The organism is Lewinella cohaerens DSM 23179, from assembly GCF_000379805.1.
Classification (GTDB): Bacteria; Bacteroidota; Bacteroidia; order Chitinophagales; family Saprospiraceae; genus Lewinella; species Lewinella cohaerens.
The window spans coordinates 461,371-562,660 of the sequence record NZ_KB903531.1; the positions used below are offsets into that span (position 1 = coordinate 461,371).

Annotated in this window: 88 protein-coding genes (1 of these 88 cut by a window edge); 34 read left to right on the forward strand and 54 right to left on the reverse strand. The window is 44.0% G+C overall.

The features are described 5' to 3' along the window. Positions 1-774, reverse strand: partial view of an ABC transporter permease gene (locus A3EU_RS0101720; protein ID WP_026211173.1) — the 5' portion only. 525 nt of this gene lie to the left of the window's left edge; only the first 774 of its 1,299 coding nucleotides appear in the window; the start codon lies at positions 772-774; its stop codon lies off the left edge, out of view. Between the two features lie 128 nt (positions 775-902). Between A3EU_RS0101720 and tyrS the strand changes: the two genes are divergently transcribed. From tyrS to A3EU_RS35430, 4 genes are all read left to right on the forward strand, one after another. Next, the gene (gene tyrS / locus A3EU_RS0101725; RefSeq protein ID WP_020534392.1) at positions 903-2,177 is read left to right on the forward strand and encodes a tyrosine--tRNA ligase; all 1,275 of its coding nucleotides are present in this window, start codon (positions 903-905) and stop codon (positions 2,175-2,177) included. 163 nt (positions 2,178-2,340) lie between these two features. Then, positions 2,341-4,389 carry a hypothetical protein gene (locus tag A3EU_RS29035; protein ID WP_020534393.1) on the forward strand — a complete coding sequence of 683 codons (2,049 nt, stop codon included), beginning with the start codon at positions 2,341-2,343 and terminating at the stop codon, positions 4,387-4,389. A gap of 7 nt (positions 4,390-4,396) precedes the next feature. Beyond that, a complete protein-coding gene (locus A3EU_RS0101735) occupies positions 4,397-5,182 on the forward strand; it encodes a PhzF family phenazine biosynthesis protein (RefSeq protein ID WP_020534394.1) in 786 nt (261 codons plus the stop codon). Positions 5,183-6,693: 1,511 nt separating this feature from the next. Continuing rightward, entirely contained in the window at positions 6,694-7,977 is a 1,284-nt protein-coding gene (locus tag A3EU_RS35430) for a T9SS type B sorting domain-containing protein (RefSeq protein WP_425412635.1), read from the forward strand. Between the two features lie 53 nt (positions 7,978-8,030). On the opposite strand, the gene A3EU_RS0101745 is transcribed toward A3EU_RS35430, so the two are convergent. From A3EU_RS0101745 to A3EU_RS32350, 4 genes are all read right to left on the reverse strand, one after another. Further along, positions 8,031-8,885: a tetratricopeptide repeat protein gene (locus A3EU_RS0101745; RefSeq protein WP_020534396.1), complete on the reverse strand. Its 855-nt coding sequence runs from the start codon at positions 8,883-8,885 to the stop codon at positions 8,031-8,033. 14 nt (positions 8,886-8,899) lie between these two features. Continuing rightward, entirely contained in the window at positions 8,900-9,352 is a 453-nt protein-coding gene (locus A3EU_RS0101750; protein WP_020534397.1) for a hypothetical protein, read from the reverse strand. Between the two features lie 109 nt (positions 9,353-9,461). Further along, positions 9,462-10,055 carry a YdeI/OmpD-associated family protein gene (locus A3EU_RS0101755; protein WP_020534398.1) on the reverse strand — a complete coding sequence of 198 codons (594 nt, stop codon included), beginning with the start codon at positions 10,053-10,055 and terminating at the stop codon, positions 9,462-9,464. Between the two features lie 15 nt (positions 10,056-10,070). Continuing rightward, positions 10,071-12,179 carry a T9SS type A sorting domain-containing protein gene (locus A3EU_RS32350; RefSeq protein WP_020534399.1) on the reverse strand — a complete coding sequence of 703 codons (2,109 nt, stop codon included), beginning with the start codon at positions 12,177-12,179 and terminating at the stop codon, positions 10,071-10,073. 276 nt (positions 12,180-12,455) lie between these two features. Between A3EU_RS32350 and A3EU_RS0101765 the strand changes: the two genes are divergently transcribed. Beyond that, on the forward strand, positions 12,456-13,631 hold the full coding sequence (locus A3EU_RS0101765; RefSeq protein ID WP_020534400.1) for a trans-sulfuration enzyme family protein: 1,176 nt from the start codon (positions 12,456-12,458) through the stop codon (positions 13,629-13,631). Between the two features lie 114 nt (positions 13,632-13,745). Here A3EU_RS0101765 and A3EU_RS32355 read toward each other — a convergent pair whose 3' ends face one another. Genes A3EU_RS32355 through A3EU_RS32360 form a run of 3 tightly spaced genes read right to left on the reverse strand, consistent with a single transcriptional unit; the run spans position 13,746 to position 16,001 of the window. Beyond that, complete coding sequence (locus A3EU_RS32355; RefSeq protein ID WP_020534401.1) at positions 13,746-15,284, reverse strand: DUF6089 family protein; 1,539 nt, start codon at positions 15,282-15,284, stop codon at positions 13,746-13,748. 8 nt (positions 15,285-15,292) lie between these two features. Continuing rightward, positions 15,293-15,658: a phage holin family protein gene (locus tag A3EU_RS0101775; protein ID WP_020534402.1), complete on the reverse strand. Its 366-nt coding sequence runs from the start codon at positions 15,656-15,658 to the stop codon at positions 15,293-15,295. A gap of 37 nt (positions 15,659-15,695) precedes the next feature. Beyond that, entirely contained in the window at positions 15,696-16,001 is a 306-nt protein-coding gene (locus tag A3EU_RS32360) for a hypothetical protein (protein WP_020534403.1), read from the reverse strand. A 168-nt stretch (positions 16,002-16,169) separates the two neighbouring features. On the opposite strand from A3EU_RS32360, the gene A3EU_RS0101785 reads away from it, so the two are divergent. From A3EU_RS0101785 to meaB, 4 genes are all read left to right on the forward strand, one after another. Continuing rightward, positions 16,170-17,375, forward strand: coding sequence for an acetyl-CoA C-acetyltransferase (locus A3EU_RS0101785; protein ID WP_020534404.1), 1,206 nt, complete (start codon positions 16,170-16,172; stop codon positions 17,373-17,375). Further along, positions 17,372-19,519: a 3-hydroxyacyl-CoA dehydrogenase NAD-binding domain-containing protein gene (locus tag A3EU_RS29055; RefSeq protein WP_020534405.1), complete on the forward strand. Its 2,148-nt coding sequence runs from the start codon at positions 17,372-17,374 to the stop codon at positions 19,517-19,519. The genes A3EU_RS0101785 and A3EU_RS29055 overlap by 4 nt, the downstream gene beginning before the upstream one ends. A gap of 17 nt (positions 19,520-19,536) precedes the next feature. Beyond that, the gene (locus A3EU_RS0101795) at positions 19,537-20,313 is read left to right on the forward strand and encodes an enoyl-CoA hydratase-related protein (protein WP_020534406.1); all 777 of its coding nucleotides are present in this window, start codon (positions 19,537-19,539) and stop codon (positions 20,311-20,313) included. A 150-nt stretch (positions 20,314-20,463) separates the two neighbouring features. Further along, positions 20,464-21,516 carry a methylmalonyl Co-A mutase-associated GTPase MeaB gene (meaB, locus tag A3EU_RS0101800; RefSeq protein WP_020534407.1) on the forward strand — a complete coding sequence of 351 codons (1,053 nt, stop codon included), beginning with the start codon at positions 20,464-20,466 and terminating at the stop codon, positions 21,514-21,516. A gap of 131 nt (positions 21,517-21,647) precedes the next feature. Here the strand turns inward: meaB and A3EU_RS29060 are convergent, their stop codons facing one another. The 6 genes from A3EU_RS29060 to A3EU_RS0101830 form a co-directional block, all read right to left on the reverse strand. Next, positions 21,648-22,184, reverse strand: a complete 537-nt coding sequence (locus A3EU_RS29060) for a M23 family metallopeptidase (protein ID WP_020534408.1) — start codon at positions 22,182-22,184, stop codon at positions 21,648-21,650. Positions 22,185-22,376: 192 nt separating this feature from the next. Continuing rightward, entirely contained in the window at positions 22,377-23,879 is a 1,503-nt protein-coding gene (locus tag A3EU_RS0101810) for a class I adenylate-forming enzyme family protein (protein ID WP_020534409.1), read from the reverse strand. A gap of 248 nt (positions 23,880-24,127) precedes the next feature. After that, on the reverse strand, positions 24,128-25,117 hold the full coding sequence (locus tag A3EU_RS0101815) for a 3-oxoacyl-ACP synthase III family protein (RefSeq protein ID WP_020534410.1): 990 nt from the start codon (positions 25,115-25,117) through the stop codon (positions 24,128-24,130). 89 nt (positions 25,118-25,206) lie between these two features. Continuing rightward, positions 25,207-26,703: a sodium:solute symporter family transporter gene (locus A3EU_RS0101820; protein WP_020534411.1), complete on the reverse strand. Its 1,497-nt coding sequence runs from the start codon at positions 26,701-26,703 to the stop codon at positions 25,207-25,209. Between the two features lie 243 nt (positions 26,704-26,946). Continuing rightward, positions 26,947-29,487 carry a TonB-dependent receptor gene (locus tag A3EU_RS0101825; protein WP_020534412.1) on the reverse strand — a complete coding sequence of 847 codons (2,541 nt, stop codon included), beginning with the start codon at positions 29,485-29,487 and terminating at the stop codon, positions 26,947-26,949. 261 nt (positions 29,488-29,748) lie between these two features. Next, positions 29,749-30,609, reverse strand: coding sequence for an alpha/beta fold hydrolase (locus tag A3EU_RS0101830; RefSeq protein ID WP_211213886.1), 861 nt, complete (start codon positions 30,607-30,609; stop codon positions 29,749-29,751). A 371-nt stretch (positions 30,610-30,980) separates the two neighbouring features. Between A3EU_RS0101830 and A3EU_RS0101835 the strand changes: the two genes are divergently transcribed. Both A3EU_RS0101835 and A3EU_RS0101840 read left to right on the forward strand, forming a co-directional pair. Continuing rightward, positions 30,981-31,721 carry a beta-ketoacyl-ACP reductase gene (locus tag A3EU_RS0101835; RefSeq protein ID WP_020534414.1) on the forward strand — a complete coding sequence of 247 codons (741 nt, stop codon included), beginning with the start codon at positions 30,981-30,983 and terminating at the stop codon, positions 31,719-31,721. A gap of 9 nt (positions 31,722-31,730) precedes the next feature. Next, a complete protein-coding gene (locus tag A3EU_RS0101840; RefSeq protein WP_020534415.1) occupies positions 31,731-33,134 on the forward strand; it encodes a hypothetical protein in 1,404 nt (467 codons plus the stop codon). Positions 33,135-33,430: 296 nt separating this feature from the next. On the opposite strand, the gene cysM is transcribed toward A3EU_RS0101840, so the two are convergent. Beyond that, positions 33,431-34,312, reverse strand: a complete 882-nt coding sequence (cysM, locus tag A3EU_RS0101845; protein ID WP_020534416.1) for a cysteine synthase CysM — start codon at positions 34,310-34,312, stop codon at positions 33,431-33,433. 328 nt (positions 34,313-34,640) lie between these two features. On the opposite strand from cysM, the gene A3EU_RS0101850 reads away from it, so the two are divergent. Beyond that, positions 34,641-37,028, forward strand: a complete 2,388-nt coding sequence (locus A3EU_RS0101850; RefSeq protein ID WP_020534417.1) for an outer membrane beta-barrel protein — start codon at positions 34,641-34,643, stop codon at positions 37,026-37,028. 121 nt (positions 37,029-37,149) lie between these two features. After that, positions 37,150-38,490 (forward strand): transposase, encoded by a 1,341-nt coding sequence (locus tag A3EU_RS0101855; RefSeq protein ID WP_020534418.1) that lies wholly within the window; start codon positions 37,150-37,152, stop codon positions 38,488-38,490. A gap of 10 nt (positions 38,491-38,500) precedes the next feature. Here A3EU_RS0101855 and A3EU_RS0101860 read toward each other — a convergent pair whose 3' ends face one another. The 7 genes from A3EU_RS0101860 to A3EU_RS0101890 form a co-directional block, all read right to left on the reverse strand. Further along, positions 38,501-39,280, reverse strand: coding sequence for a serine O-acetyltransferase (locus A3EU_RS0101860; protein WP_020534419.1), 780 nt, complete (start codon positions 39,278-39,280; stop codon positions 38,501-38,503). A 59-nt stretch (positions 39,281-39,339) separates the two neighbouring features. Further along, on the reverse strand, positions 39,340-39,759 hold the full coding sequence (locus tag A3EU_RS0101865) for a DoxX family protein (protein ID WP_020534420.1): 420 nt from the start codon (positions 39,757-39,759) through the stop codon (positions 39,340-39,342). 179 nt (positions 39,760-39,938) lie between these two features. Beyond that, entirely contained in the window at positions 39,939-41,501 is a 1,563-nt protein-coding gene (locus A3EU_RS0101870) for an NAD(P)/FAD-dependent oxidoreductase (RefSeq protein WP_020534421.1), read from the reverse strand. A 50-nt stretch (positions 41,502-41,551) separates the two neighbouring features. After that, positions 41,552-42,001: a hypothetical protein gene (locus tag A3EU_RS0101875; RefSeq protein ID WP_020534422.1), complete on the reverse strand. Its 450-nt coding sequence runs from the start codon at positions 41,999-42,001 to the stop codon at positions 41,552-41,554. 90 nt (positions 42,002-42,091) lie between these two features. Next, positions 42,092-42,511 (reverse strand): hypothetical protein, encoded by a 420-nt coding sequence (locus tag A3EU_RS0101880; RefSeq protein WP_020534423.1) that lies wholly within the window; start codon positions 42,509-42,511, stop codon positions 42,092-42,094. A 134-nt stretch (positions 42,512-42,645) separates the two neighbouring features. Continuing rightward, positions 42,646-43,461 (reverse strand): 3-deoxy-8-phosphooctulonate synthase, encoded by an 816-nt coding sequence (gene kdsA, locus A3EU_RS0101885; RefSeq protein ID WP_020534424.1) that lies wholly within the window; start codon positions 43,459-43,461, stop codon positions 42,646-42,648. A gap of 54 nt (positions 43,462-43,515) precedes the next feature. Then, on the reverse strand, positions 43,516-44,100 hold the full coding sequence (locus A3EU_RS0101890; RefSeq protein WP_044085333.1) for a hypothetical protein: 585 nt from the start codon (positions 44,098-44,100) through the stop codon (positions 43,516-43,518). A 394-nt stretch (positions 44,101-44,494) separates the two neighbouring features. Between A3EU_RS0101890 and A3EU_RS34120 the strand changes: the two genes are divergently transcribed. Continuing rightward, the gene (locus A3EU_RS34120; RefSeq protein WP_020534426.1) at positions 44,495-44,650 is read left to right on the forward strand and encodes a hypothetical protein; all 156 of its coding nucleotides are present in this window, start codon (positions 44,495-44,497) and stop codon (positions 44,648-44,650) included. A gap of 156 nt (positions 44,651-44,806) precedes the next feature. Next, positions 44,807-45,556 carry an anti-sigma factor domain-containing protein gene (locus A3EU_RS0101900; protein WP_020534427.1) on the forward strand — a complete coding sequence of 250 codons (750 nt, stop codon included), beginning with the start codon at positions 44,807-44,809 and terminating at the stop codon, positions 45,554-45,556. A gap of 495 nt (positions 45,557-46,051) precedes the next feature. Here the strand turns inward: A3EU_RS0101900 and lepA are convergent, their stop codons facing one another. Continuing rightward, positions 46,052-47,845, reverse strand: coding sequence for a translation elongation factor 4 (lepA, locus tag A3EU_RS0101910; RefSeq protein WP_020534429.1), 1,794 nt, complete (start codon positions 47,843-47,845; stop codon positions 46,052-46,054). 167 nt (positions 47,846-48,012) lie between these two features. On the opposite strand from lepA, the gene A3EU_RS0101915 reads away from it, so the two are divergent. After that, entirely contained in the window at positions 48,013-49,065 is a 1,053-nt protein-coding gene (locus tag A3EU_RS0101915) for an OmpA family protein (RefSeq protein WP_020534430.1), read from the forward strand. Positions 49,066-49,090: 25 nt separating this feature from the next. On the opposite strand, the gene A3EU_RS0101920 is transcribed toward A3EU_RS0101915, so the two are convergent. From A3EU_RS0101920 to pyrE, 4 genes are all read right to left on the reverse strand, one after another. Continuing rightward, entirely contained in the window at positions 49,091-50,155 is a 1,065-nt protein-coding gene (locus A3EU_RS0101920; RefSeq protein ID WP_044085334.1) for a Fic family protein, read from the reverse strand. 126 nt (positions 50,156-50,281) lie between these two features. Next, positions 50,282-51,133 carry a UbiA prenyltransferase family protein gene (locus A3EU_RS32365; protein ID WP_020534432.1) on the reverse strand — a complete coding sequence of 284 codons (852 nt, stop codon included), beginning with the start codon at positions 51,131-51,133 and terminating at the stop codon, positions 50,282-50,284. Between the two features lie 145 nt (positions 51,134-51,278). After that, positions 51,279-52,358, reverse strand: coding sequence for a M42 family metallopeptidase (locus A3EU_RS0101930; protein ID WP_020534433.1), 1,080 nt, complete (start codon positions 52,356-52,358; stop codon positions 51,279-51,281). A 67-nt stretch (positions 52,359-52,425) separates the two neighbouring features. Continuing rightward, a complete protein-coding gene (gene pyrE, locus A3EU_RS0101935) occupies positions 52,426-53,067 on the reverse strand; it encodes an orotate phosphoribosyltransferase (RefSeq protein WP_020534434.1) in 642 nt (213 codons plus the stop codon). A gap of 20 nt (positions 53,068-53,087) precedes the next feature. Here pyrE and A3EU_RS0101940 point away from each other — a divergent pair, with 20 nt between their 5' ends. Beyond that, on the forward strand, positions 53,088-53,720 hold the full coding sequence (locus tag A3EU_RS0101940) for an NUDIX hydrolase (protein ID WP_020534435.1): 633 nt from the start codon (positions 53,088-53,090) through the stop codon (positions 53,718-53,720). Between the two features lie 156 nt (positions 53,721-53,876). Further along, on the forward strand, positions 53,877-54,251 hold the full coding sequence (locus tag A3EU_RS0101945; protein ID WP_156825611.1) for a hypothetical protein: 375 nt from the start codon (positions 53,877-53,879) through the stop codon (positions 54,249-54,251). Between the two features lie 142 nt (positions 54,252-54,393). Here A3EU_RS0101945 and A3EU_RS0101950 read toward each other — a convergent pair whose 3' ends face one another. Together A3EU_RS0101950 and mazG are read right to left on the reverse strand one after the other, a co-directional pair. After that, positions 54,394-54,993 carry a bifunctional nuclease family protein gene (locus tag A3EU_RS0101950; protein WP_026211176.1) on the reverse strand — a complete coding sequence of 200 codons (600 nt, stop codon included), beginning with the start codon at positions 54,991-54,993 and terminating at the stop codon, positions 54,394-54,396. Between the two features lie 132 nt (positions 54,994-55,125). Further along, on the reverse strand, positions 55,126-55,887 hold the full coding sequence (mazG, locus tag A3EU_RS0101955) for a nucleoside triphosphate pyrophosphohydrolase (RefSeq protein ID WP_020534438.1): 762 nt from the start codon (positions 55,885-55,887) through the stop codon (positions 55,126-55,128). 82 nt (positions 55,888-55,969) lie between these two features. Between mazG and A3EU_RS0101960 the strand changes: the two genes are divergently transcribed. Beyond that, positions 55,970-56,173 (forward strand): hypothetical protein, encoded by a 204-nt coding sequence (locus tag A3EU_RS0101960; protein WP_020534439.1) that lies wholly within the window; start codon positions 55,970-55,972, stop codon positions 56,171-56,173. Between the two features lie 98 nt (positions 56,174-56,271). Here the strand turns inward: A3EU_RS0101960 and A3EU_RS0101965 are convergent, their stop codons facing one another. Together A3EU_RS0101965 and A3EU_RS32370 are read right to left on the reverse strand one after the other, a co-directional pair. Then, entirely contained in the window at positions 56,272-56,970 is a 699-nt protein-coding gene (locus A3EU_RS0101965; protein WP_020534440.1) for a LytR/AlgR family response regulator transcription factor, read from the reverse strand. Continuing rightward, positions 56,967-58,010, reverse strand: coding sequence for a sensor histidine kinase (locus A3EU_RS32370; protein ID WP_020534441.1), 1,044 nt, complete (start codon positions 58,008-58,010; stop codon positions 56,967-56,969). The genes A3EU_RS0101965 and A3EU_RS32370 overlap by 4 nt, the downstream gene beginning before the upstream one ends. A 207-nt stretch (positions 58,011-58,217) precedes the next feature. Here A3EU_RS32370 and A3EU_RS0101975 point away from each other — a divergent pair, with 207 nt between their 5' ends. Together A3EU_RS0101975 and A3EU_RS0101980 are read left to right on the forward strand one after the other, a co-directional pair. Then, positions 58,218-58,958: a hypothetical protein gene (locus tag A3EU_RS0101975; protein ID WP_020534442.1), complete on the forward strand. Its 741-nt coding sequence runs from the start codon at positions 58,218-58,220 to the stop codon at positions 58,956-58,958. A 68-nt stretch (positions 58,959-59,026) separates the two neighbouring features. After that, positions 59,027-59,836 (forward strand): sterol desaturase family protein, encoded by an 810-nt coding sequence (locus A3EU_RS0101980; RefSeq protein ID WP_020534443.1) that lies wholly within the window; start codon positions 59,027-59,029, stop codon positions 59,834-59,836. A 148-nt stretch (positions 59,837-59,984) separates the two neighbouring features. Here A3EU_RS0101980 and A3EU_RS0101985 read toward each other — a convergent pair whose 3' ends face one another. Beyond that, positions 59,985-61,052 (reverse strand): Smr/MutS family protein, encoded by a 1,068-nt coding sequence (locus A3EU_RS0101985; protein WP_020534444.1) that lies wholly within the window; start codon positions 61,050-61,052, stop codon positions 59,985-59,987. A 126-nt stretch (positions 61,053-61,178) separates the two neighbouring features. Between A3EU_RS0101985 and A3EU_RS29075 the strand changes: the two genes are divergently transcribed. From A3EU_RS29075 to A3EU_RS0102005, 4 genes are all read left to right on the forward strand, one after another. Further along, complete coding sequence (locus A3EU_RS29075) at positions 61,179-61,856, forward strand: class I SAM-dependent methyltransferase (RefSeq protein ID WP_020534445.1); 678 nt, start codon at positions 61,179-61,181, stop codon at positions 61,854-61,856. Positions 61,857-61,915: 59 nt separating this feature from the next. Next, the gene (locus tag A3EU_RS0101995; RefSeq protein ID WP_020534446.1) at positions 61,916-64,198 is read left to right on the forward strand and encodes a glycoside hydrolase family 113; all 2,283 of its coding nucleotides are present in this window, start codon (positions 61,916-61,918) and stop codon (positions 64,196-64,198) included. Positions 64,199-64,336: 138 nt separating this feature from the next. Next, on the forward strand, positions 64,337-64,807 hold the full coding sequence (locus A3EU_RS0102000; protein WP_020534447.1) for a DUF4442 domain-containing protein: 471 nt from the start codon (positions 64,337-64,339) through the stop codon (positions 64,805-64,807). Between the two features lie 80 nt (positions 64,808-64,887). Beyond that, a complete protein-coding gene (locus tag A3EU_RS0102005; protein ID WP_020534448.1) occupies positions 64,888-65,550 on the forward strand; it encodes a haloacid dehalogenase type II in 663 nt (220 codons plus the stop codon). A gap of 104 nt (positions 65,551-65,654) precedes the next feature. Here the strand turns inward: A3EU_RS0102005 and A3EU_RS0102010 are convergent, their stop codons facing one another. Together A3EU_RS0102010 and cdaA are read right to left on the reverse strand one after the other, a co-directional pair. Next, entirely contained in the window at positions 65,655-67,043 is a 1,389-nt protein-coding gene (locus A3EU_RS0102010) for a dipeptidase (protein WP_026211177.1), read from the reverse strand. An 80-nt stretch (positions 67,044-67,123) separates the two neighbouring features. Then, positions 67,124-67,897 carry a diadenylate cyclase CdaA gene (gene cdaA, locus A3EU_RS0102015; RefSeq protein ID WP_245569324.1) on the reverse strand — a complete coding sequence of 258 codons (774 nt, stop codon included), beginning with the start codon at positions 67,895-67,897 and terminating at the stop codon, positions 67,124-67,126. A 198-nt stretch (positions 67,898-68,095) separates the two neighbouring features. Between cdaA and A3EU_RS0102020 the strand changes: the two genes are divergently transcribed. After that, complete coding sequence (locus tag A3EU_RS0102020) at positions 68,096-69,268, forward strand: HlyD family secretion protein (protein WP_156825612.1); 1,173 nt, start codon at positions 68,096-68,098, stop codon at positions 69,266-69,268. 227 nt (positions 69,269-69,495) lie between these two features. On the opposite strand, the gene A3EU_RS32375 is transcribed toward A3EU_RS0102020, so the two are convergent. The 7 genes from A3EU_RS32375 to A3EU_RS0102055 all read right to left on the reverse strand — a co-directional run bounded on the left by A3EU_RS32375 (position 69,496) and on the right by A3EU_RS0102055 (position 78,341). After that, entirely contained in the window at positions 69,496-70,599 is a 1,104-nt protein-coding gene (locus tag A3EU_RS32375; protein ID WP_020534452.1) for a T9SS type A sorting domain-containing protein, read from the reverse strand. Positions 70,600-70,695: 96 nt separating this feature from the next. Further along, positions 70,696-71,616: a BamJ family beta-barrel-assembly machinery protein gene (gene bamJ, locus A3EU_RS32380; RefSeq protein ID WP_020534453.1), complete on the reverse strand. Its 921-nt coding sequence runs from the start codon at positions 71,614-71,616 to the stop codon at positions 70,696-70,698. Between the two features lie 90 nt (positions 71,617-71,706). Then, positions 71,707-72,324 (reverse strand): MiaE family protein, encoded by a 618-nt coding sequence (locus A3EU_RS0102035; RefSeq protein WP_020534454.1) that lies wholly within the window; start codon positions 72,322-72,324, stop codon positions 71,707-71,709. A gap of 163 nt (positions 72,325-72,487) precedes the next feature. After that, complete coding sequence (locus tag A3EU_RS0102040; RefSeq protein ID WP_020534455.1) at positions 72,488-73,420, reverse strand: DUF4249 domain-containing protein; 933 nt, start codon at positions 73,418-73,420, stop codon at positions 72,488-72,490. A gap of 83 nt (positions 73,421-73,503) precedes the next feature. Further along, positions 73,504-76,167 carry a TonB-dependent receptor gene (locus tag A3EU_RS0102045; RefSeq protein WP_083937217.1) on the reverse strand — a complete coding sequence of 888 codons (2,664 nt, stop codon included), beginning with the start codon at positions 76,165-76,167 and terminating at the stop codon, positions 73,504-73,506. Between the two features lie 281 nt (positions 76,168-76,448). Beyond that, a complete protein-coding gene (locus tag A3EU_RS0102050) occupies positions 76,449-77,399 on the reverse strand; it encodes a FecR family protein (RefSeq protein WP_026211181.1) in 951 nt (316 codons plus the stop codon). 336 nt (positions 77,400-77,735) lie between these two features. Further along, on the reverse strand, positions 77,736-78,341 hold the full coding sequence (locus tag A3EU_RS0102055; protein ID WP_425412629.1) for an RNA polymerase sigma-70 factor: 606 nt from the start codon (positions 78,339-78,341) through the stop codon (positions 77,736-77,738). A 200-nt stretch (positions 78,342-78,541) separates the two neighbouring features. Here A3EU_RS0102055 and A3EU_RS34940 point away from each other — a divergent pair, with 200 nt between their 5' ends. Beyond that, a complete protein-coding gene (locus tag A3EU_RS34940; RefSeq protein WP_020534459.1) occupies positions 78,542-80,320 on the forward strand; it encodes an alanine/glycine:cation symporter family protein in 1,779 nt (592 codons plus the stop codon). Positions 80,321-80,580: 260 nt separating this feature from the next. Here the strand turns inward: A3EU_RS34940 and A3EU_RS32385 are convergent, their stop codons facing one another. The 3 genes from A3EU_RS32385 to A3EU_RS32395 form a co-directional block, all read right to left on the reverse strand. Next, on the reverse strand, positions 80,581-81,672 hold the full coding sequence (locus A3EU_RS32385) for a hypothetical protein (protein WP_245569326.1): 1,092 nt from the start codon (positions 81,670-81,672) through the stop codon (positions 80,581-80,583). A 71-nt stretch (positions 81,673-81,743) separates the two neighbouring features. Continuing rightward, complete coding sequence (locus A3EU_RS32390; RefSeq protein WP_020534461.1) at positions 81,744-82,865, reverse strand: hypothetical protein; 1,122 nt, start codon at positions 82,863-82,865, stop codon at positions 81,744-81,746. Positions 82,866-82,903: 38 nt separating this feature from the next. After that, entirely contained in the window at positions 82,904-84,028 is a 1,125-nt protein-coding gene (locus A3EU_RS32395) for a hypothetical protein (protein WP_020534462.1), read from the reverse strand. Between the two features lie 72 nt (positions 84,029-84,100). Between A3EU_RS32395 and A3EU_RS0102080 the strand changes: the two genes are divergently transcribed. Continuing rightward, the gene (locus tag A3EU_RS0102080) at positions 84,101-84,298 is read left to right on the forward strand and encodes a Uma2 family endonuclease (protein ID WP_020534463.1); all 198 of its coding nucleotides are present in this window, start codon (positions 84,101-84,103) and stop codon (positions 84,296-84,298) included. Here the strand turns inward: A3EU_RS0102080 and A3EU_RS32400 are convergent. Together A3EU_RS32400 and A3EU_RS0102090 are read right to left on the reverse strand one after the other, a co-directional pair. Further along, positions 84,295-85,917: a S8/S53 family peptidase gene (locus tag A3EU_RS32400; protein ID WP_052331273.1), complete on the reverse strand. Its 1,623-nt coding sequence runs from the start codon at positions 85,915-85,917 to the stop codon at positions 84,295-84,297. The genes A3EU_RS0102080 and A3EU_RS32400 overlap by 4 nt on opposite strands. A 102-nt stretch (positions 85,918-86,019) precedes the next feature. After that, a complete protein-coding gene (locus A3EU_RS0102090) occupies positions 86,020-86,808 on the reverse strand; it encodes a helical backbone metal receptor (RefSeq protein ID WP_020534465.1) in 789 nt (262 codons plus the stop codon). Between the two features lie 53 nt (positions 86,809-86,861). On the opposite strand from A3EU_RS0102090, the gene A3EU_RS0102095 reads away from it, so the two are divergent. Next, on the forward strand, positions 86,862-89,171 hold the full coding sequence (locus A3EU_RS0102095; protein WP_020534466.1) for an acyl-CoA dehydrogenase family protein: 2,310 nt from the start codon (positions 86,862-86,864) through the stop codon (positions 89,169-89,171). A gap of 252 nt (positions 89,172-89,423) precedes the next feature. Here the strand turns inward: A3EU_RS0102095 and A3EU_RS0102105 are convergent, their stop codons facing one another. Continuing rightward, positions 89,424-90,293 carry a DUF6252 domain-containing protein gene (locus A3EU_RS0102105; protein ID WP_020534467.1) on the reverse strand — a complete coding sequence of 290 codons (870 nt, stop codon included), beginning with the start codon at positions 90,291-90,293 and terminating at the stop codon, positions 89,424-89,426. Between the two features lie 239 nt (positions 90,294-90,532). After that, complete coding sequence (locus A3EU_RS29105) at positions 90,533-91,057, reverse strand: SixA phosphatase family protein (protein WP_020534468.1); 525 nt, start codon at positions 91,055-91,057, stop codon at positions 90,533-90,535. Between the two features lie 197 nt (positions 91,058-91,254). Between A3EU_RS29105 and A3EU_RS29110 the strand changes: the two genes are divergently transcribed. From A3EU_RS29110 to argE, 3 genes are all read left to right on the forward strand, one after another. Then, the gene (locus tag A3EU_RS29110) at positions 91,255-92,163 is read left to right on the forward strand and encodes a glutamate--tRNA ligase family protein (RefSeq protein ID WP_020534469.1); all 909 of its coding nucleotides are present in this window, start codon (positions 91,255-91,257) and stop codon (positions 92,161-92,163) included. Further along, the gene (locus A3EU_RS0102120; protein WP_020534470.1) at positions 92,160-93,560 is read left to right on the forward strand and encodes a YfcC family protein; all 1,401 of its coding nucleotides are present in this window, start codon (positions 92,160-92,162) and stop codon (positions 93,558-93,560) included. Before A3EU_RS29110 ends, A3EU_RS0102120 begins: the two co-directional genes overlap by 4 nt. Before the next feature lie 65 nt (positions 93,561-93,625). Beyond that, positions 93,626-94,777 carry an acetylornithine deacetylase gene (gene argE / locus A3EU_RS0102125; RefSeq protein WP_020534471.1) on the forward strand — a complete coding sequence of 384 codons (1,152 nt, stop codon included), beginning with the start codon at positions 93,626-93,628 and terminating at the stop codon, positions 94,775-94,777. 22 nt (positions 94,778-94,799) lie between these two features. Here the strand turns inward: argE and A3EU_RS34125 are convergent, their stop codons facing one another. From A3EU_RS34125 to A3EU_RS0102155, 6 genes are all read right to left on the reverse strand, one after another. Beyond that, positions 94,800-95,006 carry a hypothetical protein gene (locus tag A3EU_RS34125; protein ID WP_156825613.1) on the reverse strand — a complete coding sequence of 69 codons (207 nt, stop codon included), beginning with the start codon at positions 95,004-95,006 and terminating at the stop codon, positions 94,800-94,802. A gap of 292 nt (positions 95,007-95,298) precedes the next feature. Further along, positions 95,299-95,793 carry a VOC family protein gene (locus A3EU_RS0102130; RefSeq protein ID WP_026211182.1) on the reverse strand — a complete coding sequence of 165 codons (495 nt, stop codon included), beginning with the start codon at positions 95,791-95,793 and terminating at the stop codon, positions 95,299-95,301. Positions 95,794-96,033: 240 nt separating this feature from the next. Further along, positions 96,034-96,849 carry an AraC family transcriptional regulator gene (locus A3EU_RS0102135; protein WP_020534473.1) on the reverse strand — a complete coding sequence of 272 codons (816 nt, stop codon included), beginning with the start codon at positions 96,847-96,849 and terminating at the stop codon, positions 96,034-96,036. A gap of 69 nt (positions 96,850-96,918) precedes the next feature. Beyond that, a complete protein-coding gene (locus A3EU_RS0102140; protein ID WP_020534474.1) occupies positions 96,919-97,497 on the reverse strand; it encodes a hypothetical protein in 579 nt (192 codons plus the stop codon). 91 nt (positions 97,498-97,588) lie between these two features. Continuing rightward, positions 97,589-98,551 (reverse strand): Fic family protein, encoded by a 963-nt coding sequence (locus A3EU_RS0102145; RefSeq protein ID WP_020534475.1) that lies wholly within the window; start codon positions 98,549-98,551, stop codon positions 97,589-97,591. 465 nt (positions 98,552-99,016) lie between these two features. Then, positions 99,017-100,021, reverse strand: coding sequence for a hypothetical protein (locus tag A3EU_RS0102155; protein ID WP_020534476.1), 1,005 nt, complete (start codon positions 100,019-100,021; stop codon positions 99,017-99,019). A gap of 144 nt (positions 100,022-100,165) precedes the next feature. Here A3EU_RS0102155 and A3EU_RS0102160 point away from each other — a divergent pair, with 144 nt between their 5' ends. After that, the gene (locus tag A3EU_RS0102160; RefSeq protein ID WP_020534477.1) at positions 100,166-100,513 is read left to right on the forward strand and encodes a hypothetical protein; all 348 of its coding nucleotides are present in this window, start codon (positions 100,166-100,168) and stop codon (positions 100,511-100,513) included. Positions 100,514-100,537: 24 nt separating this feature from the next. Further along, positions 100,538-101,074, forward strand: coding sequence for a glycine-rich domain-containing protein (locus A3EU_RS0102165; protein ID WP_020534478.1), 537 nt, complete (start codon positions 100,538-100,540; stop codon positions 101,072-101,074). Positions 101,075-101,290: the final 216 nt, after the last annotated feature.

Consider the following 101,290-nt stretch of genomic DNA (forward strand, 5'->3'; position numbering starts at 1 on the left):
GTCATCAATATCGTCTACAAAGACTTCAAATCCAGTGACTTGCTCTTCCGTCCAACCTAAAATCTGTTGAATTTTGCGTATATCTACAAGCGCAAACTGTCGGTCATACTCTTCAAGGCCGGTACGGTAAATTCCCTCTACCGTAAATCGACGTTCCAGCTGTTCATACCTACTGGAAACGAAAAAGACCGAAAATTTATCTCCTATCTTAAGTTTCAGGCGGTCTGCGGTATACTGCGAGATCAAGATGCCATTACCCATTGTAGAATCGGGCATAGAGAGCGGCTGGCCTTCTTTCAAGTATTTATCCAGAAACTGCCAGTCAAAATCATGTCCAATTCCTTTTAAAATAATGCCTTCGAGCTCGTCATTAGCACGAATGATTCCCGAGTAAAGTGCATAAGACTGAATGTGGCGAATACCTCCATTGGTTTTCGTCTCCCGCTGTACCGTTTGGCCAAACCAACGCTCATGAGCAAGGTAATCGACCTGCCCTACCGAAGCAATATCCGGGTAAAAAGGCTGATTAAGGTCAACAGGATAAACTTCTGTTATGGATCGACTTTGATTAGGGTGCGTAATGTGGATATGCCCCCAAAAACCGAAAATCTTTTCTGCAATTTCTTCTTTAAACCCAGCGATCAGTGAAGATGCCAAAATCATTACCGTCATACTTACCGCCACAGCAATCACCGCGATCCGAATGATCATCCGAGAAAAAGATTGGCCACCACCTGTGGCTACTTTACGGGCTATGAAGTAGGAGAAATTCATATTAGCGCGAATATACAGGAAAGAAATGGAACTCTATCCAATAGGCAATTGTTAAGCATCCGTTGAGGGTTTTATCTCAGAACAAATACTATATTTGCGGCCTGAATATTGCGTAAAAAATTAGAATGATGGACTTTTTGAACGAATTGCAATGGCGGGGGATGCTTCACGATAGCACTCCTGGATTAAATGACTTTTTGACCTCCGCTCCTACGGCTGGTTATATTGGGTTTGATCCTACAGCTCCTTCTATGACCATTGGCAACTTTGTCCAGATCATGCTGCTTACTTTTTGGCAGAAGTCCGGCCACCGACCGATCGTACTTATGGGTGGTGCTACTGGCCGTATCGGTGACCCTTCTGGTAAAGATCAGGAAAGAACCCTGAAGTCTTACGACGAACTGGATAACAACCTGGCACACCAGACCAAACAGATGGAGAAACTCCTCGATTTTGATGGGCCTAACGCCGCTGTTTTGGTTAACAACCTGGATTTCTACCGGGACATGAACATTCTGCAGTTTCTCCGCGAGGTGGGTAAAACCTTGACCGTGAGCTACATGATGTCAAAAGAATCTGTAAAAAAGCGCTTAGAAACCGGGCTTTCGTTTACCGAATTTAGCTACCAGTTACTTCAGGCTTACGATTTCCAGCGGCTTTACGAAGATCACGGCTGTCGGGTGCAGATGGGGGGCTCTGACCAATGGGGAAATATCACCTCTGGTACAGAATTTATTCGTCGCAACCTTACCGACGCTAAAGCCTACGCTTGTACAACTCCATTACTTACCAAATCCGATGGCTCTAAATTTGGAAAAAGTGAAGCAGGTAACATTTGGCTTGATCCTGAATTGACTTCTCCTTACGAGTTCTACCAGTTTTGGCTCAATGCTGATGATCGTGATCTGCCGAAATTCATGCGCTACTTCACCCTCAAATCACAGGAAGAAGTGGAGGCACTGGAGCAAGAGCACGGTAGCAATCCGCGTCAGTTGAAAGCGCTTCTGGCGGAAGAGTTGACCGTAAGAGTTCACTCTGAAGACGATTTTACTGCTGTAAAAAAGGTATCCAATCTGCTGTTCAACAAAAAGGCTGGTGCAGATGATTTAAACAGCTTGGATGCAGCATCACTGAAAATGGTAGCCGGTGAAATACCTAGTTTCACCATCTCACGCGATTTGATCGCCAATGGTGTTTCTCTTATCGACTTGATGGCCGAACACACCACAATGGTAGCTTCAAAAAGTGAAGCACGCAGAGCCATTCAAAACAATGCCGTAAGCATTAACAAGGAGAAGGTGAGCAATGTAGATGCTACTGCTACCTCCGAGCACTTATTGCACGGGCGCTTCGTCATGGTAGAGAATGGCAAAAAGAATAAGTTTATTCTGATGGCAGAGTAAGAGCGTGTTTACCTTCGGTGATCGTCGCTCCTCCTCGGAGTTGGGACTTGTTTCCTACTGCGCGAAACCGTCCCAAAACACACTCTAGGCCTTAGAATATGTTTTTTATGCAAAAGGAGTTCGTACATTTACGGACTCCTTTTTTTGTTTAAAACAAATAAACATGCCCACTGATCAAACTTACAGCGATTTCCAATCCGCTTGGACAGCTAATAGCGCGACTCAGCTACGTGCCTACGCCCAACAACAAACAAGTTTTGTGCATGGCCTCCTTCCAGAACAAGCGGTGCAACTCAGTGGCCAGAAAATTTTGGAAACGCTGGCCCAACGATTAGGAGTAAACGCCTTGACAACTGCGCTAAATGTGGGTGCTACTTTTCCAAGCCCCATAGCTGATAAAACGGAGCCCGGCTGGATCAAAAGCGTCAATATGGTGGGCATCAATGTGCGTACGATTCAATCGTTTTGGAACGTCGTAAAGTATGCACTGACGCTCCCAGCCAGCCAATCCAGTATCCACCTGCTGCCCATGTGGGAGCCCGGTGTTGTTTCCAGCCTTTATGGCATGGCCTCCTGGAATATCAACCCCGAATTTTACAGCCAAGAGCTTTACCACCTCGTTCCTCAATTGAATACGGTAGAGAAACAGCTCAAAGTAGTAATCAACCTCCTCCACGCGATGGGTAAAACAGTGGGAATGGACGTCATCCCTCATGCCGACCGCTATGCGGAGATGGTACTCGCTCAACCCCACTACTTTGAATGGCTCCAACGCAAAGACGACAAAATACTGGATCATTCCGCCAATTTGCACGAAAAAGTCCAAGGCGCAATCATGTCGTGGTTGATCCGCAATGGCAGCGCTGATTTTGGCAAGCCTTACCCCCAGGAAATCGCTGAATTCTACGGAGAGGAATACGGAGAAGAAGCACGCCTGCGCACCCTTTTTGGCCAACCAGACCAGTACCAACAACGGCAAAACCGTCGGGCTGGCCTCGTGGATTGGCTTTATAGACTAGGCTACGAGCCTGTCCCCGCAACGATGGCGCCACCTTACCGTGGCCTTGAGGTAGACCCTGACCCTGCGGCCCGAGTAGTTGATCATGCTGGCCGCGAATGGCGAGATTATCGCATCACGCAACCCGAAAAAATGTCGCGGGTATTCGGCCCATTAAGTCGCTTTAAATTTTATGAACGATTGGACAACAACCGCGACTGGGGCATTGATTTCACACAACCGCGCAAGTCTGTTTGGGAATATTTTTGCCAGCAGTATGCCCGTATTCAAGCTGCTTACAACCTGGATTTCATGCGTGGGGACATGTCTCACGTACAGATGCGGCCCGAGGGTGTTCCCACCACACCTGATGCCTTCTATGATCCGCTTGGTGCGGTAAAAGAGTACATCCGCAAGCAAGTGCCTTATTTTGGTTACTTCGCCGAAAGCTTTCTCGCTCCGCCCAATGTAATGGCCTATGGTGATGAAATAGCTCATTTGGAGGCCAGTAAGGCGGATACTACCCTTGGAGACTTGCAAAGCATGGTCGTAGGCAGTCCGGAATTTATGGACAACTTCCATCGCTACCTCTCCATTGCGCAAGAACACGAAGTAGCCCCCAATTTCACGATCATGACGGGCGACAAGGATGATCCTCGCTTTGATCTTTTCTATCGGCATGGCAATGCCGCACGCCTGTTTATTGGGCTATTCTTACCAGTGCTTCCCTCCTACCAGGGCTTAGGTTTCGAGCAGCGGGATATCCATCATGAACCTGCGCCCAACGAGCACTACACCAAGCTGTACGTATTTCATCTCGACGAGGGCCCCAAAGCCACTAGCGGCCCCTATCAGTGGGGAAAAAACGGTGAGCTATTTGGCCAACTCTCCCGCATTCGCGAATTAAGCGAACAAATTTATACGACCATAGAAGGCACCAGCACCCAATGGCTCAATGCGCCTGATCCCAATGGCAATGATTTGCTCATCGCATGGACACAGCAAGATAACCCCACTTACCTTTTCGTTGTCAACCTTGCCGAGGAGCAAGTTATTAAACCACGCGCAGTGACTATACCTGAGGGAACCAAACAAGCACTAGGAATTTTCTCTAGTGAAACACTTAATTTCCACGAAAATGCGCTGACTAATACTGGTGAAATCATTCTCATGAATCTACAGGCAGGTGAATGTCGATGTTATGAATTAAAATAAAAAAACCATGGCTTTACGTATCTATCAAGTTGACGCTTTTCATCATGAATTACTCCGTGGTAACCCAGCAGCCGTTATCCCGCTTGACAAATGGTTACCTGATGAAAAACTACAGGCCATTGCTGGAGAAAATAACCTTTCAGAGACTGCTTTTTTCCTTCCGGAAGAAAATGGAGCTATCCCGCTACGATGGTTTACACCGAATAAAGAAGTGCGCTTGTGTGGCCACGCTACCTTGGCTGCATCCCATGTTTTATTCCAAGAAATTGGCCTGACGGCTAAAACCATCCGCTTCAGCAGCCTGAGTGGCATCCTCGAAGTAGAACGCCTTGAAAAAGGCTATCGCCTTAACTTTCCAGCGGATGCAGGAACTTCGATAAGTATTCCCCCGAACATAGAAAGTGCTTTAGGTATTTCCATTTCAGAAGCAATCATGGGTAATGACGACTTGCTTGTCATTGCCAGCAATCAGGCTCAGGTTGCTAAAATAACTCCAAATTTCAATGCCTTGATGGAATTTGATGTACGAGGAATTATCGTCTCCGCTCCCGGTGATGAGGTAGACTTTGTTTCCCGCTGCTTTTACCCCCGTTTTGGTATTAACGAAGACCCAGTGACGGGGTCAGCCCACACTTTGATGACGCCTTATTGGACTAAAAAACTAGGAAAGCAATCTTTGGAAGCTCGCCAAATCAGCCAACGAGGAGGTATCCTACATTGTACCCTCCATGATGACCGAGTACTGCTGAAAGGGCAAGCCATTACTTATTTACGAGGCCAGATCTTTTTGTAAAAACGGATTACCTAAACAGAAATTTGTAGCAACGTAGATAGGTTATTTTTAATGAACTCCCTAAATTCGTTGCTATGAAAAGATTTATCGCGCTTCCCCTCTTTTATCTGCTTAGCTTATCCGTGATTTTTGGCCAATACCAAGAACGCCACTGGGTGATGGGCCGAACTAATGCTCCGAGTAACACCACCAATGCCACCCTTGACTTTTTCCCTAATGGGCTCTCCCTTTACAATACAGCCCAAGCACCGCCCAGCATCACTCCACCACCCAACAACATAGATGGCAACAACGGCTTTGAGGGCTGGGGCGTTGTCTCCAATCCAGAAACTGGCGACCTCCTGTTCTACACCGACGGTGATGAAGTTTTTGACGCCAACCACCAAGATATTACGCCCGCAGGAGGACTAGGAGCTAATCCTTCTTCCTCGCAAGCAGTAGTGATTGCTGTTAATCCTGTGTGCCCCTTCAACCAATATTACATTTTCTCCAATCCAACGGGTGTCTACAATGGCAGCACCAGCGGCCCCGTAACCTATCGGCTTTACACGGTGGGCGGTGGTTTCTCTCCTCTCACTCCGCTGCCAGGCCCCAATGGTAACCTTAGTGTAGGAGAAGGGCTGCTCGTTATTCCGAGTAAAACAGATCCCTTTGTTTCCTGGTTGATCGTACGCTTACTCGCCCCTACCGCCAATGGATCTGATTACGTAGTATACCGCATTGATCCAAGTGGAATTTCATTTAATGCAACCTATAATTTTGCTCCAGCAGTAACCAACAACCCTTATTCTCCCATCATGAACATGACCTACGTTGATGATGAAAGTGCGGATAATGTCATCGTAGGATTTTCGGTTTCGGGCTCACCAAGCCGGGTATTTACCAATACTTTCAATACTACTACAGGCGCTTTTAATGGTCAAGGTAACATCGTTGCCTCGCTCTCGTTGGGCACCTTGTACGACTTGGAGTTTTCACCTGGCGGGAATTTCATTTATTATGCGTCCTATTCTCCCAGTGCACTGTACCAAGTACCCGTAAACGGTGGCAACGCACCCCAAATGCGAAACTTTGGTGGTAGTCTCAGGGGTGGTGGGCTAAAAAAAGCACCGGATGGTTATGTCTATCATATTTATGATGCAGGTAACATAAATAATACCAGCAGGGTAAAAATTGGCCGCCTTGTACAACCGGAAACAGCCTTCGATGGTTCCAATTTTAATGACCTGTACCAGGCTGATTTCAATAGTACGGTAAGCATGATCTACGAAGATGTTTTTGCTTACAATTTCCCTGAGTTCGCCAGTGTCCCCAACTGGTCGGTGGAGCTTACAGCCGAAGCAAACACGCCTATCTGCCCAGGCACATCGACCCTCATTACGGCCAGCATTAACACCCTTGGACAAAACATCCAGAGCTACTACTGGACCCTAGACGGGAATTTCCTAACGGCGCTTGAAACCCTGGAATTAGAAGTAGATCAGCCTGGTGATTACCAAGTCAACTTAAACATGGAAGGAGGCTGCATAATTGTTTCTAACCTAATTACCATTGAAGGCTCAGACGCACCGCAAATTGACAATATCGTTTCTACGGACACCCCGTGTGGGGGTGATACCGGCAGCATCACCATTACAGCCAGCGGCGGTAGCGGGCAGTTAAGCTATTCAATAGATGGCACGGATTTCTCTACCACAAACACCTTCTCCAATCTCCCAGCGGGTAGCTACTTGGTTACCGTTCAGGATGAGTTGGGCTGTAACGTAACTCAGAATACGGAGGTTATGCAAACACAGCCTGGCCCTAGTATTGATATGATTGACGTGCAGGAAGCCTCTTGCCTAGATGGAGACGGCAGCCTGACCATTGCCGCAAGTGGTGGCATGGGCCTCTTGCGATACTCCGTCGACGGCAATGCTTATCAGTCCAGTAATACTTTTACTGATTTGGTCGCAGGAGATTATACCGTTTCCGTCGTGGATGCCATCGGGTGCCTTACTACAGCATCAGTACAAGTATTACAAACAGATAATGGTCCACAAATTATGGCTGTCACCAGCGAACCCGCCAGCTGCCAAGGTAACGATGGTAGCATCAGTATTCAGGCTAACGGGGTAAACGGGGCCTTAATTTACTCCCTCGACGGCCTGACCTTTCAAGCAGATAATCAATTCATTGACTTGGCTGCTGGCAGCTACAATGTTGTCGTAGAAGATGAGATGGGCTGTACCGTCAGCCAAATGGTGGTAGTAGAAGCAGACGTTGATCTCCCCAACATTGTAGTCCTAAACATCACCCGCCCTGAGTGTAACCTGGATAATGGCGCGCTCGAGGTACAAGCCGATGGAGGCACGGGAGCTTTGAGCTACACAATTACCGGAGTCACTCCACAGGCGGATAACACCTTCTCCAATTTGGCCGCAGGAACGTATAGCATATCTGTTCATGATGAACTCGGCTGTGCCGTAGATTCGACCATTATTATATTGGAAGACAACTGCCCTATTTATGTCCCCAATGTCTTTTCGCCCAACAATGACGGTGTCAACGATCGTTTCCAAATCTTCACCGATGGCGACTCCGGCACGCTGATTCAACGCTTCCTCATCTTTGACCGTTGGGGCGAGTTGGTCTACGAAGTCAATGACCTTGCCCCTTCTGAACAGAATCGATTTTGGAACGGCACTTTTCGTGGTCAGATTATGGGAGCTGGTACTTACGTCTATTTCATTGAAGTGNGCTATGTGGATGGCTCGTCCGAGATTTTGGAGGGGGATGTGTTGCTGTTGAGGTAGAGAAAGAAAACAGAGAGCAGCGTTTGGTAATTTTTCATTTTTTTACTTCAAATCTACAGATTAAAGTCTTCTGCTAAGATATCATCCACCTCAGCATCATATGCTTCTGAATACCCCAGTTCTTTTGATTTTAAGAAATACTGCAAGGCTTCTTCTTTAAGACCTTGTAACAACTTCGCCTTTCCCATATTCTTATAGGCATAGGAGTTTTGGGGATCGTATCCTATTGATTTCAATATCATTTTTTTCCCCTCGCGAAGGCCTCCTCTACGACAGTAGATCAGCCCTAGATTATTTAGAGCATACTGGTGGTATGGATTTATTTCAAGCGCTTTATCATAATACAACTGGGCTTTATCATATTCTTGTTTTCGATCATAGCAATATCCAAGGTTATTGAATATATCTTCCTCATAATAATCTTGTTTGATTATCTCTTCATAGTCCTCAATTGCCAAATCAAATTCTTGCCTTTTTATAAATACATAGGCTCTTGCCATTAACGATCGGATATCTCCAGGTTCAATAGCTAAAACACGATCAATTATTCCCATTGATTTGTCAACAGGGCCTAGATTTTGATACAATGCAATAAGATGGTGCAAATACAGATAATTTTCACTTCCTAACTGTACCGCTTTTTCTGCATCTTCTATTGATTTATCAAATTCCTTTTCTTCAAACAAGGCTACCGACCTCCAATACCTGAATTCTGCCGCATCAGCTACTGCTATAGAGGTTCCTAAGTCTTCTATCCCCTCTAGGTTTAATTCTTGTGCTATCAAAACAACGCCTCTTAATCCTCTTAACTCAGCATTCTCTGGTTCTTTCCATAAAAGATCATCAATTCTATTTAATGCTCTACCGTAATTTCCAATCTCTATTTGTTCACGTATATCCTGTATCATTCTGATAATTGTTATTAATGAAACCACGTTTGAAAAAAAAGCACTTCTTTCATTTTCTCGTTTTCACAAACAAACTCAATGACTTGAAATTGATCTTTTATTATGTCATTACCAGTTTTTATTACTCTTTGGTTTCTCACTGCATACTCTATTATATTCTTTTTCGTTTCGGTAATTGACTTTAAAACGAATTCATTATTCCAACTCTGATTGAAGATTTCTGGCGCTAAAGCAAATTGTTTACTGTGCTTATATAATTCATCAAATAACAGGTCTAATAAAATTTCAAGTTCGACCTGTTGCAGGTTTCGTTTTTGCTTATCGTTAATTTGAGTAAAGGGAATATTAGGATCTCCCTGGCCTTCTGTTTTATGAAATGAAATCACTGAGAACATATACCCATTTGATAACAGCTCAAACATTCTATTTAAATAAAATATTTGAGTTTTTAATTCATAGTTAATCATTTGATATGATTTAATCAGTAGGTTATACGGTTTATTTATAACAACTCAGTAAAAAACACCCCAAGTTAAGTTGTAAAATTTAATTGTAAAGTGGAGTATCTTGAGCACCTCACTTATACCGATCATTCAACCCTTCCCCTGCCAAAATCATAGGGCGTATTTTCTCCAACCTTTGCACTTTGGTCGCAGCACGTTTGGCTTCACGGATATATTCAGAAAATTCTCTCCTTTTTCCAATTGTAAATTGCTCAAAAGCAGCACTTAATTGATTATTTTCTACTAAAAATTGTTTCAATTCTTCTGGCAAAACAAGCTCCTTTTTGGGCTTAGCCGGGCGGATCATCTTCCCATCTTTCTGATTTTGGATAGCCTCTTCTAAATAAGCCGTCACCAATGCCGGATCAATATCTTCCTCGCTGGAGAAACGCCATTGCCGCATACCTTTGGTTTTCCCCTCCTGGGCATTGATCAATACCTGCGCGGGGTCTTTGAGGAATGTCCCCTGATAGAACCAAAGACCGAAATAGTCTTTAAAAGCGCTCAGTCCAACCACATTTTTATTGTTGATAGTATACACCGGAATCCCCCACTTGATGGTCTCCTCCAATTCGGTAGCAACCAGTAAGGAACGTAATTGCTTTAGGCCATCCTGCCATTCGGTTTGAGCAGCCATGAATTCGTCGGTATTATTGATTTTTTTCATTATCAGTAGGGTGTTTTATTTGTTCAATGCTATGATCTGGTGAAAATTATGGCCATCGACCTTCACCATTAGAAGATATTGACCTGCTGGCAAGCTTGATGTATTTACCCGCAGGGTTCTTTGGTCTGAATAATTACCTTCAAACACCAGGTTCCCAAGTATATTATAAACATAAACCTGTGCGTGGGTGCCTGCCGAAGGAAGAATAATATTGACATCATCAGCTGCAGGATTAGGAAAAACTAACAACTCTCCTTCTGTTACCATTTCTACAACTTCAACCGTAGAATAGGTCATTTGATCATCAAAATCAACTTGTGCCAACCTGTAATAAGAAACTCCTTGAAAAGGGAAATCGTCGATAGTTTCGTACTGCTTGACAAGGGAAGAAAAATTGCTTCCTTGGACACGAGCGATCGTCTCCCATGTTACACCGTCTTTAGACCGTTCTATCAAAAAATGGCTGTTATTGCTTTCAGATGCCGTGGCCCAATGTAAGCGAACGGACTTGTCTGTTTTGAGTGCTGCCTCAAAGTAAAGCAAAGCTACAGGAAGAATACTTTGCCCTTCAATGGCTCCAATATCAGCAACACCTGTGCGCGTTGCCCCAGTATAATCCGTGGCAGCACTCATTGTCGGGTGCCCCGCATCGATCGCTGGAGACAAGCCCTGAGGAAGCAGGTTATAATCAGGAGACCCCGGAGCAGTAAATAATGGATCACCCGATATCGAATTAACATCAAATCCTCGTGAGGCAGACCAGGTATTCAGCGTTTGCCCAGCTCCCCAGCTGGCACTATTCAACAGCTCCATCATATTGTAATCCAAACCATCGTAGTCCCCATCCGCTAAATCCATATCAAAGCCATTTCCATTATCCATAGAAATCAGATTACTGACGACTACATGCCCCGTGCCTTCTCCTCCAACCTTTATGGCCACAGTAGAAGCATTAGCATTACGCAAGTATAGGGAGTTGTTCCGAACCGTCACATCCGTCATTGCCATATCATTGGCGTCCCTGGTACGATCAGGTGCAGCAATACCAACAAGATCTCCCGCGGCTTCATTTATGATAATGTTGTTCTCAACAATCGCCCCTGTACAAGCAGCTACCCCAATCCCAATGTTAAACATATTGACCAATAAATTACCTCTAATGACTGGTGCAACGAACCCTTCGGCAGAACCATACCCCGGATCTACTGCAATGCCCCAAGCATTCCCGGTGACCATTCCTAAATCTTCGTGGATGTAGTTCCCCTCTATTAAAAGGTTGTCATGAAGACCATGTACGACCAGCGAGACCCCATCGGCATTGCCATTCACGATGGCAGATCGATAGAGCTCATTATTCCTGATAATGATATTATCACCATTATCGCCACCGATATAAATGTTATGATTGAAAATCGCCCTGGCAAACCCATTGTTTTCAAAATGACAATCTTCTATTATCAAATCGTCACCACCTCCGAGAAACCCCTGCTCAGAACAATCGGTAATACTTGAATTCAAAAGCTGCATGTGTTGATTCTGATCGTCGGCACCACTATTAGGAGTATTAGCTCCGGCACTATGAACACCGATGCCAAAACCGGAGATATCCAGGTTGTCCATCGTGATATAATCCGCATCATTGTAAGCAAATACAGCCCACTGCCCCGTGCCGGCTCCTCTTAAATCAAGATTCCTGATAAGATAGCCTTCATCATGATCCGCATTTCCTCCATCAGCAAAATGAAACAAATTTGTACCAGCTCTTGCCTCTGTTAAAATAGGCTTAGCCGTTCCTCCCCAGGGAGCATCATAGCTATCAAAAACAATAGGATTAGCAGCGGTAGCATTAAAATTATAGACACTCCCAAAGCTGGCATTCGTCCATGCAGCTCCTTTGGCAAATCGTATCTCGTCACCTGCCTGCAAGGAATTGATCACCGATATTGCCTTGGCAATACTCTGCCAGGGGGCATTACTGCTTGTTCCGCTATTGGCATCATTTCCGGCAACACAATTCACATCAGCTCCCGTATCGCAATCGCAAACATAATAGGTCGTTGCCTTAAGTCCAGAGGTAAAAAGAAAAGTAAAGGCTACTACAAAAATAAGGTGGTGGGTTTTCATGGTGATATTTTAAAGTTTAGAACCATATTACTGGACATTCGGCAAAAGTCCGTAGAAAGACACAGGTCGCTTCGCGCCCTTTTTGGTAAAGGGTAGAGAGATAAGCTAGACTTTCAGCAACCTCAAAGAGATCATCATGTGGAATGCCAAAAGTCCAACTAAGTTTTCATTGCCCTAAAAATAGCAACTTTTCTAAAAAGTGATCCTTTGACCTTTTTTTGTGGTCAAAAACGGAGAAAAGCCTAATTTGTCCATTCTAAATCAGCAACCAACACCATGAAGCACCTTAGCTACATCCTCAATCACTTAGGAGAAAACAGGAAGGACTACTTTGGGGCCGTCTCTCCGCCGATTATCCAATCCAGCAACTTTGCCTATGATCGGTTAGAGGATTTTCGCAATGCTTTCGTAAGTGAATTCGATAGTCACCTTTATACCAGAGGCAACAATCCTACCGTAAAAATCTTGCGCGAAAAACTGGCTGCACTAGAGGGCACCGAAGAAGCGCTCGTTTGTAGTAGTGGCAGTGGTGCCATAGCAGCTGCGGTGCTGAGTCAAGTGCAACAAGGCGACCATGTGGTCTGTGTAAATGCCCCTTACTCCTGGACAAAAATTCTACTAACGGACTACCTCCCCCGCTTTGGCGTCACGACAACCTTTGTTGATGGGAAATCTATCGAGGCCATTGCCGCTGCAATCCAGCCCAATACCAAAGTACTATACCTGGAAAGCCCCAACTCCCTCACTTTTGAGTGTCAGGACTTGGCCGCTTGTGCTGCTCTGGCTCAGCAGCATGGGCTTACCTCCATGATTGACAACAGTTATGCCTCTCCTATTTTCCAACGCCCCCATGAACTGGGCATCGATATTGTGATTCATTCCGGCACCAAATACCTCAACGGGCACAGCGATGTAGTGGTAGGCGTCATTTGCGGAAGCAAAGAAAAAATTCAACACATCTTCTATCGCGAATACATGACACTGGGGCCAATCATTAGCCCCAATGATGCGTCTCTGGTTATCCGCGGCTTGCGCACGCTGGAACTACGCATGAAGCAAAGCGACCAAAGCGCACAGCTCATTGCCCAACGACTAACAGAACATCCCAAGGTAAAATCAGTCTTACATCCACTCCTGCCTGCCTTCCCACAATACGAACTCGCCAAAAAGCAAATGAGTGGCGCTGGCGGCTTGTTTTCAGCCCATTTTGCAGCTACCAGCCTAGAAAGTATGGAGCGGTTCACCCACGCCCTTTTGGACAGCAAGCGCTTCAGCATGGCCGTAAGCTGGGGAGGACATGAATCACTGGCCTTACCCACCGCCGCCTTTTATGGCATTCCTGGCCGCACAGATAGCCCGATACCTTGGACACTTGTTCGTTTTTATATCGGTCTAGAAGATCCCGAATGGTTATGGCAGGGACTGGAAGAAGCGATGGGGTATATTGAATGAGGGAGAGATTAAAAGATACTAAGTACTTTGTACAAGGTACTTGGATTTTGATTGCCTTTAGGCTAAAGCCTACCAAATACAAAGTACCCAATACCTCGTGCGGTGAGAATCACCCTAATACCCCTCCAACCTAAAGGCTACCCTTTGGTGTTCTGTAGCAAAATTGGCATTCATTAGGGGTTCGCGGTTGCTATGCCCACGCACAGTGAGTTGTGGCAAAGGCACACCACTATCGAGCAGGTAACGCTTGACCCTTTCGGCACGTAGCTGGCTCAGATAGCCGGGAGCATCCTCTCGGTCTTCGCTATCGGCATGGCCATTGATAAACAGGCGATAATTGGGGTGTTGTGTTAAAAAAGCAACCATTCGATCAAGAAGCATAAAGTTGGTAACATCAGCGCTATTGGTTCTGAAAAGCAGGGTTTGCTGTTCCAGTAACTGAGCTTCTTCAATGGTAGAAGCCGTCCGCGGGCAGCCGCCTTGATCAAAATAACCGAACGTATTAGGGCAAGCATCTTCATCATCCTCTATCCCATCGCCATCCGTATCTGGACAACCTTGAAACAAAGGGATACCGTACTTCTCAGGGCATCGATCATCCTCATCCAGTAAGCCATCAAGATCGGTATCTATCGCCGGACAGCCTCTCCGATCCTTGGTTCCGGCCAATAATGGGCAATCGTCGATATGATCTTGCACACCATCGTTATCAGTGTCTTTAGGAGGGCAGCCCAAAGCTTCGGGCGGCCCCGCAATGGCTGGACAGCGGTCGTAAGGATCAGCCGTACCATCACCATCCGTGTCCGGACAACCGCTGAAAAACGGGTCGCCTGCCGCTAGAGGGCAGCGGTCATCACTATCACGTATGCCATCGCCATCTGCATCAGGGCAGCCGCGCGTGTCAGCTGGGCCAGGTTTTAACGGGCACAAATCATCCACGTCGGCAATGCCGTCTTCATCAATATCAGAGAGGTAACCAAAATGCAACTTGGCCTCTAGGTAAAGCTGGCCATAACGATCCTTGTCATTTGGGTTCCCGGAAGCACTTACACCATCCAAATAATCGGTTTCTGTAAAGGTGTATAACATTCCCGTTCCTAGCCCCAATGTCTTTGTAATCTGATAGGACAGCCCAATACGGACCGGAATGATCAAGGCGGGCTCAAGGACCTCTATTTCCAGGTCATCTTTGATCAAATCGGCCAGCTCCAAGTGGGTGTTGTCCAGCAAATAAGCCTCCGGTGAATAAAAAACAAGCCCCGCACCAATCCCTACCTCCGGCTGTAGTCGGTGACGACCAAATAGAAAAAAGCGTGTCGTAAAAGCAATGTCTTTAAAGGAAGTTTTGAATTCATAATCCCTGGCCAACCGGTAGGCGTCTGCTGTATAGAAGCGATCAGCACCCGACAATTCACCGATATGCCCTTGCAAGCCAAAGGACCAAAGATCACTGGGGCGATAGTGTAAACTAGCGCCCCAGGTATTGGAATTTCCACGAAGAGACCCAAAGCCTTCTCGGCTAACATCTCCCTGGTATATTGTTTGACCACCACTTGCGCTAAACAACCATTTGGCTTGCTGCTGCCCAGCTACTGGGCTAATAAACAGCAGTAAAAGCAAAACCAAACCAAACAATCGCGACAAGTGATTCATACGTTTAACTAAGAAAAGTGTAAAAACACATTTGCTACTGCAACAAAAACAGCCATCAAAAGTGCCCAGCTAAAGCTTTTAATAGTAAAGCCTTTTAAAAAATGCGCAGCAATCATCAAAACGACGGCATCGACCACCAAGCTAAACAAGCCGAGCGTGATCCAACGGAGCGGTGTCGTAATAAAATCAAGAAACGCCCCAAGAGTCGCATTCAGTATAGCCAATACAAAAGCTACAATCACGGCACGAGTAAAATCCTCGATGTCTACACCATTTAGTAAATAGGCAGCTCCCATCAGAACCAATGCCATCAAAAGGACTTTGATTAAAAAAGAGCCCAGTCCGGCTTGTGCAGCAAGAAGTATAATCGTCATAGTCTTAAGGTTTTTAGTTATAGAATATAATATAAACTTAATTCCCCCATTTCTGGCGGGTAGAACTGCTGCTTTCTTGTTCTTTAAGTGATCCTTCCAGCTCTTTTATTTTCTGCTTCAACTCACGGTTCTCTTTTTTCAGCTTTTCTATTTCTTGCTGAGGATCATACGTAGAAGAAGATTTAGAAGACGAGCTGCTTGTCTTTCCATTCATCATTCCTTTTACCTCTGCAATAGGATCTTTACCTTGAATATAAAGCGCACCACCATAAGCTAGTGGAACCAGAAAAATAAGGAACAAGAGTAAGCGTGCAAAAGGAGTCAGTTTAGTACGTGTGGCCATAGATTGAATTATTTATGCCAAAAATAATAGAATTGTAACGCAAAGCACATAATTATCTACCAGCATTGATTTAAAAAGGATAGAAGGCTCCCTTCAAGCTTGGACGACACTGCTTCATTGGCTATCTTGCGGCAAAGAAAAAAGAGTAGCTGAAGCTCCCCCACCAATATGAAAGACGTCTTTATTTATGATGCCCTCCGCACGCCCCGCGCCCATGGCAAAGCACGCGGAGCGCTTTACGAAGTAAAACCGGTGCATCTACTGGAGGTAGCCCTGAGGGCTCTTCAGCACCGTCATCAATTCCAAGCTTCTGATATAGATGATTTAATCATTGGTTGTGTCACGCCCATCGGTGACCAAGGCTTTAATATTGCCAGAACAGCCTTGTTGGAAGCAGGCATGTCTGCCGCCAATGGCGGTATGCAGATTAACAGGTATTGTACCTCAGGCTTAGAAGCCGTCAACTTGGCCGCCGCCAAAATAGCTGCAGGCTGGGAAGAACTTTCCATCGCTGGAGGTACCGAAAGCATGAGCCGCGTCCCTATGGGCAGCGATGGTGGGCCTCTCCTCAATGATCCTGGTGTTTTTATGACGCAAAACTACCTGCCACAAGGGGTTGCTGCTGATCTGATTGCCACCATGGAGGGTTTTCAACGAGAGGAACTCGATGCTTACGCTGTACAATCACACCAACGAGCAGCTGCCGCCCAAACGGCTGGCCATTTCCAACCTAGCATTGTACCTATTTGTGATGCCAACGGCCTAGCTATTCTCAAACAGGACGAAACCATCCGGCCTGAGACAAGTCTCGAACAACTGTCCAGACTACGGCCTTCTTTTGCACGCCTTGGCGACCAAGGCTTTGCAGCAATGGCCCTACATCGTTATCCAGAAGTTGAAAAGGTTCATTACCTGCATACACCAGGCAACTCTTGTTCTCTTTCTGATGGTGCGGCACTCGTTTTACTGGGCAACGAAGCTAAAGGAAAAGCCCTCGGACTGAAGCCAAGAGCGCGAATTCTGAGTTGTGCAACCGTTGCTGTTGACCCAACGATCATGCTCACGGGGCCGGGGCTAGCTTCAGAAAAAGCATTAAAAATCAGCAAGCTAAAAGCTAAAGACATCGATTTGTGGGAATGCAACGAAGCCTTTGCAGCAGTAGTACTAAAATTTCAGCGCGATCTGAATTTGAACGATGATCAACTCAATGTAAATGGTGGAGCAATAGCCTTGGGACATCCCCTTGGAGCGACAGGCGCCATGCTCCTGGGAACAATGCTTGATGAGCTTGAAAGAAGAGATTTAAAAACCGGACTAGTCACCCTCTGCGCTGGTGCAGGCCTGGCAGTGGCTACCATAATCGAACGCGTATGATCCGGCTAAAAAAAGATACCGCTAACATTGTCACCATCATCTTCGATATGGAAGATCGGGAAGACAATGTTATCAACCATGAGATTACAGATGCTTTCCTGCCCGTTATCAAACGCCTACAGGAAGAAAAAGCCAAAGGGCAGCTCAAGGGCGTCATCCTTACTTCTAATAAAAAATCATTCCTCTCTGGCGGTGACTTGGGCTACCTTTATGGTGCCAACGATCCCGAAGAGCTTTTTCAAGAAGCCGAAAAGCTTAGTCGCTTTTTCCGAGATTTGGAACGCCCCGGTGTCCCCGTTGTTGCAGCCATTGCAGGCAATGCACTGGGTTCAGGTTTTGAAGTAGCCCTCGCTTGCCATCATCGCATTGTCCTCGATGATCCGCGAGTACGTGTGGGTATCCCCGAAGTCAATCTGGGGCTTATGCCTAGCGGAGGAAGTATCGTACGTATGATGTGGCTCCTCGGTATTGAGAAAGCCTACCCTGTTCTTACTTCTGGCCGGCACTACTCTCCTCAAGAAGCCCTGAAAGTGGGTATTATTGATGATTTGGCCAGCACCAAAAAAGAATTAATAGAAAAAGCAAGAGCCTGGCTCCTCTCCCACCCTTACTGGCACCGCCCTTGGGATCAGGAAGGTGAAACTATTCCCGGAGGCACCGCCCAAGATCCTGCTTTGATTGAACGCGTACGCGCTACGGCAGCTGAATTAGCGGCAGCAACCTACAACAACTCCCCTGCTAAGCGTACTATCCTCAATGTATTGGTCGAAGGCTCAAAGGTAGACTTCCCCACCGCTTGCCGCATTGAAAACCGCCGCTTCGCCCACTTGGTCTGCTCCAGTACGGCTAAGAATATGATCAGCACTTTCTGGATGGATTACCACTCCATCAAAAAAGGAATAAGCAGACCTAAAGGTTATGGCAAATTTCGGGTACGCAAGGTGGGTATCATTGGTTCCGGGCGTATGGGCTCAGGCATCACACTCTCCTGTATTCAAAACGGACTTTCTGTTGTCCTTAAGGACGTAAGCAAAGCCATTGCCGAGCGCGGGCGCGAGTACGTTAGCCAACGCATTGACGAACTCATTCGGGAAGGCACCTTTCATCCTACGGAGAAAAAGGAGATCATGGAGCGCTTGGTTACCACAGAAAAAGCAACGGATTTTGCAGACTGTGATATCGTCATCGAGGCGGTTTTCGAAAACCAACACCTCAAGCAAAAGGTCACCCGTGAAGCAGAAGAGCAACTGGATAACTATTCAATTATTGGTACCAATACCGTGTCTATTCCCATTGCTGAGCTGGGCAAAGCACTGCGCCGACCACAAAATTACGTAGGGCTTCACTTCTTTCCGCCAGCAGAACGCGTCCCCTTAGTTGAAATCGTCGCTGGAGCTGATACTTCCGATGAAACGGTTGCTCGTGCTATCGACTTTGTACAAAGAATTATTAAAATCCCCATTGTTGTAAAAGATGTCTGGGGCTTCTATGCCGCACGGGTTCAAAACACCTATATCCTTGAAGGCATCAGTATGCTCAAAGAGGGCTACGCTCCAGCTTTGATCGAAAATTCTGGTCGCCAACTGGGCTTACCTAATGGGCCACTAGAGTTAGCTGATGCAATGGGTTTACAACTCGTACTCAAGTACGAAGAGCAAGCGGCCATGCACTATGGTAGCAACTACGTACAGCACCCTTCCGTGAGTGTTCTTAAAACCATGATCGAAGACCTGGAACGTACTGGCCGTACCAAGAAGTCCGGCTTCTACGAATATGACGAGGAAGGCAATAAGGTTCTATGGAACGGGCTACATGAACACTGGGCACCAAGCAAGACCTCCTATGATCGTAAACGACTCAATGAACGATTACTCTTTGCCCAGGTGATCGAAGCTTTATGGTGTATGCACGAAGGTGTTATCACTTCCGCAGCGGCAGCTAACCTAGGTAGTGTTTACGGCTGGGGTTTCCCCAAAGAGACCGGCGGCGTTATTCGGTTTGTCCAAAACTATGGCGTAGATAATTTTATGGCGCAAGCCAAAGTATACCACAAGGATTATGGCCAGCGTTTCCGCCTACCCAAAGTATTAAAAAACATGATTACCGAACCTAACTTTCAACTAGCCAAAGCGGCAGTTGAGTAAAAATAAAACCACCCTTCATGGATCCCATTCTTTTTGAAATTAAAAACCAAGTTGGTTGTATTACCCTCAACCGACCTCAGAAGTACAACAGCTTTACCCGCGAATTGGCCCTCAGTATGCAAGCAGCGCTAAAGCAATGCGCTGACGACGAAAATATTCGGGCAATTCTAATTACTGGTGCAGGCAAAGCCTTCTGTGCTGGCCAAGACTTGGGGGAAGTCACCCAAGAGGAAGCCCCCGGCCTTAGTAAGATCATTTCTGAGCACCTGAACCCTATCATCCGCCTCATTCGAGAAACAGAGAAACCCTTCGTCGCGGCAGTCAATGGTGTTGCCGCCGGAGCAGGAGCGAATGTTGCATTGGCTTGCGACATTACCGTAGCGGCCGAATCAGCAAGCTTCATCCAGGCTTTTAGTAAAATTGGCTTGATCCCTGATAGCGGTGGCACTTTTTTCCTACCTCGCCTGATAGGCCTTCAACGCGCAACCGCCTACATGATGTTGGGCGATAAAATAAGTGCAACAGAAGCTGCTCAGGTAGGCATGATTTACAAAACATTACCCGATGAAGGCTTCGAAAAAGCAACCTTCGACCTCGCTCACAAATTGGCAGAAATGCCAACCACAGGCCTGGGACTCACCAAACGCGCACTAAATCAATCCTTGAGTAACGACCTAAACAGACAGCTGGAAATCGAAGATCAAATTCAATCTACAGCCGGGCAAACCGCAGACTATAAGGAAGGGGTACAAGCATTTATGGAAAAGAGAAAACCCGTTTTTACAGGTAAGTAACAAGCTTCTAGATAAGGCGCTCCGACGCGCAAGTGTAGCAGTAATTACAAAATAAGCGCGCCGGGCGCCTGTTATTTGTTAAACGCCTGGGAGCTATGATGGTCATCCTACAAAGTTTACTTTAATAGACATTTAACGTATTTTAGCAATATGGCTAAAAACACTTCCTCCAAACCAGAACCAGACCGGCTTCCTGCCAGCATCAACCCTCGGTTGCGGCAGCGGCAGCGGCGGGATTATCCGGCCAGTCACTACCTGGAAGGGATTCTGGCTGGAGATAGCGTTTTACTCAGCCAGGCCATCACGCTAGTAGAAAGTACCCGCTTGGCCGACCAGCGCAAAGCGCGTGAAATTGTAGAAGGGTGTTTGCCTCATAGCGGAGCTTCCTTTCGCCTTGGCATTACGGGGGTTCCCGGAGTAGGTAAGAGTACTTTTATTGAGACCTTTGGATTGGCGCTCGTCGAAGCAGGCAAAAAAGTGGCTGTACTCGCCGTTGATCCCAGTAGCCAGCTCACCCACGGCAGTATCCTTGGTGACAAAACTCGCATGGCGCAATTGTCATTACAAGTCGATGTTTTCATCCGCCCCTCCCCTGCTGGTGAATCACTAGGCGGTGTCGCCGCCAAAACCCGTGAACTTATTCTATTGTGTGAAGCTGCAGGCTATGATTTTATTATTGTAGAAACGGTAGGCGTCGGGCAGTCAGAAGNAGCGGTCTACAAACTCACCGATTTTTTCTTACTGCTCCTTCTTCCCGGTGCTGGCGACGAACTCCAAGGTATCAAACGTGGCGTCGTAGAAATGGCCGACCTCATCGCCGTCAACAAAGCCGACGATGATCGGCGTATTCCGGCACAACAAGCACGCGCAGCCTACCAACGAGCGCTCCACCTTTTTCCGCCAAAAAACAGCAACTGGATCGCCAAAGCACAAACTTGCTCGGCTATCACCGGCGCAGGCATCCCCGCCATTATCGAAGAACTAGAGGATTTTCAAACTCTCACGCATGATAACGGCTTCTTCCTACACAACCGCCAGGAACAAGCCATCCACTGGTTTCAGCAGCAGCTCCGCCAACGTATCCTCGACCAGTTTTTAAAACCTGCCGACCATCAAGAAAGGTTACGAAAATTAGAAGCCGCTATCCGTGCAGAAGAACTCTCCCCGCAGGCTGCGGTAGAGGCTTTTTTCAATAATTCTTGACCACCAAAGTTAAATTCGTGAATTTAACCTACCAGTAGGTGCCTTTGGTGGTTAAAAAAGAAAAACCTTATATGTCCTTATAATCCCTCATATGGTTCAAAAATCTCCGGTGCCTTTGGTGGTTAAAAAAATCACCGCGCATTTTCCAACAACGGCATTGGATCGACCGCCGTGCGGGCCTTACCCACGAGAATCTCGAAATGCAGATGAGGGATCGTTTTACTTGCATTACCGCTATTCCCTACCGTCGCTATCTCCTGTCCGACACTCACTTCGTCGCCGTCTTTCACCAACCAGTCTTCCAGGTGTGCATAAAAATACTGCACACCGTCCGAGCCGCGCAGATAAAGGGTTCTTCCCCCGTTACCGCCTTCTTTTATGGCTTCAATATGACCATCAATGACTGCCAAAACTGGCGTATGCCTGGGCGCTTTTATATCTACGCCCTGATGAGTACGACTCTTGCCGCGAGCGTCCCCAAAATGGCTGATGATATTCTCCAAGCTATGGCCCTGCACCGGAAACCTTAAACCTTCCGAAGAGGTGATCTGCTGTTCAGCGCCTTGCTCAAATTCTTGCTCTGCCACCGGGGTGTAAGGATCAAAAAACTGTGTCCCTACAATCCAGATAAAAACCACCGGTCCTACCCATCCGAATAACTTATTCATAAGCGATTATTTAAGAGCTTGTTGGGTACCATAACGGCAATTTGGCCACAATTATTTGCTTAATATGCCTCACCTCCTGTTAAAATGCACTGCCTTCCAGGGTGTTTTGGATGGTTCAAAATCTTAAGTGCCTTTGGTGGTAAAAAAAGAAAAACCTTATATGTCCTTATAATCCCTCATATGGTTCAAAAATCAAAGCCCCTTAAGCGTTTTCCGATCAATTTTCCCTGTATCATTCTTGGGCAGTTCCTTCAAAAACCGGAAAGACTTCGGCACCTTAAACTTTGCCAAGTGCCCTTTGCAATAGTCACTTAAAGCTGTTGCTGTCACCTCATCATCGGCATTTAATACCACAAATGCACACCCTACTTCGCCCCATTTCGCATCGGGCACTCCAATGACGACCGTCTCCGCAACTGCCGGATGATTCAACAGCACCCGCTCTACTTCAGCAGGATATACGTTCTCACCACCGGAAATAAACATATTCTTGATGCGGTCTTCCACATAAAAATAGCCCTCCTCATCCTCACGGACCCGGTCACCAGTACGGAACCAACCATCTACAATAGCTTTGCCCGTAGCTTCGGGCTGTTCCCAATAACCGGGAGTAACCATCGGGCCACGGAGAAGTAATTCACCTCCCGTATTAGGTGGTACTTCTTCTCCCTGCTCGTCCACGATTTTTGTTTCTACATAAAAATTAGACCTCCCTATCGATCCTTTTTTACGGATAGCATCATCTTGGTGCAGGCTAGTAAGGTTGGGGCCCACTTCCGTCATGCCATACCCTTGCCGGATAGGTACCCCCTGCGCTTGCCAGCGCTCAATCAGCGGAATGGGCATAGGTTCACCCCCAACAATAATATAGTGTAAATGACTAAAATCGGTCTTTTCAAAAGCCGGTTCATCAGCCATCATTTTCAGCATCGTGGGTACTCCCATAAAAACGGTAGCCCGCTCTTTTTCCAATAATTCTAGAACGGTTGCAGGCTCAAACTTCTTCAACAAACAGCTGTAACCGCCATGATGCAAGAAAGGGGTCGTGAGCACATTCCACCCACCAGTATGGAAGGGCGGCATGCAATTTACCGTGCGGCTTTCCGTGTTTACCAGCAATGACAACGACGTATTGATGCTGTTCCAAAACAACATTTTATGGGTATAAATAGCGCCTTTGGGGAAACCCGTAGTTCCGGAGGTATAAAGGATAAACACAGGGTCATCATCCGCTATCTCTGCTCCAGGATCACGTGCATCTTCCGGTTTGATCGTGGTTTTATCACAATAGTCGGCCAAAGTCTCCATCGACCACTGATGCGCGATTTTATTTATGCTGGCACATTGCCGCATATTTGTCCAAAAACGTTCCTCCGTAATGACCAAGGCCGGACGGGCATTCTCCAACAGGTAATCAATCTCCTGATTTGCCAACCGATAATTGAGCGGCACCAGAATGAGGCCCATCTTCTGGGCAGCGACAAACAAGAGGATGTACTCAAGGCTGGTTTCTGCCAGCACCGCAACCCTATCCCCTTTTTGTAAGCCCAGCGTATTTAGAAAATAATGAGCCAGCCGATTTCCCAGTCGGTTCAGTTCGTCATAAGTAAGCGTTTGTCCACTGGTATATGCTTTTACAGCTTCTTTTTGAGGTTGATACCTGGCCCATTTGGCGGCCCAATCATATTGGTGCATTCATCTATTATTTTCATTAACTCAACTTTCGGCGAATGCCGAAAGTCGTAGAGCCTGCCTGACTAGTCGGACAGGGAGTTTTTGGTAGAAGGTATAGGGATGTAAATACGCTAGTGGTCTTTAATTACCCAACATCACATTTTTTCCTTAAAATTGGAATTGCCTAACTTTTCGCGATCCCTATACCATCTACCCTAGGAACGCGAAGCGGACCGCATCCTTCTACAGACTTTCGCCGAAAGTCTAGATCAAAGCTGAAACGCCGCACTTGCAAAAGCGAGTCCGCCGCCCGAGCCGACAAAATACACCAGATCGCCAGATTTTACCAACTCTTTCTCCCAGGCATCATTGAAGGCCATCGGAATACAAGCTGATCCTGTATATCCATAATGATGCATGATAGTATGCGCCCGTTCCCTTGGCACTTCCAGAAGATCTAGCGTTTCCCAAATCGCATTGATGTTGATTTGAGTGATAAAAAACTGATCTACCTTTTCCACTGGAGTTGTCGTCCGTTCCCCGAGGGTACGGATCATTTGACTCCAAATTTTGGGATTTAATTCTTTAGGAAACTTACGGACGAACTGTAGTTGGTGCTCATGCCGACCTATCATCTCCGCATTAACCGGCTGGTGGGTGCCACCACCATAGATGCCCATCCACTCGTTATATTCACCTTTGGTAATAAGCTCACTAGAGAGAAAGCCCAAGCCTTCTTGTTCTGTTGCCTGAAGAAGGACGGCACCGGCACCATCAGCAAAGAGTGTAACGGTCTTTTTGTCCTCCATATTCAGGTACTTACTCATGGCGTAAGCCCCAATTATCAAGACGTTTTTGTAGTGCTCATCTGCCCGAATATACTTAGCACCAATGTCAAGCGCAGTGACAAATCCAGCACAGGCCGTATTGATATCAAAGGTACCCGCCCGATCAGCACCAATACGATGCTGTACGACCGAAGCCGTAGAGGGAGATACAAATTCTGGTGTATCTGTTGAGATAATAATCAAATCCAATTCGCTGGCGGCTACGCCTGCCCGCTCAAGGGTTTGCAAAGCTGCTTTCTCGGCAAGGTCAGCCGTACTTTCATCGGCAGCACACCAGCGTCGTTCGTAGATTTTTACATTTTCTTCCAACCAGGTACTGACGTCAACGCCCAGCAACTCATCGAAATATTTGTTAGGAACAACCCGTTCAGGAGCGTAAGCACCGCAGGCGGCAATGGTCGCGTTGCGCATGATATATATTTAGAGAAGTAAGGAATGGCTAAAGGCATTTTGGAGGGCAACAGGTAATCGCTTACCTGTTACTAATTCCAAGCACGTTATTAATTCTTCACCTCTGACTTTTTTAAAAATTGATGTCCAATTAGTGTCGGGAAGACACTGAAAATTATCGCGAAGGCAGCAGTCAAACCAGGGTTGGCAAAAGCCAGGGTACTCGTTGGAAACAACTGTTCTCCGAAAAAGAATAAACCAAAGTGAATAGTTAGCGCTAATACGGACATCGTCCATACCAGTCGCAAATTTGGGGTTTTATACAACACCCCTGCAAGTAATGGCGGCACGGCAGCCAGTACAAGCCCGTAGACCCCTACTTGGCCAAAAATCCCCAGCAACTTTGGGGGATAAAGCGCCACCAGGAATACCGCAACCGCCATTATTATTAGCACCAGATGGCCAGCACGCATAGCAAGTCGCATTTGTTCTTTGGGATTACGGGTGCTCTTACCTCTGGAAAAGATATTGAGCACCAAATCATTAGCGGTTATCGTTGAAATCCCTACCAGTAAGCCATCCAGCGTAGACATAGCTGCAGCCAATAAGACCACACTTACGATCGTAAATAGCCAGTCGGGAAAGACCTGTTGCAGGTAAACCGTCATCACTAAGTCTTGGCGAAAAGCTCCTGTCGTTGTATCCATAAGGGCTTCGGGAGGTACCGCTACATGCGCCCAAAAACCAGCTAATAACAAAAGTGAAAAGAGTAAAAACACGACGCTAAAAACCAGAATGTAACGCAGCACTGCCTTGTCTGATTTTACGTAAAGTGCTTTGGTAAGAATGTGCGGTTGACACACCAATGCTCCTCCGATTAGAAAACCAGCAACGTACGTAGAAAACCAATCGTTGAACAATTTACTTTCAGGGTTGACCCAAGCGAGTAAATTAGCGTCTTTGGCTTGTAACACAGCGGTTATATCGCCACCTTCCAGGTATAACTTCAGGCCACTCCACAATACCAATGCACTCACGATAATCATCAGAAAACCTTGAAACATATTGGTAAAAACGTGGGCATAGGTTCCTCCATAAAGCACGTAACCCGTTACAAAAACCAGCGTAATCACTAGTGCCACCACATTGGATACACCTAATAATTTTTGCATAACAATCGAAATTCCCCCTACCAGTAAAACCACAAAAGCTACTGCCAGAAGGTTGATTACCGCAAAATACAGCGAGAAGTCTCTGGAGCCATATCGTTTCCCTATCCAATCTGGAATCGTCAGTGCTCCGGCGGCTTCACCAATGCGGCGAAACTTAAAGGAAAGCACACACAACATGGTCACAAACCCCAGGTAAACACTGATTCCCAGGTGCATAAACCCAGCCAAGCCATCAACATAGACAAAGCCCGGGTTGATAATAAAAGTGGCTGCTGAAGCCGTCGCTGCCGCAAGGGTAACGCCCACCTGAACAGGAGACAAATCACCCTTTCCAATCGCAAAACTTCCGAAGTCATCGGTTTTGCGGTGCCCTAGCCAACCAAGGTAAGCGGTGCCAAGAAGGTAAATAGCGAAGAGTATCCAGGCCAGTGTCATGTCTTTTGTTTAGAGAGAAAGTGCATTGCGGAGAGCAGGTCTTTTTATGACTTCACTCCCCGCAAGCTATCTTTCCACATCAGTTTAGGGAGTTCGCAAAAAATAATCTACACATCTTCCTACAAATTTTGCTTTATCCATCATCAGATTTTACTTGCGTAGCCCGCTATGCTGCGAAAAATCTGATTTGTCTAAAGAATAATTTGCTACGTCCTTTGCGTAGATTATTTATTTCCTCATCCCTTATTTCTTCGCCGGAATATTGTATACCAATTCTAAGGTATAAATACCGCGAGTAGGCGCTGCTGCTGTAAATTCACGTAACTCCTGATTGAACAGGTTAACCGCAGACAAATTCACCCGGAAATTATCCGTAATATGATAACCTACGTTCAGGTCAACCGTAAAGAACCCACCAAGAGGGCCATAATTGTACGAATCTGAACCTCTGGCATCCTCTACAATAGGGCTTCCTCTCCAAGTCAATGGGTTTCCTTCGTCATCGGTCAGCGTTTCAGAAGCAATCTGGAAACTAGAGAAATAGTTGTATTTCTCTACGTAGCGACCGTAAGCACCACCATAGAACTTATCCCCGTTGTAGTTGAGGCCCAGCCCGAAGCGGTTGTTAGGAGCATTTACCAAGATATCCAGGAAGTTAACCGTACCGTTACGGTCAAAGTCATTAGCCAGGTCGTCTTCATCAAACGTGTAATCGAAGTACGAATAGTTGACGTAAGCATTCAATTCTGGCGTAATGTAGTAATTCAGGTTCAGGTCAAAACCGTAAGTATTCACCTGGCCAAAATTCACGTAAGTAGCAACAAGTCCTTCCAAGCCAATAGCCGCATACAGGTCATACAAAGCATCAGCCTGTACTTCCCGTAGTGGTGTTTTGCCACGGCTGGTAGCAAAGAAAGTGGTTACAGGGCTGAGGAAATCTTCACTGATATTGTAGTACGTATTAGCGTCGATAAAGAGCTTGTTCTTTTTCAATTGTCCACGGTAGCCTAGCTCAAAAGTTTGCAGTTTCTCAACACTTTGAGCCTCCAGACGGCCACCACCTACAAGGTCAAAACCTTCAGCGTTTCCGAGGATCAAGCCGTTGAACAGGTTGCCAAACATATTGAGGATTGTAGGGGAAGCGATACCCTGTCCGTAGGTCAGGCGCCAAGTTCCCATATCTCCAATTTTCAGTAGACCAAACTTAGGTACAAAGTTAAACTCGTACACATCATGGTAATCGGCACGCGCCGCAGCCAAAGCTTTCCAACCACGGTTGAAATCGTAAGTCAAGTGAGCATAAGCACCGTACTGATTTACTACAATATCTTCTCCGTTGTAATATTCATTGAGTTCATTTTCAATCAGGTAAGTCCCCAAACTATTGGCACGATCCTGCTGCCACTGAGCACCAGTGATTAACTCCAGACTACCAAAACGGTTATTGTATTGAATTTCTGAATTCCAACGATCAGAGGCATCTTTGAAAATAGCACCGGTAGAGTAAGACTGCGCACCACGTGCTTCAGCATCACTTAAGCCCAGTACATCGATACCAGTGTAGTAAGCTTTGGTACGATCATCAATCGAATAAGTATCATCGGTTTTACTTTGCGTATAAACAGACTGGATGAAGAAATTCTTGAAATTCAGTCGTAGCTGGGTGTAGAAAATCTGCCAGTCGATGATTTGGTTACGCCCTACGTTGGTAGGTGAAAGGTAGTTGCTGTTACTGTAACCCGTATTAAGAATGATATCAAAATCTTCTTTTGGGGTAAAGTAAAATGCACCTTCCAAGCGCGTTGCATTCACATCAGGATTAAGTTCAAGTTCTTCCCAACCTTCCTTAACTCCATCTGCACCAGCATAGTCAGGAGAACCAATCAAATTACCATTAGCATCCTGACGATCAATGTAAACAGAATCCGCAAAATCGAATTCTGTAGCAGCTGAGTATTCGCCCATCAATTTGAAGGCAAACTTGTCACTAACCACTTGTGCATGACGCATACGAGCCGAGTACAACGGATTACCGTCGCCATTTACCCCTGCATTGAGGGCGATCGTGGTTCCAGCTGAAGTACGAGGATCTTTGGTAATGATATTCAACAAGCCATTGTGCGCATTCGGCCCATAAAGCGTTGAGTTGGGACCAAGAATGATCTCTACCCGCTCAATATCCTCTTTGATGGTCGTATTCAATGGCCCCAAAGGCAGGCCGGTAGCCACTAAGCTAGAGAAGCGGCTATCGGTAACCTGCAGGTTTTTGGAGTTAAAGTTGGAATTGAATCCACGAATGTTAAAAGCTGGTGCAGCAATACCTGCACGGAAATATTCTACCCCTTTCTGACGGGCAACCAATTCAGCAGGGCTTCCTGCAAATTGTTCGATTTCGCGAGCAAAGATCGTCTCGATAGTTGCTGCACTTTCGGTTAATTTTTCGGGCCGCCGGCTACCGGAAACCACCACCATATCCAGATCAGTACCTACACCTAGCCGAAAATTAAGGGTAACCTTTTCATTGGCACTCACTGTAATTTCCTCCACTTCGTCTCGGAAGCCAATGTAACTGGCCATCACTTTGTAGGTTCCAGGATCAACCATCATTTCATAGTTGCCGTCAATGTCTGTCACAGCTCCCGCTGGATTCCCTTGTACAGTAAGGTTTGCACCAATAAGTGCTGTTCCCTCATCATCCGTCACTTGTCCGGATATCGTGGCTTTTTGCCCCATGGCATAGAGGGCAGCGCCACAAAAGATCAAAAGCGTAAATATTCTTTTCATGAAGCTCAAGTATTTAAAGACTTACGAAATTATTCCACTAAAAACCTCCTTATGATAAAACCCTGTTCTACAGGAATAGCAAAAGAAGAACTTTTATTCTGGTGGTGAATTTAGAGAAGCCTTGTTGCTTTTAAATCCTCTGTTCATTTTCAAAAACCATTGACTGAAACTAGTAAAACCCTACTACAATCCTTTCAACATACTTATTTTCAGTCATTTAATCACACTAAAAAAAGCATTGACTTTATTAACCAACTTTACTCATTTGACTGTAAAAGCAGAAATGAGATTATTCAATTCAGCAGCTTGCTCCCATTGAACGAAGTGCCCTGCCGAAGGTAAAATAGCAAGTTGACCTTGTGGAATTTCATCTACTCCAGCCTGAGCGACCTCTCTAACACTCAGTCCTGGATGTAAAAACTTATTGGGAATTAAGCCATCATTTTCACCAAAAACTACGAGCGTTGGCAACTGTATTTCTGATAACCGATCAAAAACAGGCTCCATCAGCATAGCATTCACACACTGTGGAATCATCTCACAGTAGGCTTCGTAAGCTGGTGATGCCTTCAGTTCCATGCGATTAGCTATCATAAAACGAGCATCCTCCGGCATGTCGAAAAAATTCATCTCAAAATTTCGAACAATCTGAGCATCAGGAGTCGCTTTGACCACTGCAGGAGTTACGAAAGTTGCGAACCACTGCTGCTGCTCGGGAGTAAAAGTTTCGAAGCCAGCAGGAGCCACCAGAACCAACCGAGTAATTTCTTCCGTATTTTTCAGCACCGTATGCATGGCTATTTGCCCTCCCATACTATGCCCCACCAAGGTCACCTCTTTTAATTCTAGTTGCGCAACAAAAGCCGCTATTGTTTCTGCAAAAAAATCCATACTATAAGGGTACTCTCCATCATCGGACTTGCCATAACCCGGAAGGTCTAAAGCAATACAACGGTGGGTGAGTTGCAAGCTATCAAGGTTTTTATACCAAGCTTGCAGGTTGCTGCCTAACCCATGTATAAATAGTAACACCGGCCCTTGGCCTTCATCTACATAAGCAATTTGAAGACTATCAAAAAGGGTAACTTCTTTTACGGGGTATACATATTTCCAACTTTCCATAGCGGAGTCTTTACTTGATAAGTCCTGCCCAAAAAGAAAAGAAGACAGGCTAATTAGAATAAAAAAAACAGTCCATCGAATGAGCATAAATGATTGTTTTATTAGGGGAAATAAATTTTCACCCATATAAAATTAGGCGAATAAGGCATATGCAAAATCAAAACCAAAAAGTCAACACCAGTTTAAAAGACATATAAATTCTTAATAAATAGACATTTATAAAATACTCTATCTCCAAAAACTATAAAAGTCAATGCAAAAAATTAATTTGCAGTATAGAAGGCCTTCCTTTTCAGCACCTAAATTTGAGAATTCTCTGACATTTTATGTTGTCAGAGAAAAAATTAGAGAAATAAAAAACAGAATAATTCATGCGACTAAAAGATAGAGTAGCCATTATTACTGGCGGTGCACAGGGGATTGGAAAAGCCACAACCCTCAAGTTTGTCCAAGAAGGTGCAAAAATAGCTATTTGGGATATCAACGCTGAGAAGGGAGAAGCATTCGCACAGGAACTACAAAACGAGGGACATACCGTGCATTTCTTTCAGGTAAACACGGTAGATGCCGCAGCAGTAAGTGCGACAGCTAAAGCCGTATATGAAGCTTTCGGCCAAATTGATATTCTGATCAACAATGCGGGAATCACCAGAGATGCTACCTTACAAAAAACGACCCCAGAACAATGGCAACAAGTACTGGATGTCAACCTCACTGGCGTTTTCAACTGTACACAAGCTATATATCCTTACATGAAAGAAGCAACTTACGGCCGCATTGTCAATGCCTCTTCTGTAGTAGGCATTCAAGGTAATTTTGGACAGAGTAACTACGTAGCCACCAAGGCAGCCGTCATTGGCCTAACCAAAGTCTGGGCGCGAGAGTTTGGCAGACGGGGCGTAACTGTTAATGCTGTAGCTCCTGGTTTTATCGCGACCGAAATGGTCAACACCATTCCAGAAAGCATTCTTGATGGCTTCCGAGCCAAAACGCCACTCAACCGCTTAGGCACCCCCGCTGAAGTTGCTAATCTTTATGCCTTTCTGGCCTCGGAGGAAGCATCTTTCATTACCGGAGCAACCTATAGCGTAGATGGTGGTGTAAGAATATAAATTTGTCCTATGCGTAGCAAACTCAGCAAATTCACGGCTTTCACCAATACTTTACTGCCCCATGAAACGCAGTACTTACTCTCCGTACAGCGCTTTGAGGACGAAGAACGCCTGCTGATTTTGCAACGCATTGACCACAATGCTCATCACATTGATCAATTTACAGAGTATGATCTCCGTATTGATAAAAGAAAATACAACCACTTACAGAATTGGATTGAAGATCGATTACGCAGTGCCGATGTTGATGAGCAGTTAAAGTGGATGCTGACAACTGAACAGCAGATCCTTACAGACAATATCCTTATCGAACAGGAGAAGCGCTTGCTCAAACTAATTCGTACAGACCAACAACCCGTCTATTTCAACACCTTTTACGAACTGGCCGAACACTATCGACATTTTTTACTCATAAGACTGCGCTACCACGACCATCAGCTTGTTGATGAATACCTAAAAAGGCATAAAGATGCCTATGCGCAATCGAAAGAAATTCACGAACAGCTCCACAAAGCAACACTAGACATTGTAGGCCAATACGATGGCCAACAAGCGGAATCCCGACAATGGGAACAATGGCTTGCTACTGTTTTCCACAATGAGCAACTTGACTGGCACTTGCGGTATCTTGCCTTACTACGCTTGACTTTTCTATGTTACAACTACCGTAAATATGACCTCCTCCGGGAAAAATTTTCCTACCTGGAAAAGCAATTCTTGGCAGGTACCTATTACTCCCGGCGCCTGCTGCTCAATTATTACAATACTCAACTCATGCTCCACTCCCACTATCGAGAGTATGATCAAGCGGTCTACTTTGGCTACCTGAGTATTCGCGCCCAAAATCACGACTACCCGCTGTATGTCAACAACCTATGCGCTGTATTGCTTCGATTAAAACGTAATGAAGAAGCATTAGAGCTCATGAAAAAAGCCGCACCTGCGGTTAAAAAAACTACCAATTTCCATAACCGTATTGGCTTTGTTGCTTTTTATATGGAAGCCCTCAACAAAAACGGTCTATTTCAAAATGCAGAAAGCTATGGCAATATTTTCCTTCGGGCTTACGCAAAAGAAGTCCTTCGCTATCGCTGGCATTTGTTTTTTTCCGTTTATCTGGAATCCTTGCTCCATCAGGAAAAGTATGATAAAGTATTGAAAACAGAGCACAAGTACCGGCTCCTACAAAGGGATAAAAAGTACGAGAACAACGCCAACTACCAAGCTACGATCCCTTTATTTATTGGCTTAGCTCAACTAAAAGAAGGCCATCTTAAGAAAGAGGAATTTGCAGATATCATTCAGCACCTAAACAACAAATACAGCAATGACGAGCAAAAGCTTTCTAATCTAAAGAAGCTGATTAAACAGATGATAGAAAGAGCACCAGCGCTGAAGTACCTAATCAAGTAAATGTTTTATTTGAAAATAAAACAAATTTTAAGTATTAAAATCCACAATTTTAGCTATCTTTACAGACAGTTACAGGTAAAATGACAACTATCTGTACAAATCAGAGGTCAACACCCCTGCGGTCAACAGGGATAATCGAAGTTTTTTTTGCGATTGCTGGCTGCTTCTTTAGAAGAAGCAGATGATAGCGCACGCCCTATATGGTCATTTGGCTCGAGGGCGGTTTGGCGGATCGGACAAATGGGTGGGACCCTCCCACTTGAGGGTGCTATACCAACTACTTCCCTAAATATCCTTTATGAGAAAACACCACTTGACAGATATCGATCTCCTCGATCACAAATAATACACACGATCAGGCCTTCTTCTAAAGTCTCAGCCAATTTCGCAGCCGCGGCTACTGCTCCTCCACTACTCATCCCGCTAAAGATGGCCTCTTCCTGAGCTAGGCGACGCATGGTTAATTGAGCTTCTTCTTGACTTACATCTATAATTTGATCAACACGTTCCGACTCATAAATTGCAGGTAAAAATTCCGGCGACCAGCGACGAATGCCTGGGATTCTCGAGCCATCGGTAGGTTGCACACCTACTATCTTAATGTTCTCATCTTGTTCTTTCAGATACCGAGAGGTCCCCATAATCGTGCCCGTCGTGCCCATACTACTAACAAAATGGGTAACCTGCCCTGCGGTATCGCGCCAAATTTCAGGGCCTGTAGAACGGTAATGCGCACCCCAATTATCATTATTGGCGAACTGATTGAGCATTAGGTATTCGCTTCCCTGAGCCAACTCTTCGGCATATTCACGACTGTATTCTATCGTCTTCTTCGCGGGAGTTAGAATTACTTCAGCACCATAAGCTTCCATGGTTTGTACCCGCTCGACCGTAGAGTTTTCGGGCATAACCAGGGTAATAGGAATACCGAATACTCGGGCAATCATGGCCAACGCAATACCCGTATTTCCGCTGGTCGCTTCTACCAACCTCATCCCCTCACGTAACTCCCCTCGGTCAAGTGCTCCTCTGATCATCCCGTAGGCTGCCCGGTCTTTCACACTCCCTCCAGGGTTTTGCCCCTCTAGTTTTCCAAATACACGCACACCCGGTTTCTGGATGATAGACGTAATTTCTACCAATGGTGTTTTCCCAATTAAATCAATTATACTTGCCATAAAAGAGCATCTTTTTTTGAACACCCAGCGTCTTCCGGGGTAATTAAAGCGACGTTGCAACCATCCTAATATACGTTTGTCTTTGCCTACGACCACCTACACATACGAGTAGGTAGACTAATCCAAAAGTTTACGTTTAAAACAAATATTAGCCATTTTATCCACTTTTTCTCCCCTTTCGGCGGAATTTATAGTGGTAGGCTCGCATCATTCGCATCTTTGTAATGTATTCCTTGACACCTAGACCCCTTAAATAGTTCACCTGACACATAAGATTCTTGCTCGACTCACTATTTGTCGCCTAAGAAAAAATTGAAAACCGACTGTTATGACTTATTACACCCGACTTTGCGGCCTATTGGTCGCTAGCATGTTTAGTTGTGCTCTTATGGCTCAATCCGGTAACATTACGGGCCAACTCCTAAACCAGGACGGAAAAGCTGCCGATTTCGCCAACGTCCTATTATTACAAGCCTCCGATTCTACCCTTGTCAAAATGGAACTCTCTGAGGAGGACGGCAGCTATGAATTTCGTTCTCTCGATCAAGGAGAATACCTAATCAAGGTTACCGGTATTGGTTATGACGATCATTTCACAGCTCCTTTTTCTTTAGCAAATAAAGAACGAAAGGTTGTCCCTGTCATTACTTTGGAAGTATTGGCAACTGTTCTTGATGCGGTAGAAGTTGTCGCTCGAAAGCCACTGTTAGAGCAACGAGCAGGTAAATTGGTCGTAAATGTCGACCAGAGTATTACCGGACAAGGCGGTAGCGTTACAGACTTACTAAAAAAGGTTCCTGGCTTAGTTGTTGTTAATGACCGCGTCTCTATGGCAGGGCGCAACGGCGTAACCATACTCATCGATGGTCGGCCAACTAAATACATGGATATCCAATCTGTCCTCAATGAAATGCCCGCTGATAATATCGCCAAGATTGAAGTCGTCACCCAGCCAGGTGCGGCCTATGATGCAGAAGGTACGGGGGGAATCATCAACATTATCCTAAAGAAAAATGCGCTGTACGGAACAAATGGAAGCGTAACAGCTGGCTTTGGTTATGGAGAACTCGCCAAATACCGCATTGGCACCAACCTTAACCATCGCACTGGCCCATGGAACCTCACTTTTGCTACAGGTTACAACAATCGTACCTGGATTGAACGACTAGATCTCACCCGTGTCCTGGAAGATCGCACCTATGTACAAAACAACTACGAACCAGGGAATCCGCACTCTCTTTATTTAAACATGGGGGCAGATTATGATATCAATGCAAATCATCGGGTAGGAATCTCCCTTAATTCCTATCGCAGTGACAATGATCGCACCAGTGAAAACACCACTACTATACTAAGCAACGAAGGGAACGAATTGGACAAATTTACCACTCGCAATATGCAGGATCGCTTTTGGCGCTCTTATACTACCGATGCTTTCTATCGTTGGCAGATTGACACAACCGGCCAGGAACTCAATTTTGACATCAACATGGCTGATTACCGCCGTGAGGTTACTGATATGCTGATGACAACTGGCGAAAATTTCGATGACCGTCAGAATCAGACGCCAGCCAACACCCGTATTTACGCTACTCAAGTTGACTACAAACTCCCCATCAACGATCAAATGCGTTTTGAGGCCGGCGCAAAATTGAGTGCAACACGTCTCGACAACGAATTACTGGCCACTGTAAGGCTGAATGACGAATGGGTAAATGATCCATTATTGTCAAACAAGTTTAATTACGAGGAAGATATCTACGCCGCCTACGTCAACCTTTCCTACACCAAAGGCGAATATGATGCCAACTTCGGACTCCGCTATGAAGATTCCCAAGCCTCCGGCTACAGTGCAACCTTGGACAGTACAATCAATCTTAATATTGCTAAGCTCTTCCCCAGTTTAAGCCTAACCACTCCTTTCATAGGGCCGTTAGGAACAAGCATTTCCTATAGCTACCGGATTGAACGACCAGGATATTTTGACCTCAATCCTTTTGTCAGCTACCTCGATCCGTTGACTTTTTCCAAGGGCAACCCCTTCCTGGTGCCTGAGCTCACTCACACCGGGCAGTTCTCCTTGACCTACGAAAAACAACCTTTCTTTAATCTGTCTTATGACTACACCAAAGATGTACTCACCGAAGTCATTGAACAAAATGATGAAACAGGAGAAGCCTTTCAAACAGATATCAACCTAGACAAATACATCCGCTACGGTGGTAGTCTGTTTTTCCCACTTGACTTTATTGCAAAACCTATTTCTGGTTATGGTGGAATAATGGTTTTCTACCATGATTATCAAGCAGAATATCTCAATGCAGATTACCTCCAAAATCAGTGGACAACAAATGCATTTTTGCAAGTAAATGTAAGCCTACCTCAGGATTGGAAATTGGAAGTAACTGGATGGATGCAGGGAGCAGGCTTGGATGGTATTATTAGACATGAAACCTTCTACGGTTTAGACGCTGGTATTCAGAAGAAATTCTTCGATAATAAATTACGTATCCAACTGAGTGTTGATGGTATTGTTCAGAAATTTTTCGAAGGACGAGTGGATTATGCCAATCTTGATTTCGATCTGACCAGCAGCTGGGAAGCCCCCGTCTTTAACGCCCGAGTAACGTACAACTTTGGTAACCAAAGCCTTAAAAGTCGCGAAAGACGCGAGTCTTCCTCCGACACGGAACGTAATCGTGTAAACGGAAACTAAAATTTAGATCGCTGTAATATAATTAACATGAGTCATCCCGAATTTTAGTCGGTTTTGACAAAAAAGGCCTTTTGAGTAAATTCGAGGAGTAACCACACTTCAAGAACAACTCAAAAGGCCTATGTTTTTAGAGATACTACAAAGTAAGTCAAAGTCTAGCAGTGTTCAAAATGCGAGTTCCTTTTTATTAAATCAAATAGATCGCTACACTTGTGATTTTCGTCATCAATTAGACGAACAGATTGATAAACGTTTAGTACGAACCTTTTTTGATTTATTTGTGACTATTCTCTTGTTTAGAGATCGTGCAATGGGGTTATTGCTCAGTGAGTTAGGTGGGTACATATGTGGAATGGATCATGCTCCCGCTGGTACTAAACGAATTAGCAATCTCCTTCGTAGTAAAAAGTGGTCATCAGATTTGATTGATGATTTTTTATTTAATCGTTGCGTCAGTCGGACTAAATCCTTGTGTCTGGAGGGTAAACGCCCACTGATGTTATGGGACGATAGCTGTATTGAAAAACACGAAAGTTGGTTTTCCGAAGGTCTTTGCAGTGTCTTTAGCAGTAAAGCAAAAAGGCTGACTAGAATAAGACCGGGCTATTATGACCCTCCTTCTAAACGTATTTGTGTTCCTGGGTTTAACTGGACAGGTGTTTTCCTTTCTCATCTAGGTGGAGTTCCTAGTGTATGTCAAATGACTTGGTGGACGACACGAGGTAAGTACAAAGAAGACCCTGACAATATTATTTTCGTTTTGCTACGAAAGATAAGTCAACAAGTAGGAAACGCCGTACTTCATGTCTTTGATCGGGGATATGCTAATGAGAAAATGCTTAGATACCTCTTCACATTTGAGCAACATTTTGTTATTCGATGGAAGAAGAATCACCTACTGAATCACGCTATAAAAGGGACTAAGAAAACACATTTATTATCACGGTCTTTCAAAGGAGTACGTACTAAAATAGTGCAGGACAAAAACCGAAAGAGACTCAAGAAAGTCTCTATCGCATGGGCTGCTGTAAACCACCTCGAATACCCTGATAATCAGCTGTATTTAATCATTGTAAGGGATAAGCACAATTATAATGGCCCTATGTATTTACTTACCTCCTTACCCATTGAAACAGCTGCTCAAGCGTGGGAAGTCATGTTTAGTTATATGCACCGATGGGAAGCAGAACAAGGCTTTCGATTCTGCAAATCAGAACTAGCTATGCAATCTCCTCGATTGTGGTTTTGGGATAATCGAATGAAGTTAATGGCTATTGTCATGTTAGTCTATGACTTTTTACTTAGCATTCTCACAAACTGGGGAAGTTGGATAAACCTATTCTTTCGACGGTGGTGCCATAGAACAGGAGAGCGGTATCGAAATGCTTCGATACCGCTCTACAGATTACGTCTTGCCATTCATCATTGTCTGGCTTCCCTATTTTATCAAAATTCGGGATGACTCATGTTAATTAACCACGATAATAGACTCTACTGCCTGGGTCCACACTTTTCACAATCCAGGTATTTCCGCCAATAACAGCACCTTCTCCGATCACCGTATCTCCTCCCAAAATGGTGGATCCAGCATAGATGACTACATTATCACCAATAGTGGGGTGGCGTTTGGTCATAGCAAGGTCCTTTTTTACACTTAATGCTCCCAGCGTTACCCCTTGATAGATTTTCACATCCCTTCCTATGTCTACCGTTTCACCGATGACAATGCCAGTACCGTGGTCAATACAAAAACGCTCACCAATTTTTGCTGACGGATGAATATCTACCCCCGTAAGTGTATGTGCATGCTCTGAAAGAATACGTGGAATAAGAGGAACACCCAGACGACAAAATTCATGGGCCAGTCGGTAAACAGCTATCGCGTAAAAACCTGGGTAAGTACGAATCACTTCCCGCAGGCTATTCGCAGCCGGATCTCCTGAAAAGATTGCTTGTGCATCAGCTTCCAGTAAGCGGTGTACATGTGGCAACGCCTCCATAAAAGACTCCTCGATCTCTGCCGGAGAAACAGTCATATCCTCCTCTAGTATCTCCAAAATCGTAAACAATCGGTGCCGAACAATAGAGAATTCATGCTCAAAAGTTCGCTGCGAAGGAAAACGTTGTTTAGCTAATTCTGGAAAAAGCAGGCCTAGTAGATTATCCAACCAAGTACAAACCGCTTCAGAGGAGGGTACGCGGGATGTTGAGGCATGCAGTTGAAAAAGTTGATGAAGAAATTGTTGATCCATAAAATGATAAATTGAAGCTTCAAGTCCACTAACTCAAAATGTCTTACTTATTTACTTATTTATACGTTTCTAACCCTAGAAGTCGCAAACAAACGCTTGATGCCATACTTCCCTACCCCATTAGCAAACACCATCAATAACCCCCCAATGATGGCCATATTTTTCATAAAATGAATACCTTCTATACGATGCTCTGGATCTGGCATATTCCAAAAATCATGAACAATAAAGGTTACTGGCACCCAGTATAATAACAGCAGGAAAGTCCCCAACTTTGCGCGGTAGCCTGTCAAAATAAGTGTTCCTCCTAAAATTAGACAAAAAATAGCTCCGTACAGTAACAAATCCTGACGCCACGTAAGCCCATAATCCGACATCAACACCTTGGTCTCTTTGAAAAACTTAATGGAATCATAAGCCTCATAAAAGAAAATAAAAGATAAAAACAGGCGGCCTAGTAAATCAAAAATGTGTTTCATATTTATAGTATAAGAAGTCTAAAATAAGAGAAATAAAATGAGAAAATAGCATTCTATTGACAAGCCCATACAGGACATACAACTAACGACATGCCTTTCATTAATTTTATTCTTCTTTATCTCAGTTTATAGTCCTCCAAGGCATCATATTCTCACAAATCCTGTCTTGGCAGACTATATTATTTTTGTTGATAGAATCGGGAAACCGCTTGTGCTACATTTTGACCATCCATAGCAGCAGAAATAATACCTCCTGCATAGCCAGCACCTTCTCCACAAGGAAAAAGCCCCGATGTTTGCTCGTGCATATAAGTTTCACGGGAGCGAGGAATCTTAATCGGTGAGCTTGTACGGCTTTCAGTCCCTATAACAGTAGCCTCTTCGGTATAGTAACCTTTCATCTTTCGGCCAAATATTTGTACTCCTTCTTGTAGTCTTCCGTAGATGCTTTTCGGCAACAAATCGTGTACTGGTGCAGCATAAAGGCCAGGAATGTACGAGCTACCAGGTAAATTAGCAGAAACCTTTCGATGTACAAAGTCTGGCAGACGAAGGGCCGGAGCTTGTTGTCCACCTGTTCCATATTGGAAAAACTTTTTCTCTACCGCTTCTTGAAAAGCCAAACCAGCAAATACTCCGTGCTTAGCAAATGGTACCAAATCCTCTACTTCTACCGACACAACAGTCCCTGAGTTGGCATAAGGAGAGTCACGCCGACTCATACTCATGCCATTAACGACCAACTCCCCCGGTGCAGTTGCTGCCGGAACAACTAAACCACCGGGACACATACAGAAACTAAATACGCCCCGGTTCTTCACTTGACAAGCCAAACGATAACTAGAGGCAGGTAGGTTTCTATCCCGCTCTGGTTTACCGTATTGAATTTTATCAATCAGAGGCTGTGGGTGCTCAATACGCACTCCCAACGCAAAAGGCTTAGCCTCTATACGAATACCACGCTGATCCAGTAAATAAAAAATATCCCTTGCAGAATGGCCTGTTGCAAGGATGACCGCTTCAGCACGTAGTTCTTCCTCTTCATTTACAACCACTCCTTTCATGGCACCATCTTCCATAATGAAGTCGGTTACGTGATTTTCAAAACGCACTTCACCACCGTATTGAAGAATAGTTTCTCGGATATTAGCCACAATATTTGGAAGCTTATTAGAACCAATATGGGGATGTGCATCAACGAGAATATCGCTGGTAGCCCCATGTTCCACAAAAAGGCGCAATGCCTTTTCTATATTTCCTCTCTTGTGGGAACGGGTATACAGCTTACCATCGGAGTAAGTACCTGCACCTCCTTCTCCAAAACAATAATTAGAATGCGGATTGACCTCGCCAAACTGCTGAATGGCACGCAAATCCCTACGACGGGCTCTTACATCTTTGCCTCGTTCTAAAATGATAGGCTTTAAGCCACATTCAATGAGCTCTAGTGCAGCAAACATTCCGGCAGGGCCAGCACCCACAATAATTACTTCTGGAGATTCTTCAACGACCTTAAGTTGATCAAGCAAAGCAGGCTCTGCTTGGTAGGTTTCGTTGATATAGGCTTCTATTCGCAGGAGAAACAATGGTTGGCGCCCACGGGCATCCACACTTCGGCGAATTACTCGAAAACTTTTCAAGTCTTTTTCCTCGCAACGCAACTGTTTGAGCAGACGCTTACGGAGTACCCCTTCTTGTTCTAGCTCAGAAGGTGGCAATTTTATTTCTACTATCTTAGGCATGTTCGGTATTTATCCGAAAAAAATAAATGCAAAAACAAATGCAAAAATAACTATTCTTGGCTTTCTTCTTCCTCTTTTTTACGTATCCAACTTTCACTATCTGCTTTTCGCATATAATCAGAAGGTAAGAATACTTTCACCTTTACAATCTCATAACACTCTTCCCCTCCAGATTGAATAGGGGCTCTTCTCGACTGATAAGAATCAATCGTAAGGATACCATTTTGCAATGTATCAATGATCTCCCAACGTTTATTTTCTTCGATGAAGAACTTCATGATCCCTTTGGTTGCATTATAGACCGTAATCTCTGAAGTAACCATGATCTGATTACCATCCCAATTATCTACGACAAAAGGGTCAACCAAATCAAAATCAACCTGATCTACAGAATCTACTGGAAAAACCCAGTGTAAACGATCATGGATTTGCGCTGTTACTACACTTTGCAACAAAAAAGATAATCCCAATAAAAGGAGTGTACCGCGAATATTTCTCATAAAGGTAACTTGACATAAAACACTGTGGGTTATCTTCCATCATTGAAAGATAACCCACAGCAAAGAACGTCTTATTAAGCTAAATTGTTATTAAAACCCTGCAGCAGACGTACTGTTTTCTATGTTTATACGTACATCTTCAGGTACAAAGATTACGTAGCTAATATTTTCGGCAAGCGCTTGACCATTTACGAGTACTTCTCTTTCAAGCCCAGGCACGGAAATCAAGTACTGATCATTATCTAACTGACCTTTTAAATTGTAGCGACCAGCTTGCGCCAATGAACGCAACATCGACTCTGAACCTCGTTCTATTCCAACCGTCATTTGGATTCTAGTAATTGACTGGCTCCAAGTTTGTACATCTACTGGTCCCTCAATCTGTAGTACAGCTTCCTGAGCTCCTTGAAGATTGAAAGAACGCACAAACGTTTTCTCTACGGTTTGGGCGAAAAGGCCCGCCGCAGTCACCAATAATAACGCAACAAGAGTGGTACGGGATCTTTTCATAATATTTAAGTGTAGTTTGATCAAAAAAACAACCAGGCATTCTTACCTGATCAACTGATGTATAATATAGCGGTTTTATACCACAAAAACAAGAAAAAACCAAACAAACAAGCTGCAAATCGAAAGAAATCAACTTATTTAACGGCAGATCGTATCATTACTAGTTTTTCTAGTAAGCCTTCAAGCTGCTCTAATGGCAACATATTAGCACCATCGCTCTTCGCTTTTGCAGGTTCTGGATGTGTTTCTATGAACAACCCGTCCACACCTACAGCAATCCCCGCGCGGGCTACTGCTCCAATCAAAGCAGGTTGCCCCCCCGTCACACCACTAGCCTGATTAGGTTGCTGCAAAGAATGAGTGCAATCTAAAACCACTTTAGCCCCAAACGACTGCATGGTTGGAATGCCCCTGAAGTCAATAACCAAATCCTGATAACCAAAAGTCGTACCTCTTTCCGTAAGGATAATTTTTTCGTTACCACTTTCAAGGACTTTCTCCTGTGCAAAGCGCATTGCGTCCGGGCTCAAAAACTGACCTTTCTTTACATTAACAACCTTGCCTGTTTCAGCAGCAGCAACTAATAAGCTCGTCTGCCGGCAAAGAAAGGCTGGTATTTGCAAAATATCTACGTATTCTGCGGCTAAAGCTGCTTCCGGCTCTGTATGGATATCGGTTGTAACAGGCACCCCAAACTCTTCGCGAACTTTGCGTAAAATCTTCAGCGCCTTTTCATCACCTATACCGGTAAAAGAATCTATCCTCGAACGGTTTGCTTTGCGATAAGACCCTTTAAATATGTAAGGAATCTCAAGGCGGTTGCATAAACCCGAAACTTTTTCAGCAATTGACATTGCCATTTTCTCGCCTTCGATAGCACAAGGTCCGGCAATCAGAAAAAAGTTCCCTGAAGAAAGGTGTTTCAAATGCGGTATAAGGGATAAATCCATGGTAACAGTATTTTTTATGCCCCAAATATAAGCGGAAAATTATCCTGCGCTCCTTTAGAATTTATAGGCCAGCCCAACATTTACAAGGGAGATACCAAATCCAACTTCTCCGTAAGCGCTCCAATTTTCAGTAATGTAGCGGCGAGTACCCACAAAACCACTAAAAAGGAAACCATTTTCACCTGGACGAGAGAAGGAAGGCAATTCATCATCGCGCTGAATTTCTCCAGGTAAGAATTGTACTGTTTTATCGATAGAAGGCAGACTAGCACCTATAGTGAAGCCCCCGTATACCCGCCAGTCATTAAGATCGTTGCTATGCATTGTTGTGCGGATACCAGCCATCCAGGTTTCGTTTACGAATATTTCAACCAGGCCAGCATTAGGATAAACACTTTCACCATTTACTTTAGAATAAGCAACGTATGCTCCCAAAGAGAAATTAGGGCTAAGAAAGACATCTACTTGTGTGCTAATAGGAGGCACAATAGTACTAGTTGCATCAGCAACATAAGTAGGCACTAAGCCAATACCAAAACCTGCTTGCACCTGCCCAGGCTTAATTTTCACTTGTTGAGCGCTAAGGTGAATTGTGGTTGCTGCCAGTAAGAATAAAATGATAGATACACGAACTTTCATGGGAATCCCTTTTATGGAATGTTTATAAGTTAAAAGACAAGGAAATTGATCCTCTTTATTTGCTGCGGCAAAGATATGGGAGAAATCATTAAAAATCAATGTTTTTAAAAATTTAATTCTGAATTAACAATTATTTTAATCATATTCAAAATATAATTTTCTAAAAAACACAAAATCGACATTTTGAACACCTTATTCTCTCACTGAGCAATTCTTTATTGGCAGAAATAAGCATCTACTTATTTATCTTTTTTGACCTTCATTTTTCGGTGCTAAATATCCTTGATTTTCCTTTTACCAATAAATCCCTTAACTTTGTAAAACATAAGCGAACCCCATGAAACAACACATTTAAGGCACCCTATTTTCGAATATCCCAAAGCCAACTATCGCTATGACTACCAACGAATTCCTCTTACTGGGCATCCTTGCTACAGGGGTAATCCTTATCAACTGGAATACCATAAAAAGAGACCTTTCTCCACCCAAGTCTACTGTCCCTAAAAAAGCTTCTCCTCCGAAAGCCTTATCCTCTGTAGAAAAGGAGTAGACTATCCAATTCTAACATTTCCTTGCAAAAGAAATCTATTGATTACTAGAACAATACCTTATCGACTCTGTTTCGCTTTAGGTAGTTGTTAGAAAAAACCTTTTGATTGGTTTTCTTCTCCTGCCTAGGATTTAGCTTATTGTGAATAAGTAACGTATGGATAAGGAACAGTTTTTGAACTCAGGGCTATTAGAACAATATGTACTTGGATTGACTTCTTCGGAAGAAGATCAGATTGTGCAACAATACCTAGAGGTATTTCCTGAGTTAAATTCAGAAGTCAACGTTCTACATCAAGCCATGCAGCAATATGCCATGCAGCAGTCTATTGCACCTCCAAAATCTCAGCCCCCCCCCTTTCTTAGTGATTCATCTAAGCCTGCAAGAGATATTATAGGTAACTTTAATTGGTCACGCTTGGTAATAGTGGGATTGTTAGGTCTTTCTTTTTTCTTTTTCCGCACAAATCAACAACAAGGAAAAGCGATTATGCAAGTAGAGGCTGAATATGCTGCTTTGAAAACCTATTGCCAAGCCTCACAAAGCAAAGTGCACGCCCAGCAATTAACCCTAGAGAAAGTTCACCATCCTCACACAACATCAATTCTTCTATCAGGAACAACTATAGCCCCTGGCTTTTTTGCATTAGCACATTGGAATCCGACCCTAAAAGAAGGTTGGATAGACCCCACAAAACTTCCTACGCTACCCAAGGGAAAACAGTATCAGGTATGGGCTGACGTAGACGGAGAGATGATCAGTGTTGGTCTAATTCCACCACAAAGTCAAGAACTCATTAGTATCACCTATATAGCCCATGCAGCAAGTATCAATATTACGGCAGAGGAACTTGGAGGGGCAGATCACCCAAACGTAAGCATGCTTACTGTTAATGGGTATTTGTAAAATTTTCGTGAAGGACATTTAAAATATTTATTTTTTTTGTCGGGCAGCTCTCTATTCTCCAATTTTTGATTAACTTAGCCCTTGTACTACTTACCCTATTACTTTAGTTAGCAACTAGTTAGATTTTTTTTGTTCCGCATTAATTATCTAACACTCATCCCTAGTTATTTAAGATTGTTTTTCTGAGCAGCTTTTTGCTGCTCCATGTATTTTTATGTCCCGTTTTGAACATGTGCGTTTTAATTATTTTTTTTACTTGAGAAAACGTACAATTATGATCGTTCTTTACATTATTTCTGCAGCCTTTTTTCTAGGCGGAGGGTTGGTGCTAGCTTCTTATGCCACGCAAACGCGTAGCCGAAGTATGTATTAACCAAAATTTGAGAGTGGCCGAAGTAGAAGAGCTTATACTTCAGCCTCACAACATACCAAAAATGGAAAAGGGGAAAATGCCTGTGCATTTTCCCCTTTCTGTTTTCTACAAAAGCCGCTTATCTAATCTAGCTTTAAGACATCAAGAAAAGCCCTTTGTGGAACTTCTATTTTCCCAAATTGACGCATCTTCTTCTTACCTTTTTTCTGCTTCTCTAATAGCTTACGTTTCCGAGAGATATCCCCACCGTAACATTTCGCGGTTACATCTTTACGTAGCGCCGATAAAGATTCCCTTGCTATAATTTTAGCACCAATAGCAGCCTGTACAGCAATCATAAACTGCTGTCGTGGAAGTAACTCTTTCAGCTTTTTACAAATCTTACGGCCAAAGGACTCTGCTTTGGAACGGTGAACTAATGCCGATAAAGCATCAACATTTTCTCCATTAAGCTTAATATCCATTTTCACCAAATCCGACTCTCGATAATCAAGTGGCTGGTAATCAAAAGAGGCATAGCCTCTGGAAATACTTTTCAAGCGATCATAAAAATCAAAGACTATTTCCGCCAACGGTAGCTCAAAATTCATCTCTACTCTCTCTGGAGAGAGGTAATGTTGTTTGGTGAGCATCCCCCGTTTTTCAATACAGAGATTCATAATACCACCAATGTATTCTACATCAGTAATGATCTGTGCTGAAATATAAGGTTCTTCTACACGATCTAACCTTGTAGGATCAGGTAATTCCGTAGGGTTGCGTACCATGACGAGCTCATCCGGATCTCGTTTAGTGTATGCATAATAACTTACGTTGGGAATCGTCGTGATGACATCCTGATTGAATTCTCGTGACAACCGCTCCTGGATAATATCCAAATGAAGCATTCCCAAAAATCCACAACGGAAACCAAAACCTAAGGCTGCAGAAGATTCCGGTTCAAAAACCAGGCTCGCATCATTGAGCTGCAACTTTTCTAAGCTATCACGTAAATCCTCAAAGTCATCATTATCAAGGGGGAAGATACCCGCAAATACCATAGGCTTAACTTCCTCAAAACCGTGAATCATTTCGCCGGGGTTTTCTGTCAGCGTCAGTGTATCCCCTACTTTGATTTCTTTAGACTGTTTGATTCCAGTAATGATATAGCCAACATTACCAGCAGAAAGAACCTTCTCGGGTTGATTATCCATTTTCAGGACCCCAATCTCATCCGCTGAATACTCCGCGCCAGTAGCAATAAACTTCACCTTATCACCTTTGCGCAAGGTTCCATTCAGTAACCTAATATTCGCAATAACCCCCCGAAAAGGATTGAAAATAGAATCAAAAACCAATGCCTGTAATGGAGCTTCCGGATCACCCTTTGGAGGAGGAATACGGTCGACAATTGCTGCTAAGATATCTAGAACACCTTCTCCGGTTTTTCCACTAGCAAGTACAATATCGTCACTGCTCCCACCAATGAGATCAATAACCTGATCTGATACTTTCTCGACCATAGCGCTAACCATATCGATTTTGTTAAGTACCGGAATAATTTCCAGGTCATGCTCTAAGGCTAAAAAGAGGTTAGATATCGTTTGCGCCTGAATTCCCTGAGTCGCATCGACGATCAGTAATGCCCCTTCACACGCAGCAATGGAGCGAGAAACCTCGTAGCTAAAATCTACGTGGCCAGGAGTGTCGATAAGGTTAAAAACATATTCCACCCCGTCAGTGTGCTTGTAGTTCATCTGCACTGCGTGGCTTTTTATCGTAATACCTCGCTCCCTCTCTAAATCCATATCATCCAGCGTCTGTTCCTTCATATCACGATCAGCTACCGTGTTGGTTGTTTGCAACAGGCGATCAGACAAAGTACTTTTGCCGTGGTCAATATGGGCAATCACACAAAAATTACGAATATGCTTCATCTCGCAAAGATAAGTTATTTTAATATCTCGTTTCTTCTTATTTCTGTAAAAAATCAAAGCAACTTATAGTAAATAAGCGATAAGCCCCGTTAGAGACATGAACCTTATCCATTGCGCAATATAATTGCTGGATATTTTCTAATTTGCCCATCACTACTTCCGCCTGTATGAGACTTCTACCTTTCTTATTTCTACTACTCAGTTTTCAGTTAACCGCTCAATTACCAGGAGTATTTGACTCCTTACAATTGATTTTTTCGGATACCCTCTATTTTGACAGTGGCAAGGCTGATCTCGATATTATGGCACAACAAACACTGGCAAGCTTCCCTTCTTATGCAAACGCCAGCAACCGTATTTATCTAACCGGTCATACAGATGCCATTGGCCCACTGGAATACAATGAAGATTTAGCAAAAAGGAGAGCAGCTGAGGCCCGTGATGTCTTATTGGAAAAAGGATGGCCGGAAGAAGCAATGACTATCCAAACCTTTGGAGAAAGAACACCTGTAGCAAGTAATAGCACGGACCAGGACCGTAGTCGTAATCGCAGGGTTACTGTTGATCTTTTTCAAGCAGTTCCTTATCGACAATTCTCTGGGCGGGTAAACAACCCCAATGATCAACAGCCCATTCCAAACGCCAAAGTCAGGATTCACAATCGAACCTTAGCGGACACGCTATTTACTGACGAGAATGGTCAGTTTGAGGTCGACCTCCCGCTCGATTCTGTGGTTGGGATTGATGTCTATGCCAAGGGCTTTTTTCTTGATACCAAAATGATAAAAGTAAGTCCGAAAACCAAGCAAGAACTTAGCTTTGAGCTTGCACCAGCAACAGAGGGAGAGGTCGCTACCATCAAAAATTTATTCTACGTAGGCAATGAAGCTATTTTACTGCCTGGATCTAAACCAGAGTTACCCAAAATTCTACGTTTCATGCAAATTAACACTCACCTCAGAGTTGAGATCGCAGGCCATGTGAATTACCCTAATCGCCCTCCGGTAACAGAAGATACCTTTGAATGGAACTTGTCTGTACGTCGGGCAAAAATGGTGTATGATTATTTACTGGAAAATGATATTCCTGTAGAACAACTTAGTTACAAAGGATACGGAAACCACGAAATGGTTTACCCAAAAGCTTCTACAGAAGTGCAGCAGGCGGCCAATCGAAGAGTTGAAATTCGCATACTAGGCGACCTTCCTGAGAATAAATAAGGCTCGGCAATCACTTTGCCTAACCTTACCTCACCTTTGCTTCGTATACAGTACCTCTCCCCTGCCCTCTTTTCTGGAGTAATCCACTATTGGTTAACCTTTTCAGGTCATACTTAACCGTATTTCGACTTACTTCGGGTAAGAGTGCATCTATTTCTCGCACCGCCAGCACACCTTCTTTTCTAATAAAGTCTAATACTTTGCGCTGGCGGGGATTCAGGTATAACACTTCAGGCTCAGACACAATAGACTGTTCGTCATCGGCTAAACGCTCTGTTATTTTACGGATGGCCTTGAGAAAGAAATATAACCAACGACCAATCTCTTCCTCTTCTGTTCCTCTATAACGTTGGGCGGCCATAAGTGCCTTGTAGTAAGCGGCTTTGTCTTCTTCTGTTACGCGCTCCAAGCTGGAATAAAGTACAAATTCATACCCTGCTTGCAACAGTAACAAGGTGGTCAACAACCGGCTAAGTCGGCCATTACCATCCTGAAAAGGATGAATCGTCAAGAATTCATAGACAAAGGTGCCTATTCTGATTAAAGGGTGCTCACTAGCCATCTCAGCATTATTGAACCAGTTGACGACAGCCTCCATAGCTACACCTGTCAACGCGGGATCGGTCGTTTGAAAAATGACTTTTTGCTCGCCATCTGCTGTATTAGCGACCACCTGATTGGAAACCTTCTTGTAGTGCCCCCTGTGATGTGCATCTTTGGCACTATAGCGCAGTAACTCATTGTGAAATGCTTTAATCAGCGTCTCCGTTAAGGAAAAATCACGATACTGTTCCTGTATAATTTCTAAGGTTGTATAGTAACCAGCAACCTCTTGTTTGTCACGGCTTTCCAACTCCTGAATACGAAGATGCTCTACAAGTTGAGCTATTTCTCCATCAGTCATTTGATTACCTTCTATTCTATTAGAGGAACCAACACTTTGAACCGTCGCCAATTGGCGCAACTCACGCAGTTGATCAGTACTGAGATTTTCTTGAACTTTCCAGGCACGATTATAAGCATCAATCTCTTTGATGACTTTATTAACCGAGGTGCGGGTAAGGTAATCTAACCGTAACAATCTTTTCATTATCCAAATATATCCATTTATATCCGAAAATTCAATAGCTATTACAATTTCTCCCCAACAAAAGCAAGATTTATAGTCCTCCAAGGCAGACTATAGCAGCGCAGTAGGTCTATTTGTTTACTATCCTTAAAATGAATAAATAAAGAGCAAAACCAACAACAGTTGAATAATCATCGTCCCATCCAGTAATCCGGTAAAATAATAATCGTGCTTTTCAGGAGTCGCTTTCCATATGAAAACAGCACTACTTACTGCTGAAAGGGCCAATGCTACGAAAATGCTCAAATCATACATTTCTTGCCAATAATTCAGGAAAACCAAGATCATCATAAGAAATAATGAACCGAGTGCTATATACTTTGCTTGTAAAACGCCCCATTGCCCAGGGAGCGTGCTCACGGCTGCCTCCTGATCCTGAAATAAATCACGAATATCGAAGGGAATAGTAATCGCAAAAATAAAGCACGCCCTTTCCAATGCCATCGTCAAGACGGACCTGTCGATGGCTATTCCAGCAGATTGCGCGGGTGCAACTACCGTTATCCAGGCCCAAGCCAAAGCAATTAGGAAAATCTTCAGGTAGGGTAAATCCCTAAGGCGGCGACCATTCAAAAGTGGCAAAACATAACCGAGGGCTATCAAGTTGGGCACCAGTAAACTAAGCTTAAGGAAGGTAGGCAATTGCCAATAAAAATAAGCAGAAATGACCGCTGCTATTCCGGCATAGGCAATGATATGCCAGCGATAAGTTTTCATTATTTCAAATCGACGCCCTTGGTGCCCCTCCCCTAGCATACGAAGTGCTACCAATCGGTGTAATGCATAAATGGTAAGCGTCCCGCTGGTAATGAATCCATCAAGCGCACTCCAATCCCATATACCTTGCAAAAGCAAATGCGTTTGTACAGTCATTGCCAGTGCCGCAGCGGCAATCCAGAAATGACCATAAAACAACAAATTTACCAAGCGGCGCAGCATATCCAAAAGTATTGACCGATACCTTTACGGCCATGATGATTGTACCAAAGTTTGTTTTGAAAGCTTACTAGCTAAGCTAAAAAAGTTAGAGCTTGTTCGGAGAATCTCCGAACAAGCTCTAAAAGTACAAAAACGGAATACAGGCTTAAAAGTATTTAAAGGATTGTCCTGCTTCAATTTTCAGCAAACTTTGATAGATAAGCTGAATAACCCCTTCTACATCCTCTTTATGTGCCATTTCTACCGTTGTGTGCATATAGCGCAAAGGCAAGGAAATCAACGCTGAAGGAACGCCACCATTGCTATAAGCAAAGGCATCTGTATCCGTTCCCGTTCTACGCGACGCGGCTTCTCGCTGTATGGCTATATCATTTTCTTCTGCGGTGTCAATGATCAGGTTGAGCAGCTTATTATGCACAGCAGGAGCATAAGTAAGTGAAGGCCCTCTTCCTGACTTCACATCTCCATGTTTTTTCTTATCAATGAGTGGTGTGTGCGTATCATGGGTGACATCTGTAACGATGGCCACATGAGGCTTGATGGTCTCCGCTATCATCTCAGCACCACGCAACCCTACTTCTTCCTGAACAGAGTTGACGATATACAGAGAGAATGGTAGTTCTATATTGTTTTCTTTTAAGAGACGAGCAACCTCTGCAATACAAAAGCCCCCCATTCGGTTATCCAGTGCGCGCCCAACATAATAAGTGTCATTGAGCATTTCCATCTCATCGTCATAAGTAATGACGCAACCTACTGTCACACCCATTTCCAGTACTTCTTCCTTATTTCGAGCACCAATATCGATAAAGATGTTTTCTATCTTAGGTACGAGTGACGCATCTTTGCCATGGCGGGTATGGATAGCTGGCCATCCGAATACACCACGGACAAGTCCTTTTTTGGTATGAATATTCACTCGCTTTGATGGTGCAATAAGGTGATCAGAGCCCCCATTTCGCACAACGTAGAGAAAACCATCATCCGTGATATAATGGACAAACCAGGAAATCTCATCAGCATGCCCTTCTATTACTACTCGGTAGTCTTTCCCTGGATTAATAATGCCGTAGACAGTGCCGTAATTATCAAGCTCATACTCATCAATATAGGGCTTGATGTATTCCAGCCACAATTGCTGTCCTGGTGCTTCAAAACCCGTAGGCGAAGCATTATTTAGATAACGACGCAAAAAGTCTTCCGACTGTTTATTAATGATTGACATATTGTTCGTTGATTTCGCTGAAAATTACGATTAAGTATTGCGCAGAAAATAGGAAGTTAAAAAATATTTAGGCTTCAAACTGTTTACTCCAAGTAATAGGATCTTCTCGCCAAGTAATAAGCAAAGATTGTTCTTCTGCCGTAATGTAGCCACTCTCTACTGCTTCTTCCAGTAAAGCAGGGTAATGACTCAGTGTACTTATTGGGCAATTAGCCACAGCAAAAGCTTTATCTGCCTCAGGAAAACCATAGGTAAATAAAGCCATCACTCCTGCAACTTCGCCGCCCGCTTGACGCAGTGCTTCCACCGCCTGAAGGCTACTACCACCAGTCGAAATCAAATCCTCAATGACGAGATAGCGACCACCGGTTTGCAATTCGCCCTCGATTTGATTCTGGCGGCCATGCGCCTTCGCTTTACTTCGAATGTAAATAAAAGGAACCCCCAGGCGATCGGCTAATAAGGCACCATGTGCAATACCAGCAGTGGCTACCCCTGCAACACCAAGGAAGGGCTCAAATGATTTTGCCGCCTCCACTAAGCTATCCTGAATAAACGATCTTACCTTTGGATGAGAAAGGACAATTCGATTATCACAATAAATAGGAGAACGCCTGCCACTAGCCCATGTAAAGGGGTTTTGCGGGTTCAGCTTTATTGCCTTTATTTGCAACAAATGCCGGGCTACAATACGATCTTGGTTATTCATAAGTCAAAAATTGCGAGCAAATGTACAAAATCTACATTAATGACCGACCGCTTACATTGTGTGATCCTTTAGAAATGGCTCAAGAAGGTACCCCCAGAGACGGTCATTTAGTGGCCCGCTACCCTGGCAAGACCAAATTTATCCTCAATTATGTAGATTTATTAGAGAAGGGTTCGCCTCAGGTAAATGAAGTAACCCTTTTCCATACTGATTTGGAAGAACTCTGGCAAGCATTCTGTGACCACTATAAAATTGTAGAAGCTGCCGGCGGGTTGGTTTATAACTTTGCCCAGCAGTGGTTACTTATTTACCGCCGTGGTTCATGGGATTTGCCTAAAGGAAAAATTGACCCAGGAGAAAGTCCTGAACAAGCTGCCATACGCGAAGTTCAAGAAGAAACTGGCCTCCGCGAGTTAACTCTGGGAGAAAAATTACCCATGACTTACCACACCTATCGAGGTAAAAAAAACCAGCGTATTCTGAAACCAACTCACTGGTATGTGATGAATACTCCTGAAACACAATTGACTCCACAAGCAGAAGAAGATATAGAGAAAGCGGTGTGGATGTCTGAGAAACAATTCTTTAGCGAAGAGCGTGTCGTCTACCCAAACATCTCCAGTATTTTGAAAACAGCTCCCAAAATACAATAAACCCACAGTAAATAATTGGCCCAAGGTATAGTTTAGCCAAGTAATCTTTCGTTTTCATATGCTGCGCGACTTATCTTCTATTATTATCGCAGCATATCGCAATTAAAACGTATCTTTGCTTCCGCAAATTCCAGATATTGCTATTAATCCAGGAACATGAAACGTTTATTACTTTTTTTCGGACTAGTCTCTTGTGTATTTCTAAGTGACTTATCCGCTCAAATGACGGCAAAAAGCCCAATGGCTGATGCCTCCGCCACTTCTCCAGAATTGGCGTTCAATGATTGGTCGATTTACGCAGATCAAGAAAGCAACACCTACTTTATCGATTTTGAACAATTAGCACTCAATGTCAACACTGTCGTTGTCAAGAGTACTGACGGTCAAGTGATGTGGCAAGAAGATGTTTTCGACCTTCCGGTAAATTCTATCTACGAGTTGGATTTCAGTGGTTTCTCCGCCGGAGAATACTTTATCGAACTAGAGGCCTTTACTGGTGTAATCAGAAAGATTGTCCAACATAAAGGGTAAGCTTTCCTGACTATGACATAAGTGAGCAGTTTTTATTCAAAGCAGCTCCTATTTTTACTTTCTTTTCTGATCGTATACAAAACGGTCGGTTAACTACATTGTTAACCGACCGTTTTGTATTAGTCTAAGAGAATAAAAATTCTTATTTCCGCTTATTGATTTCATCTCTAATTCTTGCCGCGCTTTCATAATCTTCAGCTGCAAGTACTTCATCCAGGGTAGATCGTAATTCTTCTACTGACATTTCTGTCAACTTAGTTTCTTCCGTTCCATCCTCGATCTCTCCAAAGTTTGAATCGCCTACATTATCGTCATCATCGTCATCATCACTCTCCTGTAGTTCAACACCGGCTGCATCCAATATAAATTCATAGGTATGAATCGGGCAACCGAAACGAACAGCCAGCGCTAATGCATCAGAAGTACGTGAATCAATTTCTATGATCTCGCCATCTTTCAAGCAAATAAGCCGGGCGTAAAAAATACCTTCCAGTAAATTATTAATAATAACCTCCTTGAGGTCAATATTAAAGACGTCAAGCGTGTTTTTAAACAAATCATGGCTCAATGGCCGGTTAGGCAGCATCCCTTCAATTGCAACAGCAATAGCTTGAGCCTCGAAACCTCCAATAACGATGGGCAGGCGACGGGCGCCATCTCTTTCACCAAGTACCACTGCATAATTGTTGGACTGGGTAACACTGTGAGACAGGGCGACAATATCTAGTGCGATCTTCCTCATATTCTGGCCTAAATAAGTAAATTCTAGTGATAACGGCAGAAACATATAAAATATCTATCTGCCAAAAAAGCTACTAAAAAAAGTAGCCGGGGCGCAAAGGTAGAAAAATAAGCAGGAGCTTGCAAAGAAGATTTACTGCTCCTTGGCTTGATTCCACAAAGCATCCATTTCTGCCAAGCTCATTTCCGTAAGTTCACGATCAGCGTGGGCTTCAATATATTCAAACCGTTTTTTAAACTTTTGGTTGACTCGCTCTAGTGCTGTTTCTGGATCAATCCCAGTAAAACGGGCATAGTTTATCAAACTAAACAGCAAATCTCCAAATTCCTCCTCTTGGTGCTCGGTATTTGAGCTGGCCATCGCTTCTTTAAATTCCCCGATCTCTTCTTCCACTTTCTCCCATACCTGCTCGCTGTTTTCCCATTCAAAACCCACTTGCTTGGTCTTATCCTGCATTCTGTAGGCTTTAACCATAGCAGGCAATGATTTGGGAACTCCGCCCAATACTGATCGCTTACCTTTTCCTTCCTTTTGCTTTATTTGTTCCCAGTTTCTTTTCACTTCTTCCTCGTCCTCTACCGTTACGTCACCGTAGATATGAGGGTGGCGATTGATTAGTTTATCACAAACAGCATTCAGAGCATCGCTGATATCCCATTCTTTTTGCTCATCGGCAATCTTTGCGTAGAAAACCATGTGCAACAACAAATCGCCAATTTCTTCTTTCACCCCTGTTAGATCCTTTTCAAGAATAGCATCAGCCAACTCGTAAGTCTCTTCAATTGTCAGGTTTCGAAGGCTTTCCATGGTTTGTTTTCGATCCCAGGGGCACTGCACGCGCAATTCATCCATAATGGTCAATAAACGATCGAAAGCTTCTAGCTGGGGTTTCATAAGAATTCGTATTTTTGCGGCGACAAAAATACTGAACTTTTGCCCCTCTCAATGGGTTTTAAAGGAAACTTAATCTTACTACATGGAATTCCTGTCTGTTTTAGCGATCATCTTTGTCACTTTTGGTGTTTCTTTCATCCTAATCAACATCCGACACATCGTGACGGGCAATGAGTTTCGGGGTACCTGTGCAACCAACAATCCGATGCTAAAATCAAAAGTTGGAGAATGTACCGTTTGTGGCAAGAAACCAGAAGAAGATTGCCAAATGCCTACCGTCAAATAAGGTAGAAACATTAAACACACAATTTCTTCAAAAAAGAGCACCTATTCATGGGTGCTCTTTTTTTTGATCCCAAAACTATTTAGCGTTTTTGGACCCTGCTAACAAAAGAGTTCCTCTATTATCTGACTCCGTAGGCTTCTACTCACCGGAATCTTTGCACCACCTACCTCTAGCAGGTTCCCTTCGATCGACGTTACTTTCTGCCGAGCAATCAGATACGATTTATGGACACGCATAAACTGAGCGGCAGGCAGTAAGCTTTCCATATTCTTCATGCGCTCAAAAGTGACGTATTTATTGTTTCCACAAACAATTCTCACATATTCTTTCATCCCTTCTACGTAAACAATCTCGCTTATTTTCACCCGTACCAGTTTGCCATCGACTTTTATGGGTAGATAGGTAATAACAGCATCTTTTTCCACGCCCTTTTGCTGATGCTTAACCCCTTTTTGTAGCGCCTGCAAAAAACGAGGAAAAGAAAAGGGCTTCAGTAAATAATCGACAACGTTTAAGTTGAAAGCATCTATTGCATAATCCTTGTATGCTGTCGTAAAAATCGTAGCGGGTGGTTTCTCCAGGCCTTTCAAAAAATCTACGCCGCTCAGGGAAGGCATTTGAATATCGAGAAACATAATATCCACTTCCTCCTGCTGCAATACTTCCATGGCTTCTAAGGCTGATTTGCACTTGGCTATAAGCCGCGTACCTGGAACTTGCTCAACATAACTCTCCAAGAGATTTAAGGCCAGGTATTCATCGTCTACTAGAAGTATTCTTGTTGTTTTAGGTGTCATCTTATCTTTTTAATCACTAATTGAATACCAAAGTGAGCTTCGCTCTTTTCTTCCATCAACTGATGGCGTCCCGGGTATTGAAGCGCCAATCTGCGGCGAATGTTCTCCAGTCCTACCCCACCCTGTTCGTCTTTCTGAGATTGGAAAGGGTTAAAAGAGTTCTTTGCTGAAAACGTCATTTCATCTTCATCAATCAATAACTCGAGATGAACGTACCCATTCTCGTTTTCAGCAAGATCGCTGTGTTTAAAACAATTTTCTACCAAAGGAATCAACAACAAGGGTTCAATCAAATACCCCTTTCGTGGCAACTGATACTTGAACCTAATATCCTTTTGTTCTTCATACTGTAACTGAAAGAGTTCAATGTACTCTTCAAGTATGGTGATCTCTTTGGCCAGGGGTACTTGCTCCTGCTGAGCATCGTAAATGACGTACCGTAGTAAATCGCTTAACCGTAAAACCAAGGGAGCTGTTTTTTCAGATTTCACCACCGCCAGACTGTAAATATTATTGAGCGTATTAAAAAGGAAATGAGGGTTCATCTGCGCACGCAGGAATTGAATCTTTGCTTCGCGTTGCTCTGCTAGTAATGCTGTTTCACGTTGTTTCAGGCGAATTCGCGAGCGTACGAGCTGGTACAAAAGACTAATTAACAAGGTTCCAATATTCGTGATTAAAGCGCCGATAAAGAAAGAAAAAGCGTCAGGGGTATAATAAAGAGACGCATCTTCCAGGTACGAAAACTGACGATTGACATAAAAGCGAATTATCGTAACTACCGTAAAAACAATAACCAGTCCGGCCCCAAATGGCCAATACTTTCTCCGTTCGTAATAATACCTGTAGATCGTTCCAGTACCGTAGAAAAGAACCGCTAACAACCCCGTATTCAGTACTGCCCTAAAAAAGCTGTCGCCCAAAGGCATCATTTTGATAAAGGCTGCCCAAGAGAGCGTAAAGATAAATAGCCATACACACAGGTGTAATAGTCGTAGCAATCTACTGGTGCTGCCTCTTGGATACTGTTCGTTAGCCATAGCTCCAAATTAATATTTTTTTGCTGTAAGGGTTGGGGCCATTTCAACGAATGGTAACTGTGCTTCAACGAAATGAATAAAAGTTACTTTTCTCCATTGGTTGAAACTTTTGTGCCAGATGTTGAACAGTTTTGGAGACCGACCTCTGTGCCTACACTTTTGTGACATCAACCGAAAGGAATTTTTAAACATCAAAAAACCAGAACTATGAAAAATTCTTGGATGTCACTTTTCACTTTTATGATTTTACTTTCTGTAGGCTTCACTTCCTTTTCTTGTGAAAACGAAAACAAAGAAGAACCCGAGACAACCACTATTGAAGACGAAGAAATTTTAGCCATCGTTAGTGTTGCCTTAGTCGCCGATAGCGAAGGTGCTACTGCCGAGGCTGTAGAAATGGCTTATGTCGCGGAAAAGGAGATAGAGCCCAGTACTGCCTCGTTAGCCTGTGGCGAAACATCAGATTCTACCTTTATTACTAACATCACCGAAAGCTGGATTACGGGTTCTTACGAGAACGCACTGACATGGGGACTCAATTGCAATGACAATAATATTCCTATCAGCATTTTCTACGGGCGGCAAATGGACGGCGACTATGAAACAGAGCGTCTATTAAGCGAAGACGAAGCTAGTAGTGACTGGCTGATGGAATCTTTATTCATTGGACCCAACTACATTTTGAATGGCAGCTACGAACGCAATGGCACCCAGGAATCTAAGGTCCGCGAAATGCATGCGTTTACATCAACCGTCTTGCTAGAAATAGAAGACCTGAACATCGACAAGGGCGAGAAGCAAATCGTCAGCGGCATAGCAACGTTTACCTTGAGTGGCAACATAAACAATACAACCAGCTTTTCGCAAACAGGAACGGTTGTATTCTTAGGTGACGGCCAGGCTAACATTATCTTCAACGGCAATACCTATACCGTAGACTTATTTTAATCTTCCCACCGGGAGCCAGTAACATCCCAACGCTGGCTCCCTTCTTTCAACTTACAAACATCCCTCTCATGCATATCCTAATCGATCAATTCGGCTGGCTAACAGGAGCATTAATCAGCGCTTTTTTCATCTTTTTCCGTTACGCAATTATGGCTGGGTTTGGCTACCTGATTTTTTACAGTTGGAAGCGGCGGCGGTTTATCCATAGAAAAATACAGCAGCGACTCCCCAGTTGGTATGCAGTTCGTCATGAAATAGGTCACTCGCTACTTTCGGCAGCTATCTTTGCACTGGTAGGCCTCGGGATTTATGGACTTAAATTAGCAGGATGGTCGCAGGTATATACGGACACTTCTGAATACGGGGCGCTCTATCTGGTCTTCAGCTTTTTAGTCCTAATCGTTGTTCACGATACTTATTTCTATTGGATGCACCGCTTGATGCATCATCCACGCTTATTCAAGTTGTTGCACTTGGTACACCATCGTTCCAACAACCCAACGCCTTGGGCGAGCCTGGCTTTTCATCCCCTGGAAGCACTGATTGAGATAGCAATCATTCCTGTATTAGTGATTGTAATGCCGCTGCACCCTATTGTACTTTTTGCTTTTGCGACTTGGTCTCTCACCTGGAACGTCGTTGGCCATCTTGGTTTTGAGTTGTTTCCGGCCGGCTGGCTAGATCATCCAATGCTAAAGTGGTTAAACACTTCTACACATCACAACATGCACCACCATTATTCAAAAGGAAACTACAGTCTTTACTTCAATTGGTGGGACCGTTGGCTGGGCACAAACCACCCTGATTACGAAGCCACATTTAGAGCACTGACAGAGGGGAACGATAATTTGATAGTTAAGGGAGTTCGTGAAAAATAATCTACACACCTTCCTACAGAGTTTTCCTTTATCCATTATCAGGTTTTCCTTGCGTAGCCCGCTATGCTGCGGAAAACCTGACTTATCTACGCAAAAAACTTACTACATCTTTTGCGTAGATTATTTACTTTCTCATCCCTAAAGAGGGCTAAAAGAGAACCTCGGTGGCACCGTAGCCGTACCGGGCATGGTATTCATTCTTAAATGATTTTACCTCCGACATTGCTCGCAGTCGTGCCTCTACTGCCTCTCGTAGTTTTCCTTCGCCAATGCCATGGATAACAAAAACGCGATCTACACCAATGCGGATGGCATCCTGCATGAAACGCTCAAAGTGATAGAGCTGTGTACTCAGTATCTGCTGGCGTGGTACTGCTGACGGATCATCAACGAGGCTTTGAATATGGAGGTCAATTTCGTTTTTAAACGCTGCCATCTCCCATACCTCATGGGGCATCTCCTGAAGATTAAACCACTGCGAACCACTTGATTTGTTTTGCGTTTCCCGGGAGGTATAGTCCTTTAAAGACTCTTTAGGAGGTAATTGTTTGGGGGACGCTTGCTTCTCGATCATCTCCTTGGGTGTAAACAATTGGTACAAGTAAACTTGCCGATTAAGGTAAGGAGCAGTAGTAATTTTTTTAAAGAATTGTGTGGGTTTCAATTTGAGGATACGCGTAAGTTTCCCACCAGTACCTTTACCATCTGGTAATAATCGCCAATTTTCAATATGTACCTCGGCACTATTGTTGAGTTCACTGTACTGGAGGCTACCCGCTTCAATCATCGTACGGGGGCCTAGTCGGCCTTGGGTATTCCAAACACCTCTTTTATCTAAATGCAGACCTAGTTGGTACAAAAAGTTAAGCTGGGTGTCATTGATGAGGTAAATACGGTAGTAATCGGTGCTTCCATCGGCTCGAAAGACGGGATCGAAAGCAAGCTGCAGACCTTGCGGTTTAAGTACGGTATACTGATTATCAATAGGTAAAGGCTGTAGCGGTAGTGGCTCTACCTTTTTCTTGCCAGGTACAAACTTGGCCTTCACGCGCGAAGCAGCTACTTCCGAAGAACGTTCCAATGCATCTGCTCCAACAGGAATCACTTCGCCATCATTGAGGCGTATGGCAATCAGACCATGCTCCAATAGCTCCTCCACTACACCTTCATCACCAGTATAGATCAACCTCACCTTCGTTCCAATGGAGAAAACCATAATTGTTCGTCCTCGTTTATTGTTCGCGAAAGATAGGGAATAAGTATTGTGCAAAAAACAATTCACCTATTTCTATAGTAGGAATTTGATTCCATTATTCTTCTGCGGTCGCTTACCTTCGTGTTCATGAATAGTAAGCCTACGCTTCGGTGGCGGATCGCCCAGTGGTTAGAAATTCGTTGGTGGCGCAACTACCTGCGCAAGCAAGACGTAACTACCTATGCCCAACAAAAAAGAGACTACTGGCAGCGCCTTTTAGCTGCCCTAAACCTAAGCTTTACAGATCAGCAGACAATGCTTGATGCTGGCTGTGGTCCTGCTGGCATTTTCATGATACTGCAAGATCATCAGGTAGATGCAGTAGACCCACTTTTGGATCAATACGAGCAGCAATTGGTACATTTCTCGCCGCCTACTTACCCTTGGGTTCAATTCTACACCTCCAGCATTGAAGCTTATTCGATAGAAAAACGCTACGATACTACCTTTTGCCTTAATGCCATCAACCACGTAGCAAATTGGAATCAGGGTCTTGATAAAATAAGCGACCTTACCAAACCTGATGGAACACTGGTTGTTGGAATTGATGTGCATCGTTATCCATTCCTGAAATTCTTATTTAGACTGCTCCCAGGCGATGTACTCCACCCTCACCAACATGACCGAGCAGATTACCGCAAGGCATTAAACAACAGAGGTTGGAAAATCACGCAGGAACTGACCTGGAAAAAAGGGCTTATTTTCGACTATTGGCTCGTCGTTTGTCAAGACCAAGATCTTTTACGACTTTCTACAAAATGCTAAAGTCCAGCTAAAGGGTGTTATATTTATCAGAACATCCTCCATTGATCAAAAAAAGCTCCATGTTTCGTCTATTAATAGGCCTTATTGCATTAGTAACGTCCTTGCTCTTAGGACAACGCTGGCTGCAACCAGCCACCAGCCCTCCTGGTCCAGATCCTTTACCTCACCGCCAACAACTGCAGCGAGCAGCCTGGAATAGCGGCGCATGGCTAATTGTCTATTTAACAGAAACGAAAGAGGAGCAACAGGCTTATGAAAAAATACTACGACCACTAGATGAAAAAACATTTCGTGGAATTGAGTTAAAAGTATTTGCTTACGAAAATGCGCCAGACAGTCTATTGCGCAGCTATCCTTTAATGATTATTGGCAAAAAACTTCCTGCTTCTCTAAAGGAACATTTAAACACCTTACCAGCTCTTCAATTTGATAGTACTCATGCTCAGTTAGGAACAACAAAACTAGACCAGCCAGAGGATTTATTGCAACTCACGTATTTACCCAGCTACTGGCAAGACACTTTACCCATGCACCTGATTTGGGCCAAAGAAGACGCTATTATTCAAACTCACCTGAAGGAACGACTAGGCCGAGGGACACGCTCTTTTCTATGGTCTGCCTGGGGCTACGAAGCACAGCGATCCGGGCATATTTTACAGCAAGGCTACTTCAACGACAGTACTTGGGTAATGGACAAACAAATCCATTTTGAATTTCCGACTACTCCAGAAGACAGTTGGGTAACGAATAGCGCTAATATCCAAGCTTACGACGGAGCAGAAGCCCCCTCTTCGGAGTGGCTCAAGGAATTGGACACAGCACAGTTGGCGATCCAAGAATTCACTGATTTTGCTTCCTTGTCCCCACTAAGCATTAAACTTTACCCTAGCGTAGAACGCAAAGCGCTCCGGATAAAATCAATGAAACAGGCTAACCTTGCAGACAATGAAATGGTTACGCATTTGGTCATCAATGATAATTTCCAGGGGCAAGAATGGGGTGTACAATACCGCCCATGGTTACGAGAAGCATTAGGAAAACCGTTTTATCCATTGTATGAAGAAGGACTATCCCTTCAGTGGATTGATGACATCAGGGGGGATAGCTGGCACAGCTGGGTTAGATCACTGGCAGAAGCCGATGCAATGCCTTCTGCGGAATTGCTTTTTGATGAAAACAACCGTCAAAGTCTCACTCCCCTCATCGGTCAACTGGCGGCAGCAGCATGGGTGGACTACCGCCTGGAAACCCTCGGCAAGGCTGCTTTTTTGATCGAATATCGAAAAGGAATACCGCCTCCCCAAAGCACAATGTATAACAACTGGATCAAGTGGATCAGGCACAATTACCCACTGCGATCCGTCGCCAAGCAAGCGGCCCCTGACCAGCGCCTGAATGGGTTTACGCTCGCTCACGAAGGTTATCGAATTTATAACGGTTATGGCAGTTCCCGAGCGCGCCAGTCGCTTACTGTAATGAAGCAGGTTGGCATTGAAGCCGTTGCCATTGTTCCATATAGCTATATGTCTGATGCTCATCGGCCAGATCCTATTCCGGTTTCTCAACATGCGGGTTCTGAGAATGACGAGGCAGTATTGTTTGCTCACCTTTCGGCAAAATCACTCGGTCAATTCACTTTGCTCAAGCCACAAGTCTGGCTGGGTGGAGGAAGCTGGCCCGGAGATGTTACTTTTGACAATGAACGGGATTGGCAAGCGTTTTTCACCAATTACGGCAGATGGGCCTTACATTATGCATTATTGGCAGAAATGTACGGTTTTGATGCCTATTGCATTGGTACCGAACTCCGTTATACTACCCTTAAAAAACCTGACGAATGGCGCAAACTAATCCAATCCGTTCGAAAAATCTACAACGGCTCTCTTACTTATGCAGCCAACTGGGGTGAAGAATGCGAAGAACTGAGTTTTTGGGAAGTCTTTGATTTCATTGGCATCAATTGTTATTACCCCCTTCATAAAGGTCCTACCGCTACGGACAATGATTTGATGAAAGGAGCAGAAAGGGTCGTCGAGAAAATGGAAGCCATCTCCAAACGATCCGGTCGCCCTGTGTGGCTCACAGAAATTGGCTACCGCAGTGCTACTGCTCCCTGGCAGCAGCCTCATGCCGAAGCTGGTGACCGAGCTATTGATGACGAAGCACAGGCAAGGTCATATAATGCCATGCTGGCCGCTTGTGAAGGGCAAAATTGGCTTTTGGGATTCTTCTGGTGGAAATGGTCTTGTGACCTTGACCACAACGAAAACAGAGGCCGAGGCTACACACCTTACGGCAAACCTGCGGAAGAAGTGCTGAGCAGGTATTACCTTAATTCATAATTAGTATTGCGCAAAAAATAAATTGAACCTTCTTTTGGGTTTTCCAAATAGCAGACACGCTTAAAATGAATCGCTTAGCCTGCTTTTTGAAAAACGTCGGCTCAATTTATGTTTGTGCTGTTCCTTAACTTAATATAGATGAATCGATTAGAACGTACGGTCAACAAACTCAAAGCTTATCCAAGCTGGCTGCTTTCCTTTGCTGTTGGGCGAATTGTGAAATTTACGGGTACGACCGGAATATCCTATGACCTTATNAGCAGAGACAAGGTTGTCGTGAGTATGAAAAATCGCTCCAAAGTACGCAACCATATTGGGCAAATTCATGCCGCAGCCATGATGCTACTGGCAGAAACAGCCACCGGTATGGTGCTAGGCATGAATGTCCCTGATGACAAAATTCCGCTGCTAAAGTACATGAATACCAAGTTTATACGTCGCTCGCAAGGGCGAATGCAAGCTGAGGCCGTCCTCAATGAGGAACAGCAACAGCATATTATGACCACGGAAAAGGGAGACGTCATCATTCAAGTAAAAGTTACCGATGAAAGCGGCGAGGAACCTGTACTTTGTGAAGTATGCTGGGCATGGGTACCGAAGCGGAAGTAGGGGTGTAAAGGTGTAAGAGTTTTAATAAGTGTAAGAGTGTAAGTGTTATTACCGATTTTTATAAAACATATTCCTGGCTCATGCCTATACAAACTTATGCTTTTGATGTTTACGGGACACTCATCGACACCGATGGTGTACTGATTTTTTTGCGACAAATAACCGGTGATCAAGCGGAGCAGATCAGTGCCACTTGGCGGAGCAAGCAATTGGAGTATTCCTTTCGGCGTGGGTTGATGCAACAGTATATCCCCTTTCCGTTAGTGACGGCAGAAGCACTGAATTACGCACTGGCTGTTCATAAGGTACGACTGACGGAAAGTGAGCATGAAATTTTATTAGACAGCTACCTAAGCCTCCCCGCTTTCCCGGATGCTTTAGCGGCTATCAAAGCACTTGCGGACGGAGCACAAAAGCTTTTTGCGTTTTCAAATGGGCCAAAATCAACTGTAAGTGCATTGCTGGAACAAGCACAGCTCCTCCCCTATTTTGATGGTGTGGTGAGTGTGGAAGCTACCCAGGTTTTCAAGCCTAGCCCTGTGGTGTATCAGCATTTTGCAGAGATGACTGAAACATCGATTTCTACATGTGCACTGGTATCGGGGAATTCTTTTGACGTGCTAGGCGCCAAAGCGGCAGGTATGCAAGGCATTTGGGTGCAACGCGACGCGCAGACTGTTTTTGATCCTTGGGGAGTAAGCCCTGATAGGGTTATTGAGGACTTGGGAGCGTTGATTACCTAATTTAACGTGAGATGCTATGAAATTTCACTTCCGTATTAATAGAACAAAAAAGNTCTACTGCTAATAGATAGCAATAGACCTTTTCTTGCAAAACTGTATCAATCTTACGACTTCAAAGCCGTATAATACTGGTAGTAATAAGGAATCGTCTCGATACCTTTGTAGTAATTGAAGAGGCCATAGTGCTCATTAGGTGAATGGATGGCATCGCTATCCAAACCAAAGCCCATGAGGACACTCTTCACGCCAAGTACCGACTCAAATAGCGCAACAATTGGAATACTGCCTCCCTCGCGCTTGGGGATAGGAGCTTTGCCAAATGTCTTTTCCATCGCTTGATGAGCTGCCTGATATTCGGGCGTATCCGTAGGCGTAACGACAGGCTCACCACCGTGATGTGGCCTTACCTCTACTTTCACTTCAGCAGGAGCAATGCTCTCGAAATAAGCCTTAAAGAGCTCGGTGATCTTATCTGGTGATTGGTTGGGCACCAGGCGCATGCTAATTTTTGCAAAAGCTTTGCTAGGCAGAACGGTCTTTGCTCCTTCGCCAATGTAACCACCCCAAATACCATTTACATCAAGCGTTGGGCGAATGCTGGTACGCTCGGCCGTGGTGTAGCCATCTTCTCCGCGCACCGCATTAATACCCAAATCTTTTTGGTAATGCTCCAAGTTAAAGGGAGCTTTATTCATTTCTACCCGCTCTTCTGTAGAAACAACTTCTACATCATCGTAAAAGCCGGGAATCGTGATGTGCTTGTTCTCGTCCATCATCCCTGCAATCATTTCGCAGAGAACGTTGATCGGGTTACCTACAGCGCCACCATAAACACCAGAGTGCAGGTCGCGATTAGGACCTACCACTTCTACCTCTACATAGCTAAGACCACGTAATCCGGTAGTAATACTAGGCGTATCGTTATCGATGATGCTTGTATCTGAAATCAGAATAACATCGCAAGAAAGCTTTTCCTTATGTGTTTCGAGGAAATGGCCTAAATGCTCGGAGCCTACTTCTTCCTCTCCTTCAATCATGAATTTGATGTTACAAGGGAGAGAATTGGTTGCCATCATTGCCTCAAAAGCTTTGACGTGCATAAACATCTGTCCTTTGTCATCACAAGAACCACGGGCGTAAATTGCACCTTGAGGATGCGCCTCCGTTTTTTTCACTACAGGGTCAAAGGGGCCACTGTCCCACAAATCGATTGGATCGGCTGGTTGAACATCGTAGTGGCCATAAACCATTACAGTAGGAAGCGTAGCATCGATGGTTTTTTCACCGTAAACAATAGGATGGCCCGCAGTGGGGATGATCTCTACATTATCAGCACCTGCTTTTTGCAAGTGATCTGCCACAGAGGCGGCGGTACGCTGAACATCTTCTTTGTAGGCAGGATCAGCGCTGACGCTGGGAATTCTCAACAAGTCGAGTAATTCATTTAAGAAACGATCCTGATTATCTTTGATGTATTGTTGTGCTGCTTGCATGTAAATTTGCTTCGGTTTTAAATCGGCTGAGGGCAAATATATAATTTTGCGACTAGCTACACGAAAAAAGTCGCTATTGTTCAAACATATTCCTGTAAAATCTTCATCAGGCGCTGTTCTTTGATCTTACGTTCCAGTTTATCACCTTTGGCAAAACTGATCGCGCCAGTTTCTTCCGAAACCACCAAAGCTACAACATTAGAGCGTTCGGTGAGCCCTACGGCGGCTCTGTGTCGCAAGCCGACGCTTTTGGGCAAATTGGTTTTCTCGCTGACAGGTAAGATTGCACTTGCGCACAAAATTTTCAGGTTGTCTATCAGTACGGCTCCATCATGCAGGGGACTTTCTTTGGCAAAAATACTTTCAATGATTGCTTGAGAAATTTTTGCGTCCAACTCTACGCCACCGCTGACTATACCTTGAAGGTTAAAATTTTGACAAAAAACAATCAGTGCCCCTACCCTTCTTCTACTCATTCTAAGAATAGCCTCAGATAGTGCCTCCTGTGCTGCACGATGCGCCTCAGCGGAACTACTCATGGCATTACGGTCCAGAAAACGATCCAAAAAATTTGATCGCTGCCGTAAGGTGGTGTTACCCAGCAAAAGCAAGAATCGCCTCACCTCAGGTTGAAAAATGATGATAAGAATAATGATGCCCACCTTCACAAACTGATCCAGAATACTGGACAGCAGGTCCATATTCAATTGGTTTACAACAAACCAACTGATATACAACAAGAGTAGACCTACAAAAATATTAAATGCAATACTGCCACGGAGCAGCTTATAGAGTTGGTACAAAAGGTAGGCTACAATACCGATATCCAGTATATCCCAAACACTAACCTTCATAAAACCTATACTGAAATCCAGCATAATACGCTACCGACGACCGGCCTTTTTGGTAAACGAAAAAATCATCCTTCTTTAGCGATGCTCAAATATAAGGTTTTTGCAGCCCCAAGCGTTTAGGCTACGTAGAAATGAAACCAATAGAAGTTTTTTAACTTTGTTGAGTAAATATAGAGCGGTTCCCCAAAAGCGATAATAATGTCAATGTTTTCCAAAAGCCACCTTCTTCTGGTCATTATCAGTTTCCTGATTGTCCCTTTTGTCTGTAGTGGGCAGGGAGCTGTCATTCGTGAAAACTTTAGAGGAGAAAAGCTGAAGGTATATCCCGATGGGCGGATCGAATACTTCAACGGCGACCCCTATGAACCTACGGAGGAGGATGGTTTAATTACCTATCCTGTTTTCCAAGGTTACATTGAGCCCTTGGACGGAGAAGTGAGCGTGAATGAAGTAGACCTTTACAAAATTGCTCAACGCCGTTCTCAGCTCTCCAGTACTGCTGCCGAACTCGCTCAGCAACGATTAACCCAAGCTCAGGAAAATTTACAACGGTTGCAGGACAGTTACAATGCAATATCCGGGGATGAATCCCGTAGAGATATTCTACAAAAACAAATCACAGCGGCAAGGCGTACCCTAGAGCAAAGCCAAACTCAACTCAATGAAAGTCAGCGAGCAGCACAACAAGACGATCAACTCGTTAAGAAAGGTGGGTTTATTGAAAGTTTCAATCAGCGCGTTCGGGAGAACAGGTTGCGAGAAGCGAATTCACAGCGCATTCGGAGTGCAAGTAATCAATCCTATGCTCAGCTCATTCCGTTGACTAACAATACTGCCGCCAGTAGTTTTGAAGATTTGATGCTTCGCCCCCCACGTCGGGAATGCCGCTATGCTTTCGACGGGCAGGATGCTGAGACTGGGCGCTACCGTCGTGATTTGCAGCCAGAACTCCTATTTAGCTATACTGATGAACGGCTAAGGCCTTATCTCCAAGACAAAGAATACCTTGTTTGCGAAGCCTATATTTCTAGTGCTGGTGGTTTCCGATACCTCACCCTCAACTTCACTTTTGCTTACCCCAATGCTCAGGAAGCTTACGGTTTTATTGACCAAAACAGTGTATTGACCATCAAGCTTCTAAATGGCGATGTTCTTAATTTAAGGTCAGGAAAGATGGACAGAGGCCAATACAATACTGTAAAAAAAGAGCTTACTTATTCGGTCTATTACCCAATCGACCGCAGCTACATTGGCTTATTAAAAACCAGTGAAGTAGACCTCCTACGCGTCTTCTGGAGCAGTGGCTTTGAAGAATATCCTATCCATCAGATGGATTTTTTCCAACGACAGTTTCAGTGTTTGGGAGATTGATTTTTCGTTATTGGTTGATGGTTAGATGGTTTCGCTAGTGGGATTAGGCATATTTGACTTTAGCAGCATTTCTGGGTATTTCTATAAATTGAATTCACGAATTCAACCGTGATTACCCCCCCAAACAACCACGCGTATCAAGGCTCCCTCCCCCTGCGAAACGCAACCCGAAACATGGCCATTTCCAACAACGGGAAGGGCCGGGGATGGAGCTAGAGGTTTGTTGATCACCTGGCAACAACGACCTGCTTTGCAATAGCAATACGCTGCCCCTCAATTAAAACAACAAGGGTATAAATACCTTCCGGTAAATTGCTTACATCCAGGTATGGTTTTGGAGTTTGGAGGACCAATACTCCATTTGCATTAAAGAGTTGAAGGCCTTCAACTTCCTCTGTTTCTACCCATATTTTATCAGTAGCTGGCTGGGGATATACTTTGACCAGAGGGTCTTCGGACAGGACACTCACCTTACTGGAGAAATCTGTATCCAAACGATAGAGTACTGCGGGAAGCGTACCAACTTGCTCTGTACTAATGTAGGCAAATCGTTCATTACGCCAACAAACACCTTCTGATTTTATGGAGCCCGTCAAAAGGAGTGGCCATGTTGTTAGTGTTCCATCAGAAAAATGAGGCGCTGTAAAATCGCTCAACGTAAAAACCAGAGCCCCTTGACCAGAATAAGCGGAAAACAATAATTGATTGCCACTTGGAGCAATGTCAGCACCTGTAATTAAAGCCGGCACCAGGAAGCTATCCATTGCCATCAAATTATAAGCACCAGGTGTTTTGGGCATGGCATATACCTTGGTACGGGCGGCTGACCAATCTTTGGTAAACAGGAACAAACTATCCCCCATTGCTACTAGTGCTTCTGCATCATAAGGGGTGAAAAATTGATTGCTTGAAAAATCAACCTGATCAGCATAGGTATAAGTGATTTCCTGAGCTTCGACCGTATCCCTTTCAAGAAACTCTGACCACGTTATTTTATAAATTTTCAAATTCATCCGACTACCATAGTTATTACCTATATCTCCAATGTAGAGGTGGTCTGCGTCCGAGGAGATGTCTTCCCAATCTACATTACTTGCGTTATTGACAAACACTTCTCTTAAAGTCGAGCCATTAATTGTGTCCAATTCGTAAAGTTTGGGAGCATCTCCGGAATCATTATGTGTAATTAAGCGCCCATCTTTGTAGAGCAAGCCTGAACTTTCAGGGACAGTTAGCGTTGCCAATGAGTCCAGGTGAAATTCCTGTGCATAGGATTGCAGGACAAACAATAATACCAAGGCAGAAAAAACTAAGGTCTTAATATTCTTCATGATTATTCCTCATTGACAGCCACTAAAAAACAGTCCCAAATTTTGCCTTAAGGCAAAATTTGGGACTATATATTGAAAGAAAAAACCGTTTGACGATTACTTTACTTCCAGTAATTCCACATCAAAGATAAGGGTAGCACCGCCAGGGATAATAGGAGGTGAACCTCGTAGGCCGTAAGCCAAATCGTAAGGAATATAAAACTGGTACTTGGCACCTTCTTTCATCAATGCTACACCTTCGGTCCAACCAGCGATGACTTCGTTCAGGCCGAATTCAGCAGGTTCTCCACGATCAACAGAACTGTCAAATACTGTTCCGTCAATAAGCGTACCATGATAATGCACAGATACCCGGTCAGTTGCCGTAGGCATTTTGCCAGTACCTTCTTTGATCACTTTGTAATGAAGACCTGTGGGAGTGCTCATTACATCAGCTTCGGCAGCTTTCTCTTCAATAAAAGCAACACCTTCTGCAATAACCGCTTCTGCAGAGACCGCAGCTTCGGCTTCTTGTTGTTTGGTAATCGTTTCCGTAAGGCTTTGCATCAATGCATCTTCCTTGTCACCTACCATACTTGCTGCATCACCCAGTTGATCTTTAGCCCCCTGGAAGAAAGCATTACTATTAAGGCTAATGCCAAACTCTTTCATGTTGCGGGCAAAATCAGCACCGATAACATAAGAGATAGAATCTACAGAAAAAGGAGCTGGGTCTTCGTCTGTAAATGGAGCACCCTGACGCATCATCAACGTCTGCTGAAAGGTATTCATCATTGCAAGGCCGTCTTCTTCCGAAATGGTTGCTCCGTCCATTGCTACATCTTCCAAACCTTGGCCCAACTCGGTTGCGTTAACATCCATTCCCAAATCTTGGAACTGGCCGGTAAAGAAGCGCCCTACTGAGTAGGAGATACTGTCCATCTCTGTTTCAAGATTGCTGGTGCCTTTCATACCACCACCACCGCCACAAGATGACACTAGTGCGAGGATACTAAAAAGAAAAATTAATTGTTTCATTAAAAGAATTATTATGAAGTAAGTTTTTGTTAACCTGTAAGCACTAAGTCTTGGTATTGCACTGAAAACAGATGCGACCTCCGTGCTTTTTTAGTGCATTCGATCACCTCGAAGGTCCAATTCCTCCATGATTTCAGCTTCCTTGGTAAGGTATTCCTGCCAGCGGGCATTGGCCCTTTCTTCACCAAAATACTTCCTAGCTAAATCAATAAACAAGCGATAATGGCCTGCTTCAGAAATCATGAAGCGATGATAGAAGTCCTTTAAGTCTTCATCTGAAATATGTAGACTCATCAAACGGAATCGTTCGCAGGATCGTGCCTCAATCAAGGCAAAAACCAGCAACTTTTCCAATAACTTATCATCGCGAGAGCCTCCTTTCTTTTGAAAAGCCAAAAGCTTATTAACGTACTCATCTTTACGCTGGCGCCCTAACTTCAACTGGCGTTTATCCATTTCTCGTAATACAGAACGAAAATGCCCCCACTCTTCTGTCACAATGGGTGCCAATTCGCGCACAAGTTCCTCTCTTTCCGGGTAGCCCTGAATGAGCGAAATACAGCTGGTCGCTGCCTTTTGTTCGCAATAAGCATGATCGGTAAGAATCTCGCCCAAGTCCATCTCTGCCAGGTTCACCCAACGAGGATCAGTTGGAAGTTTAAGCCCCAACATCCGGACCCCCTCAAGTTCTTTTTCCGCTTCTGTCATGAAGAGTAGTTAATACGTTAAACATTTGATTCTATGACATTTCTGTACCTGCACTAAGGTGCAAATAAAAGTTGCCATAAAAGGAAACATTTTGACTTTAAAGCCGCAAAGATACTAAGTAATTGGATAAAAGAGGTGTAATAACCGAGGATAGATATGCTATTTAAAAACTGAGGCTCACCGAATCCTGCGTAAAGTTATATCCAGCGAAATAACCATGCCCATTCTCAACATTGTTAAAGATTACGATTGGGTCGTTGAAAGGGCCATCAGACTGATTTTGCTGGCGACTAAAAGTAGAATAGTAGAGGTAATATTCTTCTGATACGGTACGTAGCTCTACATATATTTGGCCTAAAGCCTCAAAATCAGGAACAATTTCCAGGTCAACCTGAAATCGAAAACCTTCTTCACTGGGGTTGTTTTTCAGTAACAAGCCACCAATCATGGCATCGGAGATAACCTTGGGGTTATCCTGCATGAGATCAATACGTTTCAAATATCGACCATCAATAAGCGTATCTGCTCCTACTATCGTGACACTTAGAATTTCCTGAAAAATGTTTAAATGATAGTAGTTGTCTTCTTCAATGGGGTCCTCAAAGTTCAAATCTATCTGATAGCTGTAGCGCATATAGAATGGTCCGCTCCCTTCTTGTTCATTAAAATTGGAGACTTGTAAGGTTGAAAGTGACACCGGCTCTGGAATAAAGCTATGCGCCTCAATGGTTTCAAAACCCAACGCTTCTACCCGAATCGTATAAGTAGTAGCGGCTTCCGGCGTAAAAGACTGAGTTGTATAATAGGGGGCAATCCGTGGGGCAGGATCAACGTATAAGGTCAGTTTTTCAATAAACTTATCTCCTTTATAAAGGGTGACATTAGCGTCAGCTAAATATTCGGGTAAACTATTATCCAGGATACTCTGGCTTTTAGCTACCGAAACCTTAACGACCTCTCCTAAGGTAAAGCTACTATTAACCACTAGCCTTGGCGGTGGTTCGTCGATGTCCAAGTCTACCGTGCGTTCACAGGTGGCCCCCATACAGAGGAATACCAAGAAACCGAAGGGTAATATTTGACGAAAAATGGACATTCGCTATTTTTAACCCTTCAAATATACAGTTTTTCAAATAAACCAATTCCAATCTTTAAGTTTCTAAATTATGTAGACGATGATCAAAAGCTGATTTTATAGCTTATAGAGGGTAATATTGGCGCCAATTGAACCTCTACAAAATCGTACTGCGTGCTTGGCGTGTTCTGCTGGCTGACTAAAGAACGGCGGACGTCATAATAGAGTGGGTTATTTCGGTTATAAAGGTTATAAATCCCGAGGTTTAGTTCGTGCCGATAACGCTTTTGTTGGTTCCATTCAAAGTGGAAATTAATATCCAGTCGGTGATAAGCTGGCATTCTGATATTGTTCTTTCTCTCCGGGTCTAATGCAATAGGATAAGGAGGAGATATCTCCCCTGGGACAATAGAGGCAAATTTTACGAGTGGCAGCGTGATCGCAAACCCCGAGGCATAGTCCCAATTAGCTGAAAAATAGCATGCTGGTGAAATTTGATAAATCGCCGCCAACTGGAAGTTGTGTCGTCGATCATAACGAAAAGGATATACCTTACCAAGGTTCAGTTCCTCAAACTGGCGCTCAGATTTTGACAGTGTATAACTCACCCACCCTGTTAATTTTCCTTTTACTTTTCGCAATTGCCATTCGGCCCCATATGCTTCTCCCTCGCCGGTAACTACATTTTCTTCCCAGTCTTCAAATCCTTCTACCCCTTCAAGAAAAGAAAGGATTCTATCCATCTTTTTATAATACACATCGCCCTGTAATTCCCAAGCGGGACTAATTTTATACTGATATCCTATGTTCGACATCCACGCTTCGGCAGGTTTTATCTTATCGGTACTCGGCACCCATATTTCAGTGGGTAAATTCACTGTTGTATTCCTGAGAAAGTGTAGATTTTGAACCATTCTACTCAAGGAGGCGCTTAATGCCCAACGCTGGTGTGGGAAATAATTTACGCTCAACCGGGGTTGCACCGAAAGGTGCCCTTTAGACCGTACGTACCACCACGCAAGATGTGCGCCAGCATTCCATTCCCAGTTGCTACTAAACTTACCTTTCCCTTCCAGGTAGGTACTTAGTTCTGTTGTATTAATGGTATTGTTCGCAAAGGGCTCCTCTCCGATAACTGGCAAATCAACAATCAAAGCCCCAGGTTTGAAAATCCGGCGATTGGCCCCTATTCCAAACCGAAACTCTTGCCGTGGGCTCACAATCAATTGCCAATCGGCTTTTAGCCCCAAATCCTGAATTCCTGAACGAAAGAGTCCCTTGATCAACAGCGAATCTCTTTGGTTGATCGAAGGCTCAAACGAAAGCTCTTCAAGGTTATAGAAAGACTCTTGATCAAGACCGCTGTAGGTTAAACTAAAATTGGCAAAAAGTTGGTCAGAAAACAAGTGATTCCAACGAAAACTGCCTACCGTATTTGTCCAGCTAAAGCCTTCACCGTAAGATTTATCGATATCATAATTCAGGGGTTCACCGCCCTGGCTTGTCAAGCTTAACACACTTGAGTTCGTAGTAAGGTCATCATAATTATCACGGCCTCGATAAAGGCTTAGAAATACCCGATTACGGTCAGAAAAAGTGTGGTTGTATTTGGCATTGATATCATAAAAGCGATAATCAGTGGCACCATTATCACCTTTTGATTCCTTAAACTTACGTGATTGTTCTTTTAATAAAAGGTGAACAAAGGACCAGCGACCGGAAAGCAAAAAAGAAGATCGCTCTTTAATAATTGGCCCTTCAAGGGTAAAACGGGAGGTTAATAAACCTGTAGATGCCTTACCCGACAGCGCCTGTTGATTGCCTTCTTTCATCCTGATATCAAGTACACTGGAAAGGCGACCACCATACCGTGCAGGAAAACCGGCTCTCAATAACTGAGCAGACCTTACTGCATCGCTATTGAAAATAGAGAACAAGCCAATCGCATGGTTTACGTAATACACCGGGACGCCATCTAGTAACACCAGGTTTTGACCAGCATCGCCGCCCCTGATTTGCAGACCTTCGGCACCATCAGCACCTGTTGTGACCCCTGGCAAGAGGAAAGCCGTACGAATTACATCCTGTTCGCCAACCAAGCTAGGCAACATTTGGGTTTCTCGTAAACCGATCAATTGGCCGGTAGCCAGTCCGGCAATAGGGTTTGCCGAAGTATCACGAGGATACACCACTACCTCATTCAAAGTAATACTGCCTTGCAAGGCTTTATTCAGCACCGTATTATCTGTAATATTCAAGGATTCTTCGAAACTCTCATACCCGAGGTAGGAAAGTCGAAGCTGCGCAGGGCCTCCTGGTAATTGGAGGCTAAAAAAGCCATATTCGTTACTTACAGTTCCTCTTTGCGAATAGCGATCATAGACATTGGCACCAATAAGATGCTCATTGGTTTCTCGATCAGTGATATAACCACTAATGGTATAGTAAGTGTCTACTTGGCTAGGAGCTAGGGGGATTAGTAGTATTTGTTCGCCAATGAGGCGATACCCTAAATTTGTTTCCTCCAACAAGGCAGGAAGCACGATACGGAGCGGCTGTTGGTTAAAATCAAAAGAAAAGAGCCCTTCGGGGAGAATATCATTGCGAAAACTAAGCTTTATCTCCTCTTGGTCAATCAACTGATAGAGGACAACTTCAAAAGGTTGTTCCTCAATTTGCAGGTTCACTCTCTTATTCAGCACCTCTTGGGCCTGTAAGGAGCACACACAACAGCCAAATACCAAAAGAATTATTAAGCTTTTTTTCATCTGGAATAGATCCTCGGTCGTAAAACACAACACTATCCAAAGATAAGTCGCTGGTGGCAGAGCGCCAAAGGCTATATAGAATGGTGCGAAAAAACTTCACCAATCCGCGACTTACGTCCTAGCTAATACAAAAATCTTCCAAAGGCCTAGCTGGCTTTTGGAAGATTGATGAGTACGCATTATAGATTTTTAAAAAACAGGAAATAGATACAAAACCTGTCTAGCAAACGAAAATGCGTGGTTTAAGGAAGTTCGCAAAAACAAAGAGATTTGCTTAGGCTTTAGTCGCAACTACCGCTTAGCTCATATTTGTTTCCTCCAACATCATTGATAGAAAGGCCAGTGAGACCTTCTAAGATATTTACAACCGTTGAGAAGTTCTCTTCTTGCCAATTGCCTGTAATTTCGCAATTTTGAATCGCTGCGGATTGCCAGACAAGGTCTACTTGATAGGCGCGCTCTATTTGCAGTAAGGCCTCTTCCAGTTGCGTATTCTTGAAGCTCAGTTGCCCCATACGCCAGTTTACACCGTAAAAAGGCCGGTCGGCAGCCGTATAAGTAGATAATGTGCTGTTTTCTAAAACTACGGCTTGCTCAGCTACAAGCACAACTTCCTGACTTTTATCCGTCAAGCTTTTCACAGCGACTTTACCAGTAGCCACTTCTACTTCCGTACGTGCCTGTCCGGGCATTTCACGAACATTGAAGCTCGTTCCCAGCACTTTTACTTCCGCATTGGTGGTGCGGATAATGAAAGGCTGTTCGGGGCGACGGTCAACGTCAAAGAAAGCTTCCCCTTCCAAGCGAATATTTCTTACATCTGCTTCATCAAGGTCATTACGATAACTAAGGTAGGTATTGCTATTGAGGGTGACGGTAGAACCATCAGGCAATACAACTTCGCGGGTTTCCCCCTCTCCGGTATGGAGCTCTGCCCAAGCGAAAGTGGGAGTAGTATCTGCCAGGAAGGTAGTCGTACCCCAAGCCACTAATGCCAAAACAACCGCAGCGGCTACAGCGCGCAACCATCGGGTAGAACTCATTTGCACCACCTTGGCTGGAGCTTCCTCCTCTTTAGCCATTCGATGCTTGAGGCGGGCAAGGCCAGCTTCCACATCAGGTTCAAAATTATCGCCCACCTTTTCACTGCCAGCCCATAACTGCTGCCAAAACCCCTCAGGCGCTTCAGCGGACTGCCCTCCGTTTTTACGAAGTTGTTCCCAGGATCTCATAGTATCTTTATTCTTCATTCCAGACGTACGTAATTCTTAGTATTGCGCAGAAAATAAACTGCGATTTCGTGCTGTTCCTTAGTTCAATCTACTGAGATACGTAATATCTCATTTGATTTAAGGTAAATGATATCCTACCTTTCATTAATAAAGACACCAAACTCAATCATAGCCCCTACCCTACGGTTGTCGGCTGGCTTACAATAAGAAGCAAAGCCTCAAAAAAGGCAAGTGCATTGCGCAAAAAACAAATTGAGCCTTCTCTTAGGTTTTTCAAATAGTTGGCACGCTTAAACTGAAACGCTTTGCCATCTTTTTGAAAAACGAAGGATCAATTTATTTTTGTGCTGTCCCTAAATAGGGGCTTAATTTTTCCCTCAGCATCCGCAAAGCTTTGGTCATTTGGTTCTCCACTGTTTTCACACTGATATCTAAATGACTTGCTATTTCTTTATTGCTCATCTCTTCAAACCGGCTCAGGCCAAATACTAGACGGCAACGTTCCGGCAAGTCACTTATGGCAATTTCAATCTGCACCTGTAATTCGTCGGCCTCTAGCTGCTGCACAGCACCTACTTGATCGCTGGCCAAATCGAAGGGCATAGCACTTTCATCATCCACGATCAGTCTTTGATCTCTAATATAATTGAGCGTACGATTCACTGCCGATCTTTTCAGATAGGCCCTCAATGACTGATTTATCTTCAATGTTGCCCGCTTACGCCACAATTCATAGAAAACTTCCTGCACCAAATCTTCCGCTAGGTTTCTATCACCAATTACCCGNAATACGGCTTGGCACAAGAAGGAGTAATGTGCACGAAACAAGTTATCCAGGGCCCATTCCTCCCCTTTATTGAGGGCAGCTAAGACGGCTTCTTCCGGGGGATTTGTCAACAACGAAACTATTGAATTGGTGAATAAGGGGAGAAAGTTAAGCAATCATAAGCAATGTTCCCCACTTGTTGGGCTACAAGTGTTAAAAATGGCTGTCAGAAGTCATAACAAGTCCTTTCTCTGGCAAAATATGCCGAACATTATTTTGGCGATTCCTCGGAAACCAATACCTTCCCGAGTCTTAAACAATCCTGGAGGACATTTATGGCACCTCCTAAGAAATAATTGAATTAGAAAAACCACAGATGAAGAAGACTGTACTCGCATTACTCGCTACCCTCGTACTCCCGCTGCTAAGCTATGCACAGGAGGCCAGTGGTGAAGCTGCACTGACGATTGACGAAAAAATCAACGCTATTTTTGCCCCCATTACAAAAGCAATAGAATCCGTTGTTTTCGTTTCTATTCCTTTAGGAGAAAAACTAAGCATTCCATTTGTACTTATATGGCTGGTCGTTGGCGCATTAGTGTTTACCATTTACATGGGCTTTATTCAATTTAGATCTTTTGGTCATGCGATTGATGTTGTACGTGGCAAATTTGATGACCCTAATGATCCCGGAGAAGTTTCGCACTTCCAGGCACTTACAGCAGCGCTATCTGGCACCGTTGGTGTAGGTAATATTGCTGGCGTAGCCTTTGCTGTGGCCATTGGTGGCCCTGGTGCTACCTTCTGGATGATTCTGGCGGGGTTATTAGGTATGGCTTCCAAATTCACGGAATGTACCTTGGGGGTAATGTACCGCAACGTGAACGCCGACGGTAGCGTATCAGGTGGCCCTATGTATTACCTTGAAAAAGGTTTCAAAGAAAAAGGAAAATCCTGGGGTAAGCTTGGCAAAGTGCTCGCCATACTTTTCGCTATCGCCTGTATCGGAGGTAGCTTCGGAGGAGGTAATATGGTACAAATCAACCAGGCTACCATTCAGCTTATTGATGTTACTGGTGGTGATTACCAAGCAGGAGATGTAGGTGTTTTACCGCTTACCTACCAAGGTGAAAACATTCTCCTCAATGAAATTGCTACCGTAGAGCAAATTTCAAAAAAAGAGATTCACGTTAGGCCTAACGACCTTACCAATGTTGACCTTCTGAGTCAGACCATCACTGATAGTGACGCTCGTATTAAGCTCAGTGTTGACAATGGCACCATTGTTACTACACGTAAGATTTCGCCATTATCGGGACAAGGATGGCTTTTCGGAGTAATCATGGCCCTTGTAGTAGGTGTTGTAATCATCGGTGGTATTAAATCTATTGCTAAAGTGACCGACAAGATCGTTCCTTTTATGGTAGGTATTTACGTTGCTGGAGCACTCGTCGTTTTGGGGTATCACATCGCTGACATTCCTGCTGCATTTGGGACTATCTTTTCAAGTGCTTTCAGTGGAGACGCCCTTTATGGTGGCTTCATTGGTGTTCTGATTCAGGGATTCCGTCGGGCAGCCTTCTCCAACGAAGCGGGTGTAGGTTCTGCATCTATCGCTCACTCAGCTGTAAAAACCGACGAGCCCGTGAGTGAAGGTATTGTAGCACTTTTAGAGCCTTTTATCGATACTGTTGTAATCTGTACAATGACGGCACTCGTAATTGTTGTAACTAACTACGGTGGTGTTGGTGCAGAATCTTCTTTCTACGGCCGTGAAGTAGTAGGTGATATTGGCCTTACTTCCAATTCTTTTGCGTCTGTGATCAGCTGGTTCCCAACCGTTCTTGGGGTAGCAGTGATTCTTTTCGCCCTTTCCACCATGATTTCCTGGTCTTACTACGGCCTGAAATCGTGGACTTATATCTTTGGCGAAAGCAAAACCAATGAGATTATCTACAAAGTACTCTTCTGTGGCTTTGTGATCGTAGGTTCTGCCATTTCTGCAAAAGCAGTATTTGACTTTGGAGACGCAATGATCTTTGCCATGTGTTTCCCTAACGTCTTCGGTCTTTATGTCTTGATGCCTAATGTCAGACGGGCATTCAGAGACTATATGGCACGCATTAAATCCGGCGAAATTAAGCGGGTTGACTAAGACTAAGTGTTTACAATAAACTAAAAAACGGCTAGTCGGGAATGCTCCTGGCTAGCCGTTTTTTTGTGGGTAGAATAAGCTGGACGTTCAGCATTTTCCCGAAAATCGTAAAGAGATGGTGTGGCGATTGTATCATCACTTTGGGTATAGTGTAGAGAGACTTAGAGCGTGTTGGGAACGAAAACATAAAGACCAGTTAACCAATCTTTTGGTTTAACACAAACCCGAAACATAAAGACCGGTTAACCAATCTTTTGGTTTTAGTATTTGATCAGATACAGGCCATTACTCACCGACATACAAAACCAATCCGTACCATCATCCAGTACCGGATCGTAACCACGAATCTGGCAGTCAGCAACAGAATCAGGGTACCCATTATTCATCGCCTCACTCAGGGAGGTCACACGCTGTCGCTGTCGCTCTATATTACGATCAAAAACCACCAGTTCCCACTTCTCGGCAGGGTAAGCATTCAGCGCATAAAGCATCGCATGAACAGACGGATACCCCGTACGCACCTCCTTTTCATCATCTAGCTGATAACTTTTTTCTACCAGTCTCCCGGAGGCAGACTGCTCAATATCAGAGAATACATTCGACAGAAAAATCTTCAAGGGTTCAAGCCCTGTGAAGTAGTCTTCAGAAGGCAACTTTAAATAAATGGTATTATCCTCCATCATCGAAGGAGTTTCCGTTTGGGTTATTATCACTGTTTTTGTAAGATTAGAACTTTGGTCAATCCCAAACGCTTCTTTTCCGCAATCGGGTAACATGATGAAAGCAGAGGCCTCATCCAGAAGCATATTCCCATTGGTAAAAAAAGCAGGGTCATCTTTTGGGTAGCAAGCTTCCAGCGTTATTACCGAGTAACTCGCCATCTCTGGCTTGATGATGAACGTATACACTTGCCAATCCTCGTGATCAATTACTGGAGACTCTGCTAATAATTCTTCCTTTCCGCACTGGCCTACCCCGCCCCAAATTTTAAGCCGCGTAGGGGTATTATAACGAGCAGGCGTCTTTCTTGCCCTACTCACTGAATAATAAGTATCCGATTTTGCTACAGCGAGACTAAATTGGTAACATTGGCCCTGTTTCAATACCTCCGTCAGGTAAGTACATGCCGATTCTGTGGTATTATTATCCCGCGTCACCATCCCCATGTAAGAGTTTCCCGCATATGGGACGGTGGATACCTGGAAGGCTGCCACTGGTCCTGTATCAGGAGGGGACTCATTTGCAGATCCGCAATTTATCCAACTAGGCGGAATCGTACTAAACTTGGGTTCCCCTTCAAATCCAGGGTTCAGCATCGTAATCACTTGGCCAGAAAGCAAAAATGTGGCCAAGAGAGTGCTTGTTAATAAAGAAGCGCGTAACATAAATACGAGTTGATTTTCAATAATTTAAACCTATCCTCCTACAACATCCGAAGGTACAAACCATTGGCTACCGATTTGTAGAACCAGTCTGTATCGTAATCCAATGCATCATTATAACCACTGACTTGACAATCGAAAATATAACTAAACAGCCAATCATCCATCGCTCCTTTCAGGGAAGTTACCCGTTGTTGCTGGCGCTCCTTATCCTTATCAAACACCACCAATTCCCACTCCTCGCCAGGGTAAGCATTCAATGCATAAGCCAGTGCGTGGGTGGCTGGATAGCCGCTGCGCAGTTCCTTTTCTCCCTCTATCTGATAAGATTCCTCTACAAGGTTCCCCTTAGCATTAAACTCAATGTCATCGAATATATTTGATATAAAACCTTTCAATAACTCGGGGCCAGAAAAGTAGTCCAGGCTCGGTAATATTAAATTAAGCGTGTTATCCTCTAGCACCGAAAAGACTTTTGCGGGGGTAGTTGTCACCTCTTTTGTAATATTGGTATCCTCTTGAATACCATATGTTTCTGCACCACAATCAGGTAAAAACACAAACGCAGAAGCATCATCTAACAATAGATTGCCATTGGTAGGAAAAAGAATATTCTCTTCGTAGAACACTTCAAGCACAATGTTAGAATAACTCTCTTCTAATGGTGATAAGATAAAAGTACAAACAACCCATAGCCCACGGTCAACAACAGAAGATGTAGCCAGTAATTCGCCCCTTTCACAAAGGTCATTACCGCCCCAAATTCTCAGACAAGTTGGTGCAATAAAATTTGCGGGCATATTCTTTTCGCGGCTCACGGAATAGTAACTCAAGGAACGAGCTAAAGAAATACTAAAAGCATAACATTTCCCCTTTTCCAAAGGCTGGCTAAGTGTTGTGCCTACTCCTTCCCAAGTATCATTATCCCTGGTCACTAAACCAAGGTAGGTATTACCCTCATAAGCAGGTAGGCTTACTTGAAACGTAAGTTCGGGTTGAATATCAGGGGGACTTTCTCCAGGTGGTCCACAATTAGTCCAAAACTGAGGTACATGGCTATGCCTAGGCATATCCTCAAATCCAGGATTAAGCATCGTAATCACTTGCCCAGAAAGCAAAAACGTGGCTAAGAAAGCCGTTGTCAATAAAAAAGCGCGTAACATAAATACGAGTTGATTATCAATTATTTAAACCCATCCTCCTACAACATCCTGAGGTACAATCCATTTGCTACCGACATACAGAACCAGGTCACCCCATCATGTTTCTCTGCATCATAAGTACTTACAACCAAACTGATATCACCAACACCTACCAACTGCCGCCCAAGTTCAAGTACTCGCATATCACTTCCCAATTCATCATAAGCATAGACCACCAATTCCCATTTTCGACCAGGATAAAACTGTAGCCCATGCTGCAAAGCATACCAGGCCGGATGGCCATTACGAACTTGTTGTTCACCAGACAGCTGAAATTGACGGATAGTCAGTTGGTTACCATCATCAAAGGCGAGGTCATTTAATGCATTGGCCGCAAAAGAACGGAGTGTTTCTTCATTATTGAAGTAAGTAGCCGTTGGTAATTTTAGCGCAACTATTTCCGAATTCGCATCGGTGCCTCTGGTATTTTCGCCAGAAATATTGACCACTTCGGAGCTTGATGACAATTCCGGCATCGTAAATCCTTCCAGTGTGCAGTTGGGTAAGCGGTCAAAGGCGGATGCGGCGTCTAACAACAGATTACCATTTGTAGCTTTAAGGATATTGTCTGGATAAAACACTTCCAAAATGATTGACGCGTAACTATTCTGCTGTGGTTTTAAAATAAAGGTATATAACCGCCAGTCTTCATGCGCTACAAGAGGTGATTCTGCCAATAACTCTTGCTGTAGGCAATTACCGTTGGAGCCCCAAATTCTTAGGCGGGCAGGGTCGGTATAGTTGGCAGGGCGGCCAGTAGCTCTACTCATCGACATGTAGGTCGTAGAACGGGCAAGTGCAAGACTAAAACGATAACAAACATTCGCCTCCAAAGGTGAGGTGAGATTGGCAGCAACGGATTCCCAGGTTTCATTGTCACGCGTCACTAAGCCCAGGTAGGTATTGCCTGCGTAAGGGCGATAATTCACTCCAAACATAGGCGATCTTTCAGGAAAGACATCAGGAGGTGATTCTCCCCGTGTACCACAATTGATCCAATGCTTTGGAGTAGTACTGTGAGCAGGAGTATCCTCAAAACTCGGATTCCGTAGGCTGATACGCTGAGCATTGAGACTCAGAGAAACAAAAAACAACAGAAAAAGTAAGGCTACAAGGTTTTTCATGAGCTGCGTATTTTGTCCAAAAATAAAACTTCTCCACCACTCCTCCTTCGAAAATCGATAAAAACAAATTCATTGAAGGAAATCAAACTTCCGCTTTACGCATTGGCAAAAATACCAGAGGTATGGATTATTGACTTAGCAAAGGAACGCGTAATTATCTATCAAGAACCCTTAGAGGAGGGATTCAAAAAGATGCACTCATTTAATGGGGAAGAAAAAATAGTAACTGGTTTGCCTATCTCCATCACGGCAAAAGGTATATTAGGCTAGAGCACAATCACCCTTTCCGTCACCCATTCTCCTCCTTTTCCAAAATTCAGGAAATAGACCCCTGCGGGTAGCGGGGCGGTATCAACCGTAAAAACACGCAAGCCCCCCTCTCCTACTTCCTCTTCTTGATGTTGTACTAATTGACCGAGCGCATTGTAGATTTCTGCGCGATAAGTTCCATTTTCCGGGGCATCATAACTAACCGTCAGGTTCCCTTTCACTGGATTAGGATAGACTTTATTGATCGCCAAAGGCTCCAATTGATTGCTGTAGGTGGCAATTAACTGTTCCATCGCGATACCGAGATTGAGGCGGCGACCGCTAAGGGTGCGACTTTCCAAAGAAGGGAGTAAGTCCCCGCTTTGTACAAGTAGGTCTTTAACCAAGAGGGCAGTCTCGGCTGGTTGGTTAATAGCGTTTATTTCTAAGCCCGCAACAGGGCCGCTATACATAAGGGCGATGGCTCCGGTCACATGTGGTGTAGCTGCACTATTGCCACCAAAAACGCCGTAGCTATTCCCGGGTTTCGTCGTAAAAGTCCCTTCTCCTGGGGCACCAATATCTACCGAGGTTTCGCCATAAGCAGAGTTGTTATACAGATTATCATCTTCATCAGTATTACAGGAGATCAGTAAATAATCAGACGCACAAGTCGCTGGCATATCTCCCACACTATCTACATTATACCGGTTATTATCAACGCCAGCACTGGACAGAATCCCAACTTCTCCCAAGAGGTCATACATACTGCCCCAAACAGGTTGCTGATCACACCAGATTCGTCCCTGACCAAAGCTGTTATTAGTCGTTACGACAAATGAACCTGATGTTCCATTGGACTCATTAAAACGTTGGCGTTGATCAATCACATACTCGTAGGCACTTACCAGGTCGGCAACACTACTAAAACTAAAAAGCATCAGGTCAACATCCCAATTGACACCGCTAACACCGATACCATTGTCTCCTTGTGCGCCAATGATAGACGCTGTTGACAAACCATGATTTCCTGGCGCTATATTGGGTGTATCCGAATAATAATCCCAGCCCATGAGATCATCTACATAACCATTGTTATCGTTATCAACACCATCACCTGGAACCTCAGCAGGGTTTACCCAAAGGTTGGGTGCAAGGTCTTCATGGCTTATTTCAAAACCACTATCCATAACGGCCACCACGATGTTTGTTCCTCCTTCGGTAGTACCTCCGGTGGTATGGCTCCACGCTGAAGGCGCATCAATAATAGACATATCCCATTGCCTAAAAAATTGATTATCATTAGGTTCAGCACGAAAATCTACAAAATAATTATACTGCACAGCATCTACAGATGCTAAACGCTGTACTTCTAAAAGTGCTTTTTCTGAAGAAATTTGATTTTCATCAAACGCCAATAAAATCAATGGGTGCCGTATTCCCAGTTCCTTGATCATACTCAAGGAACTGGCTCCTCCATCTTGTAAAAGGTTTTCTTTGACCCAATCCTCGACATTGGTGCCATCCGTCAAGCGAACGATGAGTTCTCCCCTGATTCGATCAGGGTGATCAATTTGTGCCGACAATGAAAAAAGGGTAGTAACCAATAATAGTGTAGTGAAAAAGCGCTTCGTATCCATGTGGTAAAATTCAATACTTAATTTATAGTTTGCCAAGGCAGTGTTTGTGATTTCTGCCTTGGCAGACTATAGCTTGACCCAAAAAACGTCAGAGATGGCAATTTAATTTGCTTCTCGCAAAATACGGAAATAGTCGGCCGAACGCAACAGTCGACTACCATACCAAGAAAACATTTCGCCGTCTACAAGACGAATTTTCGCATTTGGACACACCACTGACAATTCAGTCAAGTGCTTCTCTTTAAAAGGAAATGGCTCAGAGGAGAGTAATATCCATTCAGGATCAGCAGCAGCTAGTTCCTCCATCGTTACTTCTGGATAGCGATTTTGGTGGCCAAAAACATTTTCAAAACCTGCAACTTCCATCATCGCCTGGATAAAAGTATCTCCACCACTGACCATATAGGGCTTCCGCCAAATCAGATAAGCACAGGAGTGGGTGGGGAAACTTCTTAAGCTAGCAAAAGAGGTTTTTATCTTTAGCATCAAATCCTCAGCCGAGGTCCTTGTATTCGTTGCTTCGCCCACGCCAGCGATCATATTCAAAGCAGTTGACAGGTCAACAACTTTACTCACCCAAACAGGAAAGTCGACAGCCAGTGCTTCTACTTGTTCCCTGTCATTTTCTTCCTGATTGGCAATAATAAGATCAGGCTTTAGGCTGCGAATACGGTCGAGGTGCAGCTGCTTTGTTCCGCCAATAATTGTTTTCTCTTTTCGCCAGGAAGAGGGATGAACACAAAATTTGGTTATTCCTACCACGCTATCCCCCAATCCAAGATCAGCCAATAGCTCCGTCTGCGAAGGCACCAAGGATACAATCCGCTGTGGAGGATACACCTTTAAACTAACCGTTCGCTCCAATTGATCCAGCAACAACTTTTTATTCATGACAACAAAAGTACGTTCCTACTCCTTATATTGGAAAGAAATTCCCTAACCAGATGAGCCGTAACCCCCAAGTCAAATTATCTTTCTCTCCCGGTATCCGAGTGATGATCCCCTTATTGTATGCTGCCTGGTCTGACCGAGTGCTTACGCCATCGGAAGTAAAAACGCTCCAGGAAGAAGCTGCTCAGCTCAACTTCCTAACAGACAAGGACAAAGCACAGTTATTGCAATGGAGTAATCCGCGCCGGCCACCTGCCCGAGACTTATTCAAATTCTGGGAAATAAGCTGCCAGGAGGCCGCGACCCAACTACAAGGCGATGCGCAAAACCTGGCTAGTTTAGGGCTTATGTTGGCGGAAGAAAATACAACTCGCCCCGATTGGTTAAGTGAGCAGGATGAAAAGCATCTCCAACAGCTCGAACAATCACTCGGACAACTCAATGTTGCGACTTTCCGTAACCTCTTTCTTCCTGAAACCAGCGTCGTACATCAAGAAGAGACCGACAAAGCCACCTTCTCTGTCAGTGAGCTCGCAGCTCTACTAGACGGTGATTTTGCAGCTACCAAAGCAAAAACGCTCACCATCCTCCAAGATCCGGAGTTCCAGCTAAGACATATCCCCGTCAAGGAAGACCATCGAGAACAGGTTCTACAATGGTGCAAACTCCTGGCCAACCAAGGCATGGGTGCGCTCTCCTACCCTGAAGCACAGGGCGGAAAAGGCGATATGGGGCTCTACGCTGCTGTTTTTGAAACGCTCGGTTATCACAGCCTCAGCTTGTCGATTAAATTTGGGGTACAGTTTGGGCTTTGGGGAGGTAGTGTGCTCAACCTGGGCACCGAAAAGCACCACACCAAATACTTGCGAGCTACCGGAACACTGGAGCTAGCCGGATGCTTTGCGATGACCGAAACGGGGCATGGTTCAAATGTACGTGGCTTGGAAACTACCGCCACCTACGATTCCGCCACAGATGAACTCATCATCCACAGTCCGCGAGAAGAAGCGGGCAAAGAATACATAGGCAATGCACTACACAGCCGTGCAGCCAGCGTTTTTGCACAGCTGATTGTGAATGGTGAAAACCACGGTGTTCATGCCATCGTCGTCCCGCTTCGTAATGAACAACACGAATTACTCCCAGGCATCCGTGTAATAGACAATGGGTACAAGCTGGGATTAAACGGCGTAGACAATGGCCGAATTTGGTTTGATCAAGTATGTGTGCCTCGCGAAAATCTACTGGATCGCTTTGGGAAAATAACAGATGAGGGGCAGTACACGAGCCCCATTGAAAACCCATCAAGGCGTTTCTTTACCATGCTCGGCACATTGGTCGGCGGACGAGTTTGTGTCCCAAGGGCTGGATTGAGTGCCACCAAAAAAGCACTGGCCATCGCCATTCGTTATGCTGCCCAACGGCGTCAGTTTGCACCGTCTGCAATGGCTGCCGAAACGCCGATTCTAGACTACCCAAGTCATCAACGGCGACTTTTGCCATTATTGGCAAAGACTTACGCGGTGCAATTTGGTTTAGACCACCTGGCTGGTCGCTATTTGCATCGGGAAGAAGGAGAAATGCGTGAAATAGAAACGCTCGCAGCAGGCATGAAATCCTATGCTACCTGGTTTACTACTGCAGCCATTCAGGAGTGCCGTGAAGCATGTGGTGGCAAGGGGTATCTCGCCGAAAATCAATTTGCCGCACTCAAGGCAGATACCGATATTTTCACCACCTTCGAGGGCGATAACACCGTATTGATGCAGCTTGTGGCCAAGGGTTTGCTGACCGACTACAAACAATCCTTCCATGAAGATGGCAACATGGCCATCTTGAGAATGCTGGGGCAAAGGGTCAACACAGCCTTCTCGGAGACCAACCCTTTTGCCATCCGTAATACCGACGGAGGCCATTTACGTAGCACTGAATTTCAATTAGCGGCTTTCCAATTCCGTGAGAGACGGCTGCTTTTCTCTCTTGCTCAGCGGCTACGCGGGCACATCAAAGATGGCAAAAGCGCCTACGAGGCAGGCCTTATTTGTCAGACCCACATGCTGGCCCTGGCCGAAGCCTTTATTGAACGTGTAACACTAGAATCCACCGCTAAAGCTGTAAGTGAGGCGAAAGGAACTTCTATTTACAATATCCTTCGCAAACTGCGCTCACTATATGCCCTTCATACCATTGAAAAACACGCGGCCTGGTATCTCGAACAAGATTATCTAGCAGGTACCAAAAGTAAAGCCATCCGCAAGCAGGTAGATCAACTCTGTGGTGAACTTCGCCCCGAAGCGGTAGCATTGGTGGAAGCTTTTGGCATTCCGGAGTCACTCATTGCTGCGCCTATTGTTATGGATTAGGCAGGCTGTCCCCACTTTGAAAAGAATTGTCCATAGAGGCTCCGAGATTATTCCTAAACAAAAGAAAATAGGCCAGATCCATTCCTGAATCTGACCTATTTTTCTTTACTTTTTCATGCTTAAACCGTCAGGGGTAAGCCGCTAAAAAACCGCGTGAGCTATTGACTTTAAAGCTCAATATTTCTCTGACTGCAATCCCAGCAAGAAGTGTACTCATTTTATCGAATACTTTTACTGGGATGAATCAGAAAATTAGTAAACCAAGCTAAATTCTCCATTGGTTAAACTTACCGTATTGGTGCCCGTTCCACCATCGTCAGCAGCCTCAAAATCGAATGTTCCGCTAATCGTCTTATTGGCAAGATCATGTGAACTTATCGTCAATGTTCCACTGGTAGCACCGTAGGTCACAAGTGTTGGATTATTGATATTGTAAAGTCCAGTCACTGTGCCAAACAGCTGAAATGAATAAGTCCCCGCACTGATATCCTCTGGCAAACTAAAACCAACGGTTTGATCAACGGCTTGATCACTAGCAGAAATACTTAGCCGCCCAAAAGATACGCCTCCTGTTACAGAAACGGCGGTCCAGGGTTGACCATCTATATCGACGCTTAGCATGCTATCATCAGTCGGGGTCAGCGTTTCAGTATAGGTGATATCCGTAAATACACCATCGGTAATATCTATTTCCGATTGATCTACGGCACGAAAACAGAGTGACTCAAAAGTACCGCTGATGAGCATATTAGCAGTGTCTATACTGGTAATTACAACATTACCACCTGCTTGGGCACTGCCATTAGAGGTGTGTGCAGTAGCTCCCGTACTTTCGGTATAGGCAATAGCAGACAGAGAACCTTGATTGAGTTGAAAAGAGGTGACTTCTAACGTAGGATAATCGAGTGAAATAGCGATGGTCATGTCATCATTAGAGATACCAACTATTCCCATTCGACTCTGCTGATAGGAGCCTACAGGCATCTCCGCTTCCCAGCTTTCACCATTGACAGTAGCGGTCATCGTACCACTTATAGAAGGGCCGTCATCTTCATTACAGCCAAGAAATAATAGAGAAGTCGTACACAGCAAAAGCAGTGTTAACAATAGATTGTTTCGCATTATAAGAGCGCTTTAATTTAAAAATCAAATCCTTCAATAAGCGTTTCAGTAGTGAAACTTATTGCCTGTGGGCTCTTGCATTTTATGTTAAATTTCTCAAGAGCGTTGTACTTGCTGGTACTCGTACGGTCTTAAAATACAAGAAGCCACTCAAGTAGAACCTGGTGACTTCTGGCTTTTCGGACAATTTGCTCTATAAGGCCCAACGACGCTCTTCGCGTGACCTCAACAAAACGAGCCTAGTATTTCAAGCACATGGTCTTATGTTTTCCAACCATTGGCAGGGTTACCATCATAATATTTCCATATTCTGATTCATCAAAAGCAGGATAAGCTTGGGTTCCATCCAATAATCCTGCCAAGGTAGGCGTCGTATTGGAGTGCCCTACCACCAGTACCGTTTTACCTTGATATTCCTTTTGCAACTTTTTGGCGAAAGCCGGTAAATCACTTGGATCGTAATCCATAACAGGGAGGCCTTTTGAAACAGCTACGGGATCAGCTGTAAGTTCGGTACGCCGGTACTTGGTGCTAAACACAGCATCTAGCGGTACTGCTTCCAAAAGATCGGCAAGTTGACGAGCGCGTAACTGTCCTTCAGAAGTAAGGCCAGGGTCATCGCCCGTTTCTTTCTCCGCGTGACGTACTAAAAAGACGGTCAAAGGTTCAGTCGTCGCTACCTCTGACTGAGGGCTGGGCTGAGCAGGCGTCTGGCAAGAAACAGTACTCAATACAAATAAGCAGCAGATGGTCCAGCGAATCATAATATGGTTGGTTTTGGTTGATAATGCAACAAGGGCAATCTTGCAAAATGTGTTTTGACGAAAAAAGTTATCCTATAACTTAAGGAAAGGTCGGAAAATTAGCTTAATAATCCAGTATATAACCATTAATTTCAGCGTAACTATACCAAAATAGAATCCTCTACCAATTTGCGCAGCAACTTCCTATCTTTAGCCAAATGTTACCCAAATCTCTGCCCATTCCAATCCGGTCACGCCTTGCTCCAACCCCCAGTGGGTTATTGCATGCAGGTAATGCTTTGAATTTTATCCTTACGTGGTCGATCACAAGATCTCAAAATGGGCACCTTCTGCTACGCATTGATGATCTTGATAAAGCTCGCCGGAGAGACAAGTACATCAAGGATATTTTCCAAACCATTGATTGGTTAGGATTGGATTACGACGATGGTCCGCAAAGTGTCGAAGATTTTAAAAAAAATTGGTCGCAACATCTACGCCAGGAGCTTTATGACAAGGCTCTCCTAAAACTTAAAGAACAGGGGCATTTATTCGCTTGTAAATGCAGTCGGCGAGATATCCAGGCAATTTCCAAAGATGGGAGTTACCCAGGCACTTGTACCATGCGGCAGTTAGGTTTTGATCAAAAAAACATTGCCTGGCGTGTCCATCCTCCGCAGGGATCGCTACAACTTCCTATTCATCAGCTCGTAGGAGCCAATACCTCTCTGGAGCTAAAAGGAATTGACGCTTTTATTGTAAAACAAAAAGATGGCTTTCCTGCGTACCAACTCGGTTCGGTTATTGATGATGAACACTTTGCAATCAACACCATCATCCGGGGCTTAGACCTCCTTGACTCTACTCATTACCAACTTTATCTGGCTCACTTGATGGGCAAAACTGGTTTTCTCAATACCTATTTTTACCATCACGGTATGATCCTTGATGAGCAAGGCAAAAAACTATCTAAAAGCGAAAAAGCTACCGCTCTGCAAAGCTGGCGCGAGCAAGGACGCAAACCAGATGAATTATTCCAAAAAGCAGCCAACATTCTTGGCTTGAAAGGCCCTTGCAACAATGGCCAGATGTTGGTCAACATGCTAAAAGAAGAACTAACTATATGACAATTTTGAAGGATAAAAAAAAGTGGTACAATTATATTCCTCACCCCGTTGTAATGCTTTTTGGCATTCTGGTTTTAGCGGCCATTCTTACACATATTTTGCCCGCAGGCTTGTATGAACGTGAGGTATTTGGCGAACGCACCAGGGTTATTCCAGGGTCTTATCACACAGTAGCGTCCACACCCGTAGGTTTCTTTGGGTTGTTTAAAGCTTTTCCTGAAGGGTTCAAAACAGCCTCATCTATCATTTTTGTAGTGCTGACAAGTGGTATCATGTTTGGTATCCTGGAAAAAACCGGCACTATTGAAAACATGGTGGGTACCGCCATCAAGAAGCTAGGCCTTAAGCGGCGTTATCTGCTCGTTTTTCTACTCACCTATCTCTTTGGTTTATTAGGCGTCATTATTGGTTATGAAAACAATATCGCGATGGTTCCCATTGCTGCCGTAGTAGCACTTGCGCTGGGGGGAGACCTGATACTGGCGGCAGGCCTATCCGTAGGCGCCATTACCGTAGGCTTTGGGTTGTCGCCCGTCAATCCTTATACCGTTGGCATTGGTCATCAGATCGCAGAATTGCCTCTGTTCTCGGGTGCTCCTCTGCGAACAGCCTTATGTTTTCTAGCCCTTACTTTGATGGCTTGGTACAATGTCCGGTACTTCCGTAAACTGGTTACTCAACCAGAAAATGGCCTGGGAAATGGGTTAGATGAAGCAGGCTTGAAGCTATCTAAACAGTTGGAGGACTACACTATCAGTCCAAACAACGCACTGGTAGGTGGTGTTTTCTTGGCCGGTATCGGCATTATGCTTTACGGCATTTTCGTCCACCATTGGTACTTTACAGAAATATCTGCCATCTTCATCATGATTGCCATTGCTGCAGGAGTGGCCAACCGTATGTCGGGACAAGCCTTTAGCGAAACTGCGCTACGCTCAATAGGCGTAGTAGCTCCTGGTGCCTTCATGGTTGGCTATGCCACTACGATCAAAGAAGTACTGGAATTGGGGCAAATCAACGATACTATTTCCTACCAGTTATCGCTATTACTGACGGATCTTCCCACCACTGTTTCTGCCTGGGGTATGAGTATCTGTCAAAGCGTTATTAATCTCCTCATCCCTTCGGGAAGTGGCCAGGCCCTTGCTACTTTGCCTATTATGGTGCCATTGGGGGAAGTGCTCGGCCTAACACGCCAAACGACCATCCTGGCCTTTCAGATTGGCGACGGTGTTACTAACCTTTTCAATCCCGCTTTAGGAGGGCTCATCGCTATGCTCAGCTTATGCCGTGTGCCTTTTGATCGCTGGCTGCGCTTTATTCTTCCCTTAACTGGAATGTTGCTGATTTTGTCATGGCTGTTTTTGATGGGAGCGGTTTGGTTTGGATACGCTTAATAATATACCCCGTTTCTTACTATTATTTTTTTTGCCAACTTACTTTTGCCAAAAATTGACTATTTATGAATGCTCAAGAAATACTTGCACAACTTGTATCCTTTCCCGTACTGGGGGGAGAAAGCAACCTTACGATACTCAAATGGATCACTGACTACCTCGACAAATACGGGGTGAGTTACCAACTGGTGCCCAACGAAGAAGGGAACAAAGCCTCTTTGCACGCCCGGATTGGTCCAGCAGTAAATGATGGCATCATCCTCTCCGGGCACATGGATGTAGTACCCGTTGAAGGCCAGGATTGGCATACCGACCCTTTTGTGCTGACAGAAAAAGATGGAAAACTCTACGGCCGTGGCAGTTGCGATATGAAAGCCTACCTGGCTTGTGTCCTAGCTACAGTTCCCAAAATGGTAAAGGCTAAACTCAAGCGACCGATCTACCTTGCGTTTTCTTATGATGAAGAAGTAGGCTGTGTAGCTGCCCCTGAACTCATTCAGGCTATTACTGATTTTTATGAAGAGCAACCGAAGTATGCGATCATCGGTGAGCCTTCAGAACTACAGCCAGTGGTGGGGCAAAAAGGCATCTGTGTTTATAAAACAACCGTTTATGGTTCAGCTGGGCATAGTTCCAGGATTCGCAACGAAGTAAGTGCTATTCATGAAGCCGCACGTTTAGTCATTTGGCTTGAAGATAAAATGAATGCCCTCGTTGATGCCGGCCATACTGACGATCGCTTCACGCCCAACCATACCTCTTTGCACGTAGGGATGTTCAACGGCGGCATTGCACACAACGTCATCGCAGATGAATGTTCTTTCCTTTGGGATGTGCGTAATATACCCCAAGACAAAATTGAGGATATCCATCTCGATTTTGAAGCGCATTGTGCCAAGGTACTACCCTCGCTCAGAGAACGCTTTGGAGGTGCAAAAATCAAAACAGAAATGTACCATCCACTGGTGCCTGCTCTGGATACCCCTGAACATCTTGATATTGTTCCGCTGATCCAGCAGCTAAGTGGTGTTGACCAATTACAGACGGTTGCTTACGCAGCCGAAGCGGGGCAGTTCTCGGAAGGCGGCTATCAAAGTGTCATCTGCGGCCCCGGCTCAATTGCACAAGCTCACCGTGCTAACGAGTTTGTAAGTGTAGAACAGATGGTTAAAGGTGTTGCCTTTATCGAGCGTATTCTCGCCTACTCATGTGAGTAGGATTGTTTTCTGTCTTGTTTTTTTATCCTTTTATCGAAACAACAGGAACTAAAAAAGAAAAAGGATGATTATTAGGGTAATACTCATCCTGATCATCACCACAAGGTCCGAAAAACGCGCTTGAAACCCTGGACAATGGCGTGGTGAAAAGGTTGGAATACCTAAAGTCAACATTATCCTCAAATTTAGAAGGGAATTGAACTTCTACCACACACGAGACGACTGCCATTGGCGGTCGTTTTCTTTTTTTGGGGAGGTTTTCTGCCTCAACCGTATATGGTAGTCTGGAGACTACGCGACAAGCCTACATAATTCAAACGTGTCCCAACCATAGATCGTAGTGGTACGATTACCTCAAGTACTTGCCTGGAATAGCGATGCGAAGAAGAGTTGCCTATCAAAGGCTGAGCGAACGTTCCATGCATGGAGACGTGCATCCCACAGGATGCTGTGCGAGACTCCCCGTTTACCCCCGAACCACTATTGCTTTTATACATTGTTGTGCGTTCGCTCTTTTCCGCTTAATTTGGGGAATTGAGACCAAGTCTATTTCCTTCTGTGTCCAAAAACAAAGCAAAAAATCCGCTTTCATCTGCGTGTGCTGTTTTAGGCATAAGGATTTTTCCACCATTTGTTTCGATTTTATCAAGAATGGTTTGAAGATTATCTCCACCATTTAGATATATGGTTACTCCATCAGCAGAAGGTTTGTATCCTTCGCCTTTCATAATAACTCCTGTTACCATTTGTTCTTCGTAAGGAAATATCCCCATTTCCATTCCTGGCATTTCCATTTTCTCAATGTTAACGCCTAATATTGTTTGATAAAAATTTACTGCTCGTGAAATATCCATTGCTGGAATTTCAAAAATTGAAATATGACTTTTCATTTCTATTCCTTTTTGATTTAGGTTAGATTCAATCGCCAATATTTCGGCTTTAGGTTTATTTTGATTATTACAAGCAACTATGCATATTGAAAGCAATACAGTTGCACAAAGTATGGTCCTGTTCATACGGTTCTGTTTAATTTAACAGGACAAATTTAGCCTACCTGTGAAGACCAAAATTGTAAAAATGCGACACATTGTTTATTAGACTTGTTCTGCTGGGGCAGAGTGGTGGGAAAATTGATGCATTATCGACCACGCGAAGTCTTTTTTGAGGAGCCTAGCCATAGCTAAGCGACTCAAAAAAGACACAGTGTGGGAAGATAAGGCGCAATTTGCCCCCGATATGATCCCAGCAGAACAAGTCTACTGGTAGAAAAGGGTAGAAAGTACCATGTTTTCATTACCTAAAAACTCTTTCGGGTTTATTCCCGTAAACTCCTTAAAGTCTTTGGTAAAATGAGCTTGGTCGAAATATTCGCTTTCGTATGCAATGTCAGTCAGGTTTTCTGTCTTTCTGTTAAGTAATATTTTTAGAGCAGTTTGTAATCGGATTACTTTACCTAACTGTTTTGGGCTGACGCCAATTTGTTTTATAAAATTTCGTTCAAGTTGTCTCCTTTTGGATAAATCTTCTTTAAGTATTGTGATTATTGAAGCACTTCCGTTTGTAGCTAAAAGGGTATCAATTGTTCTTTTTACGATATTGTTAATCGTAGATTTTTCATTTAACTTATCTAAAAGAAAAGTTTCTATAATTTCTATTCGTTCATTGCTATCGGTTGCCCCTATTATTTTTAGTTCTAACTCTTTAGCTGTTTTTTCTCCGAATAACCGTTCTATTGGCGTTTCCTTATTTGCCAAATCCTTTAATGGCATAGCTACGAAGTTCGCAAAACCGTATGGGTAAAAACGAATTGCAAATGTATTAACATAGCCTGTTGGTTCAATAAAAAATGGCTCGATTGTCTGTCCAAGAACCATTGCACGAGGTTGAATTATAAATTCGTCTCCCGAAGTGTATCTTTTAATGTCGTCTCCAAGTATAAAAGCCATTTCAACTGTTCCGTCTGGAATTATCCGCTGTCTTTGTGAATCAAATTCAGCAGGAACCTCTAAAGTCCAATAGCAACTGACAAAAGATTCTAAATCAGCATTGGGTTGAAATGTTTGATAATTCATTTATAAGTTCGTTTTTTTTGAGTGACGCACAACTCAAAGGTCACTATAGCCATCATTGGGTGGCAGGTCTTATTTTATTCTGCTACTCAAGTACTTTTTATTCTCATCTAATAAATCTGAGTAAGACTCCAAAAGCGTCTGTTCTCCATCAATGACATCGACTAGTAAATAGGCGAATTTCATCATAACCTGTTCATCATTTTCGTTAACGTTTTCGTAGGCGAAATCGGCGAACCTTTCCATCTTATTAGTGAGAAGTGTTGTCTTTAACTCAATGTCCAACAATTGTGATATTAGTTCAAACTCCAACAGTTCCGCCTTATTAGAAACAAAAAACCTTAAGCTTATATTCTTGACAGATGCAACTTGAAACCCACCTGAATTTGATACGAATTCACCAATCGTTTGCTCATTTTCTACAAAACCATTTTCAAGTTTTTCATAAAGTTTCAGGTGCCGCTCTAATACCGTATCAATCTCACGCTGACTTGATATGATTTCACTCTTGATAGCTAAGAGTGTCTTTTTCAAGTACTTTTCGTTGTCTAATTTTTCTTTGTAATTACCTATTGATACTGCAATTAAAACACCTATTACGACAATGGTAATTTCCTTGAAAAAGTCTACTATTAGGTTGCTCTTTTTCATTTTAACTTTTTGCTTATGTATACTTGAACTCAAGCTACAACGCAGTGCGACCAAAGGGAGCATTGTCAGGGTAGCAAAGTTGTGCCCAGTATTACTCTTTCCTTTTATATTTTGTTAATCGTTTTTCTCCTTCTTTTATTAACATTTCTTTCTCAACTGCTTTCTGTAAGTCTCTGGATGCTGTTGCTGGCGAAATATTAGAAAATATTTTCAAGTAATCGCTACGGGTAAAATACGCATCGCCAACCTCATTTAAAAAGTAAGTGATCCGTTCCTCATCACCCATGTTTTCTGGACGAAGTTCTAGCAACTCTTCAAGACTTAATTTAATCTTTTCTAAAGAATATTCAACGAATCGTGTTGACAAACCTGACTTATCACTTTCGTTTAATACTCGATAATATTCCTCTTGACTATCTTTTATCGATTTCTCTAGAGGAGTATATTCAAACACAGGATTGACTTTCATTAATATCAACGTTTGCCATAACCTGCCCATTCTTCCATTTCCATCATAAAATGGATGAATGAACTCCATCTCATAATGAAATACACAACTTTTTATAATTAAATTATCCTCATCCTTATTTAAATATTCAAACAGTTGATGCATCAAATTTTGGACATTCCAACCTGGCGGAGCTAGATGAGCCACTTTACTCCCTTGCACTATACCTACTCCTCCTGTTCTATATCTTCCTGGATTTTCCACTAATCCTGTCATTAACATTTCGTGCGCTTTCAAATATGATTCTTCAGAGAATGGATCAAAATCAGCTAATGAATTATAAACATCTATTGCATTTTTTACTTCTAATATATCTTTTGTTGGACCTATTACTCTCTTATTTTCTATAATAGCAGTAATTTGTTCCTCGCTTAAAGTATTACCTTCTATTGCTAACGAAGCTCTAATTGTTTTTACCTTATTCCTCTTCCTAAGTTCTGTTTTAGGCTTTCTCAAGTAAGTAGCGTCAACAATTCCTAATAGCCTACCTATATCTGTCGAAAGATTAATGATCTTAGGAGTTCCTTCATAATACTTTTGCAACATGATACTATCATTTGATACTATCAAAGATAACAAAAAGCCTCTATCAAGTTATTATAGTGTCATTTAATTACTATTTATTGGGCACAACGTTTTTCGGGACATGCGAAGTTCGGAAATTTTCGGCAGAGCCGAATTTTTTTTTGAATTTCCGCATGTCCCGTGTGGTACGAGGTTCGCAGCGCAGCGGAGAAGCTTGTGCCACACGGGCTTGCCTGAAAAACGTTGCCCAAGATGCGCAGCGAAGCGGAGTATCTTGGGCAACTCCGGCTTGTGCGATGTACCCGCCCCTCTGCACCGATGAACCGGTAGAAAACCACAGATCAAGTACAGCACCAAATATATAACCGAGTGGAATACTGCTCTGGGCGGGTATAGTCGCACAAGCTAAGTTCTGCAACGTATTTAATCTTATTCTCATCCTTCCTAAGCCACTATCGATACTTCAACTCTGTAGCGCCAACTAACTTAGTTTGTAAACACTGGATCTAAGAAAGTCCCATTTTCAATAAAATTACGAAATTGTCGACCTTCTTCCTTTTTTAATTCATATTGAGCACTCCTTACTGCTTTAGCTACTTTCTCCTTGAAATCTGCTTCTGAATTTGATGGATCAACACCAAAGAGAACATTTCGGATACTCCATAACTGCTTGTCATAAGGTGTGGCGCAATCGGGCAGTGCATCTCCTAGCATTTCTTCAGGTTGACATCCAAAACAAGATTCGATAGGCACTATATGGTCTATAAAGTCTACAACATTTCTCTCTTTGTGATGAATCACAAAATAGTTTTCTTTGGCAAGCTCAGCACGCGCTGCTCCAAGTATAGTCTTAATTGCATCATGCGAACGGGTTATTATTTCAATCTTTTGTGACTTGGAAAGAGATTCATATTCTTCTCCAAGTTTGCTTAAGTACGGTTGACTAATATTATAGGCATAGCTGGCAATTGTATCAGCTGTAGCTCTCCCACCGGATTGAAACAAGTCAAAGAACTCTGATTCTTGTTTAACTTCTTTTCGTGTAGTTTGCTCATTGGAATAGAGTCTGCTTTGTTCTTGAGCACTTTGAAGCTTTAATTTCAATGCAATAATCACTATCAGGCTAATGATTCCCCAAAGTAAAAGCGAGATGAAGCTAATTCGATGGCCTTTATTCCAGGTTTGTCTCTTTTTCACACTCAGTTCTTCTTCTAACTCTTGTTTTTCAACGGTCAGGCGCCGTACTGACTTTATATTTCTTAAGGTTTGAATACCTCGATGGTAGCTCTCGATAGTTAGCTTATCTCTATAGTTGAGTAGGTTGCCGAAGTGCTGTTTACTATACCCTAGTTCAAACCCTACACTTTCATTAGTTCCAGACTTCAGTTCCACGAATGTACTGTTTTCACTTTCTCGGATTCCATACAACTCATCTACAAGTTCTTTGAAATCATTATGTAGCTGCTGAATTGTTTGCTCTTTACTTGACATAGAATGAACACTCTAAGTTGGGGTAATGGAAAAGTTAGGCATTAGTTAGGTAAATGTTAGGGATAAAATAAAGCAATTCGTCAATAAAACCTGCATCATTGAGATGAAAATGAAACCTAATTTCATCACTTAACACATTTAAAAATGAAGAACAAAGCTGATGCAGAAAGAGAGGCAAGAATTGTTGTTAACAAATGGACGGCTGTGGCTACGGCTGTGGGCTGGGTACCATTTTCTCAGTTCTTCCTGGCTCCCGCCGACTATAGAATGGTCGCAAACGTTGCCAAATGCTTCGAGGTGAAAAAATTTGATGCGGAAGCAGTTTTAACAGCTGCAGGTGCTACAGTAACTGGTAAAACTATTTTCCATACGCTTCTGGATTTTTTCCCTCCAGCGTGGTTTTTAAAGAGTGGTACAGCCGCAGCAGTAACAAAAGCTGTAGGTGAAATTGTAATTCTTCACTTCAAGTCACGTACAACACTTCCCGATTAAATTATTAACCAAAAATCTGATGCGATGAAAATTTCAAGTATAACATCTCCTGAAAGTATGGAGATAACTAACCTCTTAGGGTTTCCCATCGACATGGTAGAGACTGATAAGAGAACCAAAATCATCAGAATTCAAGATTACGACTTGAGTTTTGTTGCTAACCGGTTAAGAAGGAAGAAAATTCTCAGTGAACACAAAATTGATTCAGCAATTATTGAGTTCAAGCGATTTATCACAATGATCGTCCTAGGCCATGCCAAAATGTCGGTACCATGTAGAGAAGTTGACGAAGTATGGCATGCTTTCATCCTCTACACAAAAGAGTATGAACAATTCTGTACTGAGATTAATGGTACGTTTATACACCACTGTCCACATGATTCTAAGTTTGCGACAAGCTACATAGAATCTGACCGCAACACTGAACTAGCATATCAGCAGTACTTCGGAAAGCCCGTACTTACCTTTACAAGTAACTTAAGAGGCTGTAGTTCGGGAGGAGATGGTGGCGGTGACGGCGGGATTTGTCAATGCGACAATGCCTGCTCTCCACTACAATAACTCGAGTTGGTAATGATTTATACTAATCATTATCCTTACTAAATTGTGGGAATAGGTCTTATTGACTTGTTCCCACATATATTTTCTATCAAAATGGGACTATAGTTATCAATGTTGCAGAACGTTTTTCGGGACATGCGAAGTTCGGAAATTTTCGGCTGCGCCGAAAAAATTTTTGAATTTCCGCATGTCCCGTGTTGTACGAGGTTCGCAGCG

Bases quoted from the DNA above. Each gene is read 5' to 3' on its own strand.
- tyrS (WP_020534392.1), top strand. From the start codon at position 903: ATGGACTTTTTGAACGAATTGCAATGGCGGGGGATGCTTCACGATAGC.
- A3EU_RS29035 (WP_020534393.1), top strand. From the start codon at position 2,341: ATGCCCACTGATCAAACTTACAGCGATTTCCAATCCGCTTGGACAGCT.
- A3EU_RS0101735 (WP_020534394.1), top strand. From the start codon at position 4,397: ATGGCTTTACGTATCTATCAAGTTGACGCTTTTCATCATGAATTACTC.
- A3EU_RS0101745 (WP_020534396.1), bottom strand. From the start codon at position 8,885: ATGATACAGGATATACGTGAACAAATAGAGATTGGAAATTACGGTAGA.
- A3EU_RS0101750 (WP_020534397.1), bottom strand. From the start codon at position 9,352: ATGATTAACTATGAATTAAAAACTCAAATATTTTATTTAAATAGAATG.
- A3EU_RS0101755 (WP_020534398.1), bottom strand. From the start codon at position 10,055: ATGAAAAAAATCAATAATACCGACGAATTCATGGCTGCTCAAACCGAA.
- A3EU_RS32350 (WP_020534399.1), bottom strand. From the start codon at position 12,179: ATGAAAACCCACCACCTTATTTTTGTAGTAGCCTTTACTTTTCTTTTT.
- A3EU_RS0101765 (WP_020534400.1), top strand. From the start codon at position 12,456: ATGAAGCACCTTAGCTACATCCTCAATCACTTAGGAGAAAACAGGAAG.
- A3EU_RS32355 (WP_020534401.1), bottom strand. From the start codon at position 15,284: ATGAATCACTTGTCGCGATTGTTTGGTTTGGTTTTGCTTTTACTGCTG.
- A3EU_RS0101775 (WP_020534402.1), bottom strand. From the start codon at position 15,658: ATGACGATTATACTTCTTGCTGCACAAGCCGGACTGGGCTCTTTTTTA.
- A3EU_RS32360 (WP_020534403.1), bottom strand. From the start codon at position 16,001: ATGGCCACACGTACTAAACTGACTCCTTTTGCACGCTTACTCTTGTTC.
- A3EU_RS0101785 (WP_020534404.1), top strand. From the start codon at position 16,170: ATGAAAGACGTCTTTATTTATGATGCCCTCCGCACGCCCCGCGCCCAT.
- A3EU_RS29055 (WP_020534405.1), top strand. From the start codon at position 17,372: ATGATCCGGCTAAAAAAAGATACCGCTAACATTGTCACCATCATCTTC.
- A3EU_RS0101795 (WP_020534406.1), top strand. From the start codon at position 19,537: ATGGATCCCATTCTTTTTGAAATTAAAAACCAAGTTGGTTGTATTACC.
- A3EU_RS29060 (WP_020534408.1), bottom strand. From the start codon at position 22,184: ATGAATAAGTTATTCGGATGGGTAGGACCGGTGGTTTTTATCTGGATT.
- A3EU_RS0101810 (WP_020534409.1), bottom strand. From the start codon at position 23,879: ATGCACCAATATGATTGGGCCGCCAAATGGGCCAGGTATCAACCTCAA.
- A3EU_RS0101815 (WP_020534410.1), bottom strand. From the start codon at position 25,117: ATGCGCAACGCGACCATTGCCGCCTGCGGTGCTTACGCTCCTGAACGG.
- A3EU_RS0101820 (WP_020534411.1), bottom strand. From the start codon at position 26,703: ATGACACTGGCCTGGATACTCTTCGCTATTTACCTTCTTGGCACCGCT.
- A3EU_RS0101825 (WP_020534412.1), bottom strand. From the start codon at position 29,487: ATGAAAAGAATATTTACGCTTTTGATCTTTTGTGGCGCTGCCCTCTAT.
- A3EU_RS0101830 (WP_211213886.1), bottom strand. From the start codon at position 30,609: ATGGAAAGTTGGAAATATGTATACCCCGTAAAAGAAGTTACCCTTTTT.
- A3EU_RS0101835 (WP_020534414.1), top strand. From the start codon at position 30,981: ATGCGACTAAAAGATAGAGTAGCCATTATTACTGGCGGTGCACAGGGG.
- A3EU_RS0101840 (WP_020534415.1), top strand. From the start codon at position 31,731: ATGCGTAGCAAACTCAGCAAATTCACGGCTTTCACCAATACTTTACTG.
- cysM (WP_020534416.1), bottom strand. From the start codon at position 34,312: ATGGCAAGTATAATTGATTTAATTGGGAAAACACCATTGGTAGAAATT.
- A3EU_RS0101850 (WP_020534417.1), top strand. From the start codon at position 34,641: ATGACTTATTACACCCGACTTTGCGGCCTATTGGTCGCTAGCATGTTT.
- A3EU_RS0101855 (WP_020534418.1), top strand. From the start codon at position 37,150: ATGTTTTTAGAGATACTACAAAGTAAGTCAAAGTCTAGCAGTGTTCAA.
- A3EU_RS0101860 (WP_020534419.1), bottom strand. From the start codon at position 39,280: ATGGATCAACAATTTCTTCATCAACTTTTTCAACTGCATGCCTCAACA.
- A3EU_RS0101865 (WP_020534420.1), bottom strand. From the start codon at position 39,759: ATGAAACACATTTTTGATTTACTAGGCCGCCTGTTTTTATCTTTTATT.
- A3EU_RS0101870 (WP_020534421.1), bottom strand. From the start codon at position 41,501: ATGCCTAAGATAGTAGAAATAAAATTGCCACCTTCTGAGCTAGAACAA.
- A3EU_RS0101875 (WP_020534422.1), bottom strand. From the start codon at position 42,001: ATGAGAAATATTCGCGGTACACTCCTTTTATTGGGATTATCTTTTTTG.
- A3EU_RS0101880 (WP_020534423.1), bottom strand. From the start codon at position 42,511: ATGAAAAGATCCCGTACCACTCTTGTTGCGTTATTATTGGTGACTGCG.
- kdsA (WP_020534424.1), bottom strand. From the start codon at position 43,461: ATGGATTTATCCCTTATACCGCATTTGAAACACCTTTCTTCAGGGAAC.
- A3EU_RS0101890 (WP_044085333.1), bottom strand. From the start codon at position 44,100: ATGAAAGTTCGTGTATCTATCATTTTATTCTTACTGGCAGCAACCACA.
- A3EU_RS34120 (WP_020534426.1), top strand. From the start codon at position 44,495: ATGACTACCAACGAATTCCTCTTACTGGGCATCCTTGCTACAGGGGTA.
- A3EU_RS0101900 (WP_020534427.1), top strand. From the start codon at position 44,807: ATGGATAAGGAACAGTTTTTGAACTCAGGGCTATTAGAACAATATGTA.
- lepA (WP_020534429.1), bottom strand. From the start codon at position 47,845: ATGAAGCATATTCGTAATTTTTGTGTGATTGCCCATATTGACCACGGC.
- A3EU_RS0101915 (WP_020534430.1), top strand. From the start codon at position 48,013: ATGAGACTTCTACCTTTCTTATTTCTACTACTCAGTTTTCAGTTAACC.
- A3EU_RS0101920 (WP_044085334.1), bottom strand. From the start codon at position 50,155: ATGAAAAGATTGTTACGGTTAGATTACCTTACCCGCACCTCGGTTAAT.
- A3EU_RS32365 (WP_020534432.1), bottom strand. From the start codon at position 51,133: ATGCTGCGCCGCTTGGTAAATTTGTTGTTTTATGGTCATTTCTGGATT.
- A3EU_RS0101930 (WP_020534433.1), bottom strand. From the start codon at position 52,358: ATGTCAATCATTAATAAACAGTCGGAAGACTTTTTGCGTCGTTATCTA.
- pyrE (WP_020534434.1), bottom strand. From the start codon at position 53,067: ATGAATAACCAAGATCGTATTGTAGCCCGGCATTTGTTGCAAATAAAG.
- A3EU_RS0101940 (WP_020534435.1), top strand. From the start codon at position 53,088: ATGTACAAAATCTACATTAATGACCGACCGCTTACATTGTGTGATCCT.
- A3EU_RS0101945 (WP_156825611.1), top strand. From the start codon at position 53,877: ATGAAACGTTTATTACTTTTTTTCGGACTAGTCTCTTGTGTATTTCTA.
- A3EU_RS0101950 (WP_026211176.1), bottom strand. From the start codon at position 54,993: ATGAGGAAGATCGCACTAGATATTGTCGCCCTGTCTCACAGTGTTACC.
- mazG (WP_020534438.1), bottom strand. From the start codon at position 55,887: ATGAAACCCCAGCTAGAAGCTTTCGATCGTTTATTGACCATTATGGAT.
- A3EU_RS0101960 (WP_020534439.1), top strand. From the start codon at position 55,970: ATGGAATTCCTGTCTGTTTTAGCGATCATCTTTGTCACTTTTGGTGTT.
- A3EU_RS0101965 (WP_020534440.1), bottom strand. From the start codon at position 56,970: ATGACACCTAAAACAACAAGAATACTTCTAGTAGACGATGAATACCTG.
- A3EU_RS32370 (WP_020534441.1), bottom strand. From the start codon at position 58,010: ATGGCTAACGAACAGTATCCAAGAGGCAGCACCAGTAGATTGCTACGA.
- A3EU_RS0101975 (WP_020534442.1), top strand. From the start codon at position 58,218: ATGAAAAATTCTTGGATGTCACTTTTCACTTTTATGATTTTACTTTCT.
- A3EU_RS0101980 (WP_020534443.1), top strand. From the start codon at position 59,027: ATGCATATCCTAATCGATCAATTCGGCTGGCTAACAGGAGCATTAATC.
- A3EU_RS0101985 (WP_020534444.1), bottom strand. From the start codon at position 61,052: ATGGTTTTCTCCATTGGAACGAAGGTGAGGTTGATCTATACTGGTGAT.
- A3EU_RS29075 (WP_020534445.1), top strand. From the start codon at position 61,179: ATGAATAGTAAGCCTACGCTTCGGTGGCGGATCGCCCAGTGGTTAGAA.
- A3EU_RS0101995 (WP_020534446.1), top strand. From the start codon at position 61,916: ATGTTTCGTCTATTAATAGGCCTTATTGCATTAGTAACGTCCTTGCTC.
- A3EU_RS0102005 (WP_020534448.1), top strand. From the start codon at position 64,888: ATGCCTATACAAACTTATGCTTTTGATGTTTACGGGACACTCATCGAC.
- A3EU_RS0102010 (WP_026211177.1), bottom strand. From the start codon at position 67,043: ATGCAAGCAGCACAACAATACATCAAAGATAATCAGGATCGTTTCTTA.
- cdaA (WP_245569324.1), bottom strand. From the start codon at position 67,897: ATGAAGGTTAGTGTTTGGGATATACTGGATATCGGTATTGTAGCCTAC.
- A3EU_RS0102020 (WP_156825612.1), top strand. From the start codon at position 68,096: ATGTCAATGTTTTCCAAAAGCCACCTTCTTCTGGTCATTATCAGTTTC.
- A3EU_RS32375 (WP_020534452.1), bottom strand. From the start codon at position 70,599: ATGAAGAATATTAAGACCTTAGTTTTTTCTGCCTTGGTATTATTGTTT.
- bamJ (WP_020534453.1), bottom strand. From the start codon at position 71,616: ATGAAACAATTAATTTTTCTTTTTAGTATCCTCGCACTAGTGTCATCT.
- A3EU_RS0102035 (WP_020534454.1), bottom strand. From the start codon at position 72,324: ATGACAGAAGCGGAAAAAGAACTTGAGGGGGTCCGGATGTTGGGGCTT.
- A3EU_RS0102040 (WP_020534455.1), bottom strand. From the start codon at position 73,420: ATGTCCATTTTTCGTCAAATATTACCCTTCGGTTTCTTGGTATTCCTC.
- A3EU_RS0102045 (WP_083937217.1), bottom strand. From the start codon at position 76,167: ATGAAAAAAAGCTTAATAATTCTTTTGGTATTTGGCTGTTGTGTGTGC.
- A3EU_RS0102050 (WP_026211181.1), bottom strand. From the start codon at position 77,399: ATGAGATCCTGGGAACAACTTCGTAAAAACGGAGGGCAGTCCGCTGAA.
- A3EU_RS34940 (WP_020534459.1), top strand. From the start codon at position 78,542: ATGAAGAAGACTGTACTCGCATTACTCGCTACCCTCGTACTCCCGCTG.
- A3EU_RS32390 (WP_020534461.1), bottom strand. From the start codon at position 82,865: ATGTTACGCGCTTTTTTATTGACAACGGCTTTCTTAGCCACGTTTTTG.
- A3EU_RS32395 (WP_020534462.1), bottom strand. From the start codon at position 84,028: ATGAAAAACCTTGTAGCCTTACTTTTTCTGTTGTTTTTTGTTTCTCTG.
- A3EU_RS32400 (WP_052331273.1), bottom strand. From the start codon at position 85,917: ATGGATACGAAGCGCTTTTTCACTACACTATTATTGGTTACTACCCTT.
- A3EU_RS0102090 (WP_020534465.1), bottom strand. From the start codon at position 86,808: ATGAATAAAAAGTTGTTGCTGGATCAATTGGAGCGAACGGTTAGTTTA.
- A3EU_RS0102095 (WP_020534466.1), top strand. From the start codon at position 86,862: ATGAGCCGTAACCCCCAAGTCAAATTATCTTTCTCTCCCGGTATCCGA.
- A3EU_RS0102105 (WP_020534467.1), bottom strand. From the start codon at position 90,293: ATGCGAAACAATCTATTGTTAACACTGCTTTTGCTGTGTACGACTTCT.
- A3EU_RS29105 (WP_020534468.1), bottom strand. From the start codon at position 91,057: ATGATTCGCTGGACCATCTGCTGCTTATTTGTATTGAGTACTGTTTCT.
- A3EU_RS29110 (WP_020534469.1), top strand. From the start codon at position 91,255: ATGTTACCCAAATCTCTGCCCATTCCAATCCGGTCACGCCTTGCTCCA.
- A3EU_RS0102120 (WP_020534470.1), top strand. From the start codon at position 92,160: ATGACAATTTTGAAGGATAAAAAAAAGTGGTACAATTATATTCCTCAC.
- argE (WP_020534471.1), top strand. From the start codon at position 93,626: ATGAATGCTCAAGAAATACTTGCACAACTTGTATCCTTTCCCGTACTG.
- A3EU_RS34125 (WP_156825613.1), bottom strand. From the start codon at position 95,006: ATGGCAGTCGTCTCGTGTGTGGTAGAAGTTCAATTCCCTTCTAAATTT.
- A3EU_RS0102130 (WP_026211182.1), bottom strand. From the start codon at position 95,793: ATGAACAGGACCATACTTTGTGCAACTGTATTGCTTTCAATATGCATA.
- A3EU_RS0102135 (WP_020534473.1), bottom strand. From the start codon at position 96,849: ATGAATTATCAAACATTTCAACCCAATGCTGATTTAGAATCTTTTGTC.
- A3EU_RS0102140 (WP_020534474.1), bottom strand. From the start codon at position 97,497: ATGAAAAAGAGCAACCTAATAGTAGACTTTTTCAAGGAAATTACCATT.
- A3EU_RS0102145 (WP_020534475.1), bottom strand. From the start codon at position 98,551: ATGTTGCAAAAGTATTATGAAGGAACTCCTAAGATCATTAATCTTTCG.
- A3EU_RS0102155 (WP_020534476.1), bottom strand. From the start codon at position 100,021: ATGTCAAGTAAAGAGCAAACAATTCAGCAGCTACATAATGATTTCAAA.
- A3EU_RS0102160 (WP_020534477.1), top strand. From the start codon at position 100,166: ATGAAGAACAAAGCTGATGCAGAAAGAGAGGCAAGAATTGTTGTTAAC.
- A3EU_RS0102165 (WP_020534478.1), top strand. From the start codon at position 100,538: ATGAAAATTTCAAGTATAACATCTCCTGAAAGTATGGAGATAACTAAC.